Raw genomic sequence first — 115343 nt, 5'->3', positions numbered from 1 at the left:
CGTGGGCGACGAGTTTAAAATCTTTACGAATATCGGCGGTACCGTGGTCGATCCGAAAAATTTCGACGAAAAAAACGTGGTGGACTTTAAAGGGGGCGTCTGCATCGTCCCGCCAAATTCATTCGCTCTAGCGCGCACGATCGAGTATTTTAATATGCCTGATAACGTGCTAGCCATCTGCCTAGGCAAAAGCACCTACGCAAGATGTGGTATCATCGTAAACGTCACGCCTTTTGAGCCGGGATTTAAAGGGCACATCACGATAGAAATTTCAAATACGACGCCACTACCGGCTAAAATTTACGCAAACGAAGGCATCGCGCAGGTGCTGTTTATCGAGGGCGACGAGCCGTGCGAAGTGACGTATGCGGACAAAAAGGGCAAATATCAGGCGCAGGAGGGCATAACCCTGCCTAGGATTTTGAGATAAAAGCAAAAATACCGCACCTAAACAAATTTAACGAACTAAATTTTGAATCAAATTTAAGGCACGGTTTTTGCTCCGGCTGAATAAAATTTAAATAAACGGCGAATCGTTTCAGCTAGATGAGGCAAATTAAAAATTTGCGAAGGAGCGTATGCAAAATACGCGGCCAAGCGAATTTAAATTTACGACGTACGGCAAAAAACCAAGCCGCGAAAGGCAAAAATAAATGTTTAACGGAAAATCCATCCTCATCACCGGCGGCACCGGGTCATTCGGCAAAAAATACACCGAAATTTTACTCTCCAAATTTAAACCAAAAAGGCTAGTCATCTACTCTCGCGACGAGCTCAAACAGTACGAGATGGCGCAGGTTTTTAAAGACCCCGCGATGCGATTTTTCATCGGCGACGTGCGCGACGAAAAGCGCCTCATGACCGCGATGAACGGCATCGACTACGTGATACACGCAGCGGCCATGAAGCACGTGCCAATCGCGGAATACAACCCGATGGAGTGCATAAAAACCAACATCAACGGCGCACAAAACGTCATCGACGCGGCGCTAGAATGCGGCGTGAGCAAGGTTATCGCGCTCTCGACCGACAAGGCGTGCAACCCCGTAAATTTATACGGCGCGACCAAGCTTGCCAGCGATAAACTTTTTGTCGCGGCAAACAACATCGCGGGCAGCAAAAAAACGCGATTTAGCGTCGTTCGCTACGGCAACGTCGTGGGATCGCGCGGCTCGGTCGTGCCGCTGTTTAAGAAGCTAATCGCAGAAGGCGCAAAAGAGCTGCCGATCACGCATGCTGATATGACGCGGTTTTGGATCACGCTTGAACAAGGCGTCAATTTCGTACTTAAAAACTTCGAGCGCATGAAGGGCGGCGAAATTTTCATCCCAAAAATCCCGTCGATGACGATGATCGAGCTAGCTCGCTCTATGGCGCCACGTCTTGGCGTAAAAATAATCGGCATCCGCCCCGGCGAAAAGATGCACGAGGTCATGGTCGGCAAGGACGACGCGCACCTAACCTACGAGTTTGACGACCACTACGTGATCAGTCCGTCGATCAAATTTACGAGCAAGGACGACGACTTTAGCATAAATGCGCTAGGCGAAAAAGGGCGTCTCGTGGAGGAAAATTTCGAGTACAGCTCGGATAAAAATAAAATTTGGCTAGGTAAAGACGGGCTTTTAGAGATGATCGAGGCTAGTAAATAATTTGGCCGAAATTTATAAAATTTGAGCCGAAGCCTTTAAATTTAGAAAAACGAGGCGAAGTATTTTTGCGTTTAGACGAGGCGGAAATGAGCCGAGCGAGGGCGCATGCAAGTAGTATGTAACCGAGCTTCGGCGAAATTTCTAACGAAGTATAAACCAAAAAGACAAGCCGCAATAAAGACAAGCCGAAAAGGATAAAAATGATACCTTACAGTAGACAACAAATCACCGACTCCGACATCGCCGCCGTCGTAAGCGCTCTAAAAGACGACATCCTAACGGGCGGCGACAAGGTCGGCGAATTTGAAGAAGCGATCGCCCGGTATGTCGGCGTAAAGCACGTCGTAGCGATGAACTCGGCGACGAGCGCACTTCACGTCGCATATCTTGCGCTAGGCGTGAGAGAGGGCGACGAGGTCGTAACGACGCCCATCACGTTTGCGGCGACGGCAAATGCGGCGCTAATGGCGGGAGCGGAGGTTAAATTCGCGCCCGTTAAATTTGTCGGAAATATCGACGAAAACGCGCTTGCAAGCCTCATCACGTCTAAAACCAAAGTTATAACCGCGGTTGATTTCGGCGGCAATCCCGTAAATTTGGGCGCTATCTTAAAACTAGCCCGCGAGCGCGGCATAAAGGTGCTTGACGACGCTTCGCACGCGCTGGGCAGCTCGCAAGGAGGCGTCAAAGTCGGCGCAAAAGCGGACGTTAGTATTTTTAGCTTTCACCCCGTTAAGCCGCTAACGACCTTTGAGGGCGGCGCGCTAGCTACCAACGACGACGAGATTGCGCGCCTAGCACGCCTTTACCGCTCGCACGGCATAGCCAAAAAACGCCTCTGGGACAGCGATCAGAGCTTGCTCGGATACAACTACCGCTTGCCGGACGTCGCCTGCGCGCTAGGGCTAAATCAGCTAAAAAGGCTAGACGAAACCATCGCGGCGCGCGAGAAGATCGCCAAATTTTACGACGAAAAATTTGAAAAAAACCCGTATTTTAGCGTGATCAAGCTACCAGGCGACGTCGTTAGTTCGCGCCACCTCTATCCTATCTTGCTCTTTCGCCAGTTTTGGTGCGCCAAAGAGGACGTATTTGCCGCGCTTCACGCGCGCGGCATCGGCGTACAGGTGCACTATAAGCCCACTTATAAATTTAGCTTTTACCGCGAGCGCTACGGCGATATTGCGGTGCCTAGCGCTGAGGATTTTTACGCCGCCGAGCTTAGTATCCCGTGCCATCAGTGCATGAGCCTAGAGGACGCAAATTTCGTCGCGGACGCTCTTTTTGAGGTTTTAAAGAGCTTTGACGCGCCGCAAGGCTGCAGGGTTTAGGGCGGTAAATTTGATGAGATATAACCAAAACTGCGCTCTTTGCGTCATCCCGGCTCGCGGCGGCAGCAAACGCATACCGCGCAAAAACGTTAAGGATTTCTTAGGCAAGCCGCTGATAGCTTACAGCATTGAGGCGGCGCTAAATTCGGGCGTTTTTGGGCGCGTGATAGTGAGCACCGACGACGCCCTGATAGCGGGCGTCGCAGTCAAATTCGGCGCGCAGGTTCCGTTTGTGAGAGACGCCTCGCTAAGCGACGACTACGCAACGAGCAGCGACGCCGTAGCGGACGCGGCGGCGAGGCTGGGCGGATACTCGCACGTTTGCTGCCTATATGCGACCGCGCCGCTTATCACGGGAGAAATTTTACGCGAGGCATACGGCAAATTTAAAGAAGCGGAGTGCGAGTTTTTATTTTCAGCGACCGAGTTTAGCTTCCCTATCCAGCGTGCGATCAGGCTTGGCGATGACGGCGCCATAGATATGTTTTACCCGCAGTTTGCGCTAACTCGCTCGCAAGATCTAGAGCGAGCTTATCACGACGCAGGCGCGTTTTATTTCGGCAGGTGCGAGGCGTGGCTAGAGAAAAAACCGATCTTTGCGCCGCACTCAAGGGCGTTTTTGCTACCGCGAAATTTAGTCTGCGACATCGATACGCCGGAGGATTTCGAGTTCGCGCAGAAGCTTTACCGGATAAATTACGACTGAGGACAAATGCAAAAAGATTACCTAAAAGCCAAAATATCGGTAGCTAGAACGCTCATGCAAATCTTTGCGGTTGCGGGGATCTTGCACATCTTTTATCTAGCGGCTAGCTACCGCGGGCTAAACGAGACTCAGATCCTATTTTTCGCCTCTGCCGGCGCCGTTTACCTCATCGCCGCCGTATGCTTGACGCTTAGAATTTTAAATTTGGCGGAAAAACTTGATGAATTTTAGCGAAATTTCAAACCTAAAAACCCTCATCCGCGCCGATAGCGGCTCAAAAATCGGACACGGACACGTTAGGCGAGATCTCATTTTGGCGCAAAATTTTAAAGACGCTAGCTTTGCTTGCATCGACCTACCTGGCAGCCTAGCAGGCGAGATACCCTATCCCGTTTTTACGCTAAAAAGCGCCGATATAGGTGAACTAGTAAATTTGATAAAAGGGCATAAATTTGAGCTTCTAGTGATCGATCATTACGGCATTAGCGCGGCGGACGAAAAGCTAATCAAAGAGCAAACGAACGTCAAAATTTTAAGCTTTGACGACAACTACAAAGAGCATTTTTGCGACTACTTGCTAAACGTAAATATCTACGCCCAGCCCCAAAAATACGCAAATCTAGTGCCCGCAAACTGCGAGCTGGTTTTTTCGCCGCTAGTTAGGAGCGAGTTTTACGACGAAGCAAAAATCAAACGCGAGAAAAAATTTGACTACCTCATCGCACTAGGCGGCACGGACGCGCTAAATTTGACCGCCAAAATCGCCTCAAATTTGCTCGCCAAAAACAAAAAAGTAGCCGCTATCACGACGAGTGCGAACGCAAATTTGGCAAATTTGCAAAATTTGGCGGATAGCGAGCCGAATTTTAGCCTTTTTATAAACTCAAACGAGGTCGCGCGACTGATGAGCGAGAGCGAAATTTTAGTGATTTCGGCTAGCTCGCTCGTAAACGAAGCGCTGGTTTTGGGCGCGAAATCTAAAGCCGTGCGCGTCGCGGATAATCAAAACGAGATGGCGCAGTGGCTAGCGGCAAACGGGTGCGAGATCTACGAGGCGGACGAAATATGCTTGAACTTATAAATTTCACCGATCTAACGGACGAGCAAATTTTGATAGTTTTGCGTTGGCGAAACGACGAGCGAGTCGCAAAATACATGAAAAACAAAAGCGTGAGCGAGCAAGAACACAGAAAATTTATCACAAATTTGAAAAATGACGAAACGAAAAGATATTTTTTAGTAAAAGAAGATAACGACTACATCGGCGTGATCGATTTCGTGGATATCGAGACGGACTCGTGCGAATTGGGCATTTACGCAAATCCCCAGCTAAAAGGCAAAGGCAAAATCCTAATGCAAACCATCATAGAATACGCCGCCAAAACGCTTAAAGTCGGCGAGCTAAAATCGTGCGCCTACAACGAAAACGAAAAAGCGATCGCGCTATACCGCAAATTCGGCTTTGAAATTTACGAGCGCGACGAGCAAATGAGCTATATGTCGCTATCTTTACGCAAACTTGATATAATGGCTAAAAGTTAGGAAAATTTATGAAAATAGCAAATTTCGACACGGACAAAAGCGTATTTATCATCGCCGAGCTCTCGGCAAATCACTCAGGTAGCTTGCAAACGGCGCTTGACACGATAAAAGCGGCTAAGCGCGCGGGAGCCGACGCCATAAAACTGCAAACATACACGCCCGATAGCCTCACGCTAGATTCGCGCGGCGAGGATTTCATGATAAAAGGCGGGCTGTGGGACGGAGCAAATTTATACGAGCTCTACAAGCAAGCCCTGACGCCGCGCGAGTGGCATAAGCAGCTTTTTGCCGCAGCGCGGGACGAAGGGCTCATCTGCTTTTCAAGCCCGTTTTGCAGAGACGACGCGGACTTTTTAGAGAAATTTAACCCGCCCGCTTACAAGATAGCAAGCTTTGAGGTTACGGACTATGATTTCGTGCGGTACGTCGCGCTCAAAGGCAAACCGATCATAATCTCCACGGGCATCGCGACCGAGCAAGAAATCGACGACGTCGTGCAAATTTGCAAAGATACGGGAAACGAGCGGATCGCGCTTTTAAAATGCACGTCTAGCTACCCCGCCCCGCTTGACGGGATGAATCTACGTACGATCGCCGACATGGAGCGCAAATTCGGCGTAGAGGTCGGCTTTTCAGACCATACGCTAGGTATCGTGGCGCCAGTAGTCGCCGTGAGTCTGGGCGCTCGCATCGTAGAAAAGCACTTTATCTTAGATAAAAGCGTTCGCAGCGTCGATGAGGCTTTTAGCTTGGACGAGCGAGAATTTAGCGAAATGGTAAAAGCCGTGCGAGACGCCGAAGCGCTGCTTGGTAAAGTAAACTACGAGTTAGATGAAAAAGCCGTGCAAAATCGCCGCTTTTCGCGCTCGCTTTACGCTTGTGCGGATATCAAAGAGGGCGAAATCTTTAGCGAAAAAAACGTAAAAAGCGTACGCCCGGGGTACGGCTTGCACCCTAAATTCTTACCTGAGCTACTAGGTAAAAAAGCAAAAAGAGAGATAAAATTTAGCGAGAGAATCAAAAAAGAAGATCTATAAAAAGGAAAGAAAATGGCAAAAGAGATAGATAAAAAGTTAAATTTAAACCATCAAAGCACAAAAAACATTAAACAAGATGCAAAAAAACAAGAGATGACAAACACGGAGGGACCGCAAAATCCAGTCTTTAAACGCAACCTTAATGCCCTCTTTCAGCAGGATGAAATTTTAGCCGCACGCCTTTGGGGAATGGAAGAAATGAAGGATTATGACATCTTTATCGGCAAAGACCCCATCGATATAAATATCATAAATAACAAAACCCTAAAATACGTCTATGAAAATCCAGTTAAAGACGTACAAGAAACACTGGACTCCGTCGAAAAAGAGTATAAACGCTATCCAATTATGTATTTTTACGGACTAGGCAACGGGGTACTATATAAAGCGCTCTTAAAAAACGAAACCCATCAAAAAATCGTCGTCGTCGAACCTGAAATAGAAATCATTTACGCAACGCTAAATTTAGTCGATTTGTCACAAGAACTCGCGAGCGAGCGATTAACGCTATTTTTCTCTGAATTTGCCACATATACGCAGTTTTATTATCTGATCTGCAATCACAAATTTGCGTCATACGCCAAAATTTATGACCTCCATATACACTCGCGTTTTTACGACGATTTTAGCGAAGATTGCATGAAAATAAATCAAGAATTTACCAAGGCTATATCTCAAATGGTTGCAGGTCACGGCAACAGTATCGACGATAATCTAATAGGCGTTAGGCAGCATATAGAAAATTTGCCGACGATGATCACAAACTACTCCTATGTAGATCTTGTAAAAAAACGCTACAAATCAATGGATACGGCAGTAATCGTCTCAACAGGCCCTAGTCTAGATAAGCAACTCGATGCGCTCAAAAAATTTGCTCCTTACGTTACCATTATTAGCCTTGATGCCTCTTATCCAATATTACTAAAGCATGGAATTAAGCCAGACTATGTAACTTCGATCGAGCGTGTAGAGGCAACGTCTAGCTTTTTTAAACATAAAAACAAAAAACTTGACGAAGATGTTTATTTTGTAGTCGCTTCATTAACCCACAAACAAACGATAAAAAATATCCTACCGCGCCGCCTAGTTCTTACTATGAGGCCTCAACAAAACGAAACGGCGTTTAAGCTAAGAAAATACGGCTACTTGGGACTTGGGCACTCTACAGCAAACCAAGCTTATCAGCTGGCCTACGTACTAGGACATAAAAATATAATTTTGATTGGACAAGACTTGGCCTTTGCCCCAGACGGCAAGTCTCACGCAACAGGACACGCATTCGCTCAAGCAGACGAATACCTTTACATTAAAGCTTACGGCGGCGAGGGCGAAGTGCGAACAACATATATTTGGGATAAATTTAGAAATCAATTTGAAGCCGATATTGAACAATCAAATAAAAAGGATATAGCGACATACAACTGTACCGAAGGCGGTGCAAGAATAGAAGGCAGCATAGAAAAGCCGTTTTTAGAAACACTAAAGAAACTTTGTAAAAACAAAAAACCTAAAAAACTGCCACATATCAAACCTGTGAAAGATGATGATGTCAATAAGAATCTAGTAAAAGCATATAAATTTATAGTAAAAAAGCTCAGCATCGAGACCGAAGCCAAACAAATAATTGAAACAGTATTCTTAGATATCGTACCTAAAATAGACGAGATTATAAAACTAAGAGACGAAAATAAAATAACCAAGGAGCTTTTCCCGCAGTTAGTTGCAATTTCAAATAAAATAGACAAGACAAAAGAGATCATTTCTAGGGCAAAATTTAAGCCTTTTATTGAAAATATCGTATCCATATCGATTTATCACCAAGAACTCGAGCTTGCTAAAATTTCTGTAGCCCCAAGCGATACGGTAATGCAAAAAGTAAATAAATTGATCGAGTGGATAGAAATGCATAAATACTGGCTATTTTCAGCTGCAGGCGGACTAAATGCCGAAATAGAAGTCACAAAAAAAGCATCTAAAAATTTGGTTAGAGAATTAAAAAAACGAAATCTCATAACCAAAAATGAGATCGGGAAAGCCAAAGAAGATTTTAAATTGTCTTTTTAGGCTCTAAAAAGGCAAACCTTTGTAATTAAATTTTCTAGACGCGGCAACCTGCATGCCGCACTTGTTTGTTAGAGACAAGGTAATTTTGTAGCCAAATTTGACTATCTCTTTGTTTAATTACTTGCCTTAAAACGCTTAAAATATTGAGCTAGTTAATTTGTTTTTAAATAAAAATTTTTTGAAATAATAAAACGAATATAGTAAAAGCAGAACAAGTCCTAGATTAATAAACAAATCTAGGACTTTAGTTTGCGTATTATAAATGCACTCGCCAAAAAACAACCATACGAGATAAATCTACCTCGTATAGAAATACTTTCGACTACTGTAGTAATCTCAAGATGCATCTAGTTTAGTAAAGCCTAAAACGGCCTTACTTTACTAGAAATGTTTAATACTACTGAAGTAGTCTTAGAACGTTTTGCTGAACAGAGTTAGCTTGGCTCATAGCATAACTTCCCGACTGAGCAAGAATGTTAAACTTAGAGAAGTTTGCTGATTCGCTAGCGAAATCAACGTCTCTGATTTGAGATTCAGCTGATTTTACGTTTACTTGAGTAACCGTGATGTTGTTTACGGTTGCAACAAGCTGATTTTGCACAGAACCTAGGTCAGAGCGGATCTGATCAAGAGTTTTTTGAGCAGACTCTGCGATATCCATAACAGCCATCGCACCGCGTAGAGTCATAACGCCAGCTGATTGGTTTGACGATATGTTAAGACTCATTCTTTGAAAGCCCATAGCGGTAGCCAAGTTTTTATCTATCTGACCCCTTACGTCTCTTAATGACACAGATTGTTGTGCACCGCCCTTATCGCTAAATGCCTTGGAAAGTAGCGCACCGCTCATCTTAATATCGCGTCCGTCTAGACGAACCAAATTTAATCTACCGACAAAGCCAGCGGTTAAAGAAGAACCGTTTGCCTTAACGCCTTTTCCGCCAAGACCCGCGCTAATATCTTTACCTTTAATCTCTATCGCACGACCTTGTCTGCTTGTTAAAACCATTTTGCCTTCAGTATTTACCGATGCTTCAACCCCAGTTTGATCCTTAACGGCATTGATGGCGTTTACTAAAGCACCGTTTCCATCGTTTGCTTTTACTTCAAGGTCGCCTATTTTAACACCATTGATCGTAAGAGATTTAATCAAACCGCCACTTATTGATTTAGATGCTATCCAAGTAACATCAAATGTAGCCCTAACGCCGGTCTTATCTGAAACTTTGTTGATATTTTCCGCCAAAGCACCGACTCCGTTGCCAAGACCAGATGAAACAGTCGCTCGCGCCACTTTAACATCGTTTACTCCGTCAACATTTAGGAACTTAAGATCAACTTTAGCAAATCCAGTTAAAAGCTTTGAGCTTTCAAATCTTGTTAGGCCGATCTTATCTGACGTAGTAGCGCCGATAGATGCCTTAACTGTTTGGTTTGAGTAAGCGCCGATTTGGAACTCTTTGTTAGAGAATGTTCCGTTTAGTAGCTGCTGACCGTTGAAAGACGTCGTATTACCGATGTTGTCTAGCTCTTCCATTAGACGAACGATGTCTGCTTGAAGCGCTTGACGAGATTGAGTAGTTTGACCGTCTTGAGCTGATTGAGTAGCTTTTACCTTGATAGTATCAAGGATTTTTAGCTGCTCATCCATAGCTTTGTCAGCTACTTGGATGATACCGATAGCGTCGTTACCGTTAGCGATAGCTTGACCAAGGGCAGAAGCTTGAGAGCGAAGGCTATCAGCGATAGATAGACCGGAAGCGTCGTCCGCTGCTGTTTGAATTCTCAAACCTGAGCTTAATCTGCCAAGAGAGTTAGATAACATTCTGTTGTTACCGACTGCGTTAGCGTGTGTGTTAAGTGCGTTTACGTTAGTGTTAATACGAAAACTCATTGTAAATCCTTTTAAAGTTTTAGTTACGACTTCTTGTCGCACAAAAACTATATCGGACTAAATCAAAAAAACTTTAGGGGTAAATGAAAAAATTTTCAAATTTCTTTTTCGGCCAAAATTTTTGCTACAATTACCGCAAAAAATAAAAAGGCTATATTAATGAAAAGCTTAATCATCGTGGAATCTCCCGCTAAAGCCAAAACGATAAAAAACTTTCTTGGGCCAGGCTACGACGTCATCGCATCAAAAGGCCATATCAGGGATCTGCCAAAGACGGCATTTGGCATCAAGATCGAGGGCGAAAAATTTACGCCCGAGTATAGGATCAGCGCCGATCACTCCGCGATCGTAAAAGAGATCAAAGAGTTAGCCAAAAATGCCGACCAAATCTACCTCGCAACCGATGAGGACCGCGAAGGAGAGGCCATCGCCTACCACATCGCCGCAGCCATCGGCAAAAAGCCCGAGAGCCTGCCTCGCATCGTGTTTCACGAGATAACCAAAAGCGCCATCGAGGCCGCTTTAAAAAACCCGCGCACGATAAATATGGATAGCGTAAATGCGCAGCAAGCACGCCGCCTGCTGGACCGAATCGTGGGCTACAAGCTCTCGCCGCTGTTAAATTTAAAAATCCAAAAAGGCCTAAGCGCGGGGCGCGTACAAAGCGCCGCTCTAAAAATCATCGTAGACCGCGAGCGCGAGATTCGCGACTTTAAACCGATCGAATACCACAGCATCGACGCCGTCTTTAAAAAAGACCTTGACGCCGAGCTGGTTAAATTTGAAGCGCAAAAGATAGAAAAGCTAACTATCGCAAACGCCGACCGAGCCAAATTTATCGTGGAAAATCTAAAAAGCGATAAATTTAGCGTCTGCGAGATCGAAGCCAAAGAGCGCAAAACCGAGCCCGCGCCGCCTTTTATGACCTCGACGCTACAACAAAGCGCGAGCAACCGATTAGGCTTTAGCCCGAAAAAAACGATGATGATCGCGCAAAATTTATACGAAGGCGTGCAGACGCATCAGGGCTTCATGGGCGCGATAACCTACATGAGAACGGATAGCCTAAATCTCGCCAAAGAAGCCGTCGCTGCCGCACGCGATATGATCGAGAAAGAGTACGGCGAGCGCTACCTGCCCGCTAAGGCTAAAATTTACGCAACCAAAAGCAAAGGCGCGCAAGAAGCCCACGAGGCGATCCGCCCGACGAACCTCAGCTTCACGCCTGCTATCGCCGCGCAGTATCTCGAAAAAGACGCATTGCGCCTCTACACGCTCATCTACAACCGCTTTTTAGCCTGCCAGATGAGCGCTAGCATTAGCCAGACGCAAAACGTATTCGTCGCGGGAGCAAAAGGGGAGTTTAAAATAAGCGGCCGCAAGGTGCTGTTTGACGGATTTTACCGCGTTTACGGCGATATGGATAAGGATAAAATTTTACCCGACTTAAAAATCGGCGACGAAATGAGCCTGCAAAGCATCAAAAGCTCGCAGCACTTCACCGAACCGCCGTCTCGCTACTCGGAGGCTGGACTAGTTAAAAAGCTAGAAAGCCTGGGCATCGGGCGCCCTAGCACCTACGCGCCGACCATCTCGCTGCTGACCTCTCGCGACTACGTCAAGGTCGAGAAAAAGCAGCTCGTGCCAAACGAGATCGCCTTTACGATGATGGGTGTTTTGGAGGAGCACTTTAGCGACATCGTAGATAGCGAATTTACCTCAAATATGGAAGAAAAGCTCGACCACGTCGCCGAAGACAAAGCCGACTGGCAAAAGCTTTTGAGCGATTTTTATCATCCGTTTATGGATAAAATCTCAGCCGGCAAAACAGGCATAAAAAGCCAAAAAGTAGCCACCCCTATCGGCGAAAAGTGTCCCGAGTGCGGCGGCGAACTACTGCTACGAAAGGGGCGCTACGGCGAGTTTATCGCGTGCGGAAATTTCCCTAAATGCAAATACTCGCGCAATATCGCCAAGGCTGATCAAGGCGCGCAAGAAGGCGAAGCTGCGACAAAACCGAAAAAGGAGCTCAAAAAGATCGACGTACCATGTCCAAAATGCGGCGGCGACATCGTCGAGCGCATCAGCCGCAGGGGTAAATTTTACGGCTGCGCAAACTACCCCAAATGCGACTTCGTCTCAAACTACGAGCCGGTTGCCGAAAAATGCGACGAATGCGGCGGCGATATGATCAAAAAAGAGCTCAAAAAAGGGACGTTTCACGAGTGCGTGAAGTGCAAGAAAAAGGTACAAATAGCGGAGCAATAGTGGCGGCTTGTCTTTTTATCCTATACTTCGTTGAAATTTAATTTTAAAGCTCGGCAGACTACACGTCTAGCCTACACTTAAAAATTAAATTTCGCCTCGTCTAGAATAAAAATACGTCGCCTTACAGATTACAACTCAGAAATTTTAAATTTAAACATAAAAACGATAAGGCAAAGTATCGCGAGATGATTTTTCGAGTTTTGAAGCAAAATTGAGCGTGCGCTAGGCAATATAGCCTGCGGAGCGAAAATTTTGCGAAATCTCGGAAAAGCGCTCGCGAGACAAGCCGCTAAAAAAGGAATAAATTAATGAAAACTATTATGTTATGCGCCATCTGTTCGGTAAGCTCCGGCAACTGCTCCGAGGACTGCGGCTACTGCACGCAAAGCGCAGGTATAAACGCCGATATCGAAAAATACAAAATGAAAACCGCCGAGCAGGTAGTCGCCGAAGCTAGGATCGCGGCGGCAAACCACGCGCTGGGCTTTTGCCTAGTCACCAGCGGCGCAAGACTCACGGACAAAAAGACCGAGGAGATCGCCCGCCTCGCGCGCGCCGTAAATAAAGAAGTCCCAAACCTCATGCTAATCGCCTGTAACGGCATGGCGACGCTACCTCAGCTAAAAGAGCTCAAAAGCGCGGGCGTGTTTAGCTACAACCACAACCTAGAAACCTCGCGCGAGTTTTTCCCGCAAATTTGCTCGACGCACAGCTGGGACGAGCGCTGGCAGACCAACGTCGACGCCAAAGAAGCGGGGCTAATGCTCTGCACGGGCGGCATTTACGGCCTTGGCGAGAGCGAGGCCGACCGCGCGAGCCTGCAAGCTAGCCTAAAAGAGCTCGATCCCTTTTCAAGCCCGATAAATTTCTTTATACCAAACGATGCGCTACGCGTCAAACGGCCGCCTATGATAGCGGACGAGGCGCTAAAAATTATCGACGACACCGTCCGCGCGCTACCTAACGCTCGCGTGATGATAGCAGGCGGTCGCGAGAAAATTTTAGGCGAACGCCAATACGAAATCTTCGATCACGGCGTCGCAGCCGTCGTCATCGGCGATTATCTCACGACTAAGGGCGAGGTCGCTAGCCGCGATATCGCCGAGTTTCAAGCGCGAGGATTTAACTTCGCTACGCTTTGCCACTGATTCAAATTTGCCGCTGATAGGCTGCGGCAAATTTACTGACGCGATTTTGGCGGGTAATCGTCAAATTTAGCCTGCATTTTAAACGCATTTTAGTATTTTGGTTTTTGCCATTTAAACATCGCAATTTGCCTAAATTCTAAATTTTACCGGCCGAGACCCACCTCTCGAAAACGCTAAATTTAGATTGGTTAAATTTGGTGTTGCAAGCCAAGCTTCTTTTCGTAAAAAACAACCGTTTAAGGTTGTTTTTTACTTTGTTGTAAAGGGGGTGGGGGCTTGAATGGCGAAGTCGCTCCCCACCCCCTTTAATCCCCCTCCCCCTACGACGCTTTTAAGGTGGCGACATAGCTTTGCTAACGCAAAGCGTCGCAGGCTTTTGATCTAAATTTGACATTTTCAAGGTACAGGTCTCAGCGACTCAAATTTGTAAATTTAATGCCGAATTTGACCGCAACAAAGATAAGGCGAAGTATTTTTCTACTTCGCTGCGCTCGTAGCTTTTCAAGAAGTTCTAGACGAGGCGCTTTTAAATTTGGCGATGGGAGTTACCTCGTCGGTAATGACCGAGCCAAATTTAAAAATAACGAAGTATAGGGCAAAAAGACAAGCCAAGCAAGTCAAATTTATCAAAGAATAAAAAACCTTAGGTTATAATCCCCCATTTACAAAGGACTTTCTTGCAGGCAAACGGGCTAAATATCCTCATCGCGCTAGCTTTTATCATCTTTACGTCGCCGTATTTTTCTAAAATTTTACGCATCCCTATCGCGCCCGTGGAGATTATTTTGGGCTCATTGGCGGGGTATTTCGGCTTTATCGGGCATAACGAAATGTTTAAAATCGTGAGCGAAGTAGGCTTTTTTTACCTCATGTTTTTAGCGGGCACGGAGGTCGATCTCAAGCTATTTTTCACGATAGATAAAAAGATCCTAAAAACGGGCGTCATCTATCTGGCGATACTTTACCTGCTCTCGGGGCTGCTGACGTTTTCGTTTGATCTAAACCGCCTTTTTATCCTCATCGTGCCACTGATGGCCGTGGGTATGATATTTACGCTATTTAAGGAGTACGGCAAAAACGAGGAGTGGCTAAACATCGGCATGCTCATCGCCTCGATCGGCGAAGTCGTGAGCATCACGCTGCTAACCTTCGTCGGCGCGTATATGAAATTTGGCGCCGGTAGCGAGCTAGCGTTTTCGATCATATATCTTAGCGGATTTTTAGCCGCGGCGGTGATCGGCTATAAGACGCTAAACGTGCTGTTTTGGTGGTATCCGCAGCTGCGCGTCATCCTGATGCCCCACTACGACAACTCCGAAAAAGACATCCGCCTGTGTATGGCGCTGTTTTTTGGCATCATCGCGCTTATGCTTTATTTAAATTTAGAAATTGCGTTTGGCGCATTTGTGGCGGGGACCTTTATCGCGACGTTTTTCGATCACAAAAAAGACCTCCCGCACAAGCTTGCAAGCTTTGGCTTCGGCTTTTTGGTGCCGACCTTTTTCGTCCATATCGGCTCGACGTTTAAGCTTAATGCCTTTATGATAGACGGAGTCGTGCGCGACGCGGCGCTGATAACGGGCGTCATGATAGGCTTTAGACTAGCGGCTAGCACGGTGTTTTTAAACATCTTGGGGCTAAAAAATACCGTCCTTTTCGCGCTCTCGCACTCGATGCCGCTGACGCTTCTTATTGCGGTTGCTACCATAGCCTACAAATCAGGCGGTATAAACGAAAATTTTTACTTCTCTTTCATACTAGCGAGCCTAACTCAGGCTATAATAGTAACGATTTGCATCAAAATCCTAATGAGCTACGAAAATAAAAATTTGCAAAAGGAGCCAAAATGAGCGATACGGTTACGCTAACAGACAACAGAAACGGCAAAAGCTACGACTTTCCGATACTGCACGGTACGATGGGGCCCGACGTCATCGACATCTCGACCTTTTTTAGCGATACGGGAATGTTTACGTTTGACCGCGGATATACCTCGACGGCGATGTGCCGCTCTAGCATCACTTATATCGACGGGCTAAAAGGCGAGCTGATGTACCGCGGCTACGACATCGCGTATCTAGCGGAAAACAAAACCTTCATCGACGTGGCGTATCTGCTGCTAAATAAAGAGCTACCGGATAAAAAGCAATACGACGAATTTAAACTCGAGCTTAAAAAGCGCAGCTTCATCCACGAGGGCATGATGAAAATTTTCGACGCTTTCCCGGACAAGGCGCATCCGATGGCGATCTTGCAAGCGGCGGTCTCGGCGCTTTCGGCGTTTTACTTCGATCACCTAAACATGGATAAGCCCGAGGAGTACCACGAGATGGCGATGCGAATAATCGCAAAGATCCCGACTATCGCGGCGTTTTCTTATAGATTTTCGCGCGGATTGCCGATCATTTATCCGAATTTAGACCGCGGCTTTACGGAAAATTTCCTCTACATGATGAGAGCCTATCCGTACGAGCACGTGGATCTAAAACCTATCGAGGTTAAGGCGCTAGATACGGTCTTTATGCTGCACGCCGACCACGAGCAAAACGCATCCACGACGACCGTGCGCACCGTAGGCTCGACGCACGCGCACCCGTATGCGTGTATCGCCGCGGGTATCGGAGCGCTATGGGGCTGGGCGCATGGGGGAGCAAACGAAGGCGTCATCCGCCAGCTAGAGCAAATCGGCTCGGTCGAAAACGTCGATAAATACATCGCCCGCGCCAAGGACAAAAACGATCCGTTTAGGCTGATGGGCTTTGGTCACCGCGTGTATAAAAACTTCGATCCGCGCGCTAAGGTGTTAAAATCCATGTGCGACCGGCTATTTGACGAGATCGGTATAAACACCGAGCTTTTAAAAATCGCCAAAAAGATCGAGGAGATCGCGCTAAACGACGAGTATTTCATCTCGCGCAACCTCTACCCGAACGTCGATTTTTACTCGGGACTGATTTTAAAGGCGCTTAGCATACCAAACGATATGTTTGCGGTTATTTTCGTCATCGGTAGGATCCCGGGCTGGATCAGTCAGTGGATAGAGCTAAAAGAGCAGGAGAGCATCAAGATCGTGAGGCCGAGGCAGTTGTACGTGGGCAAGACGAACAGAACGCCGAAGTGACGCGTCGTCTTTTGCGCGCCTTTAAATGAGCTAGAAAATTTTGAGCTGCGACAGACTATTTGTCTAGTCTTGCTCAAAATTTCCGTCGCAACATTTAAATTCATCGCAAAATACAGCCGCTTATCGATTTGCGTTCAAATTTGAAGTCAAATTTATAAATTTAACTCCATCAAAATTTACGAAGCTCGCGACGCTTTGCGTCAGCAAAGCAGTGTCGCCACATCTCACGTCGTAGGGGTTGGGGGATTGTTAAGGGGGAAGGGAGCGACTTCGTAATTCAAGCCCCTTCCCCCTTAACAATAAAAATCAAAATATTAAAAATGCAGCAAAAAGAAACAAAAATGCAAAATTTACTAAACCTAGCCAAGCTTGCGGCCGTAAAAGCAGGCGACGAGATAATGAAATTTTACGCCCACAAGGGCTTTGACGACGAGATTTTAGCAGCCAGTTCGACTTTGCCCAAAAGCGCATGCAGCCAAAACTGCCGGGATTTCGAGGTAAATTTAAAAAACGATCATTCGCCCGTGACCTCGGCCGATCTCGCGGCAAACGCTGCGATATTTGAAACGCTAAAAAGCTCGCAGATCCCGATCTGCTCGGAGGAAAAGATTTTAGTCGAGAGCGCGCGAACGTTTTGGCTCATCGATCCGCTAGACGGCACGAAGGATTTTATCGAGGGCAGCGGCGAGTTTTGCGTCTGCATCGCACTCATAGAGGACGCACGCCCGGTTCTTGGCGTCATCTACGTGCCGGTTACCGGCGAAATTTATAGTGCTGCAAAAAGCGAACGAACGCAAAAAGAGCTTTATAAAAGCGGCGCGTTTATCCCGCAAATTTTAGCCGCAAAAGAACATGCGCCGCAAACGATAATCAGCGGCAAACGCGGCAAAAACGTAACGGCCGGCAAGCTCGCAAGCGCCCTAAATTTGGGCATCGCGCGGCTAAGCTCGGCGATCAAATACTGCCGCATCGCCGAAAATCTCGCGGGCGCTTACATGCGCTACTCGCCAAGCTCTATCTGGGACAACGCCGCAGGCGAGATTATCGCTGCTGGTGCTGGCGCAAAGATGATCGATCTAGCGACGCTCAAAGCCCCGATCTACGACGCCGCCTCGCTAAAAAATAACGAATTTATCGTCATCGCAAAGGATTTTATAGCCCGCGAGGGTGAAATTTTACGAGCGATCAAAGAGTTAAATTTATAGACCAAAAGGCGACTCGCCGCATTGCAAATTTAAACGGCTCGAGTAAATGCCATTATATAGCAACGCCGAATTTAAGACCCGCTAGACGAGAGTCGATAAATTTCATTTAAAATTTAGCTAAAATCGTAGTCAAATTTCAAGCCCCAAGTCGCCAAACATTTAAAGGAAACAGTTGTTAAAAATCATAAAATCAGTTCTTAGCGTCATTTTCCAGGCTAGAATTTTATTTATCCTTTTTTACTTTTGCGCCTTCGTTACTTTTGCGCCCATGGCGTCTATCTTGGGCGCGGAGACTGGCCAAATGACGTTTTCTGCGCTATTTAACCCGCTCACGATACTATCTTGCGCATTGCTTGCCGTTTATATCGGCTTTAGGGTCGCAGCATATAAAAATCACGGCATAGATTGCAGGATGGACGCCATATTTTTCATCGCTTTGAGCTGGATATTTTTTATGCTATTTTGCTTGGCGACGCTTCTTGCGACCATTTTATTTTTGGAGGATTTTAGAGGCTTGCCGCCACGAGAATTTTGCTCGCTACTTTTAGTTATGGCGGTTGTTGCGGCGTGGCGCACGCTTAAGAGCTCGGAATACAAATTAAGCGTATTTTACGAGCGAAAAGCCGGCGCAAAAACAAGTATATACAAAATCTTAATTTATTCAGCCTTAGCGTTTGCGGCGATTGTCGCAGTATTTTTTTAGCAAAACGATTTTAGATTCTATAAATTTAGCACTTTTGGCTCATCACGTCAAATTTAGATTTGCCGTGCTTTATACTCGCCAGCACGCAATAGCGCCACAAAAAGCTAAATTTGAGGTAATAGTCGCCAAATTTGAGCTAAAAAGCAAATTTTAGCCAAAAGCCGAATCTAAATCCTCGTTAGCTCGCTTCTAGGACTTGCTTGCAGATCAAGCCCCGCAAACTCGCCGCGCAGGTATTTTTCGCGTCCCGCACGCGCGATCATCGCGGCATTATCGGAGCAAAACTCCAGCGGCGCGCAGATGAGCTCGCAGCCGTGCTTCTCACACAGAGCTTGCAGACGGGAGCGCAGATTTAGATTCGCGCTAGCTCCGCCCACGACGCCGAAACGCTCAAATTTACGCTGGGCAAAGATCTTTTCTAGCTTGTTTAAGATATGCTTACAGGCGGTATTTTCAAAGGCAAAGCAGATGTCGGCAACGTCCTGCGCGCCCAGATTCCCGCTTGCGGCGAGCTTTTCGGTTTCGACGCGGACCTGATTTTTTAGCCCCGAGAAGCTATACGCCGTGCGCGCGTCGCCAAGCAGCGGCACGGTAAATTTAAACCTCTCGCGCCCGCTCTTTGCCGCCTTTTCGACCGCTACGCCGCCCGGATACCCAAGCCCCAGTATCTTTGCGACCTTGTCAAAGCTCTCGCCAAAACTATCGTCCATCGTCGCGGCTAGCACGCCGACAGCCCCGTCCGCGCCGATATCTAGCACCATCGTGTGCCCGCCGCTAACGAGTAGCACGCCCGCAGGCAGCCGCGCCTCCTGCGTCAAAAATAGCGAATACACGTGCCCGGCGAGGTGATTTACCGCGATTAGCGGCACGCGCAGCGACGAGGCCAGCGCCTTTGCCATCGCGACGCCGCCAACTAGGCTCACGGATAGCCCCGGCTCGTTCGTGACGGCGACGGCTTTTACGCGGGGTAGTTCTGCTTTGATCTGCTCTAAAATTTTAGGTAGCGCAGCCGTATGAAGGCGTGCGGCTAGCTCCGGAACCACTCCGCCAAATGCGCAGTGCTCGGCATCTTGCGAGATTTTTTTGTGAAATTTTAGCTCCAGCGTCTCGATGTCCAGTAGCGCCACCGAGCTGTCGTCGCAGCTGCTTTCTATGCCTAAAATCAGCCCGCTCGCACTGCCATGTTGTAAATTTTCTCTCATTTTGTAAATTTTCCTTTTTTAGCGCATTTTACCGCTTTTTGCTTTTGCGGTTATAAATTCGGCCCGCTTCCTAGCAAAGGCTGCCAAATACGCGCGCAAATCGCTCGTCGTAAATTTGCGACGGACCCAAATTTGAGATTTTCAAGATGCGGGTCTCGGCAACTCAAATTTATAAATTTAATGTCAAATTTGAGCATAAAATGATAAGGCGAAGGATTTTTGCGTTTAGACGAGGCGGATTTAAATTTTACGATGGGAGCTACCTAGTCGGTAGTGACTGAGTAAAATTTAAATCCAACGACGTATAAACCAAAAAGACAAGCCGTAAAACTCAAAATTTCTCGTCTCTTATTATTTTCCCCCTCTCATCATACTCCCGCTCTATCTTATTTTCATAGTCGTTAAGCGACTTTAGTCGGCCGTTTGGATAAAACGTCTTTATCCAGATAAATACCGTGTCTTTTTGGTAGCTCGTATTGTCGATCGCGCCGTTTTCATCGTAGTTTTCGTAGTAATCCTCTTTAGGCCCCGAGCGCACCGTGATAAAGTGCTTTTGGCGCGGTTTGCCGCTACTAGAGTAGGAGAAGCTGTTGTTGTCCGAAAAGATACCCAGCATAACGTCGAATTTATTGCTTGATTTGTATAGCCCGGCGACGTTGCCTTCGTCAAAAGCATCCTTGACTTCGACGTTTATGTCGTCCCACAAGCACAGCTGCAGCGTGCCGCTATGCATACCGTCCGCATGATAAAAATCTATCTCGATCCAGCGCTCTTGGCCGCTTTTGATAAATTTTACGATCTGCTTTTGCGGGTGATGCAAGGGCGGCTTGATATAGCCGTATAGCCTGCCGTAAAACAGCGTCTCGCCGTCCGGAGTATAGATACGCTCATAGACGTTGTTTAGCTCTAGGCGGCTTTCCGGATCGTACTCGCCCGTCCTTTCTACGTCGTAGCTAAACCTCATCTCAAGCTCGCCCGTTTGCTTGCCTTTTAGCTTTGGGCGCGGGGTAAATTTTAGCTCGCTCTGGGGTAAAATTTGAGCGTTTTGCTTCGCCGAGCTCGGTTTTTCGCCGCCGAATGCCTGCGACGAAGCGGCAAAACTAAGCGCCAAAAATAGCGCAAGAAAGTTTTTCATTTTTATCCTTTAAATTTTTGCGTCTTTAAAACGAGCGTGATTATAGCGTTAAATTCGGATAAATTTTTAAATTTTACCCGCCGAGACCTGCATCTTTAAGGTGCTAAATTTTAGTTTTGTCAAATTTAAGATTCTCTAAATTTTTTTTAGTTTTTCTTTTTCTTGGGTGGCGGAAGGGGTTTCTACTTACGAAGCGTCGCCCATTCCGCCCCCAAACCCCCACCAACCCCACTGCACGTGAGAGGTGGCGACACAGCTTTGCTGACGCAAAGCGTCGCGGGTTTTTAGTTAAATTTGAGTGTAACGAATTTACATTTTCAAGGTGCGGGTCTCGGTGACTCAAATTTACAAATTTGAGCAAGGGAAGTCGGGGTGAAGTATTTTTGCGTTTAGACGAGGCGGATTTGAAATTTTGCGACGGGAGCTACCTCGTCGGTAGTGACCGAGCAAAATTCAAATCCAACAAAGTATAAACCAAAAAGACAAGCCGCAAAGAGCTAAATTTTCAGCCCGTTTTCGTACCAATCTATCTTCCTGGTCAAATACATAACAAGCGCTATCACCGCAAATATCATCACGCTGCCCATCAAAAGCGCGTAGTCCTCGGACTGTAAGATACCGTAGAGCAAGCAGTAGCTAACCGCATGCACGAGTGCGATAAATACGCCCCATTTGCGCGCCCGAAAGATCGCCGAACCGTAGAAAAGTATCGTCGCACACACGGCTGCGGCCGCAACGAGATAGCTAGCTAAAAAGCTGATATGCTCGGAAAACGAAAGCACGAGCAGGTAAAACAGCACGTCGGCTGCTCCGATGAGTAGGTACTGGATCGGATGGATGCGGGCGCGGCTGTAAATTTCGCACAAAAATATCGCCAAAAACGGCACCGCTAAAAACAAGATCGCGTAGGTCACGCAGCGCGCGATGAGCGAGTAGTTGTTTACGGGGCTGATGAAGCTAGCCTCGACGCTCTCTAGCCCCATCTCGCGCCTGCCGTCCATGATCCACGCCTGCGGGACGCCGGTGCTAAGGCCCGAGATCTCCCACTGCGCGTTAAAGCCACTGCTAGTGACTTCGCGCGATTTAGGTAGCCAGCCGCCGCTAAAAGACGGCGAGCTCCACGAGGATTTTACGTCAAATTTATTATCCTGCCCGACGGGAACGAAGCTCGCGCTCTGCCCGCCCTGCATAGATAGCGCGCCTGCTAGCTCAAAGCCGCCGTTTGCTAAATTTGCGGGTAGCTTATAGTGGACGCTTTGGGCAAAGGGCGAGTATTTAGGCGGCGCAAAAGACTGCGCGAGATCCTCTCCGTTTGCTTTTAGCGCTGGAAACGCGGTAAAGGTCTTTTTGCTGCCCACGCCTAAAATCAGCGTCGCCTCGCCTAGCAAAACGTCGCTTTCTTTGATATTTAGCTGCTCGAAATTTAGCGGCGCAAATTTGGCTTTTAGCGCGACTTCGCCGTTAAAAACGGGCACGCTAAAGATACCGCGCTTTAGATACTGCGGATTTAGCTCGGTCGATAGCTCGTATGACTGCGGCATTATCATGATCTGCTCGGTTGTCTGCGATACCGCAGCTACGCCGTTTTCGTTGTAGATCGCCGCTTGCTTTTTATACGGCACCGAGATCAAAACGCCCTCGATCCTAAGCTCCCCGCCGACTGGCTGCATGATGGACTCCTCGGCGGTGCGTTTGACGTAGGCGCGGTCAGAAATCATCGAACTGATGAAACCTAGCGGGATAAGCAGCAGCAAAAGCAGGACGAATATAATAACCGGCTTCGTCCAAAAGCCGCCCCTCACGCTGTTTATGATTTTGTTTTCCATTGGATTTCCTTTTGATTTTTTTCACTGCAACTTTAACTAGAAATCGTAATAAATCGGTAAGAAAGGTTGTAAATTTAGAGCAAATTTGGGGTAAATTTAACCGCGCTGCAAGCTACGCTTTCTAAAATAGCTATAAACCCAAGCACCAAGCAACAAAACCGCCGCGAGGCAATACATATAAAAGGCCGCGCCGTTTTCATACTCCACGTCCTGCGCGGTAAAGACCTGCTGCGACATTTCGGGGTTTCGCGCAGCCTCGTCCGCGATCTGCGCCATCACCTCATCGTCGTGTACGCCTAGCATGATCTTTCGTAGATCGATGAAATTTGTCCGCTTATCCAGATGCCTGCCGCTGCGGCCCGTGACGTAAACGCTATGCGAGTAGAAATTTAGATAATAAAATCCCGCGTCATCCTTCAAAAGCTTTTCCGAGATCTGCCGCACGGCGCCTTTAAACGGATTATCGCCCGCCCTTTTTAGCGCGCTTAGCCGGCTGGCGTCTGCGCAAAATTTATAATACACGTACCAAAAAGCGTCTTTGAGCCAGCCCTCGGCGCCGCTGCCGCGCGGACGATTTAAAATTTTATCCTTGCTTAGATAAAATATGCCGTTTTTGCTCGCAAACAGCATGTATTCCTGATGCCCGCTCTGAAAATTTAGCGGCGTATAGGGCTCGTTTGCAGCATCAAATCTCTCGCCGTTCATCAGCACCGCGCCCGCCTTCGGATCGTAAAGAAACTCTATGCCAGCGTTTGGCTCCACGAGATACATCTGCTCGCTAGGGGTGAAATTTAGCCTCTCGCCGTCCGCATAAACGCTGCGTCCGTCGCTCAGCCACCGATCGACCTGGCGAAAGTGCGCGGGCGAACCGGAGCCGTCTTCGTGTATGATTTTTAGCCTTATCTGTTTTAGATTTTTTGCATCCGCGCCCGCTAAAATTTTACCCTCGTAAAAGACCCGCTCGCCGTCCGTGGCGACGTAAGGGCTCTCGGTCAGCGGCGATATAGGCGCGCTAGTATCAAGTCTAGCGTAGGGATAGTTGTACTCCTGCGGCCACTTGGAGAGCCCAAACGCATGGAAAAACACTTTATAAATGTAGCTTATCGCGCCGCCCATGCGCTGCGTGACGTCCGAGCAGAAGTAGCTCACGCGTCCGTCGCTGTAGTAGCGAGAGCCGATCTTTTGCGTGCGAGCGGGATCTAGCCCCGTCATCTTGCGAGCGCCGCAAAATACGTTACTAGCGTCCATACCGACGTTTGCGTAGGAGTATCTGCCGGTATCAAGCGCGCGAAAGCTCGCCGCGTCCACGCCGCCCTCTAGCTCGTAAGGAGCGAGGTTCCAAGAGCGTAGATAAATTTTGCCGCCGATGTTGTAGTAATCGCTGCTACCGATCTTTTGCGCGCCTGCGGGCAGCTCGCGCGAGCTATCATACGCCGATAGTTCATAGATAAAAACGAGCGAGACGAAGAGCGGCGCGAAAAGTACCGCAAAGAGCAGCTTTAGCGCCTTTTTATCAAATTTGCTTAAATTATTCGCCTTTTTCATAAGGCAATTATATATCTTGCTAGTTTAAAACGTTAGAAATTTAAAAGCGTTTGCGGGGAAAATTTTAAAATTTAGGCTGCGGTAAATTTGACGGCGAAAAGCCGCGGGTAAATTTGGCGCCGAAATTTAAGCTCAAATTTACCCGCAACCGCGCGAAACCACGCAAGCTCCGCGCAAATTTAACTTAGTACCCGTCAAAATGCTTGGTCTTTGGCAGCACCAAATTTAACGTAATGCCGATGAGCGCGCCAAGCCCCACGCCGCTAAAACTCATCGCGCCAAAATCCAGCACCATGCCGCCGATCGCGCAGACGAAGATGAGCGCGACGATGATCATATTGCGCGGCTCGGCTAGATCTACGCCGTTTTTGATCAGGGTCTCCATGCCCACGCTAGCGATGATACCGAAAAGCAGCAGCATGATGCCGCCGATGACGGGAGCGGGGATCGTGGAGAGCGCGGCGCCGAGCTTGCCCACGAAGGCTAGCAGTATCGCCGTAAGCGCGGCAAAGGTCATAATAGCGGGATTGTAAGCCTTTGTGATGCTGACCGCGCCCGTGACCTCGGAGTAGGTGGTGTTTGGCGGTCCGCCAAAGCACCCCGCTAGCGACGTTGCAAGCCCGTCGCCAAGCAGCGTGCTTTTAAGCCCCGGGTTTTTTAGGAAATTTTCCTTTGTTACGTTGCTGATCGCAAGCATATCGCCGATGTGCTCGATCGCGGGTGCGATAGCGATAGGCACCATGTAGATCACGGCTTCTAGCTTAAAAACCGGCGCGGTGAAATGCGGCAGCGCAAACCATGGCGCGTTTAAAATCGGCGTAAAATCCACGATGCCGACAAACAGCGACGCGCAGTATCCAACCGCGATACCGCAAAGTATCGGCACGAGGCGCAGCATGCCGCGGCCAAACATCATAACGACGATGACGGCCGAGAGCGAGATGAACGCGATGGTAAGCGACTGGCCCTGCGTATAGAGCGCCTCTTTGCCCTTGCCCATGACCATATTTACGGCTGCAGGCGAGAGGATGAGGCCGATCGTCATGATGACGGGACCGACGACTACGGGCGGTAAAATTTTATGCAAGAATCCCTCGCCTTTTAGCCTAATTAGCAAACTCAAAGCCACGTAAAACAGCCCCGCCGCAACCACTCCGCCCATAGTTGCGGCGATGCCCCACTCCTTCACGCCAAAGCTAAGCGGCGCGATAAAGGCAAAACTAGACGCGAGAAAGATCGGCGGAACGTTTTTGCGCGTGATTAGCTGAAATAGCAGCGTGCCGATACCAGCCGTAAATAGCGCCACGGACGTATCAAGCCCCGTTAATATCGGCACCAACACGAGTGCGCCAAACGCGACGAATAAAAACTGCACGCCGACGAGAGCGTCTTTGAACCTGAGATTGTAGCCTTCGTATTTTTCCATTTTTTCCTCTTTTTATTTTGCGGCTTATTTTTTGATTCTTGAAATTTGCGGCATTTGTCTTGTTTTGCAGCCAAATTTAAACACAAAGCGATTTTAAAATTCGTGAAATTATAACATATCGGCGACGATTACGGCGACGAAAAAGTGTCGTTTTAAGCAAATTTTTCGAGCAAATTTTAAATTTACGCACCGAGACCTGCATCTTTAAGGTGCCAAATTTAGCTTGGTTAAATTTAGCGTTATAAATTAGAGTTTTTGTGCAATTTAATCTTTCTTGTTAAGGAGAAAGGGGCTTGAATTACGCTCTGCCAGCAGCTCTCAAAGAGAGTGCGTCCTAACAGTAGCAAACGAAGTGCGGCTAAGCACAAGGCGAGGCAAAGCCGAAGCAAAAGAGCTCCCTTTTATATCCGACTTTTCTTTTTCTTGGGTGGCGGAAGGGGTTTTACTTCGCCTACGGCTTGTAACTGCGAGCAGGCCCACCCCCGTCTGCTTGCAGCTGTTAGCAAAGCAACGCAGAAATCCCCGCCTGCCCCACTGCACGTGAGAAGTTGCTATATTTCGTGCAGGTTTATTTGGCGCTGTCGCGCCGAAAATTTAAATTTGACATTTTCAGGGTGCGGGTCTCGGTGAGTAAAATTTGAATACAAAATTTAAAAATTTGACTTCAAATTTGAACGTAAAAGAGTCAAGGCGAAGTATCGTGAGATGATTTTTCGAGTTTTGAAGCAAAATTGAGCGTGCGCTAGGCATATAGCCTGCGGAGCGAAAATTTTGCAAAATCTCGGAAAAGCGCTAAAAAGACAAGCCTCTATTTAAGTAGCTTTTCCGCCCACGCTCTCACTTCCAAATCCACTTCAAAGATCTTACATTCGCCCTCTATCTTCTCATTTTCAAACCTCTTTGCCGCAGCTAAAACCGTTTGCGAGATATCCAAAAATCCGCACTCGCCGCGCAAAAATTTATACACCGCGACTTCGTTTGCGGCATTTATCGCAACGCCGAGATCCGGGTTTTGCAAAGCTTGGTCTTTTAGCAAAAAGATAGGATATTTTTTCAAATTTATCTCGCCGAATTTTATATTTTTTAGCGTTTTTAGATCCAAATTCGGCACGATTTGCCCGTTTTTCGTATCGGCCGCGCTCAAATTTAGCGCTCCGCCCTCGCCCAAAATCGCATGCGCGATGGCTAAAATCATATCGGTTTTAGATAGATGCGCCGTAGTCGAGCCATCGGCAAACTCCACCAGCGCGTGCACCGTGGACGTGCGCTCGATGAGCGCCTCGATATCCCGCACGCCGTAGAGCCAGAAGGCCTCCAACACCTCAAAAAGCTTGTTCGCCATCGTCGCGCTATCAATCGTGATTTTGGCACCCATGCTCCAGTTCGGGTGCTTTAGCGCGTCTGCTGCGCGGGCGTCTTTTAGGGCTTTTAGCGGGGTTTTGTAAAAGGCGCCGCCCGAAGCCGTGATGACGAGCCTAGCGACCGGGGTTTTGTTCGCGAGCAAGAATTTAAGTCCGAAATGCTCGCTATCTATCGGATTTATCGCGCCCCTGTCTAAAAATTTGCCGCCCGCGACGAGGCTTTCTTTGTTGGCAAGCGCTAGTTTTTTGCCCAGCTTTTGCGCGGTTAGGCTCGGAGCAAGTCCCGCAAAGCCCACTAGAGAGTTTACGACGCGCTCGCTCTCGCACTCTTTTAGCATATCGCAGATGCCATGTGCGCCCGCAAAAACGCGTTTGTGTTTTACGAATTTTGCAAATTTAGGCTCGGCGATACAGACGAATTTGGGCTTAAATTCGGCGATTTGCTCGTTTAAAAGCTCGTAGTTTGACGCACAGCTCATAGCCTCGACGCCAAGGCCGAATTTACGGGCCAAATTTAAAGTATTCGTCCCGATCGAGCCCGTCGAGCCCAGCACTACCACGATAGCGTCCAGAGCATCGCGGCAACGCCGAAAAGATAGCCGTCGATACGGTCAAGCATACCGCCGTGACCGGGCAGTAGCGTGCCGCTATCTTTGACGCCCGCTCGGCGCTTTAAGTAGCTCTCGAAAAGATCGCCCCAAACGCCGAAAGTCGCAACCAAAAACGCCGTGATGAGGCTATGCCAAAAGCTATCGGTCAGCACCCAACCAAAGCCCGCGCCAAAGACCGTAGCCACGGCGATACCGCCTGCGACGCCCTCCCAGGTTTTGTTGGGCGAAGTCTGGCTAAAGGCGTGCTTGCCGCAAAATTTACCGACGAAAAACGCCCCGCTATCGCACGCCACTACTGTTAAAATCAGCCACGCCAAGTAGCCGACGCCATAAAGCGAATAAAGCATCCAGATGAGAAAAATCGGCGTCATCGGATACAAAAACGGCAGCGCGGGCGTTAGATTTTCGCTCTTAAAGTGCGCGAGAAAACTAACCACAAGCAAGACCGCTAAAATAGCGATAAATGCGGGGTTTGAAAAGGGCGTAAGCAGATAAAAAATAACCGCCGTGAGAGCAAGGGAGTTTCCTTGTAGGCCGTAGAGCTTTTGCGCTTCGCTAAAGGCCGTGTAAAGTACGAAGCCTAAAATGGCGAAATTTAACAGATAACTATCGACGAAAAAGATGACCAAAACTACCGCAAATAGCGCGATGCCGGTGATTATACGCGTTTTCATGATTTGTCCTTTTTTGAGTAAAATTGTATAAAATTTTCGCTTAAAAGCGCTGAAATTTGAGGCGAATTTACGCTTGCGAGTTTTAGCGGACGGTTAAATTTGACGGTTTTGCGTTAAATTTTATTTTTGATTAAAAAGGGGCGGTAAATTTGGCGCACATTTGACGAGCTGCGCTAGACTTTGTTTTTGCTAAAAACGGCGGCTTAAATTTAGCGGACAAAAGCTCAAATTTACCCCAAATCGAGCCAAATTTGACCGCCTAGCCGCGAGCGGTCAAATTTACGCCCGCAAGCTTAAATTTTAAGATCAAGATGCTGAAATACGGGCGATGCCTGCGGGAAGTCGTTAGCCACGACGCGCTCCTCGGAGTTTTCGCCATCCTCGTTCTCGGAGTCTGCGTTTTCGCCCTTTTGCTCCGAGGCGAGCTCGCCCTGCTCCTGCCTGCCTTTTTGCTTTTCGTGCTCGTTTTGCGGGTCGATTTTATAGGTTTCCTCGGTCGGGCGCACTTCGGAGACCTCTTGTTTTTCGTCGCTTGCTAGCGATGCGGCGGCGAGGTTTTGCAGGTCAAATCTATTTTGGACGTCGGCGACCTTGTTTGAGACCATATTTACGTTTTGATTGATAAAAATCGTGTTGCCAAGGGGTGTTACAGCCATTTTCGCCTCCTTTTAGTCGTGCTTTGTTACTAATATCGTCTTAAAATTAATATAATTTACATTTGCGCCGCTCGTAATTTTGACGTTGTTACGTTTGGTAAAATCAACCTCGTACGTCCCGCCGCCTTTGACGCTAAAATTTACGCAAATTTTCGCCGCAAATCTTAAAATTTCCTCGCTTGGAGCGCTTTTTGCGGTTTTGATAATGACGTGCGCGGACGGCAGGTCTTTTAGATGCATCCAGACGTCGTCTTTTTTCGAGTTTTTTAGTAGCCAGACGTTGCCTTTTTCGTTGCGTCCGATACTGATTTTATAGCCTTCGATATAAAAATCCTCGACGTTTTGATTTTGCTCTTTTTGCTTTACGGCGCGGGCTTTTTTAGGCGCTAGGATCTCTAGCTCTTCGGCGCTTTTTGCTTCATTTACGAGCGTTTGTAAATTTGATAAAAACTCTAGCTTTTCGGTCAAATTTTGCCGCTCGATGATTAGACCCGCCGCCTTTTGTTTTAGCCTTTTTGCCTTTGCAAACATCGCGTTTGCGGCGATTTTGGGGCTGTCATCTAGCACGAGCCGCACCTCGCCTCGCTCGAAATCATTTAGCGTTACTTCGCGCTCGTAGTCCCTTAACGCGTGTAAATTTGATAGAATTAGCCCCGCGTTTTTGCTTAAAATTTCGCTTTGCGCATTTAGATCCGCTTCGTTTTCAAGCCCCGATAAAATCTCGCTTAAATTTTGCATTTTTCGCTCTATCGCGGCCGATTTTACGGCGCGCAGGTTTTCTAGCTTTGCGTTATTTACGCGCTTAAATTCCTCGCTAAAATACTGCGCAAAATCCGTTATCGGCGGCGTCTGGCGCTCTTTTATCGCAGCCGGCGGCAGCTCTAGCAGCTCGCGCCCCGGTTTTATCACGCGAAAATTATTATCTATATGGCGCAAAGCCTCGACGATTACGCCCTTTTCGTCCGTGATGATCGCGTTGGTAAAGCGCCCCGTAAACTCCAAAAATAGGCTCGAAGCCAGACTCTTATACGAGCCTTGGAATTCGCACTCCAGCTTTAAAATTCTATTTCCCTCGGGCACGCTTAAATTTAAAATTTTAGCCCCCCAGAACCTCTTTTTTAGCGCGACGTCAAAGGGTGCTTTGTACTCTTTTACGTTTAGAAAATCAGGATTTGCGTAGATCGCGGAGTCAGCTTTGCTAAGATCAAAAAACAGCCCGAGCTCGCCGTCGAATTCGATAAAAATCGCCATATCGCCCGCGCGTCTGATTGCGGTTATTTTTTTAAATTTGCCTAGAAAAGATTGCATTTGTTTTAAATTTGCGTATTTCATAGCCGAAATTATAGCCTAAAATGCGACCGAAATTTAAGCGTGAGAATAATATAATGATAATGCATTTTAAAACGGAGAAAAAATAAATGAACAAATTTAGCCTAAGTTTAGCGGCCTCATCGCTGCTTTTAACTCAAATTTTCGCCGCCGACGTAGCGCTGCAAGGCGTCGAGATTAGCGAGAGCGCGGATGATGGATACCGCGCCAAAACCAGCGAAGTAGGCAAAACCAATACGCCTATTTTAGAGATCCCGCAGACGGTAAACGTCGTAACCCAGCAGCAACTAAAGGATAAAAAACCCGAGACTCTAGCCGAGAGTCTTCAAAACGTGAGCGGCGTTAGCTACGGAAACACCACGGGCGGTATCTTTGACTCGATCATTAAGCGAGGCTTTGGCGGCGGACGCGACGGCTCGATCATGCGAAACGGCGTGCCATCTAGCGTCATGCATAGCTTTAACAAAACCGTAGAAAGCGTCGAGGTACTAAAAGGCCCGGCTAGCTTGCTTTACGGCGCGCAAGAGCCCGGCGGCATCATAAATATGGTCACTAAAAAGCCAAAATACGACTTCTCAAACGAAATTTGGGCCGGTATCGGCAACCGCAACTACTGGAACGCGGGCTTTGACAGCACGGGACCGATCGCTGATAGCGGCTTTGCGTATAGATTTATATTTGATATGATGCAAAAAGACTACTGGAGGGAGTTTGGCGAATATAAAAACGTCCTCTTTGCGCCTTCGCTCTCGTATAAAGGCGATGATTACCGCATAAATTTAGCCTATACGCACACACGCTCGACCGATCCGATCGACCGCGGTATGTATCTCATTCCAAGCACGGGCAAGCTACTTCCGATAGATAAGAAAAGACGCCTTGACGAGCCGTTTAATAAACTAAAAACCAGACTCGACACCGTAGACGTAAATTTTGAAAAAAATATCGGCGAGGACTGGCTACTGCGCGGCGCTTATGCGTATTCGCGCTCTAAGCACGAATACGGCCACATCAGGCTAATGAACGTAAATTTAAACACCGGCGTTGCGGCTAGACGAAACGAGGCGTATGACGGATTTATCCACCGCACGCACGCCGGGTCGTTAAATTTAAACGGTTACGTGCAAACGGGCGAGATAGAGCACAACTTGCTCTTTGGTATCGACGCAAAGGAGTACTACCGCTATAGACCCGGCGCACTAAACAGCTACAGCTCCGGCACGACGCACAAAAACTATCCGATAAATATCTACAGTCCAGTCTACGGCACGGTCGCCTATCCGTCCAACCGAGCCTCCGGTATCCAGTATCAAAAGCTAAGAACGATCGGATTTTACGCGCAAGATAGTATAAATTTGACCGAAAATTTGATCTATTCTCTGGGCGTTAGATACGAATACTACGACCAAGTCGCACGCGGCACGACTAGCGGACCAAACACCACCGATCAGCAAGATGGCAAATTTACGTGGCAGACGGGGCTTTTATACCTGCTAACGCCGGAGTGGTCTGTTTATACCAACTACGCGCAAAGCTTTAGCCCGCAAATGGCGATCAGCGGCGACGACATCGGCGACATAAAGCCCGAAGAAGGCAAAAGCATAGAGCTGGGAACCAAATTTCAAAACGATAGCATAACGGCTAGCGCGGCGGTCTTTAACATCAATAAGAAAAACATCATGCGCACCGTAAATAGCGTAAGTACGCCCGTAGGCGAGGCGCGCTCGAGAGGATTCGAGTTTGACTTTAACGGCCGCGTGACGCAAGGGCTAAGCGTGGGCGCTAGCTACGCATACACTAAAACCGAGGTGCGCAAGGATAGCGGTGCGTTTGCCGTGCTAGTGGGCAAACCGCTAGAAGCCACGCCTAAGCACCAAGCCAGCCTCTTTGCCAACTACGACTTTAGCCACCTAGGCGCAAAAGGCCTAAGGATCGGTGGCGGAGCGAGATATTTTGGCTCATGGTACACCTACTACATGAGGACGAATCTACCGGCTGTGCCGGCAGGAACGGGCTTTAAGATGGACGACGCGGTAGTTTACGACGCATTTATCAGCTACGATACCAAGATTGCGGGCTACGAGACGAATTTCTCGTTTAACGTCAAAAACTTGACCGACAAGCTCTACTATACGTCCTCATCGACCGGCACGCAAGCTAATATCATACCGATACAGCCGGGGTATGCGAGGCAGTTTATGCTGACCGCTAGCGTTAAATTTTAAAATTTAGCGGCTCGTTTTTTGGTTTATACGTCGTTGGATTTAAATTTTACTCGGTCACTACCGACTAGGTAGCTCCCGTCGTAAAATTTAAATCCGCCTCGTCTAAACGCAAAAATACTTCGCCTTAACTTTTTACGTTCAAATTTGAAGTCAAATTTGGCTAAATTTGCAAATTTCGGCTTCAAATTTGATTCGCCCAAACCCGTATCCTAAAAACGCCGAATTCGGTTTTAAATCCGCGGTGTACTGCGCTATTTAGCTAAACCAGGTTCGTATTTGCGGCGCCCAAATTTTAATCTCAATCTCTTTTTATCCATTTTTCGCTAAAATCGCTAAATTTTAAAAACGCGCGGCATCCGCAAAAAAAAAGGAAAATTTATGCAAAACTCAAAGCAAACCATCACCGAAAAAATTTTCAGCGAGCACGTAGGGCGCGAGGTTTTCGCGGGCGAGATCATCGAGAGCGACATCGATATGGTCATCGGCAACGACATCACGACTCCGATCTCCATCAAGCAGTTTGAGCGAAGCGGCGCGACAAAGCTAGCTAATCCCGACGGCTTTAGCGTCGTGATGGACCACTATATCCCCGCAAAAGACATCCTAAGCGCCAACCAAGCCAAAATCAGCCGCGATTTTGCGTATAAGCACGATTTGAAAAATTATTTCGACGAGAAGGACATGGGTATCGAGCATGCGTTACTGCCCGAAAAAGGCCTCGTAGTCCCTGGCGACGTCATCATCGGCGCCGATAGCCACACCTGTACGCACGGCGCACTGGGAGCCTTTGCCACGGGTATGGGCAGCACCGATCTAGCCTATGCGATGATAACCGGCAAAAACTGGTTTAAGGTACCGCCGACTATCAAAGTGATCTTTCGCGGCAAACTCGACCGCCACGTCTACGGCAAGGACCTCATCCTAGAGATCATCCGCCGCATCGGCGTGGACGGCGCGCTGTATAAAGCGCTGGAGTTTACGGGCGAGACGATAGATAGCCTCGATATGGACGGGCGCTTTAGCATGTGCAACATGGCGATCGAGGCCGGTGGCAAAAGCGGCATCATCGCGGTCGATGAAACTACGAAAGAGTTTTTAAAAGGTAAAAATTTACGCGCCGAGCCGAAGCTGCACTACTCCGACGAAGGCGCGAGCTACGAGCAAATTTTAGAAATCGACGTTAGCAAGCTCGATCCCGTGATCGCCTATCCGTTTTTGCCTAGCAACGGCAAGAGCGTGCGCGAAGCGGTGAAAGACGACATCGCCATCGATCAGGCCTTTATCGGTAGCTGCACGAACGGCAGGCTAAGCGATCTACGCATCGCGGCTGAAATCCTAAAAGGCCGCAAGGTAGCGCGCAAAACCCGCCTCATCATCACGCCTGCGACGCAAAAAATCGCCCTGCAAGCGCAAAAAGAGGGGCTGATGGATATATTTGCCGAGGCTGGCGCGGTTGTTAGCAACCCGACCTGCGGCGCGTGCCTGGGCGGATATATGGGGATTTTAGGCGTTGGGGAACGCTGCGTGAGCACGACGAATAGAAACTTCGTCGGCCGCATGGGCGATCGCACGAGCGAGGTGTATCTGGCAAACTCGGCTGTCGCTGCAGCTAGCGCCGTCGCAGGCAAAATTGCCGACCCGCGCGATCTTTAGAATTTAGCGGCTTGTCTTTTTCCTTTATACCTCGTTAGAAACTCGGTTGGCTTTGGTTACGGACTACTAGTCCGCTCCCTCGCCTCCGTCGTTTTCGCCTCGTCTCCTCGTAGCGAAGTTTAGCTTCACTGCGTTCGCTACTGCAAGCAGAGCGTTACGAGTGTTTGCGCGAAGTAAAAAGAAAAAATACTACGCCTTAACTTTTTGCATTTAAATTTGACTTCAAATTTGTAAATTTGAGTTACCGAGACCCGCACTTTGAAAACGTAAATTTAAAAACGTGAGGCGCGACAGCCCCAAATTTAGACCTGCACGCAGTGCAGCAACAACTCACGTGCAGTGAAGTAGAGGGTCGCCCCTTCCGCCACCCAAGAAAAAGAGAAAGGTGGATACAAAAGGGAGCTCTTTTGCTTCAGCTACGCTTCACAACTACAAAGCAGAGCGCAATTTAAGCCCCTTCCCCTTAACAAGAAAATTAAGATATTAAAAACACAGTAAAACAGTGCAGAAAATTTGCATTTAAATTTAACTTCAAATTTACAAATTTGAGCGACTGAAGCTCTCGTCAAAAAATATCAAATTTAACTTCACCGCATCAGTAAATTTAGCGGCTTTTATCCTTTAAAACGCCGTTATCGTCGCCAAAAGACCAAAGATGATGCCGGGCAAATTCGCAGCCGCTAGCGGGTAGTCCCTCTTGGCTTTTAGCAGGCCGTAGCTAGTCCAGATCGTGCAGTTGATCGCTGCGGCTAGAGGCTGGATAAAAGGCGTCTTGTTGCCGTCAAGGTTGCCCATTATCTGCGGGATATAAGAAATATACATGATAACCGACAGGCACGTGCCTATCCAGCCTAAAATTTGTAAATTTTTCTCGCTCATTTTTTCTCCTTTAAAATCCGCATTATACTATTTTTTGGGGTGCGGCGGGCGCATTTTGGTAAATCAAAGCCGTTTTTAGCTAAAGTTAGCCTTATAATTTTGCTTAAGGAAAAAAATGAAAACATGCGTCATCTTAGCCGGAGGCAAAAGCTCGCGAATGGGCCGCGACAAAACGTTGCTGCCTTTTGGCGGATTTGCGACGCTCACGCACTACGGAGCGCATAAATTCGGGCGGATTTTCGAGCGCGTATTCGTTAGTTCCAAATTTAACAAATTTAACCCACCCCTACCGCTCATAAAAGACGCTAGCCCGGAGGAGTTCTCGCGGTCAAATTTGACCGAGGCGAGCGACAAAGAGGGCGCAGAGGCAAGCTTTGCTCAAATTTGCTCGCAAGATACGGCAAATTTGAGCCCAGACGCCTTTTCTCCGATGCTAGCGCTTTATAGTATCCTTAAAAATTTCCCAAACGAAAGCGTATTTATCGTCCCGGCCGACATGCCCTTTGTTAGCGAAGAGTGCGTGCGCGAACTATATAAATTTGCCGGTGAATACGATATGGTTATCGCTGCGGACGAGTCGCATACGCACTCACTTTGCGGGTTTTTTAGCGGAGATTTAGCGAACGCCGCGGGCGAGCTTTTTGCCGCGGGCGAGCACAAGATCGGGCTTTTGCGTAGCCGCTGCCGCTGCAAGATCGTAAAATTCGCGCGCGAAGACGAGTTTTTTAACATCAACTATCAGGCAGATTACGAACAAGCCTTAAAAGAAGGAAAAATATGAAAAAAATTATTGTTTTGCTGGCGATTTTGTTAAATTTAGCCCTAGCCGCCCAGGCGGAAACGGCGAAGCAAAATTTAGCCCCGCAGTCAGAAAATCCAGCTGAAAATTTAACCGAACCGACCGCCAAAGACGAGGCCAAACGCCTATACGAAGCCGCCGCAAAGCTTGAGCATGAAGGCGATAAAACAAGAGCCCTTCAGCTTTATAAGCTGGCGGCTAAAAAGGCGATATTTACGGACGAGGACGGCGAAACGGCCGCCATGGAGCGCTCCGTGATCGCGCCCTCAGATAGCGTAGCGGACGCGCCCGTAGAGGAGCAAAAGATCGCCTCCAAAGAGCGCCCGAAAGCGAAATTTGAAAGCGGCGAGGCGTACGACGTGGATGAAATTTTGGGCCTAAAAATGCACCACCTAAACTATCTCCTGCCGGCAACATACGCGTTTAACGACGTTGAGGGTAGGCGCAGATTTGAGACTGCTTTTCAGATCAGCTTGCAAAAGCCGCTTTTTTACGACGTGTTTGATATGAACGAAACGATCTCGGCGGGCTACTCGCAAAGCTCGTGGTGGCAGACGGCCAAGGGCTCTACGCCGTTTCGCGAGACCAACTACCGTCCCGAGATTTTCGTGACCGTCCCGATGAGATTTGAGGCGCTACCGAGCCTTGACTACCTGCGCGCGGGGCTTTTACACGAGAGTAACGGCCAGGACGGCGAGAAGTCTCGCTCGTGGAACCGCGTCTATCTCGAGGCCAAGCTTTACGCCGGCAGCCTAGTCGTGATCCCGCGAGCGTGGGCGCGCATCCCTGAGAGCAAGGGCAGCGACGATAACCCAGACATCGAAAAATACCTCGGCAACATGGATATAAATTTCGCCCTGCCTTACCGCGGCCACATCTTTACGGCGATGGTGCGAAACAACCTGCATTTTGATAAAACAAACCGCGGCGCGGGCGAGCTTGGGTGGCTGTTTCCGTTTGGCAAGAGCGGCGTATACGGCTACGTGAAGTACTTCACTGGATACGGCGAAAGCCTCATCGACTACAACCGCCACACCGATAAAGTCGGTATCGGCTTTGCGATTTTGAAATAAAAGGCTAGCGCGCTCAGGCGCGGCGCCGACAAGGTAAAATCGCTACAAACGACTAAAAGCGATAGGTCAAATTTGACTAGCAGGCAGTGTGCATAGCAAAGCACGAGAGTAAATTTTAAAAATTACAAACGCGGTGCGATCTCTAAATTTACGCAAGGTCGCTGCCGCAATGCAAGCGCAAAATTCGCCAAATTTAGGGAGTTGGATGAAAAATTTATTAAAGCTTTTTATCGTTTTGACCTGCGCGACCTCGCTACAAGCAGGCGGCAAATACGCGCCCCAGCAGCAAAAAGACGAGCTAATCGCAACCTATGAGATATTTTTTAAATACGACCTGCGCAACGGCGAAAAGGACGCAAACGGCAAAATACGCAACAGACTCTACCTCACCTGGCTAGACGCGGGCGGCGCACAGCTAAATCGCTACGTCATCGACGAAGCGGACGAGCGGTACAAGCGCAAGATCCCGGATGACCCCTCCACAAAGCTAAAAATCTCGTTCGCCGTCCGCAAAAACGAGCGCTGGGTGCTACTCGAAGTGTACTCAAAAGAGCACCGAGACGCGCCTGCGTTCACGGCCGAGAGATGCCTGTGGGGCGGACTAGAAAAGGAGCTACTAGAACTTTTCGACGCGGGCGAGGTGCTAAAACTGTACCGAAAAACCAAACGCTTCGACGCAAATTTAGGCTTTTTTACCGAAAACAACATAGCAGAATACCGCAGAGACGGCAAGCCGTCATATAAAGAATTTACCAGCGTCCGAACCGATAAAAAGGAAACGACTTTTGAAAAGTACGACGAGAGCGGTCGCCTGCACAGCCGCGCATACCAGATAGGCGGCGAGTCTGCGTATTTTGAGTTTTTCTACCCGAGCGGCAAGCTAAAAAGCGTGATAGACCAGCGCCAAACGATCGGCAAGCCGCTTAGTGAAGCGGTTAAAATACAAAAAGAATTTAACGAAAAAGGCGAGCTCGTAAAAGAGGTCGTAACCGACGCAAAAGCTGGCGCGGCGACTACGAAATTTTACGGCGAAAACGACAAAATCATAAAAACCGAAACAAAAAATCTCAGATAAACTAAGAGCGGAGAAAAATATGTTTTTAAAGCTAGACGAGATCGCTCGCGAGCTAGACGAGATATGCCTGCCTCTGGAGCAAGAGGACATAACGGGCATGAGGCTGCTAGCTCAAAGCGACGCCAGCGCGTCCACGCGGGCGCTAGAAAATGCGCAAGAGGCTCTAGGCGTCAAATTTCCGCTTGCGCTTTCGCGGCTAGTTTGCAAATTTGACTTTGGCAAATTTGAAGTTTGCAACGTACGATTTGGCGCCGGCGGCGACTACGCTAGCGAGCTAGTGCGGCTAAACAGCACCGACGAATACGGCGGCAAATGGTGGCACGGCGATACGCGTCCTGCAAATTTGATAGTTTTTGCCGTGGGCGACCCGTGGATTTTTTTGCTTAACTGCGCAGACGGCGCGATTTATGCGTGGCTAATTGGAGACGAAGAGCTTTGCGGCAGGCGCATTGCGAGCGATTTTGAGAGATTTTTTAGAGCGCTTGCTAGTATCGATATCGCGCAACTAAGTAAAAAGGCCGTACCGAGCGCGGAAGAAATAGCTAAATTCGTCCAAGCAAGCGATGATATGGCGCTTGAGTTTTGGCGAGAAATGGCCTGGATTTGATAAATTTAACGCCTAACGCTAGGATTTTGCGCTAAAAATTTAAGCACAGACGCTGCAACGGAAACGGAGCGATTCATCGTAAAAATCGCCCCGAAACGCTTAAATTTGAAACTAAATTTAATTTAGTTGATAAAGCGTATTTTTGCCATCCTGATAGGATAAAATATTCATCGCGCCGTCTTTAAAGAATATACTTCTAGCGTTTGTTATCTCGCTCGGATAAGCAAGCGTCTTTATGATCTCCTCGGTTTTTGGATCTATAAGCACGATAACGTTGTGATTTTTGCTAAGCGCGTAGAGCAAGCCGTCTTTGTAAGTCATCGACGTAACGTAAAGATCGCCTAGGCTCTTGCCCTCTTTGAGTGCGGCTTTTGGCGTAAATTCGCCCGAAAGCGTGCGGTCGCTCAGTAAAATTTTAGATATGACGAACTTCTGCGCGTCTTTGTTGTTCGGCACGGTGGCTAGATAAAAATACGTCCCATCGGTAGCGATGCTTGCTACGTGGTTAAATTTAGCTCTGACGGTATCGATCCTGCCGCGTCCAAGTCCTTTGCCTTGACCTTCAAATTTATCATTACCACGCATAAAATCGGCGTATTGAAGCGCCTCGTCCGCGTTAGGATTTTTTGCAAATCTCAAAAGCGTCTTGTTTGAGCCCATGAGCATGTATTTATCGCCCATAAACGATATCACGCCAATGATCGGATCGACCGTCGCCGAAAAGTACGGATCGATCTCAAAATCGCTCGCGACCTTGAAATTTTCATCCATGAAAAAGACTTCCCATTTCGAGCTAGCGACGAATTCTCCGTTTATAAAATCGAGAGAATTTATAGGCTTAGTAAAATCGATCTCTTTTTTAGACGCGATATTTAGGCTCTCGTCGGCCTTTAGCGGAGCGTTGTTTGGATCGTTGTCAAATTTCACTCCCAGCTTCTCGCCGGCCGGAGCAAAGGCGTAATCAGGCGCCGCGACGTCTCTTTTGCCCAAAAACGATACTTTTTTCCAGTGGTTTTTGTAGCCGCTATCGTCCCAGATGATGTATTTCGGATCAAGCGTAAAGCGCACCGGATCGCCCTGCCCGTAATAAGGCGGGATGCCTGTACTAACGAAAGCTTGAAATACGTTTGAGGCGATTATAAATGCGCAAACGATAAAGGCCGCGCGAGTAAATGAGCCGAATTTTCTGATCTTCTCTCCGCCCATTTCCTCATCAAAAGCGCTAAATTTAGGCGCAAAGAAAAATATAGCCCCAAGCAGCACCACGACCGCCCAAAACACTACCTCGGCCCAAAAATACGTATGGATACCGAAAACCGCGAGCCCAAAGCCCTGATCGAGATCTCTGTGCGCGTGGATGCCGAAGTGCGCAAAAGACTGCCACAGCCCAAATCCCGTCATCACTAGCAGCATAGCTAAGTATTTAGCCTTTAGCCCGTATCTAACGATAAAAAGAGCCATCACGCCGATAAAAATCATAGCCTCGCGCTGCCCCCAGCATAACGTGCACGGGCTGTCTTTTAGCACGTAGCCAAAGATCAGGTTTGCTATACCTACCGGCAAAAGGATGATCAAAAATCCAGCCAAGCACATAAGTGCATAGAAAAATTTTGCTTTTTTGATTTCGTTCATGCCGCGCTCCTTATAGATTGATTGCCGTGAGCAGATTGCCCGACTTGTGCCCTACGTATAGATACGCCATAAACAGCCATGCGACCACGACCAAACCGAATGCAATCTTTTCTTTTTGCGGTTTAGCTATGATGATTATCACGGCCACCAAAACTAATAAAAGCTGTAAAAATTCCATCTTTTCTCCTTATCGGTAATATTTACGAATTTAATTTTATCCCAAAAAAACTTAAAGTAATTATTAGTTTTATAATTTAAACCGTCTTAGCAAAGTCACCAAACTACCGTCAAATTTACAAATTTCACTCGTAAACCAGGTCAAATTTATATTATTTTTTGCATTTGGGTGCTAAATTTGAGCTCAAATTTACCGTAAATTCGGCGTGCAAAAATCAACATAAGGCAAAAAAATGATAACCGCAAAAGCTCTCTACGCATCAGCTCGCCTTAGATCGCTACCGCTTAGCGTCTCGGGCGTGTTGCTGGGCAGCGGCGCAGCATACGGTGCAGGCGTATTTAGAGCCGATATTTTCGCGCTTGCACTACTTACGACGCTGCTGTTTCAGATACTCAGCGACTATGCTAACGACTACGGCGACGCGGTAAAAGGCACCGACGACGAGGGCAGGCTGGGGCCGCGTCGCGCGATCCAAACGGGGCAGATGAGCGCCGAGCAGATGAAGCGCGTCATCGTCGCTACGGCGCTGCTTGCGGCGTTTTCGAGCTTTGCTCTAAGCGTTTTGGCGTTTGGCGAGCGGTTTTATCTCGTGCTACTGTTTTTGGCGCTAGGCGGCGCGTCGATATATGCCGCGATCCGCTACACCGTGGGCGCCGGCGCTTACGGATATAAGGGGCTTGGCGACGTTTTCGTATTTTTGTTTTTTGGACTGCTTAGCGTGCTGGGCTCGTATTTTTTATACGCGCAATCGCTCGATGCGGCGCTGCTGCTACCTGCGTGCGCATGCGGTATGCTTAGCACGGCCGTACTAAATCTAAACAATATGCGCGACATCCAAAACGACGCGCTCAAGGGCAAGCGCACGATCCCCGTGCGTATCGGGCTGCGTGCGGCCAAGCGCTATCACTACGCGCTGATCGCGGGCGGGGCGAGTCTGATGCTTTGCTACTCGCTTTTGCGCGGAGATTCAGGCGTAAAACTACTCTACATAGCGAGCTTTGTGCCGCTTATTTTGCACCTATTTTCCGTGTCGAAAATTCGGGAGTGTCGCGACTTCGACGGGCAGCTAAAGGTAGTCGCACTCTGCACATTTGCGATGTCGGTGCTGTTTTTCGTCGGGGAAATTTTGGGCTAAATTTAGCCTGATTTTTTATCGCACGATCTTGAGGCGGCAAGTCAAGTAATTCAAATTTTTCTCAAAATGTTGCGAAAAAGTTATATATTTACTTTTTTAAAATACACTTTCAAACTAAAATCACAAGGAGAAAAAAATGAAAAAACTCATCAAATTTTCGCTAGCTGCAGCGCTCGTAGCGAGCTTCGCAAACGCCGCGGTATACGAGATCGACCCGGCGCACAGCAGCGTCGGCTTTAAGATCAAGCACCTAAGCATATCAAAAGTCAGTGGAAATTTCGGCAAATTTGACGCCGTGATCGACTACGACAAGGATACAAAAGAGCTCAAAGCGCTCGAGGCCACCATCGAGACCGCCTCGGTAAATACGCAAAACGACAAGCGCGACGAACACCTACGAAGCGTGGATTTTTTCAACGCGGCAAAATTTGACAAAATCACCTACAAAATGGTCAAATTTGAGAAAGAAAGCGACACGGAAGGCAAGGTCGTGGGCACGCTCACGATGCACGGCGTCACTAAGCCCGTGGTGCTAAAATTCGAGCTTGGCGGCTTTACTGCGGATAAAAACGGCAAGGAAAAAATCGGCTTTAGCCTAGAGGGCGATACGAAACGCAAGCTCTTTGAGATCGGGCTAGACACCTCAGAGATCACGCTATCTGACAAAGTCGAGCTAGAGATCGAAGTCGAAGCCAAAGAAAAATAATCCCCAAAATAAGCCTAAAGCCTGTTTTTCGGGCTTTAGCTCGTTAAATTTTGAGTTTTTGGCCTAGATTTTTTGCAAATTCGGTCGCGCATTACGGCTCGGCGCGAAACCGCCGCGCTAAAAACTCAAATCCAAAATTTGATTTTACTAGATAAATTTACGGACTTGCAACAACAAAGCATGATGTCAAATTTGAAAAATCCGCGAAACTGCCGTGCCGAGCGGTAAAATGCAAAGCGACGCGCTAAATTTTAAAATCCGCAAAACCTCCGCGCAAAAGGCAAATTTACTATAAAACCCTCGCTCAGACTCGCTAATCATACCGAGCAAACAAAGCTCAAGCCGACAAACCGATAAATTCGCCGGCCCCATCGCTGCAATAAAGCGTAAATTTACCCCTTACGCCCTAGCAAATATAGCCTCAATGCCTGCTGGGCCGTCATTTTGAGATTGCGCGTCGCGGTTTGCTTATCCATCGCCTCTTCTAGGCTCACGGGCTCGTTTAATACGCTAAAAAACGCATCGATGCCGTTTTCGTTACAGCCGCCCGCGCACGGCGACACGCTGCCCGCTAGCGCGATGACGGGTTTGCCGTATTTTTTGGCGATCTTGGCCACTCCAGTCGGTGTCTTGCCCATCGAGCTTTGAAAGTCCAGTCGTCCCTCGCCGGTGATGATTAGATCAGCGCTTTTCACGTCCTCTTCGAGGCGGATTTCCTCCATGATGATGTCGATGCCGGGCTTTAGTTTGGCGTTTAGGTAGCTCACAAACCCGTACCCTAGCCCGCCTGCCGCGCCCGCGCCCTTGAAGTTCCAAAATTCGCTCGAAAAGTGCTCGCTCGTGGCACTCGCAAAGCTAATAAGCCCAGCGTCTAGATCCTTTACCATCTGCTCGTCCGCGCCCTTTTGCGGGCCGTAGACGTAGGCCGCGCCGTTTTTGCCAAAGAGCGGGTTATCCACGTCGCAAGCCACGAGGAATTCGCACTCTTGCAGCTCGGGGGCTACGTTTTTATTTGAGATTTTTGTGATTTTTATGAGGTTTTCGCCTTTACCCTCGAGCAGCTCGCCGTTTTCGTCAAAAAACTCGTATCCAAGCGCGCTTAGCATACCCGTGCCGGCGTCATTCGTCGCGCTGCCGCCGATACCCACGATAAATTTACGCGCGCCCTTGCTAATAGCATGCAAAATCATCTGCCCAAAGCCGTAAGTGCTCGTTTTCATCGGGTTTCGGCGCTCTTTTTCCACCAGCATGAGCCCGCTGGAAGACGCCATCTCGAGGATGCCCAGCTCGCCTGCTAGCGCGTATCTGGCGGGGATCTTTTCGCCGAGAGGATTTTGTACGATGACGTCGATAAACTCGCCATCTAGCGCATCCGCTAGCGCCACCACGCTACCCTCGCCGCCGTCTGCGATAGGTTTTACCACCACCTCATCGGTCTCGCCGGCTAGGGCTTTGAGACCCTCTTTTACGGCGTTGCCGGCCTCGAGGGAGCTCAAAGAGCCCTTGAAAGAGTCAATTGCTATTAGTATTTTCATCTGTTTTCCTTTTTTTGTTAGCGGCTTGTCTTTTTCCTTTATACTTCATTAGAAATTTCGCCGAAGCTCGGTTACATACTATATGTATGCGCCCTCGCTCGACTCATTTCCGCCTTGTCTCCTCGTAGCGAAGTCTCGTTACGAGCGCTTGCGCGAAGTAAAAAGAAAAAATACTTCACCCTAAATTTTACGGTCAGATTTTATCAAATTTAGTTTAAACTCGCGACGCTTATAAATGCCAAATTTGACTCCAAGCCCGCGACGCTTTGCTCGAAGAGCAAAGCCACGTCGCCACATCTCACGTGCAGTGGGGCTGGAGAGGGCTTGGGAGAGGAAGGGGCGACGCTTCGTAAGTAGAACCCCCTTCCTCTCCCATAAAAAGAGAAAAGCGGATACTAAAGAGAGCTCTTTTGCGTCGCTACGCTTGTCTTGTGCTTACACTCTCTTTGAGAGCTACAGAGTAGACCGTAATTCAAGCCCCTTCCCCTTAACAAGAAAGATTAAATTTAATGCGCAATGCTAAATTTAACCAAACCAAATTTAACATTTTCAAGATGCGGGTCTAGGCGGACAAATTTGAAAATTTACCGTTCATACCGTAAAGAGTGCAGTCTCGTCACGCCGAAACCGCACTCAAATTTAGCCGTAAAATTTACAACAAAACCAGCGACGCTACCCAAACCGTCGCCATACCTACGATACCCATTATAAATGTAAGCATCGTCTGAGTCTTGTAGCCCTGCTCCGGCGACATCTTGCTAAAGTTCGTAACGACCCAGAAGTAACTATCGTTAGCGTGCGAAACCGTCATCGCGCCCGCAGCGATCGCCATCACCGTTAGCACCGCACCCATCTCGCTAGTTAGCCCCAGCGCGCTCATCATCGAGCCGCTATCGGTGAAAAGCCCCATGATAGAGGCCGTCGTCGTAAGCGCCACGGTCGAACTGCCTTGAGCGGTCTTGATGATAGCAGAGATAACAAACGGGAAAAATATACCAACGGTGCCGATGAGATGGGCGTTTGCCTTCATAAACTCTACAAAGCCCGCCTTAGCGATGACGTTACCTAGCACGCCGCCAGCAGCCGTGATGAAAAGGATCGGTCCGACGATCTTTAGCGTTTCGTTGGTCATGAAGTTAAATTCGCCCAGCTTGCCCGTTTTAGCCAGCAAGATAACGGCAAATAGCACGCCAACGCCAAGCGCGATGATCGGATTACCCAAAAATAAAACGAAATTCGCAAACGAGCCTTTTAGCTTTAGTATCGACACGACCGAACCCAGCGCCATCAGCAAAATCGGCATAAAAATCGGTGCCAAGCTCAAAAACGCGCAAGGCAGCTTGCCGTGCTCTTTGATGATCTCGTCGTAGCTCTTGCCAACGTCGGCGAGGTCTTCTTTTAGGCTCACTTTTGCGCCGATAGTCTTAGCGAAAAGATAGCCCGCGATGAGAACAGGTATCGAAACTACCGTGCCCACGGCAATGACTAGCAGTAGGTTGTGTCCCACGCCCACGAGTCCGGCGGCCGCTATCGGGCCAGGCGTCGGCGGTATAAACACGTGCGAGGTGTATAGGCCGCATGAGAGCGCGACGGCCATAGCTACGGGGTTGGCGCCGATTTTTTCCTTTATCGCGCGGCGGATCGGATCTAGTACCACAAAGCCGCTATCGCAAAAGACCGGGATACCCACGATCCAGCCCATGATTAGCATGGCTAGCTCGGGGCGCTTGTCGCCTACGCAGCGCACGACCATGTCGGCCAGCTTTAGCGCCGCGCCCGTCTTTTCCAGCGCCATACCGATGAGCGCACCCAGAATGATGACGATGCCTATGCTTTTAAATATCCCGCTAAATCCCTCTCCGATGATCGCGGGAACCTTGACCAGGTCGATACCCGCAACGACGGCTAGAGCTAGCGAAACGAGCATGATCGCTATAAAGGGGTGAACCCCGAACTTAGAAATCAGCACGATCATAACGACGACCGCGATGACGAAGCAGATGATGAGAGCAATACCGCTCATAACAGCTCCTTTCGGATAAAATTTTTGCCTAGCGCAATATTACCGAAATTTGTTTTTAAAATATATAAATTAGATTTGAAATTTTAGTTTCATTTTATAAAACGAGTGAATTTGACGGCCGATTACTTTTGCGGTAAATGTGCGAGCAGCTTTGGTGCGGTTAAATTTTGTTTTGAATTTAGGTTCGAATTTGGAGCAAATTTGTCACAAAAAATAACTTGTGAGGTTAAATTTGCGATATTATAATTCGTAAAACAAGCGTCAAATTTGACTACTAGCGCTTGCCGAAGCTCAAATTTAACTCTACCTTAAGCCTTACGACATTATTATTTTATCGATGATTTGCAAAAGATGCGAAGCGGTCAAATTTAAAGCGATTGCGGGCTTTATTGACCCGCATATTTTAGGCACGAGGCAAAACGTACCGTCTCCATTTTGCCGACAACTAAAAAGGATACGCCATGGGTATGATAATACTGTTTGTTTACATTATTCCTTATATGGCAGTTAGCGCCATAGTGATGGCTATTACCCTAAAACAGACTAATAAAATTTGGATCAGAGGCATAGTAGCGGCCGCGCTATTTTTAATCCCCACTTACGGCATCATCATCACGAACATTCTTGGGGCATATTACTGCGCTACCGCTCCAAAAGCCTTTATAAAGGAGACGGTAGAGTATCCGCAGAGTATTTATTTTGAGGATAATGTTCGCCCTTTTGAGGATGCGAACATAAACTGGATCAAGAGGAGGTTTGTCGACGGTATCCATATAAAAACTTTGGCTTTAAATTTATCCGACGAAAACGTGACCGTTTTTTCATTTAATGAGAATTCCAGCGAATTAAAAGAATATGAAGAAACCGAAAAAGAGCTTGATAAGGCCATGGGTATCTGCGATACTCTAGAAAAAGAAGTACGCAAAAAGCTTGAAGACGGAATAATAAAATATAAATCGGACGAGCATAGTAGATATATAAATAAAATTGATATGCAAAAAGAGTCGATATTTAAGCTCATGAATAAATCAAAAGAGATTCGGAATAAAATGATTATACAAACAACTACTACAAAAGATAAAATACCAGAAACGAACTATACCGCAAAATTTGACGAGATTAAGCTAGATAAATTTAGCTCAAATTTTCTCATCGCTACCGAATTTAAGCTGATAAACAATAAAACATCCGAGATAATCGCATACAAAAGGGAGTATCATAACTATTACTACAATATGTTTCCGAACCTATCGACGGGAGGTAAAATAAATTGGAAATCGTTTTGCGATTGCGAAAAGTTGGATAAAAAAATAGGCGTTATGTTTTTGGATGAATATTTATAAATATCGCCTATCCAAACAAAGCAATTAAATTTAACATCCGACTCTCGACTCGAAATTTATTTGGCAAAGCCGAGCCGATAAATTTAGTCGATAAATTTAGCAAACAGTCCGTACTTATCCGCCAAAAGATAAAGTCCTAAAAATAACGCGGCGTATAAAACTGTTTTAAATATTTTTAGCAAGGCGTGCAAATTTGATCCTTTTTGCTTCGTTAAATTTGCGAAATATTAGCCAAAGGGCAGTTAAATTTGAGTGAAATTGGGGGCAAAATCTGAAAAAGCAGGGAAAATAAATCAAGGCAAATTCGGCTAAATTTTAAAGCCAAATTTAAAAACGCGGCGAAGGCTCAAATTTAGTCCTTGCCGCGAGAAATTATCGGTGCAAATTTACACGCCGAAAGCTCGGCGCGTAAAAATCAAATTTATCTAGATAGCTTTAGCAGATACCCGTCCTGCGTCTTTTCGATCTCGTGCTTATAACTGCCGTCGAGATCAAAAACTACGCGGTAAAATTTACCGTGCGAGCCAAAAAGCGCCGTTTTAAACGCGCCGCAGTCAAGCTCGTCTTTTCTCGTGTTTACGTCCGTTTGCGAGGCGAAGTCTATCACGACCTTGGTGCCTTTGTCGATCGAGTAGTCCTTTAGCTTCTCGTCGGTCGTGAGGATCTTGATCTGCATCGGATAGATCTCAAATTTCGTCTGCTTATAGACGATCTGCTTTTGCGGTTGCGGCTTTTCAAGCGGCTTTATGACGACGTCTTTTAGCGGCTCCTGCACGGTCATGTTGCGCTCGGTAGGCTTTGGCGCGACGTCTATCGCGGCGGCTTTTGGCTCCTCTTTAGTGACCGAGACGTCGGGCTTTTCTACGACGACTGGTACTGCGATCTTGCTTAGCAAAAACTCATCCTGCCACGAGATGCTTTTGTTTATGTCGACGGTTTTTTCCTTGATGCTGCCGTCGAGGCTTTTGTATTTTAGCGTGACGGAGATGAAGTTTCTAGCGTCGGCGGGAAATTTGAAATTTTGCTTCTCAAAAGGCGGCAAATTTTCCACGACGTTGCTGCTAGCCATGCTCGCGTTTACATCGCCCGAGGGCGCAAAAGGATTTTCTCTGCCCAAAGCTAACCCGCAGGCCAGCGCCAAAAGCCAAATTTTACCGATTTTCATAACTCCCCCGTTTTTAAATTTATAAAGCTAAATTTACCCGCCGCTGCTAGGCTCAAGCTCTTTTAGCTCGAAATACGCCTTTTGCAGCTGGGCGTTTTGTTTTTTTAGCGTTTCGACGTCGCGTTCTAGCTGCGTTTTTTGCTCTTGCAGGCTTAGCATCACGTCTAGCGAGCGCTTGCCGAAGATTATGTTGCCCACGTAGATACCAAAACATATCACGCAAAACGCTATAAGCGTAAATCTGAGAAAAAGCCTGAAATCAAAAGGCTTTTTCTCGACGTATTCGTCTAGGACTTCGCTCAAATTTGATTTCCCAAAAACTCGTCCGTCTCGCGCTCAATCTCAAGCAGGCGGTTGTATTTTGCGTTGCGTTCGCTTCTTGAGGTCGCGCCCGTTTTAATTTGGCCCGTATTCATCGCGACGGCGAAGTCCGCGATAAAGCTATCTTCGCTCTCGCCGCTTCTGTGGCTCATCACGCAACGGTAGCCTTTGCGCTGTGCTAGGCGGATCGTCTGCATAGTTTGGCTGACGGTACCGATTTGATTTGGTTTGATTAGGATCGCGTTGCCTACGCCTTTGGCGATGCCTTCGCGCAAAATTTTCTCGTTCGTTACAAATAGATCGTCGCCGACAAGCTGCACTTTAGCGCCAAGCTTGCTAGTTAGCTTCGCCCAGCCCGCCCAGTCGTCCTCGCTTAGGCCGTCTTCGATCGAAAATATCGGATACTTCTCGCAAAGCTGCGCGTATCTCTCTATCAGCTCTTCGCTGCTAAATTCCTTGCCCTCTAGCTTATATTTACCGTTTTCGTACAGCTCGCTAGCTGCGACGTCAAGAGCTAGTTTGATCTGCTCGCCAGCTTTGTAGCCTGCTTTTTCGATGGCTTGCATGATTAGTTTGATCGGCTCTTCGTTATCGTTTAAATTCGGCGCAAATCCGCCCTCGTCGCCCACAGCCGTGCTGTGACCGGCCGCGTTTAGAAGGCCTTTTAGCGTGTGGTAAATTTCAGTCGCCGCTCTCAGCGCGTCGCTAAATTTATCAAATCCAAACGGCATAATCATAAATTCTTGAAAATCCACGCTGTTGTTCGCGTGCGCGCCGCCGTTAATGATATTAAACATCGGCACCGGCAGTACGCTAGCGTTTGCGCCGCCTAGATAGCGGTACAAAGGCACGTCAAGGCTCTTTGCCGCCGCGCGCGCTACCGCCATAGATACGCCAAGCACCGCATTTGCGCCTAAATTTGAGTAGTTATCGGTGCCGTCAAGCTCTCTCATCTCGTCATCAAGCGCCTTTTGATCAAACACATCCAGCCCGATCACGGCCTCCGCGATCTGCGAATTTACGTTTTCTACCGCCTTTAGCACGCCCTTGCCGCAGTATCTTTCGTCTTTATCGCGAAGCTCTAGCGCCTCGCGTTTGCCCGTGCTTGCGCCGCTTGGGACTATTGCGCTTGCTACGGTGCCGTCGCTTAGAGCTACGGTCGCCTTCACGGTCGGGTTGCCGCGGCTATCTAGCACCTCTATCGCAGTTACGTCTTCTATAAATACCATTATTTTATTCCTCCGTATTTTCTTCTATGCTTTCGCTTTCGTCGTCGCTATCTTTGCCGCCCGCGCCGCTTATTAGCTTATCTAGGCCGATCGAGCTTTTTATCGTAGCTACGATCTCGTCTGATATCTCGGGGTGCTCTTTGAGATAGGCTTTTGCGTTTTCGCGGCCTTGGCCGATTTTAGCGGCTTTGTAGCTAAACCATGCGCCGCTTTTATCGATGATATCAAGCTTCACGCCGTAGTCGATGATCTCGCCGTCGCGGCTGATACCCTCGCCGAACATTATGTCGAATTCCGCCGTTTTAAACGGAGGTGCGACCTTGTTTTTCACGACTTTTACCTTCGTGCGGTTGCCGATAGGCTCTTCGTTTTGTTTTAGCGTGGCGATTTTTCGCACGTCTAGGCGCACGGATGCGTAAAATTTAAGCGCGTTACCGCCCGTAGTGGTCTCAGGCGTACCGTAACCCATAGCGCCGATTTTCATACGAATTTGGTTGATAAATATCACGGTCGTGTTCATCTTGTGTACGACGCCCGCGAGTTTGCGTAGCGCCTGGCTCATTAGACGAGCTTGCAGACCTACGTGCTGATCGCCCATATCTCCCTCGATCTCGCTTTTTGGCGTTAGAGCCGCGACGCTATCGACTACGATAAGCTCGACCGCGCCGCTTCTAGCGAGGTTTTCTACGATCTCAAGCGCCTGCTCGCCAAAATCGGGCTGGCTGACGTAGAGATTTTCGGTATCTACGCCCAAATTTGCCGCGTATTTCACGTCTAGCGCGTGCTCGGCGTCGATAAAGGCGCACGTGGCTCCCGCTTTTTGCGCTTCGGCGATGATGTGTAGGGTTAGAGTCGTCTTACCCGAGCTCTCAGGCCCGTAAACCTCGATGATACGACCCTTTGGGATACCGCCGATACCAAGGGCTAGGTCAAGTCCTAGCGAGCCGGTCGAGATACTATCTATGGCCTCGACTTGCTTGTCGCCAAGGCGGATTAGCGTACCTTTGCCAAACGCTTTGTCTATCTGCTTTAAAGCCGCGTCTAAGGCCTTTTTCTTGTCCGAATCATTTGTCGGCGGGACTATCTTTTTCTCTTCTTTTTCTTTTGCCATCGGCTTCCTTAAATTTAAAATAATCGGGCTGATTTTATCAAATTTGAGATGAATTTTTGATTATTCGCGCAAATTTGAGACGGGTTTGGGCGCGGTCAAATTTAGCCTAAATTTACGCCTTTTTTAAAACGTAAAGCAGCTCGCTAACGTGCGTCGGGCGGCTGGCTAGATTTCTGCTACCGCGAAAGGCGTTGTATTTTTGCTCCAAAATTTGCACTTCGCCAAGCCCGGCTAAATTTTCGCTAAATTCCTCGCGCGCGATGAAGCCCTCGGAGTTAAACGAGATAAGCACGAATTTGGCTTTTAGTTTTGAGATTAGCTCGAAAAACGCGGGCGCGGCGGCTGATTTTTGATTAAACACCGAGCGGTTCCAGCCTCTAGCGATACCAGAAACCCGCGAGATTTCGCTCGGACGCTCATAGCTAGCGATCAAATTTAACATAAAGTAGTTCGAGCCGTACGGATGCTGGTTATACGGCGGATCAAGATAGACTAGATCAAGCGGCGGAAGCTCGGCGGCAAGCTCATTTGCGTCTTGCCTTTGCACGTTAAATTCGACGTTAAAATTTGAAAAAACGGGCTTAAGCAGGCTGATGTCTGCCGTGATGCGAGATAGCGCGTGCTTGCCGCGTCCGCCAAACTGCCCAAGGCCGTCCTTGTTTTTATGAAAACCCTTGAAAATACCGCTGGTGTTGGCGTGCACGCTGGCTGAATACAGCAGCGGAGCGACGAAAAAAACGCGCAGCTGCTGCGGCACTAGCGCCTCGATAATCTGGCGCGCGGTGTCTATATAGGCGGCGTTTTTTCTCGTGTAAAAGACGCGGTCCGTCGCCGAGATATTTGCCTCGTCTTTTGGTGCGTAAAGCTCACAGATAAAGCCCTCACACAAATTTGCGCCGATTTCGCGCGTTAGTTTTTCATGCCAAAAATCAAGCTCTTTTTTAAATCCCGCGTCCGCGTTAGCTAGGTAGCACTCGTTTGTTACGCGACTATAAAGCTCCAGGTCGTTTGCGACGATGAAGCTTGCGTGGGATTTTAAAAACCGCGACACGATACCGCTACCGCTGAAAAGGTCGCAGCAGCTTAGCTTTTCTTTACCGAGCACCTCTTTTGCGATATTTACGCCTTGTTCGATGAAGCCTAAAAGCGAGCGTTTGTTGCCAAGATAAGTTAAAATTTGCTCTTTTAAATACGCCTGATTTTCCATATTTTTCTTTATAAATTCCGCATTTTTATGGCGATTGTAGCAAAAATTTACTATAATTTCGCAATTTAGCCGCGCGCGAAATTTAAAGCGGAGCAAAAAGGATAAAATTTGAAGATTTTTAAGCATATAAACGTCGCTCACTCGCCCGATGCCGACGATATTTTTATGTATAAGGCGATTGATTTTGGCTGGGTGAGTTCAAAAAATCTAAAATTTAGCGCCACCGCGCTTGACATCCAGACGCTAAACGACGAGGCGCCAAAGGGCACTTATGAGGCCACGGCAATCAGCTTCGCGCTATATCCGCTCATCTGCGACGAATACGCGCTTTTGCGCACGGCAGTGAGCTTTGGCGAGGGCTACGGACCAAAGCTCGTCAAGAAAAAGGGCGCGGTTTTAAAACGAAATTTCAAGGTCGCGCTAAGCGGCAAGCACACGACAAACGCCCTGCTTTTTCGCATGGCATACCCGCAGGCGCGCATAGTTTATAAAAACTTCCTAGAAATCGAGGGCGCGGTCTTAAGCGGCGAGGTGGACGCGGGCGTGCTGATACACGAGAGTATTTTGGATTTTTCGGACGAGCTTTGCGTGGAGCGCGAGATCTGGGATATCTGGAGCGAGCTAGCTGGCGAAAATCTACCGCTGCCGCTAGGAGGCATGGCGGTTCGCCGCAGCCTGCCGATAACGGACGCCGTCGAGTGCGAGCGCGTGCTAACGGAGGGCGTACGTATCGCCACCGCGCATAAGCCCTTTTTGTCGAACATGCTTCTCGAGCGAAATCTCATCCGCGTCGATAAAGAAAAGCTAAAAACCTACCTAAATCTCTACGCAAACGATAGCTCCGTATCTATGAACGAAACGCAGCTAAAGGCGGTAGATAGGCTCTTTGCGCTTGGTTATGAGCGCGGATTTTACCCACTACCGATCAAGGCCGAAAACTATCTCGTGCCGACCGAGTACAACGATATAAGGTTTAGCTGATGCAATCAACACTCATAGAACTCGGTATCGAAACATTCAAGATCGCGCTATATCTGAGCTTTCCGATGTTGCTTGCTGGCCTATCGGCGGGCCTTATCATCAGTATATTTCAGGCTACGACGCAGATAAATGAGATGACGCTAAGCTTCGTGCCAAAGATCATTTTAGTCGTCGTCGTGATTATATTTTTGATGCCGTGGATGGTCTCGATGATGGTCGATTTTACTACGCGCATGATAGAGTTTATCCCAAATTTCGTGCAATGACGCAGCTTATAGATTTTTCCAAATTTAGCTCGGTGCGAGTGGGCGGCGTGCACGAGGTGGCGGTGCTAGAAAGCATTGAGGACGCTCTAAAACCGGAATTTGCCGGGCGCGTGATGATAGGCGGCGCGAACAACCTACTAGTCTCGCCAAACCCGCCCCCGATGATGATGCTAGGCGGCGCGTTTGATTATATAAACTTAAACGGCGACGTGCTTAGTATCGGTGCTGCGACGAAGTCGGGCAAAATTTACAACTTCGCCAAAAAGCAGGGTATCGGCGGATTTGAGTTTTTGCAAAATATACCTGGTACGCTTGGCGGACTAATAAAAATGAACGCAGGGCTTTGCGGCGTTAGTATCAGCAATAGCCTGCTAGCCGTGCGGCTAGGACGCGGCTGGGTAGAGCGCGAGAGGATAAGCTTTAGCTACCGAAAAAGCGGGATAGATGAGCCGATTTTCGGCGCCGAGTTTAAAATTTTGCGCGAATTTGACGCAGCGCTCGCCGCCGATTTTGCCGCTAAGCGCGCAAATCAACCAAAGGGCGCTAGCTTTGGCAGCTGTTTTGTTAATCCGCCCGGCGACTACGCGGGCAGGCTAATCGAAGCGGCAGGGCTAAAAGGCTACGCGATAGGCGGGGCTAAATTTAGCCAGCAGCACGCAAATTTCATCATAAATTTTAACGCCGCGAGCTTTGCGGACGTGACCGGACTCATAAATTTAGCCCGCGAGCGCGTTTTGGAGCAGTTTGGCGTCGAGCTAAAAACCGAAGTGGTCGTGATTTAGGTTAAAACATAGCAAAGAGGCTATAATGCATAAGATTACTCGCAAGGAGGGTCTTATGAAAAAGCTAGCTTTAGCCATGTTTTTAGCATTTTGTTGCCTGTCGGTAGCACAGGCCGGGCCAAATCACAACAACGGACTAGCGGCAAAATCCAAAGGCCAGTGGAAGGACGCGGAGAACTACTTTAAGCTAGGTTGCTATACGGAAAAGGTCGATTCTTCTTGCAAGGAGCTCGGGCAGCTTTATGAGTTTGGCAAGGGTTCTGACGTCAAAAAAGACTCCGGACGCGCAAAGCAGGCCTATGAAAAGTGTTGCGAGATATCGTTCGGCAAGAGAAGCGACTGCTGCGACAAAGTAAAAGATAAAACCGCCGTAAGCGCCTAAAAAGGCTGCAAAAACAACGATGCGGCGGCCTGCATAGACTACGCTTATGAAAAACAAGACGTCAAATACTACCAAAAAGCTTGCGATCTAGGCTCAAATTTAGGTTGCCTATGGACGGGCTACTCGTACACCGAGGGCAAAAACGGCGCCGAGCACGATCCTAAAAAAGGCTTTGAGATATTTTCAAAACTTTGCAGTAGCGGCTACGACGACGGTTGTAAATTTGTAGCGATGGGCTATAGAGACGGCAAAGGCGTAGAGAAAAATATAGACAAAGCCGTCGAAATCCTAAGCGAAATTTGCCAAGGCGAAAGATTTGACGGATGCGCGAAGCTAGGCGAAATCTACCAAGACGACGCCTACGGCAAAAAAGACGAAGCAAAAGCGTACGAGTACTATCTCCTAGCCTTTACGAAAAAAGAGCACGAAGCCTCAGGAAAATACAGACAACGCCGCAAAAGCCTGCGAAGCAAATATCGCGCTAGGATGCGAGTACGCGGGCTCTGCGTACTACCAAGAAAAGCAGTTCGCTAAAGCCACGGAGTATTTTGACAAGGGCTGCGAGCACGGCCTGGTCGAGTCATGTTTGTTTGCGGGCTACACATACTACATGCCACCAGCCCAAAGCGGAGTCGAAAAAGATCTTGAAAAGGCTAAAATTTACTTCAAAAAAGGTTGCGATCTAGGCTCGGCTCAGAGCTGCAGCACGCTAGAAAATATCAAATAAACCTACGGGCGCAAATTTAACCGTTTGCGCCTAAATTTATCTTTCAAACCATAAAATCATACGATCGCGGAAGTCAAATTTTAAGCTCAAATTTGGCTCCCAAACTCTAGCCCAGATAATAACCCGCCAAAGCTGCGGCAGCAACGAGGATAGTAAGCGCGGCGGTTAGTTTATACAGCCGCAAAGCTCCGGCGCAGCGACTTTTCATATCACGGATTTTTGGCGGCTTGCTAGTTAAATTTAGCTCTAAAAGCGCCGCGTCAAATTCGCCCTGCCTCAGCCCCTCATCCGCAAAATCCTTAAATATAAGCGCATCAAAATGCAGCCTAACGTGCAGATAAAATAGAGCCGCAAAAGCCGCCAAAAAGCCCGCAATAACGGCAAAATTTGCAAAAATGCGAAGGCAGACAGCTAGCTGAAGTAAATTTAACAAGAAAAATAGCCTATGCGTCGCTAAAAATCTAGCCGCAACCAGCGCTAAGACTCTATCGTCCGTCCTTTGGCGGCATTCGCGCTCCCCGTCTTGCGCCGCTTTTTCGTTTTGCTCCGCATTCGTCATTTTCCCTCCTCATTTTGGGCGTTTGCCTTTGGTTAAATTCCCGTTCGTTTTCGCCGAAAATTTACAATGCCGCTTGTTTTTTTGTCCGCAGATTTTTAAATTTGATCCCTCAAACCGGACTTGATCAAATTTAGCATGCGCCTATTTCGCGCTTAAATTTGCCGCACTTGCTTTTGCGAATTTAGCCGTCTTTAATCCGCTTTCGAATTCGCGGGCTTCTGCGGCTAGCTGCATTATCCGCTCCCGTAGCGAGCTAGCGACGGCGATCTTTTCGCGGTGAGATTTTAGTAAATTTAGCGCCTCGTCAAATCCTAGCCCCGCGTAAATCACCATCCAAGCAAGCAGCACCGACGCGCTCCTACCGTAGCCCAGCGCGCAGCAGACCAGCACCTTTTTGCCGTTCTCGGCGGCTCGTTCGTTTGAGTTAGCGAAAATTTGTCCCGCCTCGGCGATCTTACTTTCGTTTGCCGCGCCGCGCGTTTGCAAATTTGCCCGCGCGTCTGTTTGCTTGTCAAATTTCAAATTTCGCTCGTTCGCGTAGCCGTTTGCTTCGGCGCTAAAAGCCATTTTCACGAGTCGCTCAAGCTCGTCTGCGCCTAGTTTTAACTCGTCTGCGCTCGGCGTTATCATATCTAGCATAGGTAGGCTTGCGTAAATTTGCGCGCCGCCGGGCCCCTCAAACTCGGCCGCGAGATCTAGAATCGCGTCAAATTTGCCCGCCTGCTTAACCGAGCCCAGATAAAGTCCTGGCAAAATCTCGTCTGAAAGCCGTCGTCCACGTAGCCAAAAAAGAGCATTTAACCGCGCGACGCAAAGATACGGGAAGAGTAAAGCTTTAGCCGTAGCGGCGTGACGTCCTTGCCCGTTTTTAGCAAAAACACCCGCGCCCAAAAACGCGTAACAGCAGGCGACTAGCGCGAAACTAAGGCTCGCCCAAGATAGCCACAGCGCCCACGAGCTCCAAATTTTAGCCCCAAAAATCGCCATAAAAAGCGTCAGAAATGCAAGCCCCAGATATAGCGCCGCCCATTTGTAGCGCGCAATCTCTGCGGCCATGGCAAACCTAAGCGGCTTGCCATCCATCGGACGAACGAGCAGCACAAAACAGCCAGCGGCCAACCCCGTCGGAATGTCGATAAAATGGTGCTGATACGTGGTCAGCACGCTAAGACCGATGAGCGCGAACCACGCTACAAGCGCCGCCTTAAGCCAAACTGTGCGCGCCTTGCGAAGGTAAAATGCGCCCACCACGACGCAAAGTATGATGTGTAGCGACGGGGCTTGATTAAACGGGAGGTCAAAGGCGGCGAGGCTAGAGAACAAAAAGCCGCTAAAGCCTGAAACTGCGGGCTTTTCCCACGACATTTGCAAAGGAAAAACGATAAAAAATAGCGTCGCGATAATCTGCGCGGCGAGCAGCTGCGTGACGTAACGCGCGAGCTCACGGCTGTCGCGGCAGAGGAAAAATCCAAGCGCGTAGAGCAAATTTAGCGACCAATACGGCACAATGCTCCACGCCCAAAACGGCACCGCGCGCTCCCATGCAAAATAGATCTCGGGTACGTTTGCGCGAGCGCTCGCGAGGGCATTTGTAGCGCCGTAGCTAGCGTAAAATATCGCGGCAACTACGACGAGCGCAGCCAACTGCGATAAAAACAATTTCGTTTTCATTTTTGCCTTTTTTGCTAATTCTATCAAATTTTAGCGGATTTGCACTTTTACGGCTTAATCAGTTCCAAGATCGCCCGCTTGACGTAAAAACGTAAAATTTAACTGCAAATTTTACTCGCCGAGACCCGCACCTTGAAAATGCTAAATTTGGTTTTGTCAAATTTAAAATTCTCTAAAATTTTTAGTTTTTCTTTTTCTTGGGAGGCGGAAGGGGTTTCTACTTACGAAGCGTCGCCCCTTCCGCCCCCAAACCCCCACCAACCCCACTGCACGTTCAAGGGGTGCGACCGCGCTGCCGCGCCGCACGTTTTTAGTTTAGCATTTTTGGGGTACAGGTCTCGGCGAATAAAATTTAACTTCAAATTTGAACGTAAAAAGATAAGGCGAAGTATCGTGAGATGATTTTAAATGTTTTGAGGCAAATTTCGTCCCAAGACTAGACATGTAGTCTGTCGCAGGGCGAAATTTACGAAATCATTTAAAGGCGCTCGCGAGACAAGCCGTTAAATTTTAACGGCCAAACTCACGCTAAATATCCCATCCCCATCTATCCATTCACACACCTTCTTAAATCCCGCATTTGCCACGAGCTGATCCATCTCGGCCTGGCTGCGGCGGCGCATGATCCACGCAGCACCCTGCCTGTGGCTAGATAGAGCGCGCGCGATCATCTCGAGCTGCGGGTGCCACGGCTGGTTGGTGTAGATGAGGTAGCCGCCGCTTTTTACGCTGCTTGCAAAGCCTTGTAGCGCGGTGCGCACGACCGAGTTATCCGGGAAGAGCTCAAACAGCCCCGACACGACGCCTAGCGTATATGCGTCCTGCAGACCCTCGTAGCTAGCGGCGTCAAAGGCGTTTGCCTGCGTAAAGCTCGCGACGTCCTGCAGCCCGCGCTCCTTTATCATTTCGCTGCCGGCTTTTACGTTTATGTCGCTGTAGTCGCGTAGCGTTATGCGCTCAAATTTATGCCCCTGCGCGGCGTCTAGTATGTATCTGCCGTGTCCCGAGGCGATATCTAGCAGTCGTAGCGGCTCGCCTCGCTCCTGCAGCTTTGCTACGGCTTGATCGATGGCTAGCTTGATATTTCGTTTGCGCTCTCTGATACCGCGCCAGCCGATAGCGTTTAGGTAAAATTTGTCGATAAATTTAAAAAATTTGTTCGCCCCTTGCGGTTCGTTTCGGTAGACGTAATCAAGCGTACTGCCGCTATCGTAGCCGGTATTTTCGCCGATCTTTAGCCCGCCGACCCACGGCGAAACCGCCTGCATAAATATCCGCTGAAATTTAAATCGCAAATTTTTCGGGCTAAATCTCGGCAGCGGCGTAGCTAGCCTATCGGCCTCCTCGCGGCTAAAGCCGTATTCGTCCGCGTGCGTGCAGTCCACCTCGCTAAAAGGCTCGCTAAACCTCTCTCCGACAAACTCGCGAATGATCTCAAACGCTCTCTCCCGCTCGCTCTCGCCCAACGTATCGTGGTAAAATCCATCTAAAACCTCGCGCCTTTTTACGCGCGCGCCAAGAGCGTTGTAAAACTCGTGCTGCGGGGCGTGCTCCACGACCCAGTCATCGCCCGAGATCAGCAGCAGCGTAGGCGTCGTGATCGCGGCGGCGTCGGAAACCACGCGCTGCGCCGCCTCGTAAAGCCCCAGCAGTATGCGCACCGAGATCGCGCGAGTGATGAGCGAGTCGGCGTCGTAGCTGGCCTGGCGCTCCTTGTCGTGCGTGAGATAGTGCGCCTTGACGTAGCTGTTTACGAAAAAATTTCCGCGGGCGCGGTAGATCGCCTTTAGCCCGGCTCTAGCAAACGGCACGTAAAGCTTCACGCTAAAGGCCGGACTTGCCAGCACCGCGCAGCGAACGCGCACAGCGTAGTCGTGCAGCCACGCCGAGACCAGCACCGCGCCCACGCTTTGGGCTATCACGGCTAGATTTTGCGTCTTAAAGCCAAATCTCTGCTCGATATGCGCCACAAACTCGTCCACGTCGGCGATGAGACGGCCGATACTTGGCGCATCGCCCCGCTCGCCCTCGCTTTTGCCGTGTCCGCGCTGATCCCAGGCAAAATAGCTAAAACCCTCATCCGCTAGACTGTCCGCTACGTGCGTCGTCCTGCCCGAGTGCTCGTGTCCGCGGTGAAATATCGCTACGGCTTTGGCGTTTGGCGCGGCTTTAAATTTGAGATTTTGCTCGGCATTTTCGCTAGGCGTCTCGCTCAAATTTGAAGCGGCGCATTTGCTAGTTTCGTTTAAATTTGAGTCCAAATTTTCGCCGCCGTTTGGTAAATCTGGTCCCTCAAATTTGCCTTCGCCGCTTGAGCCTAACTCCGCATTTTCGTCTGTGCCGCCTGCTTGCTCGCTAGTCAAATTTGACGTTTTGTTTGCGGTCCCGGCGCTTAAATTTGATCCGTCAAATTTACTATCTTCGCTTAAATTTACTTCGCCTGCGCCAGGGTTTTCGCACGCCACGTCGCTAGCCAGGCGGTATCTGTAAAATATCCTAGCCCCGTCACTCGTTATAAAATAGCTCTCTTTAAACTCCATTTTTCGCCTTTCTCGCTTAAATTTATCGATTTTTCTACTTATTTTATCCTAAAGTGCCCCGTTATCTCGTACTCGTTTAGCACATTCTCCTCCTGCGCGCCAAGCCCGATATTGTGGATCACGAGCGGGGTTTTGCTAGCGGCAAATTTATCCGAAACTATGCCGATATGCGGCCTGCCGTTATCAAGCCGCCACGTCACGATATCGCCCGCTTTAAACTCGCCCTTCGCCTCGTAACCCTTGCGTTTTAGATAGGTCGAGATGTTTGGCACGCGGCGATGATCGATGTTCTTGTCGGTCTTTTTCGCGCCCCAGTTTTTTGGATAGGCGCTAAAATTTGCGCTCATATCCTCATGGATGAGCCGCTGCAGATCGATATCCTGTCCGCGCAGCGCCCTAACGACGACGTCGGTGCAAACGCCCTTTATCATATCCACGTCGCCCATCGGGTACTCAAGCCTAGAGTACAAAGGATCGTAAAACAGCGTCTGCCCGATCTGCGCTCTAGCGTCTTGCACTAGCTTCCCAGCCGAAAATGCAAAGGCAAAATTTGCCGCGAGCGCTAAAAGTAAAATTTTGCTCCAAATTTTCATCAAAACCTCACGCGTAAAAATATCTAACTATGTGAAAAAATATCGGCGCCGCAAAGCACAGCGAGTCCATACGGTCAAGCATCCCGCCGTGCCCGCTGATCATATAGCCCCAGTCCTTGACGCCCAGATCGCGCTTGATTGCAGACATAACAAGCCCTCCTAAAAAACCCATCATACAAACGGCAAGCCCGATGAAAAACGCCCCCACCGCGCCAAAAGGCGTGAGATGATGCAGGCACGCGGCTAGCGCGCTAGCGCTAAGAACCCCTCCCCCAAAGCCTACCACGGTCTTAGACGGACTGATACTAGGCGCGATCTTGCGCTTACCAAAAAGCTTGCCCCAGACGTACTGCAGCACGTCGCTAGATTGCACGACTATGATCAAAAACAGCATCAGCTCCATACTGCTGCCACTCTCAAGGTCTAGCAAAAGAAGCGCGGGGATATGCGAGATACAAAAGACGCAGATCATCAGCGCCCACTGGATCTTCGTCGAGCGCTCTAAAAAATAGGCCGCATCTCCGCAAATAGCCGCCAAAATCGGTAAAAACAAAAATCCGTAAACTGGGATGAATATCATCGCCATTGCGTACCAATCGGCATATATAAATATATACTGTACCGGCAAAATCACGTAAAAGCACGCCACGAGCGCGATATGATCGCCCCTGCGGATGTAGATGAGCGACAAAAACTCGCGCAATGCGGCAAAAGATACTAGCAAAAACAAAAATATCACGGCGTTTTTGCCCATATACGTAAATGCAAAAATCACCAAAATCATCGCCCACCAGGCGTTTATGCGCGAGGTCAAATTTGATACGGTTTTGTTCTCGGCGCCAAATTTCGCCTTTAGGATAAAGGCAACGGCGCTAGAGACGACCAGCACCGCGATGAGTCCTAAAAATAGATTTAATATATGATTTTGCGGGTTCATTTTAGTGCCTTTTGGTTAAATTTGAAGCTAAATTTGACGTCTGTTTCGTATGCCGCCGAGCGAGCCGAATTTACGCGCGTTTGGTTTGCTCTGCGGACGGTTTGGGCGGTTAAATTTATTGGCGAAAAATGCTCGCGCTTTGAGCCTGCGTTTGGGTCAAATTTGATTTGCGGCGAGGCGAGCATTTTAGCCCGGGCTTTATTTTTAAATTTGACGCTTCTAGCCGCCGCTCTCAAAGGCTTACCGTCAAATTTGCCGTAAAGATCGGTCACAAATCTCCCAGTCTTACGTGGCGGATTTACGGGGCTCAAATTTACCGCCATCGCTAAAACTTCCGCGCTAGGCTTTCGTTCTATCATTTTGCGTATCGCTTATCGCTAGCAGCGCGTCTTGCGCCTTTTGTAAAAACTCGCCCTTGCCCTCGCCGCCGTAGATTATCTCCTCGCCCACTATCAGCTCGCAAAGTAGCGGGATGGGTATCATAAAGCCTTTAGGCAGGACATTTCGCGCATTTTTGATCCATACGGGCACGAGCGGGACGGCGGGACACTGCTGCGCCAGGCGGAAAATCCCGCTTTTAAATGGCTGCAGCGCTAGGTCGTCGTTCATCTTGCGCGTGCCTTCGGGGAAGATAATGAGAGAGTGCGTCCGTAGCGCCTCGCTCATTTGCGTCAGTGCCTCCAGCGGGTCTTTACGGCGGCTGATTAGCACCATGTTAAACACGTTTTTAGCAAGAAACCTGCGCACGGGCCCGCCCCGCCAATACTCCGCCGCCGCGACGGGACGCACGCGCTTTCTCACGCGATATGGCAGCGAGACGAAAATCAGCAAAAAATCGCCGTGGCTAGCGTGGTTTGCGTAGTAAATTTTAGTGCCTTCGCCGATGTTTAAAAGCTCCTGCGGCGGCCGCACGCCCGTGATAAATATTGTAATACGGCAAAGGATAAAATCTAGCGCGGCTGCTAAAAACTCTTTCATCTTTTGTCCTTTGTGTTAAATTTGCCTTATTTGCGCGTCAAATTTGACGAGTAGCGCGGATTTGCGGCGACGCCTGCCTGTGAACGAAGCGGGTTTTGAAGCTCGGGATTTTAACTCGTAGACGCTCATGATACTCCAAATATAAGCTTAACGAAACTTAGGCAGATTTAGCTGCGACTCTAGCTTGCCGCCCACAAAACCACTTATCGATTTTAAAAAATATGATAAATTTCTTTTATAGAAATATCACTTCGATTGTTTTGTATTTTTGTAGTATTATACCTAAAATTCGCATTCTTTAAGCGAAGCAAGCAATTCCTCATTGCCCTTGCGGTTTTGCTACGCTTGGGGAATGCCTTTAAATTTGCCGGCTTATGTTTCTTGATCGTTTTGCGCGCTAGCGAGTTTAGCCCCATAGCCCGCCGATCTGCCATAGCCCCTGATTTAGTAGAGCCGTCAAGATTGTCGTTGCTCCATAGTATCGGCTCGTTTACTGAGCGATTTTATTACCCAAGCATAGGCCGTGCCGCTCGCGATTTTGTCGCTAGAATTCTAAAATTTGATCAAATTTGCATAACGCCCCGGCTGCGGCAAGAACTCAAATTTGGCTCGTAAAATTTAAATTCTCATTTTGTAAATAATTTTGATAAATTTTCGCCGTTTCTTGACGATGATCAAGTCGTTATTATAAATAAAATCTTAAAATCTATAACTAATTTTTTATAAAGGATTTTCTATGAGTTACAATCAAGAGATGTTCTGTCATCAGTGCCAAATGAGCGCGCCCGAGGGCTGCGGTGCCAAAGGCCAAGATCGCGGCACCTGTGGTAAAACCTCCACGCTGGCGTTACTTCAAGACACTATGGTTTTCGGACTTAAAGGCCTTAGCGCCTACCGCCACCACGCGCACGAACTCGGCGCCGATACTAGCGCGGTCGATACCGTTATGGCGGATACGCTGTATTTCACGCTGACAAACTCAAATTTTAACTTTGACGAGCATATCGCGCAGCTAATGGCCGTCGGAAGCGCGGGCGTGCAGATGATGGATATCTTAAGCGAGGCGCATACCGCAAAATTCGGCGTGCCGACCCCGGTTAAAGTTAGCCAAAACAAAGTCGAGGGCAAAGCGATTTTGGTCAGCGGACACAACCTGCATGCTCTTGAGGCGCTACTAAAAGCGACCGAGGGCAAGGGCATCAATATCTACACCCACTCCGAGATGCTTCCTGCGCACGGCTATCCGCAGCTTCGCAAGTATCCGCACCTAAAGGGCAACGTCGGCAAGGCGTGGTTCGATCAAACTAAGCTTTTCAACGAATTTAAAGGCGCGATTTTGATGACCACGAACTGCATCGTACCGCTTCGCTCGTCCTGTAGCTACGCAGACAGGCTGTTTGGCTACTCTATCGCGGGCACCGACGGCATCAAGCATATCCAAAACGACGATTTTACGCCGCTCATCGAGTGCGCGCTTGCATGCGGCGACGTGAGCATGGACAGCGACGAGAGCTTGGTGACGGGCGGACACTATAAGACGATTTTAAGCCTTGCGCCGCAAATTTTAGACGCGATCAAATCTGGCAAAATCCGCCGCTTTTTCGTCATCGCGGGCTGCGACGCGCCGGGCAAAGGACGCGAGTATTACCGCGAGCTAGCGCTTAGCTTGCCGAAGGACTGCGTGATTTTGACCTCCAGCTGCGGCAAATTCCGCTTCAACGACGTGGATTTCGGAAACGTGCCAGACACCGAGCTTCCGCGCTATATCGACCTTGGTCAGTGCAACGACAGCAACGGCGCGGTCAAGATCGCTCTGGCGCTCAGCGAGGCTACGGGTATCGCGGTAAACGATCTGCCGGTCTCGATCGTGCTGATGTGGATGGAGCAAAAGGCGGTTATCATCCTGCTTGCGCTGCTTAGCCTGGGCGTTAAGAATATCAACGTGGGCCCTACGGTGCCTGAGTTTTTCAACGATGAAATTTTGGGCTTTTTGGTGCAAAATTTCGGCCTTCGCCTAATCAGCAGCGACGCACAGGCGGATTTGAAATACTTCCTGGGCGAATAACTATCGCTCGGGCAATCTTTTCGGGCGCGTGAGAAATTCTGCGCGCCCGTTTCGCCGCCGTTCGCGCTTGTAAATCCGCTTGCGCTCGCTAAAATTTAAAATTTCGGCCGGCGGCAAATTTCGTTTTACAACACGAGTGCTACGTGGTCTTTGCTTATTAAAAAGCATCTTAACCAGACCTACACCCAAACAAAAATACCCGCTCGCTCCTCTGCTTTAAATTCCATAAACGCGTTTGCCTTAGCAATAAGATAACTTTAGCAAAAACCGAGTTTATAAATTTGACATGCTCGCCAAATTTAGTTTTTTGTACGGCTATCGCAAGCTCTTATTTTAAATTTGACTAGCTTGCGTCGTCCGTAAATTTGGCTATCTTTTTGATAAAGTTTTTCCATGACTATGCTACATTTTTTGGCTATTTTTAAATAATTTATCTGAGTGCGGATTGCGATTTATTGCTTGCCTACTAAACCCATGCTAGCGCTTTATAAAACTTTTAAACAAATTTACCCGCAACCGTAAACTACGCCAAGTGTTATAGCATTGCAGTGGAATATTGTTTTGGGATTTATATCGTTTGATTTATGGGAGTCTAGGCATAAATTTGCAAAAAAATGTCATCCTATTTTTAGTTCATTTCTCAAATTTATGCCGCGTATTTTATTAGACTAGCTTTTTAAACCCATTCTGATGCGATTTATGCAGGTAAGCGCAAGCAAAAGCGCCACCGCATAAAGCGCCCAACTAAACCATGAGGGTAGCTGACCAAATACTGCATATATAGTGCCTATAAGCCCGAACACAAATGCGCGGTCGCTCTTGCCCATAGGGCCGTCATAACGCCTACCGCTACCCTGCACCTGCCCTAGAACGCCTAAGAACTCGCTCATAAAGGCTAAAAAGATAACGAACGCGATAATGCCCCATCCAAATGGTGCCACGAAAGCAAACGGCAAATAAAGCGCGGCGTCAGAAATAACGTCAGTAGCTTCATTCAGATAGCCTCCAAGCGGGGTTTTTTGATTAAACTCACGGGCCAGCATACCATCAATAGCATTTAACGCCATGCGTAAAAACATCCAAATAGGTAGCAGAAAAAATAACGCTGAAATATCGGAAAATTTAGCAAGTAGCGCACCTAATAAAATGGAGATAATGCAGGCTATAAGCGTAACTTGATTTGCCGTAATACCGGCATTATAAAGATGCTTTACTAACGGACGAAGCAGGTTTTGAAATTTGGGTTTTAGCTCGTAAATACTCATGATACTCCAAATAATTTTAATTTAGCATTTTCTCCTAAAAATACTTGAATAAAGTTTAATAAAGGAGCGCACCAACAACTTCATCAATCCAAGAACAGACAACATATTACAAGACAAACAAACTAAAGAATACAGAATGCAAAACAAGGGAGTAAATAGTATAAAAGTATAAAAACAAAGCCCGCAACGACCTACTTTCCCGACATCCCAGTAAGGGAGAGTATCATCAGCCAGGACGAGCTTAGCTTCTTGGTTCGAGATGGAGCAAGGCGTTTCCTCGTCTGTATAGTCACGGGCAGTGTTAAAGAAATAAACTATGCTAATTTACTTCTTTAACACTGCTATTTAATTGTTAAAAGCCAAATCTTATTTTAACTAAAACAAGATCTTGATAAGGTATAACTTAGATATTTTATTTCGGATTTCCGAAATAAAATTACCCTTAACAAGGAAGTGATGCTTATTAAAAGATAAGCAGACGAGCTATTAGTACTGGTCAGCTAAAGGACTTTCATCCATTACACACCCAGCCTATCAAACTTATAGTCTATAAGAGCTCTTAAAAGAAGATTCATCTTGGAGTTGGCTTCCTGCTTAGATGCTTTCAGCGGTTATCACATCCCGACATAGCTACCCAGCGCTACCCTTGGCAGGATAACTGGTACACCAGTGGTCGGTTCAACCCGGTCCTCTCGTACTAGGGTCAACTCTCCTCAATCTTCTTGCGCCCACGGCAGATAGGGACCGAACTGTCTCACGACGTTCTGAACCCAGCTCGCGTACCGCTTTAAATGGCGAACAGCCATACCCTTGGGACCTGCTCCAGCCCCAGGATGCGATGAGCCGACATCGAGGTGCCAAACCTCCCCGTCGATGTGAGCTCTTGGGGGAGATCAGCCTGTTATCCCCGGGGTACCTTTTATCCTTTGAGCGATGGCCCTTCCACACAGAACCACCGGATCACTAAGACCGACTTTCGTCCCTGCTTGACGTGTATGTCTCGCAGTTAAGCTGGCTTTTGCCTTTATACTCTGCGAACGATTTCCAACCGTTCTGAGCCAACCTTTGTAAGCCTCCGTTACATTTTGGGAGGCGACCGCCCCAGTCAAACTACCCACCAGACATTGTCCTACTTGAGGATAACTCAAGCTAGTTAGCTATCAGAATAAAAAAGAGTGGTATCTCAACAACGGCTCACCATAAACTGGCGTCTATGGATCAAAGCCTCCCACCTATCCTGCACATTTTTATCCCAATAGCAGTGTCAAGCTGTAGTAAAGGTCCACGGGGTCTTTCCGTCTTGCCGCGGGTAGGAGGAATTTTCACCTCCACTACAATTTCACTGGATCCCTCTTCGAGACAGCTCCCATCTCGTTACGCCATTCATGCAGGTCGATATTTAATCGACAAGGAATTTCGCTACCTTAGGACCGTTATAGTTACGGCCGCCGTTTACTCGGGCTTCGATCAAACGCTTCGCAGAGCTAACGTCATCAATTAACCTTCGAGCACCGGGCAGGCGTCACACCCTATACATCCTCTTACGAGTTAGCAGAGTGCTGTGTTTTTGGTAAACAGTCGGGAGGGACTCTTTGTTGTAACCTTCAATGCTTACGGAGTAAATCCTTCACAAAGTTAGGCACACCTTATACCGAAGATACGGTGCTATTTTGCAGAGTTCCTTGAAGAGAGTTCTTCCACGCGCCTTAGAATACTCATCCCACCCACCTGTGTCGGTTTACGGTACGGGCAACTATAACTAAACTTAGAAACTTTTCTTGGCTCGACAGTATCAGCAATTCGCTATCCATTCCGAAGAACTTCAAACGCCTGTGGGGTCTCGGCTTAAAAAGATCCGGATTTGCCTGGATCTTAACCTACACCTTTCGACTAGCACTACCATCCGCTAGCTTGCTTAACTCTAAGCGTCCTTCCATCGCACATTATAGTTGGCATTGGAATATTAACCAATTTTCCATCGCATACCCCTTTCGGACTTTGCTTAGGACCCGGCTAACCCTACGATGACGAGCATCGCGTAGGAAACCTTGGGTTTACGGCGTTGGGGATTCTCACCCCAATTATCGCTACTCATGCCTGCATGCTCACTTGCATTCGCTCCAGCGCTCCTTACCGGTACACCTTCGACGCTGAATGCAACGCTCTCCTACCACTTAGTAAAACTAAGTCTAAAGCTTCGGTACTCATTTTAGCCCCGTTATATTTTCCGCGCAGAATCACTAGACCAGTGAGCTATTACGCTTTCTTTAAAGGATGGCTGCTTCTAAGCCAACCTCCTGGTTGTTTAAGTAACTCCACATCGTTTTCCACTTAAATGAGATTTAGGGACCTTAGCTGTTAGTCTGGGTTGTTCCCCTCTCGACGACGGATTTTATCACTCGCCGCCTGACTGCCATGATTACACACTAGGTATTCGGAGTTTGATAGGGTTTGGTACATTGGTGTATGCCCTAGCCCATTCAGTGCTCTACCCCCCAGTGTTACTACATGACGCTATACCTAAATATATTTCGGAGAGAACCAGCTATCACGATGTTTGATTGACCTTTCACCCCTATCCACAAGTCATCCCATGGCTTTTCAACGCCAGCGGGTTGGGTCCTCCACCGGCTCTTACACCGGCTTCAACCTGCTCATGGATAGATCACATCGTTTCGGGTCTGCAGCATCTGACTAAACGCCCTATTAAGACTCGCTTTCGCTACGGCTCCGGGTTTCCTTAACCTCGCCAGACACCACAACTCGCAGGCTCATTATGCAAAAGGCAGTCCATCACACGTCATAAAGAATCGTGCTCTGAATGATTGTAAGTAAATGGTTTCAGGTTCTATTTCACTCTGATCACCTCAGTTCTTTTCACCTTTCCCTCACGGTACTTGTGCGCTATCGGTCTAGTAGTAGTATTTAGGGTTGGATCGTGGTCGACCCAGCTTCAGACAGAATATCACGTGTTCCGCCCTACTCAGGATACTGCTAAGTAAAACAAAGCTTTCATATACGGGAGTATCACCCTCTATGCTTAATCTTTCCAGATTATTCTATTAGCTAAGTTTAGTCTATATCGCAGTCCTACAACCCCGTTAGTAAACTAACGGTTTGCCCTCTTACGCGTTCGCTCGCCGCTACTAGCGTAATCTCTTTTGATTTCTTTTCCTGAGGGTACTAAGATGTTTCAATTCCCCTCGTTCGCTCCATAATAGGTAGTTAAGCTCGCGCTTAACTGGGTTGCCCCATTCAGAAATTCCCGGATCAAAGCCCCTTGACGGCTCCCCGAGACTTATCGCAGCCTGGCACGTCTTTCATCGCCTCTACTAGCCAAGGCATCCACCACTTACTCTTAGTAGCTTACCTTTTATTAGTATATAATATATTCTAATTCGCATCACTTCCTTGTTAAAGGTAACTCATAAATTTAAGATTTCATAACGAAGCCTCAAATTTAGATCTATTACGAAATTTAAATCTCTAGCTTTTAAGACGGAAAGCATTGACTAATATCTAGGTAAGTTTTAAATCCTATGATATCTTGTGACGTCAAACTTCTGCATTAAGCAAATAAGCAAGATATTTAAATCTTTAACAAGTCCTGTAAAATTGTTTTATTTATTAAAACTTGATTGTGACTTTTAACAATGATAAACTAAATAACGTTTAGACTTCGCAGACTAGCAAAGCTAGTCTTTGCGACCAAGGGCTAAAGCCCTTTGGAAACCCCTAAAGCACACCGCTTCTTTCGGAAGCGCCGTAAGAATAAAGAGTCTATTTCGACAAAGTCTAAACTAAATATTTAACAAAAATACTTAGTTTAGACTTTTTTGATGTTAAACTAATCATGGTGGAGAATAGCGGGATCGAACCGCTGACCTCCTGCGTGCAAAGCAGGCGCTCTCCCAGCTGAGCTAATTCCCCAATTAAATTCTCTGGTGGGCCTAACAAGACTTGAACTTGTGACCTCACCCTTATCAGGGGTGCACTCTAACCAGCTGAGCTATAGGCCCCTCTTGTGCCTCTTCTTGTTTTATACTTCGTCATCTTTTTTTGAAATCTACGTCACGTATTATATATACGCTCCTTGATTTCTCAAAAAGCTTCCTCGTCTAAATCAAGAACAGCCTACAATATTTTTATCTCTATAAAATTTAGAAATCCAATATAAAGATAACTAAAAAATCAAAGATAAAATCTATAAGTTTTATCGTCAATCTTTCAAAACTAAACAAGGTCGATTGAGTAGATTATCTATAGCGATAACCTAAATTTTCCTTTGACGAATATCTTGTGAGAGAATATTCGTTGTACTCTAGAAAGGAGGTGATCCAACCGCAGGTTCTCCTACGGTTACCTTGTTACGACTTCACCCCAGTCGCTGATTCCACTGTGGACCATAACCGGTTTGGTATTTGGGCTTCGAGTGAAATCAACTCCCATGGTGTGACGGGCGGTGAGTACAAGACCCGGGAACGTATTCACCGTAGCATGGCTGATCTACGATTACTAGCGATTCCGGCTTCATGGAGTCGAGTTGCAGACTCCAATCCGAACTGGGACGTATTTTATAGATTTGCTCCATCTCGCGATATTGCGTCTCATTGTATACGCCATTGTAGCACGTGTGTCGCCCCGGACATAAGGGCCATGATGACTTGACGTCGTCCACACCTTCCTCCTCCTTGCGAAGGCAGTCTCATTAGAGTGCTCGGCCGAACCGTTAGCAACTAATGACGTGGGTTGCGCTCGTTGCGGGACTTAACCCAACATCTCACGACACGAGCTGACGACAGCCGTGCAGCACCTGTCTTAACATTTCTGCAAGCAGACACTCTTCCATCTCTGGATGATTTGTTAGATATCAAGTCCGGGTAAGGTTCTTCGCGTATCTTCGAATTAAACCACATGCTCCACCGCTTGTGCGGGTCCCCGTCTATTCCTTTGAGTTTTAATCTTGCGACCGTACTCCCCAGGCGGTATACTTAATCCGTTAGGTGCATTACTGCCTCGACTAGCGAAGCAACAACTAGTATACATCGTTTAGGGCGTGGACTACCAGGGTATCTAATCCTGTTTGCTCCCCACGCTTTCACGCATTAGCGTCAGTTAAGTTCCAGCAGATCGCTTTCGCAATGGGTATTCTTCTTGATCTCTACGGATTTTACCCCTACACCAAGAATTCCATCTGCCTCTCCCTTACTCTAGATTATCAGTTTCCCAAGCAGTTTAACGGTTAAGCCGTTAGATTTCACAAGAGACTTGATAATCCGCCTACGCGTCCTTTACGCCCAGTGATTCCGAGTAACGCTTGCACCCTCCGTATTACCGCGGCTGCTGGCACGGAGTTAGCCGGTGCTTATTCCTTGGGTACCGTCATAATTCTTTCCCAAGAAAAGGAGTTTACGCTCCGAAAAGTGTCATCCTCCACGCGGCGTTGCTGCTTCAGGGTTTCCCCCATTGAGCAATATTCCCTACTGCTGCCTCCCGTAGGAGTCTGGACCGTGTCTCAGTTCCAGTGTGACTGATCATCCTCTCAGACCAGTTACGCGTCATAGCCTTGGTAAGCCATTACCTTACCAACTAGCTGATACGATATAGCCCTATCCATTACCGAAAAACTTTCCCGTACCTACTTATATAGATACGGAGTATAAGGTATTAGCAGTCGTTTCCAACTGTTGTCCCTTAGTAATGGGCAAGTTAGCTATATATTACTCACCCGTGCGCCACTAAGATTAAATAGCAAGCTACTTAATCTCCGTTCGACTTGCATGTATTAGGCACGCCGCCAGCGTTCACTCTGAGCCAGGATCAAACTCTCCATATAAAATTTACCTAAAATAAAATATCTTAGGATTTAATATGAAGTTTTAATCAAAAAACTTTAATTTTATTAATTAGTTTTATCTCTTATCTACTTTCCAGGGAAAGCCTGAAAAAAGATTGGCTCAATCGATCACTTGTTTAGATTTCAAAGATTGACTAATTAGTTTAACAGTGTTAAATTAAAAAACATAATTTAAGAGTTAGTTTCAAAAACTCTCAAAAATTAGAGAATTGTTTATTTAACTCAAAATTAAAACTTACGATATTAAAAGAAAAGGCTTTATTAACGTGAAAGTTAAAGGTGGTTTCTCAATTCGTGAGCTCGAATTATACAGATAGGATGCTTAAAAAATACTGAAGAATAAGAGGGTCGAGAATAAAATTTAGAGATTTTTTGTTGGGCGTTTTGTTAAATTTAATCTATCAGAAATTTACTTTAATATATAAGCAAAAATAAAATTCATTTAGCGGACGAAGTGGCAAATTTCACACTATCGTCCGCTAAAAATAAAACGAAATTAGTTCGCCATTAGGCTCATTATAAATTCTTTGAGCGAAATTTTATCGTTTACGAGCAAATCGTCGCTACCGACATCGTGTTTAAATTTCGCGCTCATATACTCGCCGTCTTTGGCAAAAAGCGAATTTACGCGCTCTTCAAAAGGCTTGATGCCGTCCATCATTTGGTTAAAGTCGCTATCGGCCATTAGCCCCTTATATGTGCTCAAAAACTCCGTTATAGACGCGGCTTGCACCTTTATCTCGCCGTCAAATTTGATCGCTTTTAGCGCCGTTTGGATATCCGCGTCGTCATCTAGCGCTTTACTTTCCGCGCCGAGACCTGACGCATCGGCTACGGCATTAAATTTTAGCTCTTTGCCGTTTGGGTTTTTAAAGCTAAAATTTTTAATCTCCATCACGTAGTTTTTGCTCATCAAAATTTTATAAAGAGCCGACTCTTTCGGGCCAGTGACGTACATCGCCATCGCTTCTTTGTTTACGTTTTTCTCGTTTAGGCTCAAATTTAGCTGCGTGAATGCCCTTTTGCCGTCTACGTCAAGCGCGCCTAGACTCACGTCGGTAAGCGTATCGAGGAGATTTGCGTCTGCATTTTGCTTTATCTGCGTCAAAAACGACATGCCGGTAATGTCGACCGATTTTGGAAAATCATAGCCCCTAGCGCTGTTAAAGCTCATTTTATCGGTCTTTAGCCCGATTTTAGCTATGTTTTCGTAGGCGGTTTGTATGTTTATAAACGAGATGAGATCGTCAAAGCTCTTAAAGTCGTTAAGCTCGATTAGCGCGGAGGCGTTTTCTATATCGACCTTATCCGTGCCGTCCGTATCGCCGCCGCCGATTTTACCGACGCCGATTTCTAGGGATTTTATCTTATTTTCTTTGATTTGCGCCTTTGCAAACGGCTTTGAGATTACAAAGCTAGAGTCATCTTCATTTGTTTTGATATCGGCCAAATTTAAGGTCACGTCGCGGGTTTTATCAAATTTTATCAGCGCGTCGACGCTTAAAAACTCGTCCGTACCGAAAATTTTCTTTAGATAGAGCGCGGCTTCGGGCGTTAGCGCTTTGACGTCGCTATGAGCTTTAAAGCCGCTAAATAGCTCGGCAAATCCGTGCTTTAGCGTCGTTTTGGCTTCAAATTTGACCGGATCTCTACCGTCGGTGAGCTCGAGTTTTAGCACCGCGCGCGAACTAAACAAGCCTTTGTCGTAGTCGTTTTCTACCGCGTTTGCTTTTATATTAAAAAATCCAAGCTTGAGCGTCTCACTAGTTAGCCTCGCCACGCCCCTATCGTAGGACTCTTTGGCCTTAGTCGAGCCGTAAAACGCGACTCCCAAAACCGCGATCAAAACGACCGCGAGCGTAAATATAACCTTTTTCATTTTTTTCCTTGATTTTAAATTTTACTTCGTCGCTGCGATGAGCTCGATCTCGACCAAACCGCCTTTTGGCAGCGTTTTAACGGCGATCGTACTTCTAGCTGGATACGGCTCGCTAAAAAATTTAGCGTAGATTTCATTTACGGCCGCAAAGTCCTCGATGTCTGCTAGAAAAATCGTCGTTTTTACCGCGTTTTCAAAGCCAAGCCCCGCCTGCGCCAAAATCGCCTTTAAATTTAGCATTGACTGCTCCGCCTGAGTTCTCACGTCCTCGCCGGCAAATTTGCCGTCAGGCGTAACGCCCAGCTGTCCTGAAATAAACAGAAATCCGTTTGCCTCGATCGCCTGCGAATACGGTCCGATCGCTTGTGGAGCGTCTTTTGTAGAGATAACCTTTTTCATTTTCGTCCTTTGTAAAATTTGGGCGAATATTATCTAATTTACGGCCAAAAAAGCAAATTTCGCTATAATTTCCCGCAAGAAAGGCACGAAAAATATGAAAATAACCCTTGCGCCAAACGAGTTTTTAGACGATTACGTCCTAGGGTGCGAATTTGCGCGAAATGCTGAAATTTCGGGCAATGCGTATCTGTTTTGGAGTGGCACGATCTGCGCTAAATTTGAAAACTCGCGCATCGTTTTTCTGCATAAAAAATGCATTCCCGCGCGATTTCGCGAGGCGGCCGCACGCTGCAGCGACCTAGCCGGACTCGTGCTCACGTCGGCGTTTTGCTCGTTTACGACGCTAGCGCCCTCGCACCTCGTCGCTAAAAACGGTTCCAAACTCTACCCGCTTTTTGATCTACGCGAAATTTGCGGGATAAAATTTATAAATTTAAAGAAATTTTACGACGACTTCAGACTTGATTACGACTACAGAATTTACATTGAAAAGTGCTCATTTTTCTCGCCTGCACCGCTTGAAAAGCGCATAAAGCTAACCGAGACGATGTGCCTTGGGTATTATTAAATTTGACTGCAAAACCCGCTAAAATTTAACGCCAAAATACTACGCCAAATTTGTTCTACAAATTTCAACCGCTCCGATCGCTGCAACATAAAATTTAATTTTCGTAACATTTTAGAAATTTATTTACGTTTTTACTCATACTCAGTAAAATTTTGCAGCTTAAATTTTAAAATTAATCAAAAAATATAATACAAAACTCTATAATCGGTAAATTTAAAACCGAAAGGAGAAAAAATGAAACTATTTTCAGCGCTCGCTCTGTGCGCTGCGATGGCGTTTAGCGCGCAGGCTGCGGAAAAATACAAGATCAAGCTCGCCTCCACCTACGAGAGCAACGTGCCCGTACTAGGCGACGCTCCAAAGAAATTTAAAGAGCTCGTAGAAAAGATGAGCGACGGCCGTATCGAGGTTCGCGTCGATTATCCGTCTAAGCACAAGGCAGCATTCGCGCTGCTTGATATGGTCAAAAGCGCCCAGTACGACGCGGCTTTCACCGCGAGCTACTTTTATAAGGGCAAGGACGCCAAGCTCATGCTCTTTACGACCGTGCCTTTTGGTATGAACAAGGCCGAGCAGGACGCATGGTACGCGTACGGCGGGGGCAAGGAGCTAGCGCAAAAGGTCTTTAACGAATACGGCATAGTGACATTTCACGGCGGAAATTTCGGCATGCAGATGGGCGGCTGGTTTAAAAAAGAGATCAAGAGCACGGACGATCTAAAGGGACTAAAACTACGCATGACAGGGCTTGGCGGCGAGATAATGGCAAAGCTAGGCGTAAACATCAACACAATCCCGATCGGCGAGCTATACATGGCGATGGAGATGAACACGATCGACGCTGTCGAGTGGGTCTGCCCTGCGATCGATATAAATTTCGGCTTTCAAAAGGTGGCTAAATTTTACTACACCGGCTGGCAGGAGCCCGCGAGCGAAAATGAATTTTACATCAACAAAAAGCTCTGGGACAAGCTACCGGCCGACCTCCAAGCTATCGTAGAGACTGCAACCAAGGCCGTAGCGGCCGATGTTTATGAGTCGGCGGTCTATCAAAACTCGCTAGTCCTTGATAAAATCAAAAGCGAGCATCCGGACGTGAAAATCGCCTCGTTTCCGCCCGAGGTCATCGCCGCGCTGCGCAAAGCCACGGATGAGATCCTAGACGAACTTTCGGCAAAGGACGCGACGTTTAAGGAGATTTTGGACTCGCAAAAGGCCTTTATGAAAAAGGCTAGAGCCTGGACGCAGATCTCCGAAAACAGCTACATAAACAGCACTACGGAGTGATCCCCGCTAAATTTAACGAGCCGTCTAGGTAAAATTTGACGGCTCCAAGGCTAACGTAAATTTGAGACTAAAGCCGGTTTACTCAAATTTGACTCGCAACTTATTACGCCAAACCTAGTCTCGAAAAGAGGAGTAAATTTTAACCCAATAACGCCAAAATCACGCAACCGCCAAATTTAAAAGGAAAGTCATGAAAGTATCTAAATTTTGCCTTTTGGCTGTGATTTTTTGCGGTCTTGGCGACGCAAATCTAAACGCTCAAACGACGAAAGCCGAGCCAATGGGAAAAACGGTAATCGATTTTTACCAAACAAACTACGGCAATGCTAGATACGGCCTAGCGCCTCGGAGTGGCTAACGCCCGAGCTTGACGGGCTGATTTACGATTAGTTCGGCTCTGCGCTCGGATGTCTGAGCGGCATAGAGCACGTATCGTCCGATCTAGATACCGACCCTTTTATAGGCTCGCACGAGATTGAAGGGCTCAAAAACTTTAGCGCAAAAGCTGTTTCGGAAAACGAAGTGCGAGTGAAATTTGAGCTATTTGGCGAAAAACGGGACGTAACTTTGCGCCTAATCTGCGATAAAGATTGCCTATTTGGCGACGTAAAGCTTAGCGACGCAGGCTCGCTAAAGGCTAAGATCAAAAAATCTTTGAAAAAAGCGTATCCGAGTAATTACGGCAAAATTTTTAAAGACTAAGCATAAAATTTGAAAATTTTCGCGCCGTTTGGTTTCAAATTTGCCCGTTTTTCAAACGGCACGCAAACTAAGAACGGCGAGGAGATCGAGACGCGAGCTAGCGATAACCCGCGCCGATAAATTTATATTTTTTTATACGGAGCCTGTCCGACTTCGTAGAAGTTATTGCCCTCGCTATCGATCGCTACGATAGCCGGGAAATCCTCGACCGTAAGTCTCGCGACCGCCTCTGGGCCTAGCTCTGGATAGGCTAGCACTTCGTACTTTTTGATACTTTGGCTGATTAGCGCGCCCGCACCCCCGATAGCGACCATATAGACGCAGCCCGATTTTTTCATCGCTTCGACGACGGCGTCGCTACGATATCCTTTGCCGATCATGCCGTTGATGCCTACTTCGTTTATCATCGTCGGAGTGTATTTGTCCATGCGTCCGCTAGTAGTCGGTCCCGCAGCGCCTATGACGTCGCCCGGTTTTGCGGGGCTTGGTCCCAGGTAGTAGATCGTCTCGCCGGCCAAATTTACGGGCAAGGCCTCGCCGCGAGCCAAAGTCTCGGTTAGCGCCTTGTGCGCGGCGTCGCGAGCCGCGATGATGGTGCCGCTTATTAGTACGTTATCGCCGGCTTTTAGGCTTTTTACGACCTCTTTGTCAAACGGCGCGGTTATTTTTTTTACTTCTGACATCTTTTCTCCTTAAATTTCAGCTTCGGCGTGGCGAGCAGCATGGCAGTTGATGTTGATAGCGACCGGTAGGCCCGCGATGTGGGTCGGATACCACTCGATGTTTACTTTTACCGCGGTCGTGTCGCCGCCTAGACCTTGCGGTCCGACGCCCGTTTTACAGGCGAGCTCTAGCAGCTCCTCTTCTAGTTTAGCATATCGCGGATCAGGGTTTTTGCTGTCTGCGTCGCGAGCGGCGGCGTATTTTGCCATTAGTGCGGCCTTATCCATCGTGCCGCCTATGCCTACGCCGATCACCATCGGAGGACAGGCGTTTGGACCCGCTAGCTTAACGGCGTCTAGAAATACCTTTTTCACACCCTCTAGGCCGTCTGCAGGCACTAGCATCTTTAGAGCTGATTTGTTCTCGCTACCAAAGCCCTTTGGAGCCACTTTTATATGGATTTTATCGCCTCTTACTACCCTTACGTTTATGACGGCAGGGGTGTTGTTCGTCGTATTTTTGCGCTCAAAGATCGGATCGTTTACGACTGATTTGCGCAGGTAGCCGCCCACGTAGCCGTCTTTTACGCCCTCATTGATCGCGTCTTCTAAAAATCCACCCTCGATATGCACGTCCTGTCCGAGATCGACGAACACGACCGCCATGCCCGTGTCTTGGCAGATTGGTGCGATGCGCTTCTCGGCTAGATCGGCGTTTTGGAGCACCTTGCCTAGGATGTCCTTGCCTATCGGCGAGCTCTCGTTTTCTCTAGCTTTTTCAAAAGCCGCTCTCATATCGGGCGTTACGACGTAACAGGCCTGCTTACAAAGCTCGCTGACGGTTTTGGAGATTAATTCCGCTTGAACTACTCTCATCTGTCCTCCTGTGTTAAATTTTGTTTTATAAATTTCAAAATATAGAATTTAATTTTTATCTCTTATTAAATTTCGCGAAGTTTATCAAAATAAGCTAAAAAGTTAGATTAAATTTGTGGATTTTGAGAGAGTCTGAGAGAAAAATCGGCTTAAATTTAGCAAGACAAATTTAAATTTATGCTTTCCGCAAAAATTAACGGCAATCCCGCAAGACTCGCTCAAACGACGATAAATTTAGCGCAAATGCCGCAAAACTCAAATTTGACGAAACGGCTTAAATTTGAGCTGATTTCGCAAGTGAGGCGACGTTTTTAAATTTTAGACCGGCTTAAATTTAAGACGCCGTTTTCGCGCCTCAAATTTAAAACCGAATTTACGCCCCGCCTGCAAAAAGCAAGGCGTAAATTTACTTAGTCCTCGTCCTCTTTTTCTTCGACTTTTCTGCGCACTTTGACGCTAGAGATGCTAGCGCCGTCCATCTTGCGAACCTCGTAGTAGCAGTTTTCGTCCTCGATCTTGTCGCCTACGACAGGCAAGCGACCGATGAGATTAAAGACGTATCCGCCGATCGTTAGCTCCTCGGTCTCATCAGCGAAGCTTATCCCCATCAGCTCTTCGACGCTCTCAAGGTCAAAGCGCCCCTGAAACTCGTATATATTTTCGTTGATCTTTTTGTAGTGCGGGTCGGCGTCGTCGTGCTCGTCGTTAAAGTCGCCTAGGATCTCTTCCATTATGTCTTCCATCGTAAGAAGCCCCGCCGTGCCGCCGTATTCGTCTACAACGAGAGCGGCGGAGATTTGCTGCTTGTTCATCATCACGAGGATTTTAGATATCGAGAGGTTTTCGGGCACGATGACGAATTTGCGCACGATGCTGTCAAATTCGCGCTTTTTGTTACCCAGATCGATTTGCAAGATATCTCTGATATGGATCATGCCTAGTATCGCGTCCTTGCTGCCGTCGATGTAGGGGTAGCGCGTGTATTTGGAGTCAAAGATCACTTTGATGTTTTCTTCGTAGCTTTTTTGCTTGTTTATGCAGACCATATCGCGGCGCGGAGTCATGATCTCTTTGGCGACCGTGTCGGAGAAATCGACCGCATTTTTGATGATCTCGGTCTCAAAGCTATCTAAAACGCCGCCTTTTAGGCTCTCGCCCACGATGATTTTTATCTCTTCTTCCGAGTGGGCTAGCTCGCTCTCTTTGGCTGGCTTGATGCCTAAAATTTTAAGCGAAACGCCGGCTAAGAAATCAAAAGTCTTGATAAGCGGCGAGAAAACCACCCAAAATATATGTAGCGGACGCGCGATGGCTAGGACTGCTTTTTCGGATTTTGCGATGGCGACGGACTTTGGCACTAACTCGCCTAGCACCACGTGCATGAGCGTGATCAGCGTAAACGCGATCGCAAACGCAACGGTGTGGACTAAAATATCGTTTAGATTAAGGTATGTTTTTAGCGGTTCTTCTATCAGCCTAGCGACCGCAGGCTCGCCGATCCAGCCAAGAGCCAATGAGCTTAGCGTGATGCCTAGCTGCGTGGCGGAGAGGTACGTGTCGAGGTTGTTTGACATATCAAGCGCGGTTTTTGCGTTTGGGACTTTGTCCTTAACAAGCTCTTCTAGGCGAGTCTTGCGGACTTTGACGATGGAAAATTCTGATAAGACGAAAAAAGCGTTTAGAAATACGAAGAAAAACGCGAGAGCGATCATAAAAAGCGAGTCGGCGCTACTGGGGTGCAATTAAAATCCTTAAAAAATTAAAATGAAATGCGGCGATTATAGCAGAAAATCGGGAATTTTAAACTGAAAGCGCATTTTTGCCGCCTCTAGCGCGAGTGAGCGCCGCGGGGGCTATTTTGCCGCGTTTTAGCACTTTTAGTTGCGTGCACACCCTGCTTGCGGCTTAAATTTGAGCGCAAATTTAACCTCCGCGCTAAACTTGTAATACAAATATTACTTATTTTATGCGCCGTTTGGCTCAAATTTGCGGAATTTATTTAAATTTGAGTCCAAATTTGACGCGCCTAGACCCGCACCGCAAAAATGCTAGCGGTTAAATTTATAAAATTTAAACCAAACTTGTGCCGTCAAATTTGACGCGTCAAATCCTAAAACTGCGGTTTGCCGCCGTTTGCTTTCGCGCCGTTTACGAAGTCGATCGCTATTTTCTGGCAGGCCTTTTTGTCCTTTTTTTCAAGGCACAAAGTCTCAAGCTCCTCGCGGCTCATACCTTTGTAATCAGCCACCGTTTTGGTCGTGCCGCCCATATAAAGCCACACAAGAAAACCCAAAATAAACAGGATAAAAATTAGTCTCGCCACGCCCGCTCCTTTGTAAATTTATTTTAATGATACAGCGGCGGCGGTTAAATTTAGCTTGATTTTGCGCTAAATTTGACGAGATGCGGCACTCAAATTTAAAAAACAGTCTCGCGGTAAAAATCGCCGCGAAACCCAGTAAAACGATGGCCGCGGCGTTGGTAAATTTTACGCCGATCTCGCTAAATTATTTTACCTTCTTGCCGTTTTTATAGCTTGCGAAAATTTCGCTCGTGCCGTCCTTTTTAAACGCAATCACATCGTAATCCTCGACGATGCCGCCCTGCTCCATGCCGGGGCTTCCCAGCGGCATGCCGGGTACCGAGATACCCACGACGTCAGCCGGTTTGGCAGCTAAAAGCGCCTTTATCTCTTCAGCCGGCACGTGCCCCTCGATAGCGTAACCTCCGACTATACCGGTGTGACAGCTAGATAGCTCCAGCGGAACGCCGTATTTGTTTTTCGTTTCGATTATCGCGTTTGTTTTGTGCTCTACGATCTCAAAGCCGCTTTTTTTCATTATCTCGCCCCACTTTCCGCAACAACCGCAGTCCGGGCTTTTATAAACTTCGATCGTCTCGCCTCCCAGGGCCGCCGACGTAAGCGCCGTAAATAGCGCAAATCCCAAAATAGTCTTTTTCATTTTCATCCTTTGTAAAAAATTCGCCGGATTTTAACGTAATACGTATAACAGCAATCTAACGCGCATAAATTTAGCCTGGTTTTGCTATACTTTGCGACTAAATCTCAAATTTAAAGGCAAATAGATGTTTTCGTCGTTTTTCGCGAGCAAAAAATGGGTGCAGTGGGCGCACCTGGGTGTGATATTGATACTAGCTCTTACCTACGCGCAGGTGCAGCTAACGGTAGCGATAAACGAGTGGTACAAGGGCTTTTACGATATATTGCAAGACGTCAAAAACCACACGGTAGGGGACTTTTGGACGGCGATCGAGATTTTTGCCGCGCTAGCGTTTCCTTTCGTGCTGTTAGGTACGGCTATATCGTATTTTACGCGGGTTTGGACGCTTCGGTGGCGAGAGGCGATGACCTTTAGCTACATCGACTACTGGAAAAAGACGCCAAAAGATATCGAAGGCAGCTCGCAACGTATCCAAGAGGATATCTACCGTTTTGCTAAGATCGTCGAGGATCTGGGCACTACGGTGGTGGATGCGGTTATGACGCTAGTGGCCTTCGTGCCCATCCTTTGGGTGCTTAGCGCGAAGGTAAAGGTGCCGTTTATGGAGGACGTAGCCGGCTCGCTCGTGTGGATCGCGGTGGCTACTAGCGCGGGCGGTCTCATCATCTCGTGGTTTGTGGGCATAAAGCTGCCCGGTCTTGAGTACAACAACCAAAAAGTAGAAGCCGCATTTAGAAAAGAGCTCGTCTACGCCGAGGACGACAAGCAAAACTACGGCGATACGCGCAAGCTGGAAGAGCTTTTTCAAAAAATAAGATTTAACTTCGGCAGGCTCTTTTTGCACTACGGATATTTCGACGTTTGGAAATACAGCTTTAGCCAAGCCATGATCATCGTTCCGCTCATAGCCCTAGGCCCTAGCGTACTAACGGGCGCGATAACCCTAGGCGTGATGATGCAAGTCGTAAACGCCTTTTCTCAGGTGCGCGCTAGCTTGTCGATATTTATAAAAAACTGGACGACCATCACCGAGCTACGCTCCATCCACAAGCGTTTGAAAGAATTTGAAACTAACATAGGCTACAAAGGCACAAAAAATGAGAATAACGAGGGCCTGGGGCTTGATATATTCGCCTATTGGGCGATCACGATCGCAGCCTTTGCGATATATTTAAAGCTAATGGAATTTAGCATGTAAAAACCTTCATGCTTCGTCGGCGGCTCAAATTTAGCGTTTCGGACGCAAATTTGACGGCTCGCTCGGTTGCAAATTCGGCAAATTTAACGAACTCGCGGTTTTTTTTAAATTTGACGCCTTGCGGGCGGCGATCAAATTTGAGCTTGTGAGCCGCGTCCGAGCCGACAAAACCGAGCCGCTAAAATTTGCCGAATTTGACCCAAATGCTCAAAATGCGGATCCGTTTAAGCCCGCCCAAACGGAACAATTTACGCCGTCAAATTTCCAAGACGCAAATTTACCCGCCGTTTCTTTACAAATTTGACGCCGTTAAGCCAAATTTAAACGGCTATTTACGAATTTATAGCCGTTTTAGAGGTATAATCGCCAAAATCTCGCAAAGGATGAAAAATGACGATAAGAAAAATTATTTTACTCGCCGTATTTACCGCGACGATGCTGACTGGCTGCTTCACCAGCTCCACTAGCGGCGGAGCGCTTGGCGAAAACAGACGCCAGATGTTTTTGGTGGGCGAGCAGGAGATGAACGAAGCCGCAGCCAAAGCCTACGTAGAGACGCTAAGCGGCGCACGCAAAAAAGGCGCGCTAAACATCGATCCCGTGATGACAAAAAGAGTGCAAGACGTCGCTAAACGCCTGATCGCGCAGGTCGGAGCATTTAGAGAGGATGCGCTCAAGTGGAAATGGGAAGTAAACGTGATCGACGAAAACACGATAAACGCGTGGTGTATGCCTGGCGGCCGCATCGTCGTTTATAGCGGCATCATCAAAAATCTCTCGCTCACAAACGGCGAGCTAGCCGCAGTCATGGGACACGAGATCGCGCACGCGCTGCGCGAACATAGCCGCGAGCAGGCCAGCACGGATATGCTCAAAAACGTCGGCATTTTCGCCGTTTCGCAGGCTGCGGGACTAGGCGATCTAGCTACCGGCGCCATGAACATGGCCGCGCAGTACACCATCTCGTTGCCGTTTTCTCGCTCGCACGAACGCGAGGCCGACCACATCGGCACGGAGCTGATGGCGCGGGCGGGCTACGATCCTAAAGAGGCGGTGAACGTCTGGGTCAAAATGTCGCAAAAAAGCGGCGGTAACGTGCCTGAGATACTAAGCACCCACCCGTCTAGCCAGAGCCGCATCGCCGATCTGCGCGAGGTCGCAGCCAAGCTCGAGCCGGTGTATCTGCAAGCCAAAAAGTAAAATTTAGCTAGCATAACGGCTCTTTTTAAACGCTTGCGGCCAGCTGTTTGAGGCGCGGCCGTGCGGGCGTTTAAATATATTTTGCAAGGCGGACGGACGAGCCATAAAATCCGCCGAATGCTAAATTTGAACGATTAGATTTTAAATTTGCCGCTAAAATGCAGTTTTTTGATTTGCTTTAAAGGCGGCAAATTTAACTGCACTTGGTTTTTATGGATTTTGGGCTAGCTGTTTCGCCGGAAATTTGAGTAGTTCGTGACGCCGAATTTACATCGCCGCCAGCATTAAATTTGCGCGCAAGCCTGCTTGTTTATCGCGCTTTTTACTTACGCAAAGCGACGCGCAGCGAGTACGGCGTTAGTTAATCTCCCGCATCGCATCAAGCCGCTTTAAAAACAGTTCCACCTTGCGTAGCTGCGCCGCATCTAGCGCCCTGCCCGAGTAAAAATACTCCACGCTGTTGCCGTTTGGATAATTCACTCGCGGAATGTCCATTTCATTGCCTCTCGGCTCAAATTCCAAGGACAAGTCCGCGCCACCTCGAGAATAAAGCTTGAGCTGCAAATTCGCATCTACAGCGCGCGGTAACATGCGGCGTTTGTCTTCGCCGCACTGCTCTACGGCGTGCACATCGCCTGCCAGCCTGCCGTCGCGCTCGCGGGCATCAAGTTCGCCCGTTTGCGAATTTGCGTTAAATTTTGCATAGCCGTCCGCGCCTCGTCCTTCCGCTTTAAATTTACTGACTTGCGTAGATGAATTCGTATCAAATTTTATGCCGTCCTTAGCGTCAAATTTAGCCACCTGCGAGGGCAAATCCTCGCCGTGCGCAAGCTTTAGCCCTCCGCCCAGCTCGCTTGCAAGGCGGTTTAGCGTGCCGTCTATGCCGTCGACGATGCGCACGTGCGGAGGCAAAATTTCGCGCAAAACGTCCTTGAAATAATTAAAATGCGTACATCCTAGCACGAGCGAACCGAGGCGCTCAAGCTCAAATTTAGCCAGTTCCTCACGCAGATAGGTCCGAACTGCGGGCGAGCCAAACTCCAAATCCTGCGCAAACTCCACGAGGCGTGGCAGCGGCAAGCTCCACGTCTCGCACTCCAGCCGCCCAACGAGGCGCGCAAGCTTCTCGCCTGCGATCGTTAGCGGCGTAGCGATGAGCAGCGTCGGGCGCGCGCCGAAGCTGTCCGCAGCGAGCTTGACGGCGGGCTCCATGCCGATGACCGGCACGCTAAATGCGCCGCGAAGCTCCGAGATAGCCGCGCTTGTAGCGGTGTTGCAAGCGACGACGACCCCGTCCGCACCGCGCGAGACCAGAAACCCGACCGCATCGAGGCTCAGCCGCACGATCTCGGCCCTACTTTTTGTGCCGTAGGGGACGTGATCCTCGTCGGCAAAATACAAAAACTCCGCCCCACTAAACCGCCGCAGAGCCTCGGCGAGCACGCTCAGCCCGCCGATACCCGAGTCAAAAAACGCTATTTTCAAATCTTTATCCAAGGTTAAATTTAAAAGAGATTATAACTCAAATTTGCGGCGATTTCGCCTTTGGACGCAAATTTTGCCTTTTAGCTGCGGCTAGACCCGCACCTTTACGGCACTAAAATTCGGGCCTGTTTTCAGTTCAAATTTGACGTCCGAGTTGCTATTTTTAATCAAATTTGACGTAAAATCGGCTAAATCTAACAAAAGGCCTCAAGATGCAAGAAAAACCCGCCGACGCAAAATACGAAATCTCGCGCGCCGTCAAGGCTGATCTAGCCGCTATCACGCGCATTTATAACGCGAGTGTTTTAGAGCGAAACGCCACGGCCACGCTGCATCCGGTCGGCATAGAGGAGCGCGAAGCGTGGTTTGACGCGCACAAGGCGGCAAATCGCCCGATATACGTGCTACGCGAGCTTTGCGAGGGAAATTACGGCGAAGCTGATTGCGAGAGAAAATTTGACTCAGACGGCGAAAATTTCGGCGCGCAAAAGATAGACGCCGCAAACCAAAAGGTCGAAATCTTAGCCTGGGGCAGACTTGGCGACTATCATCCGCGCGAGGGCTACCGCATCACGGCCGAGATCAGCGTCTACGTCGTACCGGGCGCTCGCGGCAAAGGACTGGGCGGACGGCTAGTAAATTTTATGCTTAAACTCGCGCCCAAATTTGGCGTCAAAAACATCGTCGCGCTGATATTTTCCAGCAACGCCGCTAGCCTAAATTTGTTTGCGAAATTCGGCTTTACGCGCTGGGGCGAACTACCCGAAGTCTGCGATATGGGCGGCAAGCTCGAGAGCCTAGCGATACTGGGCAAAAAATTGGAGTAAACTAAATTTGATGCTATAGACTAGGACGCGTGCGCCTTATCACAAACTACACCTTAATCGTCTTGCCAATAATTTCAGATACCGCGCCGATTTTAACGCTTAGCGGACTTAAATTTGCAGCCTCTAGCACCGATACAGATCACGCTGACGATTAAGACAAATTTAGAGTAAATTTGCCTCAGCAAGGCGAGCTGTATACGGTATTTCGCATTTGGCGATAAAAACAAATAGCCAAAATTACTTCATAAATTTTATATAGGTTATCAGTTAGGCAAGAAAATCTTTAACTTATTCTTAAGAGATAAAATTATAATATTATTTTAAATCTTACCCCAAAGGAGACTCCATGAAGCACTTTTCACTCTCAAAGGCCGTTTTTATGGCGGCGAGTTTGGCCCTGCTCGGGCTAACGGTTGCGAATGCGCAGGAGAAATTTTCTCCAGTCATCGTCATTCACGGCGGTACCAGCGGACTTGATCTAACCAAAGAGGAATTTAAAATCCGCGAGGAACCGATGAAAAAGGCGCTTTTGGCTGGTCAAGCCGTGCTTGAAAAAGGCGGCACCGCGATGGATGCCGTAACGGCGGCCATTATGGTGCTTGAGGACGATCCGAATTTTAACGCGGGCAAGGGCGCGGTATTTACAGCCGACGGATTTAACGAGCTTGACGCCTCGATAATGGACGGCTCGACCAAAAAAGCGGGCGCAGTCGCGATGGCGCGGCATATCAAAAACCCGATCCTAGGCGCCAGGCTCGTGATGGATAAGACGTGGCATACGCTTGTTGCAGGCGAGGGAGCCGACAAACTCGCCAAAGAAAACGGCCTAGAGATGGTCGATCAGAAGTATTTTTTCACGCAGTTTAGATACGACGCGCTGCAAAAAGCTAAAGAGAAGCAAAAGCTGCTACTTGATAGCGAAAAGGCAAAAAAGACGTCGTTAAATTTACACGAGCGCCCGTATCTTGGCACCGTGGGCGCGATCGCGCTGGATAAAAACGGCAACCTAGCCGCGGCTACCAGCACGGGCGGCATGACCAACAAAATGACCGGCCGCATCGGCGATAGCCCGATAATAGGCTCGGGAACCTACGCCGACAACGACTCGGTGGCGGTTTCTTGCACCGGCACTGGCGACATCTACATGCGCGTAAACGCCGCACACGAGGTCTCGGCTCTTTATAAATACAAAACTTCCGACGTGCAAAAGGCCGCCGAAGAAGCGGTAAAAGAGGTCAAAGCTTTAGGCGGTAGCGGCGGCATCATCTCGATCGACAAGCACGGACACACGGGCTTTGCATGGACGAAAGACAAGCTCGGCATGTATCACGGCGAAGCAAGACTCGGAGCTAAGCCGATCGTTTACTGGCCGCTTGGCGAGAAATGATTGATTTTAGTAGCTAGCGCGGAGAGCAGGTAAAGCGCTCGGCGAGAAATGATCAAATTTGCCCCGCTTATTTTTACTCGGGCGGGGCCAAATTTAGTTAAATTTTGATTTTATACATAAATACAAAGTCAAATTTGAGCGGTAAAGCCTAGCTTCGCCACTCAAATTTAGCCTATTTTACGCTATTTTCAGCCTTAAACTCCGCCAAAAGCTCCTCGTCGCATTTCGGGCAGTATTCGTGCTCACCGCTGATGTAGCCGTGCTTGGCGCAGACGCTAAAGACCGGCGTTATCGTGATGTAGGGCAGCTTGTAGTTGTTTATCACGCCGCGCACGAGATCTTTGCACGCCTGCGCCGAGCTGATGCGCTCCTTCATATACAGGTGCAGCACCGTGCCGCCGGTGTAGGAGCTTTGCAGTTCGTCTTGCAGATCGAGCGCCTCGAACGCGTCGTCGGTGAAATTTGCCGGCAGCTGCGTCGAGTTGGTGTAGTAGATATTTTCGCCAAAACCGGCCTGGATGATATCCGGATAGCGCTTTTTGTCCTCTTTGGCAAAGCGATACGTAGTGCCCTCGGCCGGCGTGGCTTCGAGGTTATAAAGGTTGCCGGTGCTCTCCTGAAACTCGCGAATTTTACCGCGCAAAAACTCTATCATCTCGATCGCAAACTCTCGTCCGAAATCGGTCGCTATGTTTTCTTTATCGTTCGTGAAATTCCTCAAAAGCTCGTTCATACCGTTGATGCCGATGGTGCTAAAGTGATTATTAAAGTGCTTTAGATAGCGCGCAGTATACGGATACAGGCCGCGCTCGTACATCTCTTGGATAAAGGCGCGCTTCTTTTCGAGCGTGGATTTGGCTAAATTTAGCAGATACTCAAGGCGGGTGTAGAGCCCCTTTTTATCGCCCTTATACAGATAGCCTAGGCGAGCTAAATTTAGCGTCACGACGCCGATGCTGCCGGTCATCTCCGCACTGCCGAACAGCCCTCCGCCGCGCTTTAGCAGCTCGCGTAAATCTAGCTGCAAGCGGCAGCACATCGAACGCACGTGGCCGGGTTTATAGGCTTTATCGTTTGCGACGCGGTTTCCGTTTTCATCGGTCGTGTACTGGCTGCCGACGAAATTTTGAAAATAGCTCGAGCCCATTTTTGCCGTGTTTTCAAAAAGCACCTTCGCCACCTCGCTATCCCAGTCGAAATCCTCGGTGATATTTACAGTAGGTATCGGGAAAGTAAATGGCTGCGAGCATTTGTCGCCCTCGGTCATAATCTCGTAAAACGCCTTGTCGATGCGGTTCATCTCGGGTTCAAAGGCGCGGTAGGTCATATCGGTTAGCTTGTTAAAACCGCGCTTAGCGGCCTCCTGCGCTAACTCTGCGTCCTCCAGATCGCTAAATATATGCCTATCCTCGCGCGTAGGTATCTGGTCGCGCAGATCGGACGGGCAGGTGATGTCGATCGTTACGTTGGTAAACGGACTCTGGCCCCAGCGAGCCGGCACGTTTAGGTTAAATATAAAGCTCGTTATCGCCTTTTTAATCTCTTTATCGCTTAGCTTGTCGCGGAAAACGTAAGGCGCCAGATATGTGTCAAAGCTACTAAACGCCTGCGCGCCCGCCCACTCGCTTTGTAAAATTCCTAAGAAATTTGCCATCTGATAAAGCGCCTCTCTAAAGTGCTTAGGCGCCTTACTCTCGACCCTGCCGCGTACGCCGTTAAAGCCCTCGTTTAAAAGCGCCCTTAGACTCCAGCCCGCGCAGTAGCCCGTGAGGCAGTCAAGATCGTGGATGTGATAGTCGCCGTTTCGGTGCGCGAGCCCCTCTTCTTTGCTATACACCTTATCTAGCCAGTAGTTGGCGATGACCTTGCCCGCGGTGTTGTTGATGAGGCCGGCGTTTGAGTAGCTGGTGTTTGAGTTGGCGAGAATTCGCCAGTCGGTGCCGTTGATGTACTCGCTGATGGTTTGGGTGGAGTTGATGTAGGTGGTGTCTTCGTTTAGTCCTAAAATTTGCTCGCGCTGAAGCTTGTGCGTGTGGCGGTAGAGCATAAAGCTCTTCATCACGTCGAAGTGTCCCGCGTTAAAAAGCGCCTTTTCGATGTAGTCTTGCACGTCCTCGACGCTCAAAACTTCGCTATCAAACACGTGCCCCATCACGTCCAAAAAGACCTTATCGTCGTACTCTTTTGACTCGCTTTCAAAGGCTTTTTTGATCGCGTCTTGGATTTTATAGGGTAGGTATTCCTGCTTTGTTCCATCACGCTTTAATATAAATTTCATCCACCCGCCCTCCAGCTACTTTTTAACAAAAATTTTAGAAGTATACCTAATGGTTTAGCAAATTTGGCTTAAAATTTAGTGACCGAAATTTGCTCTCCAGGCATTTTAAAAATGTCATTTTTAAGTTTAAAATAGCTTTGAAAGCGCGTATATTTGGGGATTTTATAGAGAGCTAATAAATTTTAAGACAAAGATATTTTTGATAAGATATATTAAAATTTAGCAAATTTAAAATAAAACTATAAAGCAAGCGAAAGTTCAAATTTGACGAGATTTTGCGGGAGTTAAATTTGGTAAATTTGAGCAGTAGAGAGCCCCGCCGTAAAATTCGGCGGGAAAGTTTTTATTCGTCGTATCTTAAAAAGATATCCTCGCCGCCTTTTTCAAGGTTCAGGATACCTTCGCCGCGTTTAAACGTTATCTCTGTACCGATATCGTCGTTCGCTAGTCTTACGCCGCTTGCAGTGACTGCGTTTTTAAGGTTGATTTTGTGACCTTTGCTGTCTTCTAGCAGGGCTGTGTTAAATTTATCGGTAGAGCTTAGTCTAACGACGTATTTCGGGTCGTTTACGCCCGTAAATTTAATAACTTCAGCTTCTGATTTGGTGATCTGAGCTTTGTTTGCGCTCTCGCTTTTGTGCGCGTGGCAACCGCTAAGCATAGCAACTGCAGCAAAAGCCGCCAAAGATGAAACTAAAAACTTCTTCATTTTCGTCCTTTTTTGTGAAATGAGACTCGAATATTACTTCAAAATAGTTTATATAAAGTAAACTTAGCCAAGAAGGAGTCGTTGCTCAAGGCTAAATTTACTCGCGGACTTACGCTTGTTTAGAAAAAAAGCCGCCGCAAATTTATCGCCGCTCTTAAAAAGCTCGCGAAATCGGCGACTTTTCGGCATTAATGGCAGCCGCAACCGCAGCAAGATTTAGCGCCGCCGTGAAGCTCGGTAATGTAAAATTTAACCGAATTAAGACCCTCTTTTAACGCCCACTCGTAAGCGCTCGAGACGAAGTCCCAGTTGATATTTTCAAACAATTTCTCCAAATACGCAGGGCGCGCGTTTCTGTGATCGACGTAGTATGCGTGCTCCCAAACGTCCGCGACTAGAAGCGGCACAAGGCCGTCAGTTACCGGAGTTTGCGCGTTGCTTGTTTGTACGATTTGTAGTTTGTCCTCTTTTGGATTGTAAACTAGCCATGCCCAGCCGGAGCCAAAAAGCGTAGTCGCAGCCTTTAAAAACTCCTCTTTAAAATTTGGAATATCTTTTTCTAGGCGCGATTTTAGCTCGTCGCTCATTTGGCTTTTTTTCGCAATGCAATCCCAGTAAAAGTCGTGGTTATAAACCTGAGCCGCGTTGTTAAACACGCCGCCGGAGCTTTTTACCAAGATATCAAAGAGGCTAGCACCCTCAAACTCCGTACCTTTTATCAAATTATTTAGGTTATTGACATAGGTTTGGTGGTGCTTGCCGTGGTGGTAGCTACAGGTTTCCTCGCTAACGACGGCGTTTGCTTTCGGATCGAAAGGCAGTTTTCTAAGTTCAAACATAATTTTTCCTTTGTAATAAAATTTATCCGTATTATAGCAATAAAATAGTAATTAATTTATTAACGCACAAACAAACCCGCCTATGCTTCCGCTTTATCAAATCTAATTCCTCTCGCCGCACGAAAAGGTCAAATTTGATAAAATAATGTGTATTTTCGTAACACTTAGTCTTTTTAGCGTTATATTTTACTTTGACTTGCTCTCAAATTTGACGGTCAAATCTGAGATATTGTTACTTATTTACACATAAATTTGAAATTTATTGCAAAAAGTCGAAACATTTTCACGCAGCCGCTTTTTTATGAATTATAATTGCACCTAGCTGAATTAGCTAATCTTTTAAAAAGGATCACAGATGAAAATTAAGTTACTTTCCGCACTGCTTCTTTCTTGCGCGCTTGCTGGCAGCGCGTTTGCCGCAGGCAAAACATACACGATCAAATTTGCCCACGTCGTGGCCGCCTCTACGCCAAAAGGCAAGGCTGCAGACTTTTTTGCCAAACGAGTCGGCGAGCTTAGCGGCGGAGCGATCAAGGTCGAGGTATATCCTGCCGCATCGCTAATGGACGACGATAGAGTTTTTGCCGCGCTAAAGCTTGGCAACGTACAGATGGCCGCGCCTAGTTTTTCTAAATTTACGCCGATAGTGCCGCAGTTTCAACTATTTGACCTGCCATTTATCTTTAGAGATAACGCCCATCTTTACGCTGTTCAAGACGGCGAAGTTGGACAAGCCCTAAAAGATATGATCGCTAAAAAAGGCTTCATCGCGCTTGATTTTTGGGATGCGGGATTTAAGCACTTTAGCTCGAGCAAAAAACCAATCGTAGAGCCTGCGGACGCTAAGGGACAAAAATTCCGCATCCAAAGCTCAAAAGTGCTTGAAGAGCAGATCAAAGTCGTGGGCGGCAACCCGCAAGTATTGCCGTTTTCAGAGGTTTATCCGGCTCTTCAACAAGGCGTAGTCGATGCGACGGAAAACCCGCTTTCAAATTTCTATAACTCCAAATTTTACGAGGCGCAAAGCTCTTTAACGCTATCAGGCCACGGATATTTGGGATATTTAGTCGTTATGAGCGAGAAATTTTGGAAAGGTTTGCCCGATGACATGAAGGCTCACGTAACGAAGGCTCTAAAAGAGGCTACGGCTTACGAGCGCGAAGAGACGGCTAAGGAAGAAGAGCATATTTTAAGCGAGCTTAAAAAATTCGCAAGCGAGAGCAAAAAGCTTGAGATCATCGAGCTAAATGCCGATCAAAAGGGCAAATGGGCAGAGGCTATGAAGCCGATTTATCCGAACTTCTACAACGTAATCGGTCAAGACCTGGTAGAAAAAACGATAAATACGAAGTAGGATTTTATGGGTAAATTTTTTGAGATTTTAGATGTCGGCATTGCCTCGGTAAACAAAACCGTAGCGGTGCTAGGCATCGCCGCAGGCACGCTGCTAGCCTTTGTTAACGTAGTGATGAGATACTGCTTTAACACAGGCTGGTCGTGGGCCGGCGAGCTAACGAACTATCTTTTTATCTGGTCGGCGTTTTTCGCCGCCGCATACGGCTTTAGAAAAGGCATACATATCTCGGTTACGATTTTGATCGAGAGATTTCCGCCCATCATCGCCAAGGCATACCTTATCTTGGCAAACTTAATAACGACGGTATTTTTGATGTTTATCGTAGTTTATAGCGTGCAGTATCTACAGGTGTTGATCGAGCTTGATTCCATGAGCGTGGATCTAGGCGTGCCGGAATGGGTACCAATGCTGGTGGTTCCGATCGCTTTTTTAGGAGCCAGCTACCGCGCCGGAGAGAAAATTTTCCAGATCGCTATGACGCCGGCCGATAAAGTCATCGTAAATAACGAAGCCGAGATGATACGCGACTCGGTCAAGAAAAGCTAAGGAGAGCCTATGACCATCGCATTTTTATTTATCTCGCTGTTTGGGCTCATGCTAATAGGCGTTCCCGTCGCCGTTTCGCTGGGAGCTAGTACGGTTTTAACGATGCTGCTCTTTACCAGCTTAGATGTTGCGGAGGTGCCTCAGCGTATTTTTGACGGTATCAATAAATTTCCTCTCATGGCGATCCCGATGTTTATCCTGGCCGGAAATTTACTGAGCAAGGGCGGCTCTGCTAGACGCATTATAGATTTTGCTAAATCCATGGTCGGACACCTGCCGGGCGGCCTGCCGATGAGCTCGATATTTGCGTGCGTGATATTTGCCGCGGTTTCTGGCAGCTCGCCCGCTACCGTCGTAGCTATCGGCTCTATAATGTTTGCTGCCATTAAAGAGGCCGGCTACCCTAAAGAATACGCAGTGGGCGGTATCACGACGGCAGGCTCGCTAGGTATTTTGATCCCGCCTTCGGTTGTTATGATCGTTTACGGCGTGACATCAAATGCCAGTATCGCCGAGCTCTTTATGGCGGGCGTAGTGCCGGGGCTGATGCTGGGCGGTATGATGATAGCGCAGACTTATATCGGAGCAAAAAGGCTTGGATTTAAAGCTACTACGCCCGAGCCTTGGAGCGAGCGGATAAAAAAATTCTTCAGAGCTTTTTGGGCGCTGCTAATCGTAGTAGTCGTTATCGGCGGTATCTACGGCGGCATTTTCACCCCGACCGAGGCTGCGGCGGCGAGCGCGATATATGCGCTGATTATTTCGCTATTTGTTTATAAAGATATCAAATTTAAAGACCTGTGGGACATCTGTCTAGAGTCTGCGATCACGACGGCGATGATATTTTTCATCATCGCAAACGCGGTCGTGTTTGCGTATCTGCTAACTAGCGAAAACATCCCGCAAACGATAGCTGATAGCATCCTAGCCGCAAATATCGGCAAGATCGGCTTTTTAATCATCGTAAACATCCTGCTTTTCATCATGGGACAGTTTATGGAGCCTTCATCGGTCGTGATGATCATGGTGCCGCTGCTACTACCGATCGCGACTGCGCTAGGCGTGGATCCGGTGCACTTCGGTATCCTGCTCATCGTAAACATGGAAATCGGCATGATCACGCCGCCGGTCGGGTTAAATTTATTCGTCGCCAGCGGCCTAACCGGCATGAATCTAAAAGACGTCATCGTCTCATGCTTGCCGTGGACATTGACGCTATTTGTCGGACTCATCCTGGTGACATACATCCCGGAAATCTCGCTTTGGCTACCGAGGCTGATGTACGGAGGCTGATTTAAATTTGCAAATTTACGGCGACTCGCGTGAGCTTATACGGCTCGGCGACCTGCCGTAAATTTGACGCTCTTCTTCAAATTTAGATCAAATTTACGCTCTAATTTAAGCTAGCAAATTTCTAAATTTTAACTCCTCGCAAAAGGTCAAATTTAGCCGCACCAAAAAGCCTCGTTAAAGCTCGCCTACTGTATCATAACCAAAAACAAAAGAGGGCAGTCATGTACCGCGTCAAACTGCATATTTGTTTAACACAGGATATAAAAAATAAGCTTGAGCAATACAGTAAGATCCCGCCCAGGCCGCGCTTTGAACACGAATTTAAGATCCTACAAAGTGCCCACGACATCCCCTCGCCCATCCCCGACGGAAACCAATACCTAATCATCGCAAGCCGGAACTGCGGACTAAATTTACCCGAACTAAAAAACCGTATCGGCGAAAACGGCTTTTTGGCGATTTATGCGAGAGGCTCGGACGAGATAACGGGCGAGCAAAAGCAGATCGCTGACGAAATTTGGCTTGAAAGCGCAAATTTAGACGACTTTTACTTTGAAAAAGCGCTAAATTTGATCGCCGAACGTAAAGAGTCGTGGCTACAAAAAACTTGGCTACAAACGCTGATAAACTCGTCTCCCGATATGATCTGGTTTAAAGATATGGGCGGGCTACATCTAGAGGTAAACGACGAGTTTTGCGAGGTCGTAAACAAGCCAAAAGAGCTCGTGCGGGGCAAAGATCACTACTACATCTGGGATATCCCAAAAGAAATCTACGAGCAAACTGACTATGTCTGCGTCCAGACCGAGGACGACGTCGTCGCAGCGCGTAAGACCTGCCTTTTTGACGAGGAGGTTATGCGCGCGGACGGCAAACTAAGCAAGCTAAAAACGTATAAAACGCCGATATTTGACGGCGAGACGATCATCGGTACCGTCGGCATCGCGCGCGACGTGACGAAAGAGCACGAGTATCTGCAAAATATCAAATATCTAGCCCACTACGACCAAGCTCACGGGGCTAGCCAACCGCAACCAGCTAGACGCCTTTTTAGACGGGCTAAAAACGGTACGTATGAGCATACTTTATATGGATCTGGATCGCTTTAAGCAGGTAAACGACGAGCACGGACATCAGGCGGGCGATAAGGCTCTGGTCGCGATCGCGGAGCTGATAAAAGAGATTTTTGCCGACGCTATGAACGTGCGTATCGGCGGGGACGAGTTTATCTCGATATTTACCGACGGAGCTACCGCGCAAAGCATCGCGCCTAGGGTGCAAATTTTGATCGACCGATTTTTTAAAATTTGTCAAGAAAATCCCCTATTTAACAGACTATGCGTGAGCGCGGGCATCGCGGAGGGAAGGACCGGGCCTAACTCCTTTGATCTACTGCTTCAGCGAGCCGACGATGCTCTTTATAAAGCAAAACACTCTGGTCGCGGCACGTACTGCGTAAGCCCGCGGAAGGATTTTGAATAAAATAAATTTGCGCAAATACTTGCTAGCGAGCAAGCCGCGTTAAATTTTTCTGCACTAAATTTTCCTCAAATTTTGCCGATATCGTTAGAAAGCCAAATTTTAAAAGGATTTTAGATGATAGGCGGCGTAAACGGATTTAACGCAAATGCAAATTTCGATTTTAGCGGCGCTCGCGGGCAAAATTTAAAAACACGCGAGAAAAAAGAAGCGGCGAATTTGATGTCAAATTTGACGGCACAGATGAATTACGATACGGTAAATCCAAGCAAATTAAACTACGACCAACTAAAAATTTGGGCGGACAAGGTTGATCCAGAAAAGCTAACGGGTAAAAATTTAAGCATGTGGTTGGGCATAAAAATGGGGTTTGAAAAGGTTGTGGATGATTGGCGTAAGGAGCTTGGACTAAAGCCGGACGAGCCCGTAGCTGTGAGGAGGATATTTTATCTAAGCGGCTACACGAGAGACGATAAAATCAGCATCTGGGGCAAGATGAACGGGCTTGATCCGAGTACCGACAAAGAAAAAGCCGCCGAGCTAAAAAGCTTCGTAGATAGCACGCGAGCTCTGATCGCGCACGCGGGCGATCCGTCCGATATATTTAGGCAGGATGTCTTTAGCGTGGATAAGTTTTTGAGTAAATTTAACGTGGATCTGGGCGGGTTTGGTACGGGGCTTGGTATGCGTAGCGGCAGCGGCCTGATAATGGACGCCAAAGCCTCGAAGCTACTGGATTCAGATATGAGCGAGGAGGAGTTTAAAGATAAATGGCTCGAGCACGCGGCAAATAAAATCCTAGGAGAATACGCAAACGTCAAAATTTCGTTCAAGGACGGCGCGCTAAATTTCGACCAAACGCCCGCAAAAGAGCGCATTACGCTTCTTGGGCAAGAGATAGAAGATCGCGTGAGCTACGCGGACGAAGCGAGCAAAAAAGAGTTTCTTAAATTTCTAAAAGACGTATTTAAAAACGGCGAGAGTATCGGAGACGCGCTACAAAAAATCGCGCTAAAAAAGGGCGATTTTGACAAAACGGCCAAAGAGGAAGCGCAAGCAGACGCTGCGAAAGAAAAGAAATTTAAACCTATCCACGCTACTAGCAAAAGCCAAACCTATGTTTACAAGGATATAAAGCGCGAGTTTTTCGAGAAATTTATCAAAGCCGAACAGGAAAAAGGGACGGACGTAACCAAGCTTTTAGAAGCTCTAAATAAAATCCGAAAACTTGATATAAATGCCTAAATTTGAAGGTGGCGGTTGCTAGAATAATTAAAAAAGACAAATTTGCATATCGCACAAAAACAAAGTCTATACAAAATGGCCAAACCGTCCTGTCTTAAGCCGAATTCGGCTCAAAATTAGCTAAAAATACGCGCCGAATTTACTCGTAAAAGCTAAATTTAAACGCTCCAAAATTCGGCCTGCCGACAATTTGCCCCGCAAAGCCGAATTTGAGCGCAAATCACATCTCGTAGCTATCCTCTTCGTCTTCGTCGCCGTATTCGTAGTCGTTCTCATCGTAGTTATAGCTGTATCGCTCGGATCTCTCGTCGTCAAATTCGGAGTATTCCTCCTCCAGATCTTCCTCTTCGTAGTCAAATTCTTCGCTCATTTTCTCTCCTTTAAAATTATTTTTTCACTTCTTCGACATATAGGCTCTGGCTAGGGAAGGCAAATCCAAGCCCGTTGGCCTCTACGATATTCATTATTTTTAGCATCACGTCCTCTTTGACGGCCAAAAACTCGCCCCAAACTATCGTCTTTGAAAAGCAGTACACGAGGATATTTATCGAGCTATCCGCAAACTCGTCCACGACGACGAATAAATTCGACTTATATCCGGCCAGATCATCGATCGAGACGATACCGCGGTCGTATCGACTAGCCTTTTTCGAGCCCATATCGTCGCCCTTTGCGATGTCTGGGTGGTCGATTAGCATCTGTTTGATCTCATCGACGCACTTTTTGATCTGCTCGGTCGTGGCGCTGTATTCTAGCCCGATTAGCATCCTGATGCGCCGTCCCATCTTTCGCCTACTCCAGTTTCGGATCGGATCGCTAGCTAGCTTTGAGTTTGGCACGAATATAAGGGCGTTATCAAAGGTTCGCACGGTCGTTTTTCTAAGCCCGATCTCCACGACCGTTCCCTCGATGTCGCCGCATACGATCCAGTCGCCTTGCGAAAACGAGTTGTCAAAGAGCAGCATAACGGAGGCAAAGAAATTCGCCAAAATATCCTTAGTCGCAAGAGCTACAGCAAGGCCGCCAATACCAAGAGACGCGATGATAGCGCTGACGTTAAATCCGAGCTTGCTAAGCACGATAAGTAGCGCGATAACAAAGATGATGAAATAGATGATCTTTAGGATCAAATTTATCACCTCTTTGCGCCCGCTTTTTTTGGTGAGTTCGTTGATGAGCACCATGCCGTAGCCGTTTAGTACGCTAAGTATGAGCCAAGTGACGGCGATAACAAAAGTGATCGTGAGGAAATTTGCAAATTTTATCGGCATCGGAGCCGGATAATACGCGATCGAGACGCATATATCTATCGCGTAGGCGATAAGGGTGAGCAGCATCGGGCGTTTGATGATCTCGACGATGCGCCCTTTCGTCTGTCTATCCGAGTCGTGCTTGACGAAAAATTTCATTAACGCCCACAGCGTGAGCTTACTAAGCAGCGTCGTAAACGAGACGAAAAACAAAAATACGACGAATATAATCGCAGCCTTGCCGACGTTAAATTTGCTCGTAAACGATGCCTTTTCATTGATAAAATCAATCGCCGTTTTTAAATTTAGCTCCGAGATGATATAGTTTGACGTGAGCAGCTCGGCATTATCGCGCAGATAGTGAAGTATCTCTTCAAGCGTCTTTTTGTGCGCCTCTAACGCGTCTAGCTCGCCTTTATGCGCTAGGGCTACTTCTTCGCTTAACGAGTCTTTAAAGGCCTTAAACTGCGCGTAAAACTCGGTCTGAAAGCTAAGCAGCGTCTCCTCGACGGCAAGTTTGACGTTTACGGCTTTGCCGCCCTCTTTAAAGATATTTTCCAAATTTAAAAGCGAGGAGTAAAATAGCTCGTCAAGCCGCATGCGCTCAAGCTCGAGCATGTTTTTGACGTATAAATTTTGATTGCTAGAGTTTTTTAGCTTTTTGGTTTTCGTCTCTAGATCTTGCATCTCTTGTTTGAAATTTTGCACCTGTTCCTCGTCGATTTCGATTTGCATGATGAGGTAGGGGATCTGCTCGATCAGTTTTTCTTTTTTCTCCAGGACCGTTCTAAAAAGCACGTTTTTATCGGCGGTTTCGTTATTTTCAGCCGACTGCGCCTTGATAACGGCGATCTGCGAGTTTGCTTCGTTGATTTGATTTACGACGCTTAGGATGTCGGTTGCGTTTAGATCGTCGCTTGCGGTATTTGCGAACAAATTTAAGCTAATGCACAGCGCAAAAACGGCGGCTAAAATTTTTCTCATTTCTCGACTCCTAGCAGTTTAAAGCTCTTTGTTACGAAGTTGTAGTTATAAATTTCGCCCGTTTCTATTATGTAGTGCCAGGCGTAAATTTTTAGCTCCCCGTCTCTAAATTTAGCCTTGACGTCGGGATAGCTCAGTAAATTTTCAAACGAATTTACAAGGCTTAGGCGTTCGGTTATCCACTCTCTTTTTGCGATATTGTCGCCGAAAAGCTTTTGCACGCGCTTTTTTACGGGTTCTAGCAAGTCAAGCCAGCGCTTTACGTTTGGCGTTTTGCTAAATTTAGCCTCATCCATCCACAAAGCCGCACAACCGCCGCAGTTACTGTGCCCGCAGATGATGACGTTTTGTACGTTTAGCGTTTGCAAGGCGTACTCGATCGCCGAGGTCGTAGCCAAAAACTCCTCGCTTTTGCGGTATGGGGGCACGATGTTTGCGATATTTCGCACGACTACGAGATCGCCCGGAACCGTGTTTGTTATGAGGCTAGGCACCACGCGCGAGTCGATACAGCCGACAAAAAGAGTGTGCGGCGTCTGTTTCTCGCCCAGACTCTCAAAAAGCTCCTTATGCTCTAAAAAATCCTCTTCCATAAATTTAACTGCGCCGTCTAAGATACCTTGCATCTGCTTTCCCGTATAAAAAATTATAAAATATTATATCAAAAACGTTTCAAAGTTCGTTAAAATTTTTTAAAATGCTTTTCGCGCGTCAAATTCAGCGATCTTTTATATATTATTTACCTATTTTTGGCTAAATTTGCGTCAAAATTTAAAAAAGGAGAAAAAATGAGTTTATATGACAGAAACTATGCAAACTCAAGAGAGCACGAGGTTGCGAGCGAATATTCGCAAAGCGCGCTTAGCACGTTTATCAAACAAACCTATCAGCTTTTCGCGGCTTCGCTTTTAGCAGCCAGCGTCGGAGCTTACGTCGGGCTTTACAGCTCGCTGGGAGCGACGGTAGCGAGCAACTACTGGCTATTTGTGATACTTGAGCTAGGACTTTTGGTCGGTTTAATGTTTGCCAAACGCAAAGCGGGCTTAAATTTGATCCTGCTTTTTGCCTTTACTTTCGTTAGCGGACTTACGCTTACGCCTATTTTAGGACGCACTTTTGCGATGCCCGGAGGCGCGGCGATAGTAGCCCAGGCCTTTACGCTTACGACGGTAGCATTCGGCGGACTTAGCGTGTTTGCGATGAACACCAAGCGCGACTTTACCGCGTTGGGCAAGATGCTTTTCATCACGCTTATCGTTTTGCTCGTGGCTATGCTACTAAATTTATTCTTCCAAAGTCCGATTTTTCAGGTAGCGCTATCGTGCGTAGCCGCTGTTTTATTTAGCGCGTACATCCTTTACGATACGCAAAATATCATACGCGGCAACTACGAAACTCCGATCGAGGGCGCAGTTGATCTTTACCTTGATTTCTTAAATTTATTCGTTTCATTGCTTAGAATTTTAGGATTTTTTAATAGCGATGACTAACGATGAGCGGCTCTACCGCGTAATAGACGCAAATTTAAACCGCTTAAAAGAAGGGCTTAGAGTCGTCGAGGACGTCAGACGTTACGGCTTTGACGACCTAGCCCTCGCTAAAAAAATCAAAAATCTCCGCCACAAAGCAAAAATCCCGCAAAAAGAATTCTTAAAATTTCGCGACGCCGCAAACGACGTGCTAAAACCGAGCCTAAAAGACGAGCAAATCCGCCTAAATTTGGACGATTTACAAACCGCCAACATCAAACGCGCGCAAGAAAGCGCAAGGGTTTTAGAGGAGTGTTTTAAGCTCATCGACGTTAAAATTTCCGAGATTTTTAAGGCCGTGCGCTACGAACTTTATGAGATAGAAAAAGAAATTTAACCCAAATTCAAAACTTTTTTAGTATAATCGCGACTAATTTTGAAAATTTAAAAGGATTTTTATGGATTCGCTTTTTTTAGTATTGCAGTTTATTTTCGCGGTAGTTTTGACGATCGCCGTTTTGCTTCAGAAAAGTTCCTCTATCGGACTGGGCGCGTATAGCGGCAGCAACGAAAGCCTATTTGGCGCAAAAGGACCGGCCGGATTTTTGGCCAAATTTACCTTCGTAGTGGGCGTTTTATTTATCCTAAATACCCTAGCGCTAAGCTATGTTTACAACACTCAAAGCAGCAAATCTCTCATAGATAGCGTCGATACTTCGTCGCTACCTGCGGCTCCAGAGGCAGTCGTTCCGCAAGCTCCTAGCGCTCCTGCAGCTCCAGAGGCTCCGGTAAGCGAGCAAAAATAAGGAGCGTCAATGAAAAAATTAGTTTCCGCGCTTGCATTTTTTGCAATGGCGCAGTTTGCGCTTGCAGATGCGCATATCTTTAACTATCACAGATTTGACGACGATAGACACCCGACTACCAACATCTCTAGCAAAAATTTACGCGAACAGTTTGACTATTTTAAAGAAAAAGGCTACGAGGTCATCCCGCTTTCAAAGCTCGTGGACGCGATAAAAAACGGCGAGCCGGTATCTGATAATTGGGTTGTTTTAACCGTAGACGACGGCTACAAGAGCTTTTACGAAAAAGGCTTGCCGATATTTTTAGAGTACGGATATCCGTTTGCGCTGATGATTTACGTCGAGGCTACCGCACGAAAATACGGCGACTTTATGACCTTTGAGCAGATCAAAGAGATCGAAAAATACGGCGAAGTCGGCTATCACTCCTACGGTCACTTACACATGGTCGGTCTTAACGAGGAAAAATTAAAAAACGACTTTGAGGACGGCATAGGCAAATTTGAAAAAAATATGGGCTACAAGCCGCGATATTTCGCCTATCCTTTCGGCGAATATAACGACAGGGTACGCGACGTCGCGATAGAGCACGGTATCGAGGTGATACTCAGCCAAAACTCTGGCGCAGTCGCGGCAGATAGCGATCTGCATGAACTAGATAGGATCCCTGCGATGAACGGTACGCACCTGCCATCCGCGCTTGCTAGTAAATTTCTAAAAGCCGAATGGATACTTCCGCAAGACTATCCGAAGGATAATAAGATTAGCGAACTTATCATCAAAACCGACGAGAATGCGACGCACGGCTACTTCTCGATGACGGGACAGCAGACAAAAAAGGTCAAGCTTGAAAACGGACAGATGACGCTTAAATTTAACAAGCCGATCGACCGATATAAAGTCAGAATGAGCCTTAAAGTAAACGGAAAAACGACGACAAAAATTTTAGTAAAGGATATAAATGCTGAATGAAATTTACAAAAAGCAAAAAGAGCATAGCGACAAGTGTATCGAGGGCCTAAAACGCGACTTTAGCACGCTTCGCACAGGCAAGGTAAATATAAGCATAGTCGATAATATTTATGTGGATTATTACGGTAGCCAAACCCCGCTAAACCAAGTAGCCACCGTACTAACTAGCGATGCTAGCACCATAAGCATAACGCCGTGGGAAAAACCGATGCTAAAAACTATCACCGCAGCGATCTCTGCGGCAAATATCGGCGTAAATCCGAACAACGACGGCGAGAGCGTGAAGCTATTTTTCCCTCCGATGACGGTCGAGCAACGCCAAGAAAACGCAAAGCACGCTAAGGCATTTGGTGAAAAAGCCAAAGTCAGCATAAGAAACATCAGAAAAGACGCGAACGACGAGGTTAAAAAGCTAGAAAAAGATAAAGCTATCACAGAAGACGAGAGCAAAAAAGGGCAAGACGAAGTCCAAAAGATCACCGACAGCTACACGTCAAAGATCGACTCGCTCGTAAAAGAAAAAGAGAGCGAACTTTTAAAAGTTTAAAATTTACGTACGGCTCGTTAAATTTGACGAGCCGCTTCTTTTATAAAAACCTTCCGCTATTTCGCGTTTAACATAAATATTAATCCGCTTTTGCTACACCTAAAAGCACGTTTATCTATTTCGTCCAAATTTTAAATTTATCACACCATACTTGCTTTTACCAAAATTTTATATCCAAATTTAAAATTGCTAGCCGTTTTTGCTCGGCATAGGCTTATAATAACGCAAAATCGCAAGCCGCCAAAAGCTCAAAAAATAGTAGCTTAAGCGCGCTTAGGGTAAAATTCGCTCAAATTTTACAAAGGAAAAACGATGAATTTAGAGAAAATTTACAAGGACGCGGGCGCGTTTTTGCAGGGGCATTTTTTGCTTAGCAGCGGCAACCACTCGCAGTTTTATCTCCAAAGCGCCAAAGTGCTCGAAGATCCGCAGCTAGCAGGCGCCCTAGCTGACGAGCTAGCCGCCGTCATCGAAAAATCGGGCGTAGAGTTTGACAGCGTCTGTTCTCCCGCTCTAGGCGGCATTTTGGCCGGCTACGAGCTAGCTCGCGCGGCGAAAAAGCGCTTTATCTTTACCGAGCGAGTCGAGCGTGTGATGAGCCTGCGACGAGGCTTTGAGGTAAGGGAAGGCGAGCGATTCGTCATCTGCGAGGACATCATCACCACGGGCGGCTCGGCGCTGGAGGCCGCGCGCGTGATTGAGAGCCTAGGCGGCAAGGTCGTGGCGTTTGCCGCGCTTGCTAATCGCGGCTTTTGCAAGGTCGCAAATTTAGCGGGCAGCGTCGCTAAAGCTAGCGCCAAACTACCCGCCGACAAGCCGTTTTTCGCGCTTGGAAACTTTGAGTTTGAGATTTACGAACCCGCAAATTGCCCACTCTGCGCCAACGGAAGCAAGGCGATAAAACCCGGCAGCAGAGGCAACTAAATTTGTTAAATTTCGCGGCTATGTTTGATTTAGCCCCGCAAATTTGGACGGATTTTGCGGGCGTCAATGAACGCAAACCGATCGCAAATCAAATTTGACTCGGCAAGCCGAATTTTGTGGTATCTCGGGCAGTAAATCAAGCGCAAACAGGCCTAGCAAAAACATGAGAGACGAAAATTATCGATTATCGCAAACGGCTGCAAAGCCAAAAACAAACAAAGACGGCAGAACCCATAAAGATTGCGCCGCACCGAGAAAATAAATTAATTCGCCCGCAACCAAAGCCTCGTTTATGAGCTGGGCAAGGTCGGCTGATAAGGCGGCGCAAGCGGCGGGCGCGCGGAAACGAGCCGCAAATTTACTGCACCGAAGCGGCAGCACAAGCAGACGTAAATTTGCCGCAGCAAAAGTAAAAGAGCATAAATTTAGTCGGTAGCGAGCAAATTTGACGCTCAAAAACTCAAAGCACGCGTCCGAAAATAAAAACAAAAGGAGTAAATTTGGCGAAACAAAAAGCGCAACTAGCCAGCATCGGCGCGCGAGTAAAGGCCTTTATCACCGATCTTTTTTTGATAGGGATGCCGATATACTACCTCACGACCTATGTTTTTTTGGACGGCAAAGACGACTTTTTGCACAACCAAACCGCGATATTCGGGGCAAATTTCGCAGTCGCTCTCATCTGCTGCGCCTTTTTTGCGATCAAAGCCCAGACGCCCGGCTACCGCTCGCAAAATATCTACCTCATCGACCTACACAGCGGCCGCAAGCTCGGCTTTGCGCGCGTTTTGCTCCGTTACATCTGCTTTTTGCTCTCAGGCGTTAGCATGGTCGGACTTTGCCTCTGTTTTTTTCGCAAGGACGCACTAAATTTGCACGATCTGCTCACGCACTCGGCCGCCGTCTGCAAAAAAGCGGAGTAGTTTCGCCCGCTTGCGGCAAATTTGAGCCGAATTTCGGCATGACCCGCCCTGCTCCGCTAAAGCTCAAATTTGATCTAGCGTTTTCGCGGTGCGGGTTTTGCAGGCTAGATTCTCATCACGTCCCGCAGTAAATTTGACCCGCTCGCCGCCCCGTCAAATTTAAATCTTTAAACCAAATTTCGTTACAATCGCCCCCAACAAGGAAAAATATGCAAAAAATAATGGGATTTACGAGAACGCGGGAAAACGCGGAGAAAAAAGGCGCGCTGATACCTAGCGACTTCACGCACGCAGCCATCATCGGAGAAACCGGCAGCGGCAAGACGACGGCGATGATATATCCGAATCTGCTTGACCGCATGCAAAAAGGCTACGCGGTGTTTGCCGTGGATTATAAAGGCGGCGAGAGCGCCAAAATCAAGGCTCTAGCGCGCAGAGCGGGCCGTCTAAAAGACGTCGTGAGCGTGGGTGCGAGGCTAGATGCGCCGATAAACCTCATCGCATCGATGAAGCCGCGCGACTTTAAAAACTGCGTGAAAAAGCCGATGGAGTCGAGGGAGAAGTTTTGGGAAGAGTTTGGCTCGAGCATCGCGACGGAGTTTTTTAAAGTGCTAAAGGCGCTTAAAATTTTCGCTAAAAAAATCACGCCGCTAAACGACTGCTACACAGACGCCTTTTACGCCGACGTGTGCACGCTCGCGCGGGATTTTACCTTTGACGTCGCTACGATACTGCGCCTCTCGCAAGACCTAGAAAAGATGCTCGAGTTTAAAGACGCGCTAAATCTAATCTGCGACAATCTCGACTCCTCGACGCTAAATTTCACCCGCGAGACGATAATGATAAACCGCGCGTTTTTAGCGACCGCGGACGAGTTTTTGGACGCGACGAGCCGCTACAAGGACATCGGCGACGAACGCACGAGAGACGATTTTCGCAACTACTCGATGATGATGTCGCCGTTTCTAGGCCTCATGAACGACGACTCGCTAAACGGCGACGGAGACGGCGCTGCGGGCGACGCGAGTATCGCAGGGCTGCTAAATAGCGGCAAGATCGTGATATTTAACGCCGCAAGCTGCGACAAAAGTGCGCTGAGCTTCCTACTAAACAGCTTTCTGCCCGAGCTTTTAAAGCGCGTAACGATGAAGCAAAAAAGGCCTATTAGCCTATTTCTCGACGAGTCGGCGAAGCTGCTAAGCGAGAACACCGAGCTAAACGAAGAGATCCTGCGCGAGTGCGAGGTGGAGCTGGTGCTGGCGTTTCAAAACGAGTTTTTGCTTAAGCGCGCGATCGGCGGCACGGCGTACGAGGCGCTGATGGGCAACCTCACCAACCGCTACTTCATGCGCAACAAAGACGTCGTGAGGCTGGGTGGCAGCGAGGTGGACTGCTCTACGCTGGAGAAATTCGAGTGCGTGCTAGAGGGCGATAAGATCGCGCTGGAGCCTATTTTCATCGACGAGGCGGAGTGCTTGCAAGCAGAGCTGGAGTTTGAGCGCGAGAACCGCTTACACGAGCGACTGCTGGGCAAAATTTACGAAAACCGCGTGATAGAGTTTGACGAAGAGATCGTGGACGACGGCAAAATCTGGGTGCGCGACGTGGATACGGGCGAGCGCGAATGCGTGTTTTTCAGCGACGAGGTGCTGGATATCCGCCCGCAAGATATCTATAAACGCCCGCCAAATACCGGCGGCTACAACATCTTGCTAGAAGACGGCACGGACGACGCACAGATAAGCTTTAGGTAAATTTGACGGCGATCAAGTGAGAGTGCGGGTTAAATTTGACCGAACAAGCAAGCAAATTTGAATGCAAATTTAGGTCAAATTTGAAAGTCGGCGTAAATTTGAACAATATGGGTTAAATTTACCGCCGTTATCCGCATCCAAATTTAACGATTAGGCCGAGAAACCCACTCATCGGCAGTCAAATTTAACAAAACCGCCCGTAAATTTATCTCTCCCAGTTTAGGACCAAATTTAGCCGCCAAACCAAACCCAAAATTAAAAGCGTAAATCTAAAATTTAGATTTTTATCTACGCTTTATATTTTTGCCGTCTTTATTTACGCACATAAAATCCACGGTAGCCCCGCCGTCATAAATCAAAGCTACGCCGTCTGAATGAAATCTATCGTCGCAACCCGCCTCTTTGTCGCCTCGTAGTATCTCGTCCGAAGCGTCGTCAAAAATCTCGTAATAAGCACCACCAAAGCCCTCACTGCGATAATAAATCGTAGTCTTGCGCTCGCCTCCAAACGCCTCGTTGCCCCAAATTCTTACACCTATGACGTTTGCGCTTTTTAGCTTGTTTTTTAGTTCGCCGAAAGTCTGCTCGTCCCAGCCAAGTATCCGCAGAGGCTCCTGCACGCTCGTTCGCTCATCTACGCGGATAAAGCTCGCGGTTTGGTTTTTATCGGCATTCACGGCGCTAAACGTCTCAACCCGTGCCCCGTCCAAGCGCAGGTCAAACCAAACTCCGCGAGGCCTAATCTCGCCCGCAAAATCGCGCAATGCTAAAATCTCGATACGATTTTTTTCGTAGTTTCGCGCCAGCTCCCGTCCATCGTATAAATTTAAGTAGACGGCCGTCGCCGCGATTAGAAAAATAACAATAAAAGACGTTTTACGGCTTATACTCATAAATCCTCGCAAATTCTTTTATTGTTAGTCTAATTTACGGCGTCAAGCACGCTAAATTTAAAATTTAACCCCGTGATTTAGCAGTTTTCTTACGCCTAGATTCGTGTCGATGCCGGTGATTATGGCGTTGTAGATGTACTCTTTGGCTTGTTGGATGGCGCCCTCTAGGCTCTCGCCGCGAGCGAGCAGGCAGGCTAGCGAGCTAGAAAACGTGCAGCCAGCACCTATGATAACCAGCGGGTCGGCTAGCGGCGTCTCAAAGTTTTGCACGCTGCCGTCCTTGCGGTAGAGCGTGTCGATGCTTTTGCCAGCGATGATGTGCTTTTTCACGATCACGTTGCACGGCAAATTCGTAAAATCATCTCCGAAAAGTACGTCTGCTTCGCGCAGGTTCGGCGTCGTGACGGCGGCAAATTTCATTAGTTCTTTTAGCCGCTCGATGGCGCTATCTTTGATGAGTTTATGCCCCATTTTCGAGACGCAGACGGGATCTAGCACCACGGGAGCGGAGTTTTTCTCTAAAAAGCTCTGTACGACGTCCATGATAGGCTCGTTAAAGAGCATGCCGATCTTGACGGCATCAAAGCTAAACTCCGCCGAGAGCATCTCGAGCTGATCGGCGATAAAGGACGGCTCTAGCGAGACGATATTTTTGATCTTGTCCGTATTTTCGGCCGTTAGCGCCGTGACCGCGGTCGCGCTATAGCAGCCAAAGTGCGCGCACGCCTTGATATCGGCTTGCAGTCCCGCGCCGCCGTTGCTGCATGAGCCTGCGATGATGAGGATTTTTTTCATTTTTTACCTTTTTTCGTTTTTAAAGCCGTATTATAAACGACATTGCATTAACAGCGAGTTAAACGCTAAATTTTATAATCTTTTAAAGCCGTTTGCACTACAATTTCTATAAAGATTATCAAAATAAAAAGGAAAAACGAGATGGAAAAGATTGCATTTGCGGATATCGTCTCCGAAACGCTACTTATAAATTTATATTTTAGAAGCAAGGAAAACAAGGAAGTCCGCCCCATACTAAAAGACGAATTTTCAGGCGACGTCGCGAGCAGGATCGATTATGATTTCGCCAAATTTGACCGCTCGACGCTAAGCAGGGTCGGCACGGTGATACGCGCGAGATTTTTTGACGACTGCATACTTAAATTTACGCGCGAGCACCCGGCCGCCGTCATTGTTCAGGTCGGCGCCGGGCTTGATACTAGGCCTCTTAGGCTAGCTCCGCTCTGCCCCGAGGCGACCTTTTACGACCTTGACTTGCCGGACGTCATAGCTCTTCGCGACAAACTCGTGCCAAAAGCGCCACGAAACTACAGCCTACCCTGCTCGATGTTAGAAACCGCATGGATGGACGAGTTAGCCAAAAAACACGCGGGCGCGAAGTTTGTTTTCGTGCTAGAAGGCGTGTCGATGTTTTTTGAAAAGCCGATTTTTCGGGAGTTTTTCTTAAATTTGGCGGCGCGATTTAGCGGGCTGGTGCTGGTCGATCTACTCAACGACTTCGCGACAAAAATGAATACACGCAAACACGACACGCTAAAATTTATGAAAGAGGAGGTAAAAATCAAGATGGGTATCGCGGGCGCGGACGAGGTCGAGGCGTGGGATAAAGAGCGCATAAAGTGCCTGGAAATCGGCACGATGATGAATATGTACAAACACCGCTGGGGGTTAGTTGGACGCGTGATGAGCTGGATAAAACCGTTTCGCGAGGCGTGCAGGATGTTTGTTTTCGCTCTGGGTAAGCGCGGGTAAATTTGCTCAAATTTAAGCTAAATTTAGCGGCAAATTTGACTGTTTTGCGTCCTAACCCGCACCTTTATGACGCTAAAACGCTATGCGAGCTCAAATTTGACGCCGCCGCAAAACATGCTAAAGCTCAAATATAAGTTTGCGCTTATTAAATTTTAGCTATAATTCAGGCTTCATAGATGGGTGTCCGAGCGGTTGAAGGAGCACGCCTGGAACGCGTGTAAAGTGCAAGCTTTCGAGGGTTCGAATCCCTTCCCATCTGCCATAATCTTATAAAACTTAACCCGAAATTTTCCGCAAATTTAAAAATCAAGAACAAAAAATGATAAAGATAAAACATATAAACGAAGATGATTACGCGCGGATTTTCGTATTCGGCGATCTGCACGGCTGTCTCGGGCTTTTTAACCTGATGCTCAAAAAGATAAATTTGAGCAAAAAAGATCTGATAATCATCCTAGGCGACAGCTGCGACCGCGGCGAGGATACGATCGGACTTTATAAAAAGTACGCCGAGCTTATTAGAAACGGATACGCGCTGATCCACGTACTGGGAAATCACGAGAAAATGATGATGGACGGGTATTTCGGCGGCGACGCGCTAGATCATCAAATTTGGCTTAGAAACGGCGGCGATAAAACCAAAAGGTCGATCTACAAGCGAAATTTAAACAGCTTCGCGCTCTCGTGGCTCAAGGATTTTATCAGCGATATGCCCCACGTCGTAAGCTCTGGAAAAAGCATATTCGTCCACGCAGCCTTCGACGGCGGCAAAAGCGAAGAGGAACAAGACGAGGACTACGTGCTTTGGAGTATAGAGCCCTTTTGGGAGAGTAATAATACGGGCAAGCGGATATTTCACGGGCACGTCGCAAGCGAAGAAAATAGGATAACCAGACGCGAAAATAACGTCTTTTCTATGGACGTGGGAGCCGTATTTTTTAAAAGGCTAGAGATAATGGAGATAAAAAGCGGCGAGAAATTTGAAGTAGATTTAAGGGAGCAAAAATGATTTATTTTACCTCCGATTTGCATTTCGGACATAGCAATATCATGAAATTTCATCCGTGCTTTAGGCCTTTTTCTAGCGTAGAGGAGATGGACAAGGCGCTCATTCGCCTCTGGAACGAGAAAGTAAATCCCTGCGACACGGTCTATAACATAGGCGATCTAAGCTTTCACAAGGATATGCAGACCAGTATATCCATCTTTAGCAAGCTAAACGGCAAGCACGTCCTAGTACTAGGCAATCACGACGAAGCGATAAAAAAGCATAAAGACGAGCTGCTAGCCATGAAAAAGCAAGACGGCAACGCGCTGTTTGAGGAAATTTGCGAATACAAAGAGATCACCGTGCAGCACGGACAGGATAAATTTCACCTCGTGCTCTTTCACTATCCGATATCCGAGTGGAACGCAGGCCACCACGGCTCTATCCATCTCTACGGCCATATCCACGCAAATATCGCAAGCGTAAAAGGCAAGGCGCTAAACGCCGGCTACGACCTGCACGGCAAGATTTTAAGCTTTGAGGAAATTTATGATTTTGTTAAAGAGCTGCCGCCGTTTGAATATAGCGAACATAGGATGTTTAGCGAAGAAGATAGCGTAGAGAGTAGAAGCGCAAGGATAAAAGAGGTTTTAGAAAAGCTAAATTTTGATCCGTCTTAGTCAAATTTGCGCTTTAAATTTACAAAGCGAATTTGGGCCGCAAACCTCAAATTTGAGCCCAAATTTGGCTGTATTTATAAAAACATCGCAAACAAAAACACGCCCAAAATCATACGGTAGATAACAAACGGTAGCATGCTCGCGCGCGCTATCAGCGCCATAAACAGCCGCACGCACAGATATGCGCTAAGGCCGCTAACCGCCGCACCGATAGCAAGGTCGCTCCAAGCTAGCGCGTCTGGGGTTTTTATCAGTTTCACCGCCTCGAGCCCGCCTGCTAGCACGATCACGGGGATCGAGAGCAAAAACGAGAAATTCGCGCTTGCTTTGTGGCTAAAGCCAAGCATCAGCGCCGCCGTCATCGTCACGCCCGAGCGCGAAACGCCCGGTATCAGCGCAACCGCCTGCGCTAAACCCACGATGAGAGCGAGCTTGATCGTCATTTCGTATTCGGTTTTTAGGCCCGATTTTTTGTCCGCGACATAAAGCGCGATACCGAAAATTATCGTCATCGCCGCGATCACGAGCCCGTTTCTAGCGTACTGCTCGATGGCGTCGTTAAACGCTAGACCAAAAAGCCCCACCGGCACTGTCGCAAAGCCGACCGACCACACGAGCGTGCTATCGCCGACCCTCTCGCGCCGCGCGATAGACGCGAAAAAATCTCGCATAAGCCCCGCAAGTCTGTCTTTAAAATAAAAAAGTATCGCCGCGAGCGTACCTACGTGAACGGCTACGTCAAATGCTAGCCCCTGATCTGCCCAGCCAAGCAGCTTTGGCACCAGCACGAGATGTGCCGAGCTAGAGATCGGTAAAAACTCGCTAATACCCTGAACTAGGGCCAAAACGAGGATATGCGAAAGCTCCATTTTATACCTTGATTATAAAATTTTAGTCGTTTTACGCAAATTTAGCAGCGGATTTGAGATTTTTCGCCGCAATTTTAAAAGTCGTAAAGACGCGATTTTAGCAGAAAAATCATAAAATTTACTCAAATTTTAAGGCAAACGGGCGGGATAAATTTACGTTTTAGCGGAGACGAGCGGTAGTACGATATAAAGATATAAAGAGCGGGAAGCGGCGATAAATGCAAAAAGCCGAGTTGGGCGTGGGCACTACCAGACGCTCTCGCTCCTTGCGGCGCGGAGTAGCATATTTAATCACGCCTTAAATTTTCAATGGACCGCAAATTTACGTGAAATGGCCGTAAATATAGGTCTTAAGAGACTAGCGCTTGCACGAGCGGTTTTTTTGGAGGGGATAAGCGTTTGGTTTTAAATTTGAACGTTTTAGAGAAATTCTGGCAGCAAAATCTCGCAAGCGGCATGTTCGCTTAACCGCCCTAGCTTCCGAATAAATTTACGCTAGACCGCATAAATATTCTTTCACGGCTAGCCTAAAATTTAAAAAATAGCGTACCTCGGATTAATTACTCACTAAAATCCGCCAAAACCTCACCCGTACTTTTAACGTCGGCAAAGATCCCGCTCATCGCCGCCATAAACGCCTTATGCACGAGCACTGCGGGCAAATTTTCGCCGTTAGAGCTCAGATCCTTGGTCGCGCACGCATCGTGAGCCAAAACTACTTTAAGCCCCTTCCCCATCGCACTTCTCACTGTAGTATCGATACACATATGACTCATCGACCCGCAGACCAAAATTCGCTCCGCGCCGAGTCTCTCTAGCCGATCGCTTAGCTCGGTACCTAAAAAGCTATCCGGAGCGTGTTTAACAATGACGGGTTCGTGCGGTAGCGGGGCGACTAGCTCGTAAATCTGCGCGCCATGAGTATTAGGCAAGAAAAACGTCGCTCCCGCGCGGGTCGCAATGTGCTGAACGTGAAAAACAGGCAGACTTTTCCGTCTAAAAAGAGCTAAAATTTTAGCTGCGTTTTTCGCCGCTGCCTCTTGCCCTACGAGTTCGTTTGCGCCGCCCTTGAAATAATCGTTTTGGATATCGATTAAAACTAACGCCGTTTTCATGCGCGTTCGCTCGCAAATTCCGCGATCTTTTCAGGCGTGAAGCCGAAGTACTCAAACAATGCGCCCGCCTTGCCGCTCTCGCCGAAGCTCTTCATCGAGTAAATTTCACCCGCAAATTTATACCACTCCAGCGCGCTTGCGGCTTCGACGGCGATGATTTTAGTTTGCGGATCTAAAATTTTATCCACGTACTCGCGCGGCTGCTCGCAAAGCAGGTCAAAGCACGGCGCGGATACGACGTTCGCGCCGATACCGCGAGCAGCTAAAATTTCAGCCGCCTTGACGCAAAGCTCCACCTCGCTGCCGCTAGCTATTAGCGTGATTTTGGCGTTTTGCGCGCGTTTTAGCAGATACGCGCCGTTTTCTACGCTGCCAAATTCGCCTTTTTCAAGCGGAGCTAGGCCTTGGCGGCTTAGCACGAAGGCGCTTGGAGCGCGTAAATTTAACGCCGCCTTCCAGCAAAGCGCGTTTTCGTTGCCGTCGGCCGGGCGGAAGGTGTAGAAGTTTGGCATCGCGCGAAGCGTGCTAAGCTGCTCGATAGGCTGATGCGTCGGGCCGTCCTCGCCCACGCCGATACTGTCGTGCGTAAAGATAAAAAAGTGCCTAACGCTCATCAGCGAGGCGATACGCGCTGAGGGCTTTAGATAGTCGCTAAATATAAAAAACGTTGCGCTAAACGGCAAGAAAAGCCCGTATCTGGCGATTGCGTTGTTTATCGCGGCCATGGCGTGCTCGCGGATGCCGTAGTGGATGTTGCGTCCGTTAGGGAAGTCGCCCATGCCTTTTAGCTCGGTTTTGTTTGACGGCGCCAGATCCGCGCTACCGCCGATAAAGCCGGGCAGTGCTCGCGCTATCTCGTTCATGATGATGCCGTTGCTATCGCGCGTGGCTAGCTTTTTGCCGCTAAAATCAGGGAAATTTATCTTGCTAAAATCAGGATTTAGCAGCGAATTTAGCAGATTTTTACTCTCATCGCTTAAATTTTGCACTTTTTGATTCCACTGAGCTTCGGCTAGGTCGCCCTTTTCTATCGCGGCGCGGAAGCGAATCAGCACGTCCTCGTCAACGGCAAATTTACGCTCAGGATCAAAGCCTGCCGCGATTTTAGCGGCCTTTATGATCTCCTCGCCAAGCGGCGCGCCGTGGCTGTGGTGGCTACCCTCTAGCTCGCCCGCGCCCTTTGCGATGCGAGTGTTTGCGATGATGAGATACGGGCGCTCCTTCTCGGCGGCTTGCTCGAGCGCAAACTCGATCTGATCGTAGTCGTGGCCGTCGATGCGCGCGACGTCCCAGCCCTGAGCCTCGAACCTCGCCTTCACGTCCTCGCTCCAAGCGATGCTCGTATCGCCCTCGATCGTGATGTTGTTTGAGTCGTAGATCAGCACGAGGTTGTCTAGGTGCAGGTTGCCCGCGACCGCACAGGCCTCGTAGCTGATGCCCTCCTGCAAGTCTCCGTCGCCGCAAAGGCAGTAAATTTTATGATCGATGACGGCATTTTGGGGGTCGTTTAGTAGATTAGCCGCGTATTTTGCCGCCATAGCAAAGCCCACCGCATTTGCCACGCCTTGGCCTAGCGGCCCCGTCGCGACCTCAACGCCTTTAGTGTGGATCTCTGGGTGACCCGGGGTTTTAGAGCCTAGTTGGCGGAAGTTTTTTAGATCATCAAGGCTAAGATCATAGCCGCTAAGATGCAAAAAGCTATACACGAGCGAGCTTGCGTGACCGCCACTAAATACGAGCCTGTCGCGGTTTAGCCAGTTTGGATTTTTAGGATTGTGATTTAGAAATTTAGCCAGCACGACCATGACGTCGGCTAGCCCCATCGGCGCGCCAGGATGCCCGCTGTTTGCCTGCTGCACCATATCCGCGCATAAAAACCTTATCGTATCCGCCATCTTTTTTAGCATTTTTTCTCCTTAGTTTTTATGCGATTATACGCAAATTCGGCTTAAATTTTACGCTTTTAACGCCGCCGTAAAATTTAAAAACTCGGCGAAATTTTCCTTTTTCTCTTTTAGCTCAAAAGGTATCTTATGCTCTTTTTCGCCGATTATTATGGCGTCCTCTTCACCCTCTTTTACCGTTACGGGCGTGCCCCTGATCTCGTCCCACGAGCTAAAAACAGGCTCTTCCATCAGATCTCGGCTAATGAGTCCGCGCTCGTCTAGTATCACGCCGTAAGGCTTACCTAGCCCAAAAAGCGCTCTATCTAAGCTATGAAAAATCGGCGAGCTAGACTTAAAAATGCCAAGCGATTTAGATAATAATTTACTCTCGTCAAGCGGCGT

At 47.9% G+C, this 115343-nt stretch carries 104 protein-coding genes, 3 tRNA genes, 3 rRNA genes and 1 pseudogene (2 of these 111 only partly in view); 58 read left to right on the top strand and 53 right to left on the bottom strand.

The annotated features are described in order from the left end of the window. The 9 genes from dcd to E4V70_RS07115 all read left to right on the top strand — a co-directional run. A protein-coding gene (gene dcd, locus E4V70_RS07155) for a dCTP deaminase (RefSeq protein ID WP_122862444.1) crosses the window boundary here: on the top strand, positions 1-430 show its 3' portion. The gene continues 131 nt to the left of window position 1, outside the view; 430 of the gene's 561 nt are visible here — the last part of the coding sequence; its start codon lies off the left edge, out of view; the stop codon is at positions 428-430. A 223-nt stretch (positions 431-653) separates the two neighbouring features. Further along, positions 654-1652: a UDP-N-acetylglucosamine 4,6-dehydratase (inverting) gene (gene pseB, locus E4V70_RS07150; RefSeq protein WP_122862443.1), complete on the top strand. Its 999-nt coding sequence runs from the start codon at positions 654-656 to the stop codon at positions 1650-1652. Positions 1653-1852: 200 nt separating this feature from the next. After that, positions 1853-2983: a UDP-4-amino-4,6-dideoxy-N-acetyl-beta-L-altrosamine transaminase gene (gene pseC / locus E4V70_RS07145; protein ID WP_122862442.1), complete on the top strand. Its 1131-nt coding sequence runs from the start codon at positions 1853-1855 to the stop codon at positions 2981-2983. A 13-nt stretch (positions 2984-2996) separates the two neighbouring features. Further along, on the top strand, positions 2997-3689 hold the full coding sequence (gene pseF, locus E4V70_RS07140; protein WP_122862441.1) for a pseudaminic acid cytidylyltransferase: 693 nt from the start codon (positions 2997-2999) through the stop codon (positions 3687-3689). A gap of 6 nt (positions 3690-3695) precedes the next feature. Further along, complete coding sequence (locus tag E4V70_RS07135; RefSeq protein WP_122862440.1) at positions 3696-3920, top strand: hypothetical protein; 225 nt, start codon at positions 3696-3698, stop codon at positions 3918-3920. Next, on the top strand, positions 3910-4770 hold the full coding sequence (gene pseG, locus E4V70_RS07130) for a UDP-2,4-diacetamido-2,4,6-trideoxy-beta-L-altropyranose hydrolase (RefSeq protein WP_122862439.1): 861 nt from the start codon (positions 3910-3912) through the stop codon (positions 4768-4770). Before E4V70_RS07135 ends, pseG begins: the two co-directional genes overlap by 11 nt. Beyond that, complete coding sequence (pseH, locus tag E4V70_RS07125; RefSeq protein WP_122862438.1) at positions 4755-5231, top strand: UDP-4-amino-4,6-dideoxy-N-acetyl-beta-L-altrosamine N-acetyltransferase; 477 nt, start codon at positions 4755-4757, stop codon at positions 5229-5231. The genes pseG and pseH overlap by 16 nt, the downstream gene beginning before the upstream one ends. Before the next feature lie 8 nt (positions 5232-5239). Then, entirely contained in the window at positions 5240-6268 is a 1029-nt protein-coding gene (gene pseI / locus E4V70_RS07120; protein WP_122862437.1) for a pseudaminic acid synthase, read from the top strand. A gap of 12 nt (positions 6269-6280) precedes the next feature. Beyond that, a complete protein-coding gene (locus E4V70_RS07115) occupies positions 6281-8332 on the top strand; it encodes a motility associated factor glycosyltransferase family protein (protein WP_172603254.1) in 2052 nt (683 codons plus the stop codon). Between the two features lie 397 nt (positions 8333-8729). Here the strand turns inward: E4V70_RS07115 and E4V70_RS07110 are convergent, their stop codons facing one another. Beyond that, on the bottom strand, positions 8730-10226 hold the full coding sequence (locus tag E4V70_RS07110) for a flagellin B (RefSeq protein ID WP_122862436.1): 1497 nt from the start codon (positions 10224-10226) through the stop codon (positions 8730-8732). A gap of 159 nt (positions 10227-10385) precedes the next feature. Here E4V70_RS07110 and topA point away from each other — a divergent pair, with 159 nt between their 5' ends. The 6 genes from topA to E4V70_RS07080 all read left to right on the top strand — a co-directional run bounded on the left by topA (position 10386) and on the right by E4V70_RS07080 (position 18671). Beyond that, a complete protein-coding gene (gene topA / locus E4V70_RS07105; RefSeq protein WP_122862435.1) occupies positions 10386-12494 on the top strand; it encodes a type I DNA topoisomerase in 2109 nt (702 codons plus the stop codon). Positions 12495-12802: 308 nt separating this feature from the next. Beyond that, on the top strand, positions 12803-13642 hold the full coding sequence (locus E4V70_RS07100; protein ID WP_122862434.1) for a biotin synthase: 840 nt from the start codon (positions 12803-12805) through the stop codon (positions 13640-13642). Between the two features lie 677 nt (positions 13643-14319). Beyond that, a complete protein-coding gene (locus tag E4V70_RS07095; RefSeq protein ID WP_122862433.1) occupies positions 14320-15492 on the top strand; it encodes a cation:proton antiporter in 1173 nt (390 codons plus the stop codon). Next, the gene (locus E4V70_RS07090) at positions 15489-16763 is read left to right on the top strand and encodes a citrate synthase (RefSeq protein WP_122862432.1); all 1275 of its coding nucleotides are present in this window, start codon (positions 15489-15491) and stop codon (positions 16761-16763) included. Before E4V70_RS07095 ends, E4V70_RS07090 begins: the two co-directional genes overlap by 4 nt. A gap of 341 nt (positions 16764-17104) precedes the next feature. After that, positions 17105-17968: a 3'(2'),5'-bisphosphate nucleotidase CysQ family protein gene (locus E4V70_RS07085; RefSeq protein WP_122862431.1), complete on the top strand. Its 864-nt coding sequence runs from the start codon at positions 17105-17107 to the stop codon at positions 17966-17968. A gap of 172 nt (positions 17969-18140) precedes the next feature. Continuing rightward, complete coding sequence (locus tag E4V70_RS07080) at positions 18141-18671, top strand: hypothetical protein (protein ID WP_122862430.1); 531 nt, start codon at positions 18141-18143, stop codon at positions 18669-18671. A 167-nt stretch (positions 18672-18838) separates the two neighbouring features. On the opposite strand, the gene tsaD is transcribed toward E4V70_RS07080, so the two are convergent. From tsaD to E4V70_RS07025, 9 genes are all read right to left on the bottom strand, one after another. Further along, positions 18839-19837, bottom strand: a complete 999-nt coding sequence (gene tsaD / locus E4V70_RS07075) for a tRNA (adenosine(37)-N6)-threonylcarbamoyltransferase complex transferase subunit TsaD (RefSeq protein ID WP_172603266.1) — start codon at positions 19835-19837, stop codon at positions 18839-18841. Positions 19838-20204: 367 nt separating this feature from the next. Then, complete coding sequence (locus E4V70_RS07070) at positions 20205-21008, bottom strand: toxin-antitoxin system YwqK family antitoxin (RefSeq protein WP_232037838.1); 804 nt, start codon at positions 21006-21008, stop codon at positions 20205-20207. Between the two features lie 497 nt (positions 21009-21505). Then, on the bottom strand, positions 21506-22834 hold the full coding sequence (gene creD / locus E4V70_RS07060) for a cell envelope integrity protein CreD (RefSeq protein WP_122862427.1): 1329 nt from the start codon (positions 22832-22834) through the stop codon (positions 21506-21508). 96 nt (positions 22835-22930) lie between these two features. Further along, positions 22931-24379, bottom strand: coding sequence for a DKNYY domain-containing protein (locus tag E4V70_RS07055; RefSeq protein WP_122862426.1), 1449 nt, complete (start codon positions 24377-24379; stop codon positions 22931-22933). 184 nt (positions 24380-24563) lie between these two features. Next, positions 24564-25805, bottom strand: coding sequence for a uracil-xanthine permease family protein (locus E4V70_RS07050; RefSeq protein ID WP_122862425.1), 1242 nt, complete (start codon positions 25803-25805; stop codon positions 24564-24566). Positions 25806-26613: 808 nt separating this feature from the next. Further along, positions 26614-27726, bottom strand: a complete 1113-nt coding sequence (dxr, locus tag E4V70_RS07040; protein ID WP_122862424.1) for a 1-deoxy-D-xylulose-5-phosphate reductoisomerase — start codon at positions 27724-27726, stop codon at positions 26614-26616. Further along, positions 27720-28451 carry a phosphatidate cytidylyltransferase gene (locus tag E4V70_RS07035; RefSeq protein ID WP_122862423.1) on the bottom strand — a complete coding sequence of 244 codons (732 nt, stop codon included), beginning with the start codon at positions 28449-28451 and terminating at the stop codon, positions 27720-27722. The genes dxr and E4V70_RS07035 overlap by 7 nt, the downstream gene beginning before the upstream one ends. Positions 28452-28744: 293 nt before the next feature. Then, complete coding sequence (locus tag E4V70_RS07030) at positions 28745-29107, bottom strand: hypothetical protein (protein ID WP_122862422.1); 363 nt, start codon at positions 29105-29107, stop codon at positions 28745-28747. 12 nt (positions 29108-29119) lie between these two features. Beyond that, a complete protein-coding gene (locus tag E4V70_RS07025) occupies positions 29120-30415 on the bottom strand; it encodes an NFACT RNA binding domain-containing protein (protein ID WP_232037837.1) in 1296 nt (431 codons plus the stop codon). A gap of 110 nt (positions 30416-30525) precedes the next feature. Between E4V70_RS07025 and E4V70_RS07020 the strand changes: the two genes are divergently transcribed. Together E4V70_RS07020 and leuC are read left to right on the top strand one after the other, a co-directional pair. Beyond that, entirely contained in the window at positions 30526-32661 is a 2136-nt protein-coding gene (locus E4V70_RS07020; RefSeq protein ID WP_122862420.1) for a TonB-dependent siderophore receptor, read from the top strand. A gap of 378 nt (positions 32662-33039) precedes the next feature. Next, positions 33040-34314 carry a 3-isopropylmalate dehydratase large subunit gene (gene leuC, locus E4V70_RS07015; protein ID WP_122862419.1) on the top strand — a complete coding sequence of 425 codons (1275 nt, stop codon included), beginning with the start codon at positions 33040-33042 and terminating at the stop codon, positions 34312-34314. A 621-nt stretch (positions 34315-34935) separates the two neighbouring features. On the opposite strand, the gene E4V70_RS07010 is transcribed toward leuC, so the two are convergent. Next, a complete protein-coding gene (locus tag E4V70_RS07010; RefSeq protein WP_122862418.1) occupies positions 34936-35193 on the bottom strand; it encodes a SemiSWEET family transporter in 258 nt (85 codons plus the stop codon). 115 nt (positions 35194-35308) lie between these two features. Here E4V70_RS07010 and mobA point away from each other — a divergent pair, with 115 nt between their 5' ends. The 4 genes from mobA to E4V70_RS06990 all read left to right on the top strand — a co-directional run bounded on the left by mobA (position 35309) and on the right by E4V70_RS06990 (position 38747). Continuing rightward, positions 35309-35974 (top strand): molybdenum cofactor guanylyltransferase, encoded by a 666-nt coding sequence (gene mobA, locus E4V70_RS07005; protein ID WP_122862417.1) that lies wholly within the window; start codon positions 35309-35311, stop codon positions 35972-35974. Further along, on the top strand, positions 35971-37065 hold the full coding sequence (locus tag E4V70_RS07000) for a phospholipase A (RefSeq protein WP_122862416.1): 1095 nt from the start codon (positions 35971-35973) through the stop codon (positions 37063-37065). The genes mobA and E4V70_RS07000 overlap by 4 nt, the downstream gene beginning before the upstream one ends. Positions 37066-37270: 205 nt before the next feature. Next, positions 37271-38140: a toxin-antitoxin system YwqK family antitoxin gene (locus E4V70_RS06995; RefSeq protein WP_122862415.1), complete on the top strand. Its 870-nt coding sequence runs from the start codon at positions 37271-37273 to the stop codon at positions 38138-38140. A 19-nt stretch (positions 38141-38159) separates the two neighbouring features. Then, complete coding sequence (locus tag E4V70_RS06990) at positions 38160-38747, top strand: SMI1/KNR4 family protein (RefSeq protein ID WP_122862414.1); 588 nt, start codon at positions 38160-38162, stop codon at positions 38745-38747. A 117-nt stretch (positions 38748-38864) separates the two neighbouring features. On the opposite strand, the gene dsbI is transcribed toward E4V70_RS06990, so the two are convergent. Beyond that, on the bottom strand, positions 38865-40379 hold the full coding sequence (gene dsbI / locus E4V70_RS06985) for a disulfide bond formation protein DsbI (protein WP_122862413.1): 1515 nt from the start codon (positions 40377-40379) through the stop codon (positions 38865-38867). A gap of 10 nt (positions 40380-40389) precedes the next feature. Next, on the bottom strand, positions 40390-40557 hold the full coding sequence (gene dba / locus E4V70_RS06980) for a disulfide bond formation protein Dba (RefSeq protein WP_004319779.1): 168 nt from the start codon (positions 40555-40557) through the stop codon (positions 40390-40392). Positions 40558-40789: 232 nt separating this feature from the next. Here dba and menA point away from each other — a divergent pair, with 232 nt between their 5' ends. Both menA and E4V70_RS06970 read left to right on the top strand, forming a co-directional pair. Next, entirely contained in the window at positions 40790-41692 is a 903-nt protein-coding gene (gene menA / locus E4V70_RS06975; protein WP_122862412.1) for a 1,4-dihydroxy-2-naphthoate octaprenyltransferase, read from the top strand. 136 nt (positions 41693-41828) lie between these two features. Further along, entirely contained in the window at positions 41829-42398 is a 570-nt protein-coding gene (locus E4V70_RS06970) for a YceI family protein (protein ID WP_122862411.1), read from the top strand. Positions 42399-42790: 392 nt separating this feature from the next. On the opposite strand, the gene E4V70_RS06965 is transcribed toward E4V70_RS06970, so the two are convergent. Both E4V70_RS06965 and E4V70_RS06960 read right to left on the bottom strand, forming a co-directional pair. Further along, complete coding sequence (locus tag E4V70_RS06965) at positions 42791-43933, bottom strand: glycerate kinase family protein (protein WP_122862410.1); 1143 nt, start codon at positions 43931-43933, stop codon at positions 42791-42793. 652 nt (positions 43934-44585) lie between these two features. Beyond that, positions 44586-45956 carry a GntP family permease gene (locus E4V70_RS06960; protein ID WP_122862409.1) on the bottom strand — a complete coding sequence of 457 codons (1371 nt, stop codon included), beginning with the start codon at positions 45954-45956 and terminating at the stop codon, positions 44586-44588. Positions 45957-46417: 461 nt separating this feature from the next. Between E4V70_RS06960 and E4V70_RS06955 the strand changes: the two genes are divergently transcribed. Beyond that, a complete protein-coding gene (locus E4V70_RS06955) occupies positions 46418-47299 on the top strand; it encodes a hypothetical protein (protein ID WP_122862408.1) in 882 nt (293 codons plus the stop codon). Between the two features lie 421 nt (positions 47300-47720). Here E4V70_RS06955 and E4V70_RS06950 read toward each other — a convergent pair whose 3' ends face one another. From E4V70_RS06950 to E4V70_RS06930, 5 genes are all read right to left on the bottom strand, one after another. Next, positions 47721-48464, bottom strand: a complete 744-nt coding sequence (locus E4V70_RS06950) for an AMIN domain-containing protein (RefSeq protein WP_122862407.1) — start codon at positions 48462-48464, stop codon at positions 47721-47723. Between the two features lie 33 nt (positions 48465-48497). Then, positions 48498-48767, bottom strand: coding sequence for an FtsB family cell division protein (locus E4V70_RS06945; RefSeq protein ID WP_002953583.1), 270 nt, complete (start codon positions 48765-48767; stop codon positions 48498-48500). After that, positions 48764-50014, bottom strand: a complete 1251-nt coding sequence (gene eno, locus E4V70_RS06940; RefSeq protein WP_122862406.1) for a phosphopyruvate hydratase — start codon at positions 50012-50014, stop codon at positions 48764-48766. Before eno ends, E4V70_RS06945 begins: the two co-directional genes overlap by 4 nt. A 4-nt stretch (positions 50015-50018) precedes the next feature. Next, complete coding sequence (gene recA, locus E4V70_RS06935) at positions 50019-51125, bottom strand: recombinase RecA (protein WP_122862405.1); 1107 nt, start codon at positions 51123-51125, stop codon at positions 50019-50021. Between the two features lie 112 nt (positions 51126-51237). After that, a complete protein-coding gene (locus E4V70_RS06930) occupies positions 51238-52332 on the bottom strand; it encodes a DNA adenine methylase (protein WP_122863129.1) in 1095 nt (364 codons plus the stop codon). Between the two features lie 114 nt (positions 52333-52446). On the opposite strand from E4V70_RS06930, the gene E4V70_RS06925 reads away from it, so the two are divergent. The 6 genes from E4V70_RS06925 to E4V70_RS10785 all read left to right on the top strand — a co-directional run bounded on the left by E4V70_RS06925 (position 52447) and on the right by E4V70_RS10785 (position 55470). Beyond that, entirely contained in the window at positions 52447-53313 is an 867-nt protein-coding gene (locus E4V70_RS06925) for a menaquinone biosynthesis family protein (protein ID WP_172603264.1), read from the top strand. Beyond that, positions 53310-53579: a flagellar biosynthesis protein FliQ gene (fliQ, locus tag E4V70_RS06920; protein WP_232037885.1), complete on the top strand. Its 270-nt coding sequence runs from the start codon at positions 53310-53312 to the stop codon at positions 53577-53579. The genes E4V70_RS06925 and fliQ overlap by 4 nt, the downstream gene beginning before the upstream one ends. Continuing rightward, entirely contained in the window at positions 53576-54361 is a 786-nt protein-coding gene (locus E4V70_RS06915; protein ID WP_122862403.1) for a UDP-N-acetylmuramate dehydrogenase, read from the top strand. Before fliQ ends, E4V70_RS06915 begins: the two co-directional genes overlap by 4 nt. Positions 54362-54416: 55 nt before the next feature. After that, on the top strand, positions 54417-54743 hold the full coding sequence (locus tag E4V70_RS06910) for a hypothetical protein (RefSeq protein ID WP_122862402.1): 327 nt from the start codon (positions 54417-54419) through the stop codon (positions 54741-54743). Between the two features lie 231 nt (positions 54744-54974). Further along, positions 54975-55277, top strand: coding sequence for an SEL1-like repeat protein (locus E4V70_RS06900; RefSeq protein ID WP_122862401.1), 303 nt, complete (start codon positions 54975-54977; stop codon positions 55275-55277). A gap of 52 nt (positions 55278-55329) precedes the next feature. After that, positions 55330-55470 (top strand): hypothetical protein, encoded by a 141-nt coding sequence (locus E4V70_RS10785; RefSeq protein WP_163026449.1) that lies wholly within the window; start codon positions 55330-55332, stop codon positions 55468-55470. 106 nt (positions 55471-55576) lie between these two features. Here E4V70_RS10785 and E4V70_RS06895 read toward each other — a convergent pair whose 3' ends face one another. The 7 genes from E4V70_RS06895 to E4V70_RS06865 form a co-directional block, all read right to left on the bottom strand. Then, on the bottom strand, positions 55577-56029 hold the full coding sequence (locus E4V70_RS06895) for a hypothetical protein (protein WP_122862400.1): 453 nt from the start codon (positions 56027-56029) through the stop codon (positions 55577-55579). Positions 56030-56170: 141 nt separating this feature from the next. Beyond that, a complete protein-coding gene (locus tag E4V70_RS06890) occupies positions 56171-57700 on the bottom strand; it encodes a phosphatase PAP2/dual specificity phosphatase family protein (RefSeq protein WP_232037836.1) in 1530 nt (509 codons plus the stop codon). Between the two features lie 503 nt (positions 57701-58203). After that, complete coding sequence (locus E4V70_RS06885) at positions 58204-60240, bottom strand: bifunctional alpha/beta hydrolase/class I SAM-dependent methyltransferase (protein WP_122862398.1); 2037 nt, start codon at positions 60238-60240, stop codon at positions 58204-58206. 38 nt (positions 60241-60278) lie between these two features. Further along, positions 60279-60833, bottom strand: a complete 555-nt coding sequence (locus tag E4V70_RS06880; protein WP_122862397.1) for a DUF1287 domain-containing protein — start codon at positions 60831-60833, stop codon at positions 60279-60281. A gap of 7 nt (positions 60834-60840) precedes the next feature. Further along, positions 60841-61770, bottom strand: coding sequence for a phosphatidate cytidylyltransferase (locus tag E4V70_RS06875; protein ID WP_122862396.1), 930 nt, complete (start codon positions 61768-61770; stop codon positions 60841-60843). Beyond that, positions 61767-62129: a hypothetical protein gene (locus tag E4V70_RS06870; RefSeq protein ID WP_122862395.1), complete on the bottom strand. Its 363-nt coding sequence runs from the start codon at positions 62127-62129 to the stop codon at positions 61767-61769. The genes E4V70_RS06875 and E4V70_RS06870 overlap by 4 nt, the downstream gene beginning before the upstream one ends. Then, the gene (locus E4V70_RS06865; RefSeq protein WP_122862394.1) at positions 62110-62748 is read right to left on the bottom strand and encodes a lysophospholipid acyltransferase family protein; all 639 of its coding nucleotides are present in this window, start codon (positions 62746-62748) and stop codon (positions 62110-62112) included. Before E4V70_RS06865 ends, E4V70_RS06870 begins: the two co-directional genes overlap by 20 nt. Before the next feature lie 736 nt (positions 62749-63484). On the opposite strand from E4V70_RS06865, the gene hcp reads away from it, so the two are divergent. After that, positions 63485-64813 carry a hydroxylamine reductase gene (hcp, locus tag E4V70_RS06860; RefSeq protein WP_122862392.1) on the top strand — a complete coding sequence of 443 codons (1329 nt, stop codon included), beginning with the start codon at positions 63485-63487 and terminating at the stop codon, positions 64811-64813. Between the two features lie 668 nt (positions 64814-65481). Here hcp and E4V70_RS06855 read toward each other — a convergent pair. The 8 genes from E4V70_RS06855 to E4V70_RS06820 all read right to left on the bottom strand — a co-directional run bounded on the left by E4V70_RS06855 (position 65482) and on the right by E4V70_RS06820 (position 74213). Beyond that, entirely contained in the window at positions 65482-66078 is a 597-nt protein-coding gene (locus tag E4V70_RS06855; RefSeq protein WP_122862391.1) for a CDP-alcohol phosphatidyltransferase family protein, read from the bottom strand. Positions 66079-66256: 178 nt separating this feature from the next. Further along, a 5S ribosomal RNA gene (gene rrf / locus E4V70_RS06850) occupies positions 66257-66375 on the bottom strand. Between the two features lie 169 nt (positions 66376-66544). Further along, positions 66545-69450, bottom strand: a 23S ribosomal RNA gene (locus E4V70_RS06845). A 482-nt stretch (positions 69451-69932) separates the two neighbouring features. Then, a tRNA-Ala gene (locus tag E4V70_RS06840) sits at positions 69933-70008 on the bottom strand. A 12-nt stretch (positions 70009-70020) separates the two neighbouring features. After that, positions 70021-70097 (bottom strand) — tRNA-Ile (locus tag E4V70_RS06835). Positions 70098-70403: 306 nt separating this feature from the next. Continuing rightward, positions 70404-71914: ribosomal RNA gene (locus E4V70_RS06830) — 16S ribosomal RNA — on the bottom strand. The 16S, 23S and 5S rRNA genes sit together here with 2 tRNA genes alongside, the layout of an rRNA operon. 517 nt (positions 71915-72431) lie before the next feature. After that, entirely contained in the window at positions 72432-73814 is a 1383-nt protein-coding gene (locus tag E4V70_RS06825; RefSeq protein WP_122862390.1) for a DUF945 family protein, read from the bottom strand. 21 nt (positions 73815-73835) lie between these two features. Continuing rightward, positions 73836-74213 (bottom strand): RidA family protein, encoded by a 378-nt coding sequence (locus E4V70_RS06820; protein WP_122862389.1) that lies wholly within the window; start codon positions 74211-74213, stop codon positions 73836-73838. 94 nt (positions 74214-74307) lie between these two features. Here E4V70_RS06820 and cheQ point away from each other — a divergent pair, with 94 nt between their 5' ends. The 4 genes from cheQ to E4V70_RS10775 all read left to right on the top strand — a co-directional run bounded on the left by cheQ (position 74308) and on the right by E4V70_RS10775 (position 76770). Further along, positions 74308-74781 (top strand): cheVAW transcriptional regulator CheQ, encoded by a 474-nt coding sequence (cheQ, locus tag E4V70_RS06815; protein ID WP_122862388.1) that lies wholly within the window; start codon positions 74308-74310, stop codon positions 74779-74781. Between the two features lie 234 nt (positions 74782-75015). Beyond that, positions 75016-76068, top strand: coding sequence for a TRAP transporter substrate-binding protein (locus E4V70_RS06810; protein WP_122862387.1), 1053 nt, complete (start codon positions 75016-75018; stop codon positions 76066-76068). A 190-nt stretch (positions 76069-76258) separates the two neighbouring features. Next, positions 76259-76426, top strand: a complete 168-nt coding sequence (locus E4V70_RS10780; RefSeq protein WP_163026448.1) for a hypothetical protein — start codon at positions 76259-76261, stop codon at positions 76424-76426. A 170-nt stretch (positions 76427-76596) separates the two neighbouring features. Further along, positions 76597-76770, top strand: coding sequence for a hypothetical protein (locus E4V70_RS10775; RefSeq protein WP_163026447.1), 174 nt, complete (start codon positions 76597-76599; stop codon positions 76768-76770). A 122-nt stretch (positions 76771-76892) separates the two neighbouring features. Here the strand turns inward: E4V70_RS10775 and E4V70_RS06805 are convergent, their stop codons facing one another. The 5 genes from E4V70_RS06805 to E4V70_RS06785 form a co-directional block, all read right to left on the bottom strand. Then, a complete protein-coding gene (locus E4V70_RS06805; protein ID WP_122862386.1) occupies positions 76893-77453 on the bottom strand; it encodes a Fe-S-containing hydro-lyase in 561 nt (186 codons plus the stop codon). Positions 77454-77462: 9 nt separating this feature from the next. Beyond that, on the bottom strand, positions 77463-78308 hold the full coding sequence (locus E4V70_RS06800; protein ID WP_122862385.1) for a fumarate hydratase: 846 nt from the start codon (positions 78306-78308) through the stop codon (positions 77463-77465). A 410-nt stretch (positions 78309-78718) separates the two neighbouring features. Beyond that, the gene (locus tag E4V70_RS06795; protein ID WP_122862384.1) at positions 78719-80050 is read right to left on the bottom strand and encodes a hemolysin family protein; all 1332 of its coding nucleotides are present in this window, start codon (positions 80048-80050) and stop codon (positions 78719-78721) included. 368 nt (positions 80051-80418) lie between these two features. After that, positions 80419-80631 (bottom strand): hypothetical protein, encoded by a 213-nt coding sequence (locus E4V70_RS06790; protein WP_122862383.1) that lies wholly within the window; start codon positions 80629-80631, stop codon positions 80419-80421. A gap of 184 nt (positions 80632-80815) precedes the next feature. Beyond that, positions 80816-81271 (bottom strand): DUF411 domain-containing protein, encoded by a 456-nt coding sequence (locus E4V70_RS06785; protein ID WP_122862382.1) that lies wholly within the window; start codon positions 81269-81271, stop codon positions 80816-80818. 124 nt (positions 81272-81395) lie between these two features. Here E4V70_RS06785 and E4V70_RS06780 point away from each other — a divergent pair, with 124 nt between their 5' ends. Then, on the top strand, positions 81396-82469 hold the full coding sequence (locus E4V70_RS06780; RefSeq protein WP_122862381.1) for a putative transporter: 1074 nt from the start codon (positions 81396-81398) through the stop codon (positions 82467-82469). A gap of 390 nt (positions 82470-82859) precedes the next feature. After that, positions 82860-83669: a M48 family metallopeptidase gene (locus E4V70_RS06775; RefSeq protein ID WP_122862379.1), complete on the top strand. Its 810-nt coding sequence runs from the start codon at positions 82860-82862 to the stop codon at positions 83667-83669. 357 nt (positions 83670-84026) lie between these two features. Here the strand turns inward: E4V70_RS06775 and murI are convergent, their stop codons facing one another. Beyond that, positions 84027-85154, bottom strand: coding sequence for a glutamate racemase (gene murI, locus E4V70_RS06770; protein ID WP_122862378.1), 1128 nt, complete (start codon positions 85152-85154; stop codon positions 84027-84029). Between the two features lie 212 nt (positions 85155-85366). Between murI and E4V70_RS06765 the strand changes: the two genes are divergently transcribed. Further along, entirely contained in the window at positions 85367-85981 is a 615-nt protein-coding gene (locus E4V70_RS06765; RefSeq protein WP_122862377.1) for a GNAT family N-acetyltransferase, read from the top strand. Positions 85982-86327: 346 nt separating this feature from the next. Then, positions 86328-87368 carry an isoaspartyl peptidase/L-asparaginase family protein gene (locus tag E4V70_RS06760; protein ID WP_122862376.1) on the top strand — a complete coding sequence of 347 codons (1041 nt, stop codon included), beginning with the start codon at positions 86328-86330 and terminating at the stop codon, positions 87366-87368. A gap of 172 nt (positions 87369-87540) precedes the next feature. Here E4V70_RS06760 and E4V70_RS06755 read toward each other — a convergent pair whose 3' ends face one another. The 3 genes from E4V70_RS06755 to sodB all read right to left on the bottom strand — a co-directional run bounded on the left by E4V70_RS06755 (position 87541) and on the right by sodB (position 91194). After that, positions 87541-89646: a ribonucleoside triphosphate reductase gene (locus tag E4V70_RS06755; RefSeq protein WP_122862375.1), complete on the bottom strand. Its 2106-nt coding sequence runs from the start codon at positions 89644-89646 to the stop codon at positions 87541-87543. Positions 89647-89989: 343 nt separating this feature from the next. Next, a complete protein-coding gene (locus E4V70_RS06750; protein ID WP_122862374.1) occupies positions 89990-90355 on the bottom strand; it encodes a hypothetical protein in 366 nt (121 codons plus the stop codon). A 188-nt stretch (positions 90356-90543) separates the two neighbouring features. Further along, complete coding sequence (sodB, locus tag E4V70_RS06745; RefSeq protein ID WP_122862373.1) at positions 90544-91194, bottom strand: superoxide dismutase [Fe]; 651 nt, start codon at positions 91192-91194, stop codon at positions 90544-90546. A 355-nt stretch (positions 91195-91549) separates the two neighbouring features. On the opposite strand from sodB, the gene E4V70_RS06740 reads away from it, so the two are divergent. From E4V70_RS06740 to E4V70_RS06720, 6 genes and pseudogenes are all read left to right on the top strand, one after another. Beyond that, positions 91550-92548 (top strand): DctP family TRAP transporter solute-binding subunit, encoded by a 999-nt coding sequence (locus E4V70_RS06740; RefSeq protein ID WP_122862372.1) that lies wholly within the window; start codon positions 91550-91552, stop codon positions 92546-92548. Positions 92549-92554: 6 nt separating this feature from the next. After that, complete coding sequence (locus tag E4V70_RS06735) at positions 92555-93097, top strand: TRAP transporter small permease (RefSeq protein WP_122862371.1); 543 nt, start codon at positions 92555-92557, stop codon at positions 93095-93097. A gap of 9 nt (positions 93098-93106) precedes the next feature. Beyond that, the gene (locus E4V70_RS06730) at positions 93107-94390 is read left to right on the top strand and encodes a TRAP transporter large permease (RefSeq protein WP_122862370.1); all 1284 of its coding nucleotides are present in this window, start codon (positions 93107-93109) and stop codon (positions 94388-94390) included. Positions 94391-94611: 221 nt separating this feature from the next. Beyond that, the gene (locus E4V70_RS11165) at positions 94612-95499 is read left to right on the top strand and encodes a PAS domain S-box protein (protein WP_331869468.1); all 888 of its coding nucleotides are present in this window, start codon (positions 94612-94614) and stop codon (positions 95497-95499) included. Further along, positions 95459-95872: pseudogene (locus tag E4V70_RS10965) on the top strand (GGDEF domain-containing protein); the annotation flags it as partial. The gene E4V70_RS11165 and the pseudogene E4V70_RS10965, both read left to right, overlap by 41 nt. 114 nt (positions 95873-95986) lie before the next feature. Next, positions 95987-97114 (top strand): hypothetical protein, encoded by a 1128-nt coding sequence (locus E4V70_RS06720; protein WP_122862369.1) that lies wholly within the window; start codon positions 95987-95989, stop codon positions 97112-97114. Between the two features lie 220 nt (positions 97115-97334). Here E4V70_RS06720 and E4V70_RS10770 read toward each other — a convergent pair whose 3' ends face one another. Genes E4V70_RS10770 through E4V70_RS06710 form a run of 3 tightly spaced genes read right to left on the bottom strand, consistent with a single transcriptional unit; the run spans position 97335 to position 99974 of the window. Continuing rightward, entirely contained in the window at positions 97335-97484 is a 150-nt protein-coding gene (locus E4V70_RS10770) for a hypothetical protein (RefSeq protein WP_009494881.1), read from the bottom strand. A 16-nt stretch (positions 97485-97500) separates the two neighbouring features. After that, complete coding sequence (locus E4V70_RS06715) at positions 97501-99348, bottom strand: mechanosensitive ion channel domain-containing protein (protein WP_122862368.1); 1848 nt, start codon at positions 99346-99348, stop codon at positions 97501-97503. Further along, positions 99345-99974 carry a carbonic anhydrase gene (locus E4V70_RS06710; RefSeq protein WP_122862367.1) on the bottom strand — a complete coding sequence of 210 codons (630 nt, stop codon included), beginning with the start codon at positions 99972-99974 and terminating at the stop codon, positions 99345-99347. The genes E4V70_RS06715 and E4V70_RS06710 overlap by 4 nt, the downstream gene beginning before the upstream one ends. A gap of 162 nt (positions 99975-100136) precedes the next feature. Here E4V70_RS06710 and E4V70_RS06705 point away from each other — a divergent pair, with 162 nt between their 5' ends. The 9 genes from E4V70_RS06705 (at position 100137) to E4V70_RS06670 (ending at position 106743) form a co-directional block, all read left to right on the top strand. Next, positions 100137-100838 carry a Bax inhibitor-1/YccA family protein gene (locus tag E4V70_RS06705; protein ID WP_122862366.1) on the top strand — a complete coding sequence of 234 codons (702 nt, stop codon included), beginning with the start codon at positions 100137-100139 and terminating at the stop codon, positions 100836-100838. Continuing rightward, positions 100831-101214 carry a thiamine-phosphate pyrophosphorylase gene (locus E4V70_RS06700; protein WP_122862365.1) on the top strand — a complete coding sequence of 128 codons (384 nt, stop codon included), beginning with the start codon at positions 100831-100833 and terminating at the stop codon, positions 101212-101214. The genes E4V70_RS06705 and E4V70_RS06700 overlap by 8 nt, the downstream gene beginning before the upstream one ends. Before the next feature lie 61 nt (positions 101215-101275). Next, on the top strand, positions 101276-101623 hold the full coding sequence (gene secG, locus E4V70_RS06695; protein WP_122862364.1) for a preprotein translocase subunit SecG: 348 nt from the start codon (positions 101276-101278) through the stop codon (positions 101621-101623). A 9-nt stretch (positions 101624-101632) separates the two neighbouring features. Beyond that, positions 101633-102595, top strand: coding sequence for a polysaccharide deacetylase family protein (locus E4V70_RS06690; RefSeq protein WP_122862363.1), 963 nt, complete (start codon positions 101633-101635; stop codon positions 102593-102595). Continuing rightward, the gene (gene frr / locus E4V70_RS06685; RefSeq protein WP_122862362.1) at positions 102585-103142 is read left to right on the top strand and encodes a ribosome recycling factor; all 558 of its coding nucleotides are present in this window, start codon (positions 102585-102587) and stop codon (positions 103140-103142) included. Before E4V70_RS06690 ends, frr begins: the two co-directional genes overlap by 11 nt. A 312-nt stretch (positions 103143-103454) precedes the next feature. Beyond that, on the top strand, positions 103455-104066 hold the full coding sequence (gene pyrE, locus E4V70_RS06680) for an orotate phosphoribosyltransferase (protein WP_122862361.1): 612 nt from the start codon (positions 103455-103457) through the stop codon (positions 104064-104066). Between the two features lie 292 nt (positions 104067-104358). Further along, positions 104359-104502: a hypothetical protein gene (locus E4V70_RS10765; RefSeq protein ID WP_163026446.1), complete on the top strand. Its 144-nt coding sequence runs from the start codon at positions 104359-104361 to the stop codon at positions 104500-104502. Between the two features lie 64 nt (positions 104503-104566). Then, positions 104567-104989 carry an RDD family protein gene (locus tag E4V70_RS06675; protein ID WP_122862360.1) on the top strand — a complete coding sequence of 141 codons (423 nt, stop codon included), beginning with the start codon at positions 104567-104569 and terminating at the stop codon, positions 104987-104989. 176 nt (positions 104990-105165) lie between these two features. Further along, the gene (locus E4V70_RS06670; RefSeq protein WP_269472437.1) at positions 105166-106743 is read left to right on the top strand and encodes a type IV secretory system conjugative DNA transfer family protein; all 1578 of its coding nucleotides are present in this window, start codon (positions 105166-105168) and stop codon (positions 106741-106743) included. Positions 106744-107027: 284 nt separating this feature from the next. Here the strand turns inward: E4V70_RS06670 and E4V70_RS06665 are convergent, their stop codons facing one another. Both E4V70_RS06665 and E4V70_RS06660 read right to left on the bottom strand, forming a co-directional pair. After that, positions 107028-107636: a hypothetical protein gene (locus E4V70_RS06665; RefSeq protein WP_122862358.1), complete on the bottom strand. Its 609-nt coding sequence runs from the start codon at positions 107634-107636 to the stop codon at positions 107028-107030. A gap of 57 nt (positions 107637-107693) precedes the next feature. Next, complete coding sequence (locus tag E4V70_RS06660) at positions 107694-108431, bottom strand: hydroxymethylpyrimidine/phosphomethylpyrimidine kinase (RefSeq protein WP_122862357.1); 738 nt, start codon at positions 108429-108431, stop codon at positions 107694-107696. Positions 108432-108572: 141 nt separating this feature from the next. Here E4V70_RS06660 and E4V70_RS06655 point away from each other — a divergent pair, with 141 nt between their 5' ends. From E4V70_RS06655 to E4V70_RS06640, 4 genes are all read left to right on the top strand, one after another. Then, positions 108573-109403 carry a class I SAM-dependent methyltransferase gene (locus E4V70_RS06655; protein ID WP_122862356.1) on the top strand — a complete coding sequence of 277 codons (831 nt, stop codon included), beginning with the start codon at positions 108573-108575 and terminating at the stop codon, positions 109401-109403. A 174-nt stretch (positions 109404-109577) separates the two neighbouring features. Beyond that, positions 109578-109665 (top strand) — tRNA-Ser (locus tag E4V70_RS06650). Between the two features lie 57 nt (positions 109666-109722). Next, on the top strand, positions 109723-110412 hold the full coding sequence (locus tag E4V70_RS06645; RefSeq protein ID WP_122862355.1) for a metallophosphoesterase: 690 nt from the start codon (positions 109723-109725) through the stop codon (positions 110410-110412). After that, a complete protein-coding gene (locus E4V70_RS06640) occupies positions 110409-111071 on the top strand; it encodes a metallophosphoesterase family protein (protein WP_122862354.1) in 663 nt (220 codons plus the stop codon). Before E4V70_RS06645 ends, E4V70_RS06640 begins: the two co-directional genes overlap by 4 nt. Before the next feature lie 74 nt (positions 111072-111145). On the opposite strand, the gene E4V70_RS06635 is transcribed toward E4V70_RS06640, so the two are convergent. From E4V70_RS06635 to E4V70_RS06620, 4 genes are all read right to left on the bottom strand, one after another. Further along, on the bottom strand, positions 111146-111940 hold the full coding sequence (locus tag E4V70_RS06635; protein ID WP_122862353.1) for an undecaprenyl-diphosphate phosphatase: 795 nt from the start codon (positions 111938-111940) through the stop codon (positions 111146-111148). Between the two features lie 560 nt (positions 111941-112500). Further along, positions 112501-113055: a cysteine hydrolase family protein gene (locus E4V70_RS06630; RefSeq protein ID WP_122862352.1), complete on the bottom strand. Its 555-nt coding sequence runs from the start codon at positions 113053-113055 to the stop codon at positions 112501-112503. Further along, complete coding sequence (tkt, locus tag E4V70_RS06625; protein WP_122862351.1) at positions 113052-114962, bottom strand: transketolase; 1911 nt, start codon at positions 114960-114962, stop codon at positions 113052-113054. The genes E4V70_RS06630 and tkt overlap by 4 nt, the downstream gene beginning before the upstream one ends. A 48-nt stretch (positions 114963-115010) precedes the next feature. Continuing rightward, on the bottom strand, positions 115011-115343 hold the end of the coding sequence (locus E4V70_RS06620; RefSeq protein ID WP_122862350.1) for a hypothetical protein. Its footprint extends 546 nt past the window's final position; 333 of the gene's 879 nt are visible here — the last part of the coding sequence; its start codon lies off the right edge, out of view; the stop codon is at positions 115011-115013.

This window comes from Campylobacter showae, assembly GCF_900699785.1.
Lineage (GTDB): Bacteria > Campylobacterota > Campylobacteria > Campylobacterales > Campylobacteraceae > Campylobacter_A > Campylobacter_A showae_D.
The sequence above is the reverse complement of the archived record's forward strand: the minus strand, read 5'-3'. Positions and strand labels throughout refer to the sequence as shown.

Coding starts and splice junctions, on each gene's coding strand:
- pseB (WP_122862443.1), top strand. CDS start 654: ATGTTTAACGGAAAATCCATCCTCATCACCGGCGGCACCGGGTCATTC.
- pseC (WP_122862442.1), top strand. CDS start 1,853: ATGATACCTTACAGTAGACAACAAATCACCGACTCCGACATCGCCGCC.
- pseF (WP_122862441.1), top strand. CDS start 2,997: ATGAGATATAACCAAAACTGCGCTCTTTGCGTCATCCCGGCTCGCGGC.
- E4V70_RS07135 (WP_122862440.1), top strand. CDS start 3,696: ATGCAAAAAGATTACCTAAAAGCCAAAATATCGGTAGCTAGAACGCTC.
- pseG (WP_122862439.1), top strand. CDS start 3,910: ATGAATTTTAGCGAAATTTCAAACCTAAAAACCCTCATCCGCGCCGAT.
- pseH (WP_122862438.1), top strand. CDS start 4,755: ATGCTTGAACTTATAAATTTCACCGATCTAACGGACGAGCAAATTTTG.
- pseI (WP_122862437.1), top strand. CDS start 5,240: ATGAAAATAGCAAATTTCGACACGGACAAAAGCGTATTTATCATCGCC.
- E4V70_RS07115 (WP_172603254.1), top strand. CDS start 6,281: ATGGCAAAAGAGATAGATAAAAAGTTAAATTTAAACCATCAAAGCACA.
- E4V70_RS07110 (WP_122862436.1), bottom strand. CDS start 10,226: ATGAGTTTTCGTATTAACACTAACGTAAACGCACTTAACACACACGCT.
- topA (WP_122862435.1), top strand. CDS start 10,386: ATGAAAAGCTTAATCATCGTGGAATCTCCCGCTAAAGCCAAAACGATA.
- E4V70_RS07100 (WP_122862434.1), top strand. CDS start 12,803: ATGAAAACTATTATGTTATGCGCCATCTGTTCGGTAAGCTCCGGCAAC.
- E4V70_RS07090 (WP_122862432.1), top strand. CDS start 15,489: ATGAGCGATACGGTTACGCTAACAGACAACAGAAACGGCAAAAGCTAC.
- E4V70_RS07085 (WP_122862431.1), top strand. CDS start 17,105: ATGCAAAATTTACTAAACCTAGCCAAGCTTGCGGCCGTAAAAGCAGGC.
- E4V70_RS07070 (WP_232037838.1), bottom strand. CDS start 21,008: ATGAAAAACTTTCTTGCGCTATTTTTGGCGCTTAGTTTTGCCGCTTCG.
- creD (WP_122862427.1), bottom strand. CDS start 22,834: ATGGAAAACAAAATCATAAACAGCGTGAGGGGCGGCTTTTGGACGAAG.
- E4V70_RS07055 (WP_122862426.1), bottom strand. CDS start 24,379: ATGAAAAAGGCGAATAATTTAAGCAAATTTGATAAAAAGGCGCTAAAG.
- E4V70_RS07050 (WP_122862425.1), bottom strand. CDS start 25,805: ATGGAAAAATACGAAGGCTACAATCTCAGGTTCAAAGACGCTCTCGTC.
- E4V70_RS07035 (WP_122862423.1), bottom strand. CDS start 28,451: ATGAAAACGCGTATAATCACCGGCATCGCGCTATTTGCGGTAGTTTTG.
- E4V70_RS07030 (WP_122862422.1), bottom strand. CDS start 29,107: ATGGCTGTAACACCCCTTGGCAACACGATTTTTATCAATCAAAACGTA.
- E4V70_RS07025 (WP_232037837.1), bottom strand. CDS start 30,415: ATGCAATCTTTTCTAGGCAAATTTAAAAAAATAACCGCAATCAGACGC.
- E4V70_RS07020 (WP_122862420.1), top strand. CDS start 30,526: ATGAACAAATTTAGCCTAAGTTTAGCGGCCTCATCGCTGCTTTTAACT.
- leuC (WP_122862419.1), top strand. CDS start 33,040: ATGCAAAACTCAAAGCAAACCATCACCGAAAAAATTTTCAGCGAGCAC.
- E4V70_RS07010 (WP_122862418.1), bottom strand. CDS start 35,193: ATGAGCGAGAAAAATTTACAAATTTTAGGCTGGATAGGCACGTGCCTG.
- mobA (WP_122862417.1), top strand. CDS start 35,309: ATGAAAACATGCGTCATCTTAGCCGGAGGCAAAAGCTCGCGAATGGGC.
- E4V70_RS07000 (WP_122862416.1), top strand. CDS start 35,971: ATGAAAAAAATTATTGTTTTGCTGGCGATTTTGTTAAATTTAGCCCTA.
- E4V70_RS06995 (WP_122862415.1), top strand. CDS start 37,271: ATGAAAAATTTATTAAAGCTTTTTATCGTTTTGACCTGCGCGACCTCG.
- E4V70_RS06990 (WP_122862414.1), top strand. CDS start 38,160: ATGTTTTTAAAGCTAGACGAGATCGCTCGCGAGCTAGACGAGATATGC.
- dsbI (WP_122862413.1), bottom strand. CDS start 40,379: ATGAACGAAATCAAAAAAGCAAAATTTTTCTATGCACTTATGTGCTTG.
- dba (WP_004319779.1), bottom strand. CDS start 40,557: ATGGAATTTTTACAGCTTTTATTAGTTTTGGTGGCCGTGATAATCATC.
- menA (WP_122862412.1), top strand. CDS start 40,790: ATGATAACCGCAAAAGCTCTCTACGCATCAGCTCGCCTTAGATCGCTA.
- E4V70_RS06970 (WP_122862411.1), top strand. CDS start 41,829: ATGAAAAAACTCATCAAATTTTCGCTAGCTGCAGCGCTCGTAGCGAGC.
- E4V70_RS06965 (WP_122862410.1), bottom strand. CDS start 43,933: ATGAAAATACTAATAGCAATTGACTCTTTCAAGGGCTCTTTGAGCTCC.
- E4V70_RS06960 (WP_122862409.1), bottom strand. CDS start 45,956: ATGAGCGGTATTGCTCTCATCATCTGCTTCGTCATCGCGGTCGTCGTT.
- E4V70_RS06955 (WP_122862408.1), top strand. CDS start 46,418: ATGGGTATGATAATACTGTTTGTTTACATTATTCCTTATATGGCAGTT.
- E4V70_RS06950 (WP_122862407.1), bottom strand. CDS start 48,464: ATGAAAATCGGTAAAATTTGGCTTTTGGCGCTGGCCTGCGGGTTAGCT.
- eno (WP_122862406.1), bottom strand. CDS start 50,014: ATGGTATTTATAGAAGACGTAACTGCGATAGAGGTGCTAGATAGCCGC.
- recA (WP_122862405.1), bottom strand. CDS start 51,125: ATGGCAAAAGAAAAAGAAGAGAAAAAGATAGTCCCGCCGACAAATGAT.
- E4V70_RS06930 (WP_122863129.1), bottom strand. CDS start 52,332: ATGGAAAATCAGGCGTATTTAAAAGAGCAAATTTTAACTTATCTTGGC.
- E4V70_RS06915 (WP_122862403.1), top strand. CDS start 53,576: ATGACGCAGCTTATAGATTTTTCCAAATTTAGCTCGGTGCGAGTGGGC.
- E4V70_RS06910 (WP_122862402.1), top strand. CDS start 54,417: ATGAAAAAGCTAGCTTTAGCCATGTTTTTAGCATTTTGTTGCCTGTCG.
- E4V70_RS06900 (WP_122862401.1), top strand. CDS start 54,975: ATGGGCTATAGAGACGGCAAAGGCGTAGAGAAAAATATAGACAAAGCC.
- E4V70_RS06895 (WP_122862400.1), bottom strand. CDS start 56,029: ATGACGAATGCGGAGCAAAACGAAAAAGCGGCGCAAGACGGGGAGCGC.
- E4V70_RS06890 (WP_232037836.1), bottom strand. CDS start 57,700: ATGAAAACGAAATTGTTTTTATCGCAGTTGGCTGCGCTCGTCGTAGTT.
- E4V70_RS06885 (WP_122862398.1), bottom strand. CDS start 60,240: ATGGAGTTTAAAGAGAGCTATTTTATAACGAGTGACGGGGCTAGGATA.
- E4V70_RS06880 (WP_122862397.1), bottom strand. CDS start 60,833: ATGAAAATTTGGAGCAAAATTTTACTTTTAGCGCTCGCGGCAAATTTT.
- E4V70_RS06875 (WP_122862396.1), bottom strand. CDS start 61,770: ATGAACCCGCAAAATCATATATTAAATCTATTTTTAGGACTCATCGCG.
- E4V70_RS06870 (WP_122862395.1), bottom strand. CDS start 62,129: ATGATAGAACGAAAGCCTAGCGCGGAAGTTTTAGCGATGGCGGTAAAT.
- E4V70_RS06865 (WP_122862394.1), bottom strand. CDS start 62,748: ATGAAAGAGTTTTTAGCAGCCGCGCTAGATTTTATCCTTTGCCGTATT.
- hcp (WP_122862392.1), top strand. CDS start 63,485: ATGAGTTACAATCAAGAGATGTTCTGTCATCAGTGCCAAATGAGCGCG.
- E4V70_RS06855 (WP_122862391.1), bottom strand. CDS start 66,078: ATGAGTATTTACGAGCTAAAACCCAAATTTCAAAACCTGCTTCGTCCG.
- E4V70_RS06825 (WP_122862390.1), bottom strand. CDS start 73,814: ATGAAAAAGGTTATATTTACGCTCGCGGTCGTTTTGATCGCGGTTTTG.
- E4V70_RS06820 (WP_122862389.1), bottom strand. CDS start 74,213: ATGAAAAAGGTTATCTCTACAAAAGACGCTCCACAAGCGATCGGACCG.
- cheQ (WP_122862388.1), top strand. CDS start 74,308: ATGAAAATAACCCTTGCGCCAAACGAGTTTTTAGACGATTACGTCCTA.
- E4V70_RS06810 (WP_122862387.1), top strand. CDS start 75,016: ATGAAACTATTTTCAGCGCTCGCTCTGTGCGCTGCGATGGCGTTTAGC.
- E4V70_RS10780 (WP_163026448.1), top strand. CDS start 76,259: ATGAAAGTATCTAAATTTTGCCTTTTGGCTGTGATTTTTTGCGGTCTT.
- E4V70_RS06805 (WP_122862386.1), bottom strand. CDS start 77,453: ATGTCAGAAGTAAAAAAAATAACCGCGCCGTTTGACAAAGAGGTCGTA.
- E4V70_RS06800 (WP_122862385.1), bottom strand. CDS start 78,308: ATGAGAGTAGTTCAAGCGGAATTAATCTCCAAAACCGTCAGCGAGCTT.
- E4V70_RS06785 (WP_122862382.1), bottom strand. CDS start 81,271: ATGAAAAAGACTATTTTGGGATTTGCGCTATTTACGGCGCTTACGTCG.
- E4V70_RS06780 (WP_122862381.1), top strand. CDS start 81,396: ATGTTTTCGTCGTTTTTCGCGAGCAAAAAATGGGTGCAGTGGGCGCAC.
- E4V70_RS06775 (WP_122862379.1), top strand. CDS start 82,860: ATGACGATAAGAAAAATTATTTTACTCGCCGTATTTACCGCGACGATG.
- E4V70_RS06765 (WP_122862377.1), top strand. CDS start 85,367: ATGCAAGAAAAACCCGCCGACGCAAAATACGAAATCTCGCGCGCCGTC.
- E4V70_RS06760 (WP_122862376.1), top strand. CDS start 86,328: ATGAAGCACTTTTCACTCTCAAAGGCCGTTTTTATGGCGGCGAGTTTG.
- E4V70_RS06755 (WP_122862375.1), bottom strand. CDS start 89,646: ATGAAATTTATATTAAAGCGTGATGGAACAAAGCAGGAATACCTACCC.
- E4V70_RS06750 (WP_122862374.1), bottom strand. CDS start 90,355: ATGAAGAAGTTTTTAGTTTCATCTTTGGCGGCTTTTGCTGCAGTTGCT.
- sodB (WP_122862373.1), bottom strand. CDS start 91,194: ATGTTTGAACTTAGAAAACTGCCTTTCGATCCGAAAGCAAACGCCGTC.
- E4V70_RS06740 (WP_122862372.1), top strand. CDS start 91,550: ATGAAAATTAAGTTACTTTCCGCACTGCTTCTTTCTTGCGCGCTTGCT.
- E4V70_RS06735 (WP_122862371.1), top strand. CDS start 92,555: ATGGGTAAATTTTTTGAGATTTTAGATGTCGGCATTGCCTCGGTAAAC.
- E4V70_RS06730 (WP_122862370.1), top strand. CDS start 93,107: ATGACCATCGCATTTTTATTTATCTCGCTGTTTGGGCTCATGCTAATA.
- E4V70_RS11165 (WP_331869468.1), top strand. CDS start 94,612: ATGTACCGCGTCAAACTGCATATTTGTTTAACACAGGATATAAAAAAT.
- E4V70_RS06720 (WP_122862369.1), top strand. CDS start 95,987: ATGATAGGCGGCGTAAACGGATTTAACGCAAATGCAAATTTCGATTTT.
- E4V70_RS10770 (WP_009494881.1), bottom strand. CDS start 97,484: ATGAGCGAAGAATTTGACTACGAAGAGGAAGATCTGGAGGAGGAATAC.
- E4V70_RS06715 (WP_122862368.1), bottom strand. CDS start 99,348: ATGAGAAAAATTTTAGCCGCCGTTTTTGCGCTGTGCATTAGCTTAAAT.
- E4V70_RS06710 (WP_122862367.1), bottom strand. CDS start 99,974: ATGCAAGGTATCTTAGACGGCGCAGTTAAATTTATGGAAGAGGATTTT.
- E4V70_RS06705 (WP_122862366.1), top strand. CDS start 100,137: ATGAGTTTATATGACAGAAACTATGCAAACTCAAGAGAGCACGAGGTT.
- E4V70_RS06700 (WP_122862365.1), top strand. CDS start 100,831: ATGACTAACGATGAGCGGCTCTACCGCGTAATAGACGCAAATTTAAAC.
- secG (WP_122862364.1), top strand. CDS start 101,276: ATGGATTCGCTTTTTTTAGTATTGCAGTTTATTTTCGCGGTAGTTTTG.
- E4V70_RS06690 (WP_122862363.1), top strand. CDS start 101,633: ATGAAAAAATTAGTTTCCGCGCTTGCATTTTTTGCAATGGCGCAGTTT.
- frr (WP_122862362.1), top strand. CDS start 102,585: ATGCTGAATGAAATTTACAAAAAGCAAAAAGAGCATAGCGACAAGTGT.
- pyrE (WP_122862361.1), top strand. CDS start 103,455: ATGAATTTAGAGAAAATTTACAAGGACGCGGGCGCGTTTTTGCAGGGG.
- E4V70_RS10765 (WP_163026446.1), top strand. CDS start 104,359: ATGAGCTGGGCAAGGTCGGCTGATAAGGCGGCGCAAGCGGCGGGCGCG.
- E4V70_RS06665 (WP_122862358.1), bottom strand. CDS start 107,636: ATGAGTATAAGCCGTAAAACGTCTTTTATTGTTATTTTTCTAATCGCG.
- E4V70_RS06660 (WP_122862357.1), bottom strand. CDS start 108,431: ATGAAAAAAATCCTCATCATCGCAGGCTCATGCAGCAACGGCGGCGCG.
- E4V70_RS06655 (WP_122862356.1), top strand. CDS start 108,573: ATGGAAAAGATTGCATTTGCGGATATCGTCTCCGAAACGCTACTTATA.
- E4V70_RS06645 (WP_122862355.1), top strand. CDS start 109,723: ATGATAAAGATAAAACATATAAACGAAGATGATTACGCGCGGATTTTC.
- E4V70_RS06640 (WP_122862354.1), top strand. CDS start 110,409: ATGATTTATTTTACCTCCGATTTGCATTTCGGACATAGCAATATCATG.
- E4V70_RS06635 (WP_122862353.1), bottom strand. CDS start 111,940: ATGGAGCTTTCGCATATCCTCGTTTTGGCCCTAGTTCAGGGTATTAGC.
- E4V70_RS06630 (WP_122862352.1), bottom strand. CDS start 113,055: ATGAAAACGGCGTTAGTTTTAATCGATATCCAAAACGATTATTTCAAG.
- tkt (WP_122862351.1), bottom strand. CDS start 114,962: ATGCTAAAAAAGATGGCGGATACGATAAGGTTTTTATGCGCGGATATG.